The 115,343-nt window shown below is 62.5% G+C and carries 112 protein-coding genes and 1 riboswitch (2 of these 113 only partly in view); of the genes, 46 read left to right on the top strand and 66 right to left on the bottom strand.

The genetic code is table 11. The annotated features are described in order from the left end of the window. Positions 1-494, top strand: partial view of a glycoside hydrolase family 71 protein gene (locus RA302_RS03845; protein ID WP_084326828.1) — the 3' end only. Its footprint begins 1,069 nt before the window's first position; the window shows 494 of its 1,563 coding nt (coding positions 1,070-1,563); the start codon falls outside the window, past its left edge; its stop codon occupies positions 492-494. Between the two features lie 33 nt (positions 495-527). On the opposite strand, the gene RA302_RS03840 is transcribed toward RA302_RS03845, so the two are convergent. The 6 genes from RA302_RS03840 to RA302_RS03815 form a co-directional block, all read right to left on the bottom strand. Further along, complete coding sequence (locus tag RA302_RS03840; protein WP_166501816.1) at positions 528-1,988, bottom strand: MFS transporter; 1,461 nt, start codon at positions 1,986-1,988, stop codon at positions 528-530. Continuing rightward, on the bottom strand, positions 1,985-2,833 hold the full coding sequence (locus RA302_RS03835; RefSeq protein WP_003945658.1) for a mycofactocin-coupled SDR family oxidoreductase: 849 nt from the start codon (positions 2,831-2,833) through the stop codon (positions 1,985-1,987). Before RA302_RS03835 ends, RA302_RS03840 begins: the two co-directional genes overlap by 4 nt. A 103-nt stretch (positions 2,834-2,936) precedes the next feature. Then, a complete protein-coding gene (locus RA302_RS03830) occupies positions 2,937-4,076 on the bottom strand; it encodes a serine hydrolase domain-containing protein (protein WP_225320379.1) in 1,140 nt (379 codons plus the stop codon). Between the two features lie 180 nt (positions 4,077-4,256). Next, entirely contained in the window at positions 4,257-4,667 is a 411-nt protein-coding gene (locus RA302_RS03825) for a VOC family protein (RefSeq protein ID WP_003945857.1), read from the bottom strand. A gap of 134 nt (positions 4,668-4,801) precedes the next feature. Further along, the gene (locus tag RA302_RS03820) at positions 4,802-5,803 is read right to left on the bottom strand and encodes an AraC family transcriptional regulator (RefSeq protein ID WP_042449367.1); all 1,002 of its coding nucleotides are present in this window, start codon (positions 5,801-5,803) and stop codon (positions 4,802-4,804) included. A 54-nt stretch (positions 5,804-5,857) separates the two neighbouring features. Beyond that, the gene (locus tag RA302_RS03815) at positions 5,858-6,400 is read right to left on the bottom strand and encodes a GNAT family N-acetyltransferase (protein ID WP_047890312.1); all 543 of its coding nucleotides are present in this window, start codon (positions 6,398-6,400) and stop codon (positions 5,858-5,860) included. 85 nt (positions 6,401-6,485) lie between these two features. On the opposite strand from RA302_RS03815, the gene RA302_RS03810 reads away from it, so the two are divergent. After that, complete coding sequence (locus RA302_RS03810; RefSeq protein ID WP_166501815.1) at positions 6,486-7,790, top strand: HNH endonuclease signature motif containing protein; 1,305 nt, start codon at positions 6,486-6,488, stop codon at positions 7,788-7,790. 107 nt (positions 7,791-7,897) lie between these two features. Here RA302_RS03810 and RA302_RS03805 read toward each other — a convergent pair whose 3' ends face one another. The 6 genes from RA302_RS03805 to RA302_RS03780 form a co-directional block, all read right to left on the bottom strand. Further along, a complete protein-coding gene (locus RA302_RS03805; protein ID WP_019746856.1) occupies positions 7,898-9,067 on the bottom strand; it encodes a lipid-transfer protein in 1,170 nt (389 codons plus the stop codon). Continuing rightward, on the bottom strand, positions 9,064-9,504 hold the full coding sequence (locus RA302_RS03800) for a MaoC family dehydratase (protein ID WP_020968404.1): 441 nt from the start codon (positions 9,502-9,504) through the stop codon (positions 9,064-9,066). The genes RA302_RS03805 and RA302_RS03800 overlap by 4 nt, the downstream gene beginning before the upstream one ends. A gap of 2 nt (positions 9,505-9,506) precedes the next feature. After that, positions 9,507-10,517 (bottom strand): bifunctional MaoC family dehydratase N-terminal/OB-fold nucleic acid binding domain-containing protein, encoded by a 1,011-nt coding sequence (locus RA302_RS03795; RefSeq protein ID WP_166502904.1) that lies wholly within the window; start codon positions 10,515-10,517, stop codon positions 9,507-9,509. A 7-nt stretch (positions 10,518-10,524) separates the two neighbouring features. Beyond that, positions 10,525-11,676, bottom strand: a complete 1,152-nt coding sequence (locus tag RA302_RS03790; RefSeq protein ID WP_084326786.1) for an acyl-CoA dehydrogenase family protein — start codon at positions 11,674-11,676, stop codon at positions 10,525-10,527. After that, complete coding sequence (locus RA302_RS03785; RefSeq protein WP_020968401.1) at positions 11,661-12,701, bottom strand: acyl-CoA dehydrogenase family protein; 1,041 nt, start codon at positions 12,699-12,701, stop codon at positions 11,661-11,663. The genes RA302_RS03790 and RA302_RS03785 overlap by 16 nt, the downstream gene beginning before the upstream one ends. 83 nt (positions 12,702-12,784) lie before the next feature. Next, on the bottom strand, positions 12,785-14,947 hold the full coding sequence (locus RA302_RS03780; RefSeq protein ID WP_019746852.1) for an acyl-CoA dehydrogenase: 2,163 nt from the start codon (positions 14,945-14,947) through the stop codon (positions 12,785-12,787). A gap of 94 nt (positions 14,948-15,041) precedes the next feature. Between RA302_RS03780 and kstR the strand changes: the two genes are divergently transcribed. Next, the gene (kstR, locus tag RA302_RS03775) at positions 15,042-15,680 is read left to right on the top strand and encodes a cholesterol catabolism transcriptional regulator KstR (RefSeq protein ID WP_003945752.1); all 639 of its coding nucleotides are present in this window, start codon (positions 15,042-15,044) and stop codon (positions 15,678-15,680) included. 87 nt (positions 15,681-15,767) lie between these two features. Then, positions 15,768-18,308: a trehalose-phosphatase gene (gene otsB, locus RA302_RS03770; RefSeq protein WP_019746851.1), complete on the top strand. Its 2,541-nt coding sequence runs from the start codon at positions 15,768-15,770 to the stop codon at positions 18,306-18,308. 3 nt (positions 18,309-18,311) lie between these two features. Here otsB and RA302_RS03765 read toward each other — a convergent pair whose 3' ends face one another. Further along, the gene (locus tag RA302_RS03765; RefSeq protein WP_007733995.1) at positions 18,312-19,400 is read right to left on the bottom strand and encodes a LacI family DNA-binding transcriptional regulator; all 1,089 of its coding nucleotides are present in this window, start codon (positions 19,398-19,400) and stop codon (positions 18,312-18,314) included. A gap of 139 nt (positions 19,401-19,539) precedes the next feature. Between RA302_RS03765 and RA302_RS03760 the strand changes: the two genes are divergently transcribed. The 7 genes from RA302_RS03760 to RA302_RS03730 all read left to right on the top strand — a co-directional run bounded on the left by RA302_RS03760 (position 19,540) and on the right by RA302_RS03730 (position 25,420). Then, on the top strand, positions 19,540-20,490 hold the full coding sequence (locus RA302_RS03760) for a zinc ABC transporter substrate-binding protein (RefSeq protein ID WP_019746850.1): 951 nt from the start codon (positions 19,540-19,542) through the stop codon (positions 20,488-20,490). Positions 20,491-20,556: 66 nt separating this feature from the next. Further along, complete coding sequence (locus RA302_RS03755; protein WP_238054125.1) at positions 20,557-21,435, top strand: metal ABC transporter ATP-binding protein; 879 nt, start codon at positions 20,557-20,559, stop codon at positions 21,433-21,435. Next, the gene (locus RA302_RS03750) at positions 21,432-22,313 is read left to right on the top strand and encodes a metal ABC transporter permease (RefSeq protein WP_003945811.1); all 882 of its coding nucleotides are present in this window, start codon (positions 21,432-21,434) and stop codon (positions 22,311-22,313) included. The genes RA302_RS03755 and RA302_RS03750 overlap by 4 nt, the downstream gene beginning before the upstream one ends. 34 nt (positions 22,314-22,347) lie before the next feature. Next, positions 22,348-23,109, top strand: coding sequence for a 5-oxoprolinase subunit PxpA (locus tag RA302_RS03745; RefSeq protein ID WP_020968397.1), 762 nt, complete (start codon positions 22,348-22,350; stop codon positions 23,107-23,109). Continuing rightward, complete coding sequence (locus RA302_RS03740; RefSeq protein ID WP_081329070.1) at positions 23,106-23,720, top strand: allophanate hydrolase subunit 1; 615 nt, start codon at positions 23,106-23,108, stop codon at positions 23,718-23,720. The genes RA302_RS03745 and RA302_RS03740 overlap by 4 nt, the downstream gene beginning before the upstream one ends. A 57-nt stretch (positions 23,721-23,777) precedes the next feature. Beyond that, positions 23,778-24,650 carry a biotin-dependent carboxyltransferase family protein gene (locus RA302_RS03735; protein ID WP_166501813.1) on the top strand — a complete coding sequence of 291 codons (873 nt, stop codon included), beginning with the start codon at positions 23,778-23,780 and terminating at the stop codon, positions 24,648-24,650. 77 nt (positions 24,651-24,727) lie between these two features. Then, a complete protein-coding gene (locus tag RA302_RS03730) occupies positions 24,728-25,420 on the top strand; it encodes an LpqN/LpqT family lipoprotein (protein WP_020723635.1) in 693 nt (230 codons plus the stop codon). 88 nt (positions 25,421-25,508) lie between these two features. On the opposite strand, the gene RA302_RS03725 is transcribed toward RA302_RS03730, so the two are convergent. After that, positions 25,509-26,180 carry a hypothetical protein gene (locus tag RA302_RS03725; protein WP_166501812.1) on the bottom strand — a complete coding sequence of 224 codons (672 nt, stop codon included), beginning with the start codon at positions 26,178-26,180 and terminating at the stop codon, positions 25,509-25,511. Positions 26,181-26,546: 366 nt separating this feature from the next. Between RA302_RS03725 and RA302_RS03720 the strand changes: the two genes are divergently transcribed. Both RA302_RS03720 and RA302_RS03715 read left to right on the top strand, forming a co-directional pair. Continuing rightward, the gene (locus RA302_RS03720; RefSeq protein WP_225320267.1) at positions 26,547-27,269 is read left to right on the top strand and encodes a hypothetical protein; all 723 of its coding nucleotides are present in this window, start codon (positions 26,547-26,549) and stop codon (positions 27,267-27,269) included. A 172-nt stretch (positions 27,270-27,441) separates the two neighbouring features. Further along, on the top strand, positions 27,442-28,239 hold the full coding sequence (locus RA302_RS03715; protein ID WP_338479440.1) for an AraC family transcriptional regulator: 798 nt from the start codon (positions 27,442-27,444) through the stop codon (positions 28,237-28,239). A gap of 4 nt (positions 28,240-28,243) precedes the next feature. Here RA302_RS03715 and RA302_RS03710 read toward each other — a convergent pair whose 3' ends face one another. Continuing rightward, positions 28,244-29,233 (bottom strand): iron-siderophore ABC transporter substrate-binding protein, encoded by a 990-nt coding sequence (locus tag RA302_RS03710; RefSeq protein WP_225320266.1) that lies wholly within the window; start codon positions 29,231-29,233, stop codon positions 28,244-28,246. A 200-nt stretch (positions 29,234-29,433) separates the two neighbouring features. Between RA302_RS03710 and RA302_RS03705 the strand changes: the two genes are divergently transcribed. Both RA302_RS03705 and RA302_RS03700 read left to right on the top strand, forming a co-directional pair. Next, positions 29,434-31,062 (top strand): ABC transporter ATP-binding protein, encoded by a 1,629-nt coding sequence (locus RA302_RS03705; RefSeq protein WP_166501811.1) that lies wholly within the window; start codon positions 29,434-29,436, stop codon positions 31,060-31,062. Further along, on the top strand, positions 31,059-32,840 hold the full coding sequence (locus RA302_RS03700; RefSeq protein ID WP_166501810.1) for an ABC transporter ATP-binding protein: 1,782 nt from the start codon (positions 31,059-31,061) through the stop codon (positions 32,838-32,840). Before RA302_RS03705 ends, RA302_RS03700 begins: the two co-directional genes overlap by 4 nt. A gap of 34 nt (positions 32,841-32,874) precedes the next feature. Here the strand turns inward: RA302_RS03700 and rlmB are convergent, their stop codons facing one another. Genes rlmB through carD form a run of 5 tightly spaced genes read right to left on the bottom strand, consistent with a single transcriptional unit; the run spans position 32,875 to position 36,941 of the window. Next, positions 32,875-33,846, bottom strand: a complete 972-nt coding sequence (gene rlmB / locus RA302_RS03695; protein ID WP_003945749.1) for a 23S rRNA (guanosine(2251)-2'-O)-methyltransferase RlmB — start codon at positions 33,844-33,846, stop codon at positions 32,875-32,877. A 2-nt stretch (positions 33,847-33,848) separates the two neighbouring features. Further along, positions 33,849-35,243 (bottom strand): cysteine--tRNA ligase, encoded by a 1,395-nt coding sequence (gene cysS / locus RA302_RS03690; protein WP_003945830.1) that lies wholly within the window; start codon positions 35,241-35,243, stop codon positions 33,849-33,851. Between the two features lie 11 nt (positions 35,244-35,254). Further along, positions 35,255-35,731: a 2-C-methyl-D-erythritol 2,4-cyclodiphosphate synthase gene (gene ispF, locus RA302_RS03685; RefSeq protein ID WP_019746837.1), complete on the bottom strand. Its 477-nt coding sequence runs from the start codon at positions 35,729-35,731 to the stop codon at positions 35,255-35,257. Beyond that, a complete protein-coding gene (ispD, locus tag RA302_RS03680; RefSeq protein ID WP_081341377.1) occupies positions 35,732-36,430 on the bottom strand; it encodes a 2-C-methyl-D-erythritol 4-phosphate cytidylyltransferase in 699 nt (232 codons plus the stop codon). Positions 36,431-36,452: 22 nt separating this feature from the next. After that, positions 36,453-36,941, bottom strand: coding sequence for an RNA polymerase-binding transcription factor CarD (gene carD, locus RA302_RS03675; protein WP_003945666.1), 489 nt, complete (start codon positions 36,939-36,941; stop codon positions 36,453-36,455). Between the two features lie 265 nt (positions 36,942-37,206). Between carD and RA302_RS03670 the strand changes: the two genes are divergently transcribed. Beyond that, positions 37,207-37,842: a copper chaperone PCu(A)C gene (locus RA302_RS03670; RefSeq protein WP_003945942.1), complete on the top strand. Its 636-nt coding sequence runs from the start codon at positions 37,207-37,209 to the stop codon at positions 37,840-37,842. Positions 37,843-37,939: 97 nt separating this feature from the next. Next, positions 37,940-39,373 (top strand): DNA repair protein RadA, encoded by a 1,434-nt coding sequence (gene radA, locus RA302_RS03665; RefSeq protein ID WP_003945739.1) that lies wholly within the window; start codon positions 37,940-37,942, stop codon positions 39,371-39,373. 23 nt (positions 39,374-39,396) lie between these two features. Here radA and RA302_RS03660 read toward each other — a convergent pair whose 3' ends face one another. After that, on the bottom strand, positions 39,397-39,957 hold the full coding sequence (locus tag RA302_RS03660) for a PaaI family thioesterase (RefSeq protein WP_019746834.1): 561 nt from the start codon (positions 39,955-39,957) through the stop codon (positions 39,397-39,399). A 96-nt stretch (positions 39,958-40,053) separates the two neighbouring features. On the opposite strand from RA302_RS03660, the gene disA reads away from it, so the two are divergent. Then, entirely contained in the window at positions 40,054-41,139 is a 1,086-nt protein-coding gene (gene disA, locus RA302_RS03655) for a DNA integrity scanning diadenylate cyclase DisA (RefSeq protein ID WP_024487741.1), read from the top strand. Positions 41,140-41,164: 25 nt separating this feature from the next. Here disA and RA302_RS03650 read toward each other — a convergent pair whose 3' ends face one another. Together RA302_RS03650 and RA302_RS03645 are read right to left on the bottom strand one after the other, a co-directional pair. Further along, complete coding sequence (locus tag RA302_RS03650; protein ID WP_019746833.1) at positions 41,165-41,908, bottom strand: DUF4232 domain-containing protein; 744 nt, start codon at positions 41,906-41,908, stop codon at positions 41,165-41,167. A 97-nt stretch (positions 41,909-42,005) separates the two neighbouring features. Then, positions 42,006-42,644 carry a carbonic anhydrase gene (locus RA302_RS03645; RefSeq protein ID WP_019746832.1) on the bottom strand — a complete coding sequence of 213 codons (639 nt, stop codon included), beginning with the start codon at positions 42,642-42,644 and terminating at the stop codon, positions 42,006-42,008. A gap of 228 nt (positions 42,645-42,872) precedes the next feature. Between RA302_RS03645 and RA302_RS03640 the strand changes: the two genes are divergently transcribed. The 10 genes from RA302_RS03640 to RA302_RS03595 all read left to right on the top strand — a co-directional run bounded on the left by RA302_RS03640 (position 42,873) and on the right by RA302_RS03595 (position 52,652). Beyond that, positions 42,873-43,712, top strand: a complete 840-nt coding sequence (locus tag RA302_RS03640) for an ABC transporter permease (RefSeq protein WP_020968384.1) — start codon at positions 42,873-42,875, stop codon at positions 43,710-43,712. Then, positions 43,712-44,557, top strand: a complete 846-nt coding sequence (locus RA302_RS03635) for an ABC transporter permease (RefSeq protein WP_020906104.1) — start codon at positions 43,712-43,714, stop codon at positions 44,555-44,557. The genes RA302_RS03640 and RA302_RS03635 overlap by 1 nt, the downstream gene beginning before the upstream one ends. Continuing rightward, a complete protein-coding gene (locus RA302_RS03630; protein WP_166501809.1) occupies positions 44,554-45,738 on the top strand; it encodes an MCE family protein in 1,185 nt (394 codons plus the stop codon). Before RA302_RS03635 ends, RA302_RS03630 begins: the two co-directional genes overlap by 4 nt. After that, the gene (locus tag RA302_RS03625) at positions 45,735-46,745 is read left to right on the top strand and encodes an MlaD family protein (RefSeq protein WP_020906102.1); all 1,011 of its coding nucleotides are present in this window, start codon (positions 45,735-45,737) and stop codon (positions 46,743-46,745) included. Before RA302_RS03630 ends, RA302_RS03625 begins: the two co-directional genes overlap by 4 nt. Next, the gene (locus RA302_RS03620; RefSeq protein ID WP_030534784.1) at positions 46,742-47,734 is read left to right on the top strand and encodes an MCE family protein; all 993 of its coding nucleotides are present in this window, start codon (positions 46,742-46,744) and stop codon (positions 47,732-47,734) included. The genes RA302_RS03625 and RA302_RS03620 overlap by 4 nt, the downstream gene beginning before the upstream one ends. Beyond that, complete coding sequence (locus RA302_RS03615; protein ID WP_166501808.1) at positions 47,731-48,810, top strand: MCE family protein; 1,080 nt, start codon at positions 47,731-47,733, stop codon at positions 48,808-48,810. The genes RA302_RS03620 and RA302_RS03615 overlap by 4 nt, the downstream gene beginning before the upstream one ends. Beyond that, positions 48,810-49,883, top strand: coding sequence for an MCE family protein (locus RA302_RS03610; RefSeq protein WP_019746824.1), 1,074 nt, complete (start codon positions 48,810-48,812; stop codon positions 49,881-49,883). Before RA302_RS03615 ends, RA302_RS03610 begins: the two co-directional genes overlap by 1 nt. After that, entirely contained in the window at positions 49,880-51,118 is a 1,239-nt protein-coding gene (locus RA302_RS03605; RefSeq protein WP_166501807.1) for an MlaD family protein, read from the top strand. Before RA302_RS03610 ends, RA302_RS03605 begins: the two co-directional genes overlap by 4 nt. After that, positions 51,115-51,654 carry a hypothetical protein gene (locus RA302_RS03600; RefSeq protein ID WP_141487809.1) on the top strand — a complete coding sequence of 180 codons (540 nt, stop codon included), beginning with the start codon at positions 51,115-51,117 and terminating at the stop codon, positions 51,652-51,654. Before RA302_RS03605 ends, RA302_RS03600 begins: the two co-directional genes overlap by 4 nt. A gap of 116 nt (positions 51,655-51,770) precedes the next feature. After that, the gene (locus RA302_RS03595; RefSeq protein WP_166502902.1) at positions 51,771-52,652 is read left to right on the top strand and encodes an A/G-specific adenine glycosylase; all 882 of its coding nucleotides are present in this window, start codon (positions 51,771-51,773) and stop codon (positions 52,650-52,652) included. Here RA302_RS03595 and RA302_RS03590 read toward each other — a convergent pair. Next, positions 52,649-53,671: a hypothetical protein gene (locus RA302_RS03590; protein WP_225320265.1), complete on the bottom strand. Its 1,023-nt coding sequence runs from the start codon at positions 53,669-53,671 to the stop codon at positions 52,649-52,651. The genes RA302_RS03595 and RA302_RS03590 overlap by 4 nt on opposite strands. A 70-nt stretch (positions 53,672-53,741) precedes the next feature. Continuing rightward, positions 53,742-54,557: a hypothetical protein gene (locus RA302_RS03585; protein ID WP_225320264.1), complete on the bottom strand. Its 816-nt coding sequence runs from the start codon at positions 54,555-54,557 to the stop codon at positions 53,742-53,744. A 383-nt stretch (positions 54,558-54,940) separates the two neighbouring features. On the opposite strand from RA302_RS03585, the gene RA302_RS03580 reads away from it, so the two are divergent. Together RA302_RS03580 and RA302_RS03575 are read left to right on the top strand one after the other, a co-directional pair. Further along, positions 54,941-57,559 carry a LuxR C-terminal-related transcriptional regulator gene (locus RA302_RS03580; protein WP_238054124.1) on the top strand — a complete coding sequence of 873 codons (2,619 nt, stop codon included), beginning with the start codon at positions 54,941-54,943 and terminating at the stop codon, positions 57,557-57,559. A 38-nt stretch (positions 57,560-57,597) separates the two neighbouring features. Then, on the top strand, positions 57,598-58,023 hold the full coding sequence (locus RA302_RS03575; RefSeq protein ID WP_019746817.1) for an HIT domain-containing protein: 426 nt from the start codon (positions 57,598-57,600) through the stop codon (positions 58,021-58,023). Here the strand turns inward: RA302_RS03575 and RA302_RS03570 are convergent. Beyond that, complete coding sequence (locus RA302_RS03570; protein WP_029254422.1) at positions 58,008-58,745, bottom strand: alpha/beta hydrolase; 738 nt, start codon at positions 58,743-58,745, stop codon at positions 58,008-58,010. The genes RA302_RS03575 and RA302_RS03570 overlap by 16 nt on opposite strands. 45 nt (positions 58,746-58,790) lie before the next feature. Between RA302_RS03570 and mhuD the strand changes: the two genes are divergently transcribed. The 3 genes from mhuD to RA302_RS03555 all read left to right on the top strand — a co-directional run bounded on the left by mhuD (position 58,791) and on the right by RA302_RS03555 (position 60,312). Next, complete coding sequence (gene mhuD, locus RA302_RS03565) at positions 58,791-59,099, top strand: mycobilin-forming heme oxygenase MhuD (protein ID WP_007726927.1); 309 nt, start codon at positions 58,791-58,793, stop codon at positions 59,097-59,099. Positions 59,100-59,186: 87 nt separating this feature from the next. Beyond that, positions 59,187-59,326, top strand: a riboswitch (cobalamin riboswitch). 24 nt (positions 59,327-59,350) lie between these two features. Beyond that, complete coding sequence (locus RA302_RS03560) at positions 59,351-59,545, top strand: CbtB domain-containing protein (protein WP_003945915.1); 195 nt, start codon at positions 59,351-59,353, stop codon at positions 59,543-59,545. Continuing rightward, positions 59,536-60,312, top strand: a complete 777-nt coding sequence (locus RA302_RS03555; RefSeq protein ID WP_019746815.1) for a CbtA family protein — start codon at positions 59,536-59,538, stop codon at positions 60,310-60,312. The genes RA302_RS03560 and RA302_RS03555 overlap by 10 nt, the downstream gene beginning before the upstream one ends. A gap of 59 nt (positions 60,313-60,371) precedes the next feature. Here the strand turns inward: RA302_RS03555 and RA302_RS03550 are convergent, their stop codons facing one another. Continuing rightward, on the bottom strand, positions 60,372-62,207 hold the full coding sequence (locus RA302_RS03550) for an NAD(P)/FAD-dependent oxidoreductase (protein WP_020968370.1): 1,836 nt from the start codon (positions 62,205-62,207) through the stop codon (positions 60,372-60,374). 140 nt (positions 62,208-62,347) lie between these two features. After that, on the bottom strand, positions 62,348-63,493 hold the full coding sequence (locus RA302_RS03545) for a hypothetical protein (RefSeq protein ID WP_166501762.1): 1,146 nt from the start codon (positions 63,491-63,493) through the stop codon (positions 62,348-62,350). 219 nt (positions 63,494-63,712) lie between these two features. On the opposite strand from RA302_RS03545, the gene RA302_RS03540 reads away from it, so the two are divergent. Together RA302_RS03540 and RA302_RS03535 are read left to right on the top strand one after the other, a co-directional pair. Next, on the top strand, positions 63,713-64,492 hold the full coding sequence (locus RA302_RS03540; RefSeq protein WP_020906092.1) for an acetoin reductase: 780 nt from the start codon (positions 63,713-63,715) through the stop codon (positions 64,490-64,492). A 77-nt stretch (positions 64,493-64,569) separates the two neighbouring features. After that, the gene (locus tag RA302_RS03535; RefSeq protein WP_046377894.1) at positions 64,570-65,838 is read left to right on the top strand and encodes a GAF domain-containing protein; all 1,269 of its coding nucleotides are present in this window, start codon (positions 64,570-64,572) and stop codon (positions 65,836-65,838) included. On the opposite strand, the gene RA302_RS03530 is transcribed toward RA302_RS03535, so the two are convergent. The 3 genes from RA302_RS03530 to RA302_RS03520 all read right to left on the bottom strand — a co-directional run bounded on the left by RA302_RS03530 (position 65,817) and on the right by RA302_RS03520 (position 68,574). Next, the gene (locus tag RA302_RS03530) at positions 65,817-66,446 is read right to left on the bottom strand and encodes a DsbA family oxidoreductase (RefSeq protein WP_225320254.1); all 630 of its coding nucleotides are present in this window, start codon (positions 66,444-66,446) and stop codon (positions 65,817-65,819) included. The genes RA302_RS03535 and RA302_RS03530 overlap by 22 nt on opposite strands. A 70-nt stretch (positions 66,447-66,516) precedes the next feature. Next, entirely contained in the window at positions 66,517-67,170 is a 654-nt protein-coding gene (locus tag RA302_RS03525; protein ID WP_133727741.1) for a response regulator transcription factor, read from the bottom strand. Between the two features lie 48 nt (positions 67,171-67,218). After that, positions 67,219-68,574, bottom strand: coding sequence for a histidine kinase (locus RA302_RS03520; RefSeq protein ID WP_030534796.1), 1,356 nt, complete (start codon positions 68,572-68,574; stop codon positions 67,219-67,221). Positions 68,575-68,598: 24 nt separating this feature from the next. On the opposite strand from RA302_RS03520, the gene RA302_RS03515 reads away from it, so the two are divergent. Next, positions 68,599-69,114, top strand: a complete 516-nt coding sequence (locus tag RA302_RS03515) for a DUF4352 domain-containing protein (protein WP_019746807.1) — start codon at positions 68,599-68,601, stop codon at positions 69,112-69,114. Beyond that, positions 69,111-69,593 carry a hypothetical protein gene (locus RA302_RS03510; RefSeq protein WP_021342790.1) on the top strand — a complete coding sequence of 161 codons (483 nt, stop codon included), beginning with the start codon at positions 69,111-69,113 and terminating at the stop codon, positions 69,591-69,593. The genes RA302_RS03515 and RA302_RS03510 overlap by 4 nt, the downstream gene beginning before the upstream one ends. Here the strand turns inward: RA302_RS03510 and RA302_RS03505 are convergent. Both RA302_RS03505 and RA302_RS03500 read right to left on the bottom strand, forming a co-directional pair. Further along, complete coding sequence (locus RA302_RS03505) at positions 69,568-70,002, bottom strand: OsmC family protein (RefSeq protein ID WP_003945839.1); 435 nt, start codon at positions 70,000-70,002, stop codon at positions 69,568-69,570. The genes RA302_RS03510 and RA302_RS03505 overlap by 26 nt on opposite strands. Positions 70,003-70,100: 98 nt before the next feature. Next, entirely contained in the window at positions 70,101-71,324 is a 1,224-nt protein-coding gene (locus RA302_RS03500) for a TetR/AcrR family transcriptional regulator (RefSeq protein ID WP_166501761.1), read from the bottom strand. A 337-nt stretch (positions 71,325-71,661) separates the two neighbouring features. On the opposite strand from RA302_RS03500, the gene RA302_RS03495 reads away from it, so the two are divergent. From RA302_RS03495 to fadD5, 3 genes are all read left to right on the top strand, one after another. Continuing rightward, the gene (locus RA302_RS03495; RefSeq protein WP_166501760.1) at positions 71,662-72,651 is read left to right on the top strand and encodes a nitronate monooxygenase family protein; all 990 of its coding nucleotides are present in this window, start codon (positions 71,662-71,664) and stop codon (positions 72,649-72,651) included. Beyond that, the gene (locus RA302_RS03490) at positions 72,648-73,427 is read left to right on the top strand and encodes an enoyl-CoA hydratase (RefSeq protein WP_097387915.1); all 780 of its coding nucleotides are present in this window, start codon (positions 72,648-72,650) and stop codon (positions 73,425-73,427) included. Before RA302_RS03495 ends, RA302_RS03490 begins: the two co-directional genes overlap by 4 nt. 95 nt (positions 73,428-73,522) lie before the next feature. After that, positions 73,523-75,112: a fatty-acid--CoA ligase FadD5 gene (gene fadD5, locus RA302_RS03485; RefSeq protein ID WP_020906085.1), complete on the top strand. Its 1,590-nt coding sequence runs from the start codon at positions 73,523-73,525 to the stop codon at positions 75,110-75,112. 57 nt (positions 75,113-75,169) lie between these two features. On the opposite strand, the gene RA302_RS03480 is transcribed toward fadD5, so the two are convergent. The 9 genes from RA302_RS03480 to RA302_RS03440 all read right to left on the bottom strand — a co-directional run bounded on the left by RA302_RS03480 (position 75,170) and on the right by RA302_RS03440 (position 84,464). After that, positions 75,170-75,649, bottom strand: a complete 480-nt coding sequence (locus RA302_RS03480; protein WP_019746801.1) for a nucleoside deaminase — start codon at positions 75,647-75,649, stop codon at positions 75,170-75,172. A gap of 77 nt (positions 75,650-75,726) precedes the next feature. Then, positions 75,727-78,270, bottom strand: coding sequence for an ATP-dependent Clp protease ATP-binding subunit (locus tag RA302_RS03475; protein WP_003945604.1), 2,544 nt, complete (start codon positions 78,268-78,270; stop codon positions 75,727-75,729). A gap of 297 nt (positions 78,271-78,567) precedes the next feature. After that, the gene (locus tag RA302_RS03470; protein WP_021342783.1) at positions 78,568-79,425 is read right to left on the bottom strand and encodes an alpha/beta fold hydrolase; all 858 of its coding nucleotides are present in this window, start codon (positions 79,423-79,425) and stop codon (positions 78,568-78,570) included. Positions 79,426-79,463: 38 nt separating this feature from the next. Beyond that, positions 79,464-80,360 (bottom strand): alpha/beta fold hydrolase, encoded by an 897-nt coding sequence (locus tag RA302_RS03465; RefSeq protein ID WP_166502898.1) that lies wholly within the window; start codon positions 80,358-80,360, stop codon positions 79,464-79,466. A gap of 150 nt (positions 80,361-80,510) precedes the next feature. Further along, entirely contained in the window at positions 80,511-80,849 is a 339-nt protein-coding gene (locus RA302_RS03460; RefSeq protein ID WP_003945673.1) for an Lsr2 family protein, read from the bottom strand. A gap of 264 nt (positions 80,850-81,113) precedes the next feature. After that, positions 81,114-81,266 carry a hypothetical protein gene (locus tag RA302_RS03455; RefSeq protein ID WP_338479402.1) on the bottom strand — a complete coding sequence of 51 codons (153 nt, stop codon included), beginning with the start codon at positions 81,264-81,266 and terminating at the stop codon, positions 81,114-81,116. Between the two features lie 341 nt (positions 81,267-81,607). Further along, on the bottom strand, positions 81,608-83,119 hold the full coding sequence (lysS, locus tag RA302_RS03450) for a lysine--tRNA ligase (RefSeq protein ID WP_003945834.1): 1,512 nt from the start codon (positions 83,117-83,119) through the stop codon (positions 81,608-81,610). Positions 83,120-83,130: 11 nt separating this feature from the next. Further along, on the bottom strand, positions 83,131-83,634 hold the full coding sequence (locus RA302_RS03445) for an anthrone oxygenase family protein (protein ID WP_060939442.1): 504 nt from the start codon (positions 83,632-83,634) through the stop codon (positions 83,131-83,133). Next, a complete protein-coding gene (locus RA302_RS03440) occupies positions 83,631-84,464 on the bottom strand; it encodes an NAD(P)H-binding protein (protein WP_166501759.1) in 834 nt (277 codons plus the stop codon). Before RA302_RS03440 ends, RA302_RS03445 begins: the two co-directional genes overlap by 4 nt. 80 nt (positions 84,465-84,544) lie before the next feature. Between RA302_RS03440 and RA302_RS03435 the strand changes: the two genes are divergently transcribed. Beyond that, positions 84,545-85,504: an AraC family transcriptional regulator gene (locus RA302_RS03435; protein WP_166501758.1), complete on the top strand. Its 960-nt coding sequence runs from the start codon at positions 84,545-84,547 to the stop codon at positions 85,502-85,504. Between the two features lie 21 nt (positions 85,505-85,525). Here the strand turns inward: RA302_RS03435 and RA302_RS03430 are convergent, their stop codons facing one another. The 14 genes from RA302_RS03430 to RA302_RS03365 all read right to left on the bottom strand — a co-directional run bounded on the left by RA302_RS03430 (position 85,526) and on the right by RA302_RS03365 (position 97,550). Beyond that, positions 85,526-85,948, bottom strand: coding sequence for a rhodanese-like domain-containing protein (locus tag RA302_RS03430; protein WP_003945445.1), 423 nt, complete (start codon positions 85,946-85,948; stop codon positions 85,526-85,528). Further along, positions 85,945-86,463: a cysteine dioxygenase family protein gene (locus tag RA302_RS03425; RefSeq protein ID WP_019746792.1), complete on the bottom strand. Its 519-nt coding sequence runs from the start codon at positions 86,461-86,463 to the stop codon at positions 85,945-85,947. Before RA302_RS03425 ends, RA302_RS03430 begins: the two co-directional genes overlap by 4 nt. Positions 86,464-86,724: 261 nt before the next feature. Further along, entirely contained in the window at positions 86,725-87,540 is an 816-nt protein-coding gene (locus tag RA302_RS03420; RefSeq protein ID WP_019746791.1) for a type III pantothenate kinase, read from the bottom strand. 3 nt (positions 87,541-87,543) lie between these two features. Continuing rightward, the gene (gene panD, locus RA302_RS03415; protein WP_003945761.1) at positions 87,544-87,990 is read right to left on the bottom strand and encodes an aspartate 1-decarboxylase; all 447 of its coding nucleotides are present in this window, start codon (positions 87,988-87,990) and stop codon (positions 87,544-87,546) included. A gap of 27 nt (positions 87,991-88,017) precedes the next feature. Next, positions 88,018-88,950, bottom strand: a complete 933-nt coding sequence (panC, locus tag RA302_RS03410) for a pantoate--beta-alanine ligase (RefSeq protein WP_170320391.1) — start codon at positions 88,948-88,950, stop codon at positions 88,018-88,020. After that, entirely contained in the window at positions 88,943-89,884 is a 942-nt protein-coding gene (locus tag RA302_RS03405; protein ID WP_019746789.1) for a DUF2520 domain-containing protein, read from the bottom strand. Before RA302_RS03405 ends, panC begins: the two co-directional genes overlap by 8 nt. 110 nt (positions 89,885-89,994) lie before the next feature. Then, on the bottom strand, positions 89,995-91,107 hold the full coding sequence (locus RA302_RS03400) for a DUF6779 domain-containing protein (RefSeq protein ID WP_225320253.1): 1,113 nt from the start codon (positions 91,105-91,107) through the stop codon (positions 89,995-89,997). A 68-nt stretch (positions 91,108-91,175) separates the two neighbouring features. Beyond that, a complete protein-coding gene (locus RA302_RS03395) occupies positions 91,176-91,643 on the bottom strand; it encodes a DUF3180 domain-containing protein (protein WP_153213529.1) in 468 nt (155 codons plus the stop codon). Between the two features lie 17 nt (positions 91,644-91,660). Then, the gene (gene folK / locus RA302_RS03390) at positions 91,661-92,164 is read right to left on the bottom strand and encodes a 2-amino-4-hydroxy-6-hydroxymethyldihydropteridine diphosphokinase (RefSeq protein WP_020968350.1); all 504 of its coding nucleotides are present in this window, start codon (positions 92,162-92,164) and stop codon (positions 91,661-91,663) included. Beyond that, positions 92,161-92,526 carry a dihydroneopterin aldolase gene (gene folB / locus RA302_RS03385; protein ID WP_003945780.1) on the bottom strand — a complete coding sequence of 122 codons (366 nt, stop codon included), beginning with the start codon at positions 92,524-92,526 and terminating at the stop codon, positions 92,161-92,163. The genes folK and folB overlap by 4 nt, the downstream gene beginning before the upstream one ends. Before the next feature lies 1 nt (position 92,527). After that, a complete protein-coding gene (gene folP / locus RA302_RS03380; RefSeq protein ID WP_166502896.1) occupies positions 92,528-93,388 on the bottom strand; it encodes a dihydropteroate synthase in 861 nt (286 codons plus the stop codon). Positions 93,389-93,393: 5 nt separating this feature from the next. Next, a complete protein-coding gene (gene folE / locus RA302_RS03375) occupies positions 93,394-94,011 on the bottom strand; it encodes a GTP cyclohydrolase I FolE (protein WP_019746783.1) in 618 nt (205 codons plus the stop codon). A 59-nt stretch (positions 94,012-94,070) separates the two neighbouring features. Then, on the bottom strand, positions 94,071-96,635 hold the full coding sequence (gene ftsH, locus RA302_RS03370) for an ATP-dependent zinc metalloprotease FtsH (RefSeq protein WP_166501757.1): 2,565 nt from the start codon (positions 96,633-96,635) through the stop codon (positions 94,071-94,073). Between the two features lie 267 nt (positions 96,636-96,902). Next, positions 96,903-97,550 (bottom strand): GntR family transcriptional regulator, encoded by a 648-nt coding sequence (locus RA302_RS03365; RefSeq protein ID WP_007727006.1) that lies wholly within the window; start codon positions 97,548-97,550, stop codon positions 96,903-96,905. Positions 97,551-97,649: 99 nt separating this feature from the next. On the opposite strand from RA302_RS03365, the gene RA302_RS03360 reads away from it, so the two are divergent. After that, on the top strand, positions 97,650-98,990 hold the full coding sequence (locus RA302_RS03360) for an SLC13 family permease (protein ID WP_003945503.1): 1,341 nt from the start codon (positions 97,650-97,652) through the stop codon (positions 98,988-98,990). A gap of 28 nt (positions 98,991-99,018) precedes the next feature. Then, positions 99,019-100,428 (top strand): acyl-CoA synthetase, encoded by a 1,410-nt coding sequence (locus RA302_RS03355; protein ID WP_166501756.1) that lies wholly within the window; start codon positions 99,019-99,021, stop codon positions 100,426-100,428. Positions 100,429-100,459: 31 nt separating this feature from the next. On the opposite strand, the gene RA302_RS03350 is transcribed toward RA302_RS03355, so the two are convergent. The 7 genes from RA302_RS03350 to dacB form a co-directional block, all read right to left on the bottom strand. Further along, positions 100,460-102,829, bottom strand: a complete 2,370-nt coding sequence (locus tag RA302_RS03350) for an RDD family protein (RefSeq protein ID WP_166501755.1) — start codon at positions 102,827-102,829, stop codon at positions 100,460-100,462. Positions 102,830-102,875: 46 nt separating this feature from the next. Further along, the gene (locus tag RA302_RS03345; RefSeq protein ID WP_238054122.1) at positions 102,876-105,206 is read right to left on the bottom strand and encodes a PQQ-binding-like beta-propeller repeat protein; all 2,331 of its coding nucleotides are present in this window, start codon (positions 105,204-105,206) and stop codon (positions 102,876-102,878) included. A 22-nt stretch (positions 105,207-105,228) separates the two neighbouring features. Then, the gene (locus RA302_RS03340; protein ID WP_166501754.1) at positions 105,229-105,894 is read right to left on the bottom strand and encodes a DUF4190 domain-containing protein; all 666 of its coding nucleotides are present in this window, start codon (positions 105,892-105,894) and stop codon (positions 105,229-105,231) included. 122 nt (positions 105,895-106,016) lie between these two features. Beyond that, positions 106,017-106,571 (bottom strand): hypoxanthine phosphoribosyltransferase, encoded by a 555-nt coding sequence (gene hpt / locus RA302_RS03335; RefSeq protein WP_019746778.1) that lies wholly within the window; start codon positions 106,569-106,571, stop codon positions 106,017-106,019. 3 nt (positions 106,572-106,574) lie between these two features. Continuing rightward, entirely contained in the window at positions 106,575-107,552 is a 978-nt protein-coding gene (gene tilS, locus RA302_RS03330) for a tRNA lysidine(34) synthetase TilS (RefSeq protein WP_046377881.1), read from the bottom strand. Continuing rightward, positions 107,553-108,626 (bottom strand): zinc-dependent metalloprotease, encoded by a 1,074-nt coding sequence (locus RA302_RS03325; protein WP_019746776.1) that lies wholly within the window; start codon positions 108,624-108,626, stop codon positions 107,553-107,555. Continuing rightward, complete coding sequence (gene dacB / locus RA302_RS03320; protein WP_029254401.1) at positions 108,626-110,035, bottom strand: D-alanyl-D-alanine carboxypeptidase/D-alanyl-D-alanine-endopeptidase; 1,410 nt, start codon at positions 110,033-110,035, stop codon at positions 108,626-108,628. Before dacB ends, RA302_RS03325 begins: the two co-directional genes overlap by 1 nt. Before the next feature lie 103 nt (positions 110,036-110,138). Here dacB and RA302_RS03315 point away from each other — a divergent pair, with 103 nt between their 5' ends. Beyond that, positions 110,139-110,630, top strand: a complete 492-nt coding sequence (locus tag RA302_RS03315; protein WP_003941181.1) for an inorganic diphosphatase — start codon at positions 110,139-110,141, stop codon at positions 110,628-110,630. Between the two features lie 125 nt (positions 110,631-110,755). Here RA302_RS03315 and RA302_RS03310 read toward each other — a convergent pair whose 3' ends face one another. The 3 genes from RA302_RS03310 to RA302_RS03300 all read right to left on the bottom strand — a co-directional run bounded on the left by RA302_RS03310 (position 110,756) and on the right by RA302_RS03300 (position 113,502). Continuing rightward, positions 110,756-111,586 (bottom strand): crotonase/enoyl-CoA hydratase family protein, encoded by an 831-nt coding sequence (locus tag RA302_RS03310; protein WP_007727023.1) that lies wholly within the window; start codon positions 111,584-111,586, stop codon positions 110,756-110,758. Positions 111,587-111,632: 46 nt separating this feature from the next. Continuing rightward, entirely contained in the window at positions 111,633-111,839 is a 207-nt protein-coding gene (locus tag RA302_RS03305; RefSeq protein WP_124568973.1) for a hypothetical protein, read from the bottom strand. Between the two features lie 133 nt (positions 111,840-111,972). Then, positions 111,973-113,502 (bottom strand): LCP family protein, encoded by a 1,530-nt coding sequence (locus RA302_RS03300; RefSeq protein ID WP_225320250.1) that lies wholly within the window; start codon positions 113,500-113,502, stop codon positions 111,973-111,975. A 122-nt stretch (positions 113,503-113,624) separates the two neighbouring features. Between RA302_RS03300 and RA302_RS03295 the strand changes: the two genes are divergently transcribed. Beyond that, complete coding sequence (locus RA302_RS03295; RefSeq protein WP_166501752.1) at positions 113,625-114,443, top strand: polysaccharide deacetylase family protein; 819 nt, start codon at positions 113,625-113,627, stop codon at positions 114,441-114,443. 4 nt (positions 114,444-114,447) lie between these two features. Further along, positions 114,448-115,343: the 5' portion of an amino acid permease gene (locus tag RA302_RS03290; protein WP_238054121.1), read on the top strand. Its footprint extends 1,084 nt past the window's final position; the window shows 896 of its 1,980 coding nt (coding positions 1-896); its start codon is at positions 114,448-114,450; its stop codon lies off the right edge, out of view.

The raw sequence follows: 115,343 nt of genomic DNA, 5'->3' as shown, positions 1-115,343 counted from the left end.
AATGGGTACAGCTCGTCACCTGGAACGACTACAGCGAGGGAACGTCGTTCGCGCCCAGCGTCGGCCATGGGCGTGCGTTGCTCGACATGAGTTCCTACGGGTTGTACAGCTTCCGCACCGGCGCCTCACCCGCGATTGTTCGCGACACCGCGTATCTCATCTACCGCAATCAGTCGGTCTCCGCGGTCCCCGTCAATCGCTCTGCTGCCCCTATGACACTGCGCCAATGGTCGTCCCCCGCTCGCGATACCGTCGAAGTCCTTTCCTTCTTGACGGCGCCGGCGGTCGTCAAAGTGACGGTGGGAACCACGACAACCACCTGCAATGCCCCGGCCGGGATGAGCAGCTGCATAGCACCGTTGAAAGTAGGTTCCATCAAGGCTTCTGTCGTTCGCGGCACTACCGAGGTGTCCCGGGTGAGTTCGCACGCTGCGGTAACGGCCACCCCGTACAACCAGAATCTCGAGTACCTGGTTGATTCCAGTCGAAGATAGCGGTGACGACGAAGATCGGGTCAGTCGGTCGACTCACCCGATCTTCGTTGCGCCATCGGTTTCGGCTGCAATTGGTAACTCGGGCAGCGATACCGCCCCCGTCCGCTCCACCTTCACGGCCAACGTCACCGCGGCGGCCAGTGCTGATACGCCCGCTCCGATCCAGTACAAAACCGCGAACGAATGCAGGGTCGGCACAGCGCTCGCACCGACCACCACCGTTGAACTGGCCAATACCGCTGCCGCAACGGCGCTTCCGGTGGAGGTACCGACCGAACGGAGCAGGCTGTTGAATCCGTTGGCCGAGGCAGTCTGATGGATCGGCGCAGATTCGGTGATCAGAGTCGGCATGGCCGCCAGCGAAAATGCCACACCGGCCGATACCACGGCAGCGCCGATCACGATATTGACCAACGTCGGCGCCAACAGCACACGCAAGACATATCCGATTGCAATGACGATCGCACCCGACGCCAACGTAGCCTTCGCTCCCCATCGCCTCGTCACTTTCGACGACACCGGCGCCAATCCGATCATCAGGACTCCGCCCGGCATCATCGCCAGTCCGGCTTCGGCAGCCGAGAGTCCGAGACCGTCCGCCGACGCCAGGGGCAACTGAAGTTCCTGCGTTGCCGCCAACGCGCTGATGAACATGGCAAAACCGAGTAATACTGCGCAGACGTTCGAAACCAGAATCGGAGCGCGAAGGGAAGTCCGCAGATCGACCAGTGGTGCCGGCGTGTGCAGTTCCCACGGAATCCATCCACAGAGCAAGACCACGCCGGACGCGATCAGAACCAGAACCTCGGGGCTTGCCCAGCCCCATTCGGTTCCTTTCGAAACGGCCAGCAGCAGTGCAGTCATAGCGAGTGTGAGGACCGTGGCCCCCAGAAAGTCGAAGCGTCCGCGACTCTTCACCGCCGATTCCGGCACCACCAGCGGCAAGACGACTATCAGTACTACCCCGAATCCACCGGTGACCCAGAAAAGCGCGGGTAGTCCCCAGTGCGCCGAGATCACCCCAGCCATCGGCATACCGAACATGCCACCGATCCCCAACGTCGCACTCATGAGAGCTACTGCACCACTGAGCTTTTCCGGAGGAAGGACATCGCGCATGATGCTGATTCCGACGGGCAGAAGTGCCGTCGCGAACCCCTGCAACGAGCGCCCGAGGATCAGTAACCAGAAACTCTGGCTGAGCGCAGCAACCATGCAGCCGACGATCATCACGGCAAGACAGACGAGCATCATCGCGCGCTTGCCGAACATGTCGGCGAGTCTGCCGATGAGAGGGGTTGCGACGGCACCGGTCAGCAACGTCGAGGTCACCAGCCAGGAAGCGGTGGACGACGATACTCCCGATGCCGTCGCGAACGCAGGCAGGACCGGCACCACCAAGGTCTGTTGCAGCGCGACCACCACACCGCTCAGACTCAGGACGCCGACGACCCACCCGGTCCGCGCTTTCGCGCGAACAGCCTTGTCCGTCAAGCGTTCGAGCGAGCGGCTACTCCGGCGTCGACAGGAACCACGATGCCACTCATGTGGGCACTCGCGTCGGCGGCGAGGAACAGGACTACTCGCGTGATCTCGAAGGGATCCAGCCAACCGACCGGCTGCGCATGCAGAGTCGCGTACACGGGTTCGACGTCGTCTGCCGTCGGCGATTCGAGGTCAGGCCGCATCATTGCGTACATCATGTCGTTGTGAATCATGGGCGTCGAGATGTTTCCCGGTGCAATAGCATTCACGGTCACACCCGAGTTGGCCAGTTCGAGCGACACACTCTTCGTCAAACCGATGACGCCCCATTTGGAGGCGCCGTACGCCGCCATCTGGGTGCCACCGGATCGACCCATCATCGAGGAAATCGTGATGATGCGACCGTAACCACGTTCCGCCATTCCACCTGACACGGCCGCAACGGTGTTGAACACACCGGTCAGGTTCGACGAGATGACTTCGTTCCACTGTGCCGACGTCATCGACGTGATCGGAGCGGGCACGGACACACCGGCATTCGCGACGGCGATGTCGACACGGCCGAACTCGGCTTCAGCGCGGGCAACGAGCGCGTCCATTGCGTCGCGATCAGCAGTGTCCGCCTTGACGGCAATGCACCGACGACCGGTGGCTTCCACCAAACGAACAGTTTCCTTCAGATCCTCCTCGTTTGCGAGGGGGTAGGCGACGACATCACTGTTCTCGCACCGGTCGCAGATCACGATGTCCGCGCCACGCTCCGCGAATGCAACAGCGTGGGCGCGCCCCTGACCGCGTGCGGCGCCGGTGATCAGTGCAACTTTTCCTTCGAAGCTGCCTTCGAGGCTGTTCATGCCGTCTCCTAGTTCGTCGTATGCAAGCGTGCGCTGTACTGCATGCGTACTCCGAACCCGCCCGAAAGAAACAGTCGATCCCGGACAGCGGGAATCCAGCCGATCACTGGTAAACGGCGGTCTCGAATTCCAGGTATCCGTTGATGGATCCAGCGTCCGCGAACGGCAGAATCTGCGTTGCCCAGAACCCGCCGACGCCGGTCTGCCGGTCGATCCAGTAATAGAGGTTGGCAAGACCCGCCCAAGCCAGCGATCCGGCCGGCCTACCGGTGGGTGCCACCTCTTCATTTGTCATGAAGGAGTACGCCCATCCTTTGGGTACACCGGGGAAGAATTCCGCATCGTTGGACAGCGTCGGGAGAACTCCGGGCAACAACCCCACGTGCTGGCCTTCGAGCCCGTTCTGAACGGCTGCAGCTACCGTCTCCGGCGACAACACGCGACCGGATGTGCCCGCGCCGTCGTTGAGCCACATACGAATGAACTTCATGTAGTCGCCGACAGTGCCGTGCAAACCGTGACCACCCATGTGCACCTCGGGTTCGGCCGGAAGCTCGAATCCGATGAGCGGAGTGAGGCTTCCGTCGCCCTCGCGCTGATGGATCGGCGCAAGTCGATCCTTCATCGACGGGCTCATCGTGAATGCCGTATCGGCCATCTCGAGAGGTTCGAAGATGCGCTGACGCATGACATCGCCGAGTCGCTGACCTCGAATCGACTCGACGACCTGTCCGGCCCAGTCGATGTTGGTGCCGTACTCCCATTTCTCACCCGGGTCGAAGAGCAGCGGTGTCGTGAGCGCCGCTTTGCTACACGTGATCACGCTGGGCTGCCCATGTTCCTGCGAGAGCCGGTTGTACGACTCGTTGAAGAAGTCGTAGCCGAACCCTGCAGTGTGAAGGAGCAGCATGCGAGTGGTGATGTCACGCTTGGGTTCCCGAAGAACGGGGTTTCCGCCGGCGTCGAAACCGTCCAGGACCTTCAGCTCACCGATGTCGGGAACATAGGTCGCTGCAGGTGCATCGAGATCGAGCAACCCCTCCTCCACACATTGCAAGACAGCGGTACCGGTGATCGCCTTGGTGGTGGAGAAGAGCGCAAAGGTTGTATCGAGGGTCATCGGAACGCCGGAACCGAGAGTCCGCTCACCCGCAGCACCCTCGTAGATGTTGCCTTCTCGATCCGTGATCATCGCGACCACACCCGGGACGCGATCAGCCCCCTGAGTTGCTCGCGCCAGCACGTCGTCGAGGCGCTGCTTCGAAAGGGGCTTCCGCGCAATATCTTCGATCGTCACTGCATTTCTCCATCCGACTTGCAACTTGTCTTGTCGAACAGAATGTAACGGCGATCACACACCCGGCTCTGCCTCGAAACGGCAGGAAAACTGTCTCGTTTCGGCAGAACCGGGCAGAGTCTGGAGTCAGCTCTGGGGCGCTCCGATATTCACCAGCCAGGAAATACCGAATTTGTCTGTACAGGCGCCGAATTCGTCGCCCCACATCTGCTTCTCGAGCGGAACGCTGACCGTACCTGTTCCCGACAGTTGCTCCCAGTACCCGCGCAGCACATCGCCGTCGTCGCCGCTGAGGCTGACCGTGATGTTGTCGCCGGGGTTGTACGGCATGCCTGGCGGAGTGTCAGCACCCATCAGGGTGTATCCCTGATCGGTCTCGAGCATTCCGTGCATGATCTTGTCCCCGCCTTCGCCGGGATTGCCGAATTCACCGAACGTGCTCAGCGCCAGCGTGCCACCGAAAATGCCCTTGTAGAACTCCAACGCTTCACGCGCGTTACCGTTGAAACTGATGTACGGATTGAGTCGAGTTGCCATGACGTACTCCTAGCTCGTGGGATTGCTGTCACGTTCGATTTCAATCCTTGCAGAACGCTCCGACACGAAACAACGGATCATCGCAGTTCATCGAGTGCGTAAACCGATCGTCATGACCGTTCAAACAACTATCCTCAGAGTGGGTTCCGAGTCTCGGAAGGCAACTCTCCGAACCGTTTCCGGTAGGCGGCCGCAAACATGCCCAGATTGACGTAGCCCCAGGCGTTTGCGATTTCGGAGACGGTTCTCCCATCGGAACGCAACAATTCGCTGCGTACCCCCTCCAGTCGACGCGCGCGCAATCGTTGCCCCGGCGTGGTGTCTCGGTACCGTCGAAATCCCGCAGTGAGCGCCCGAACACTGACACCCACCGCAGCCGCGATCTCGGACGCCGTCGGTACCGAGCGCGCGAAGGTATCGATGTACTCCTCCGCCGATCGCACGTATGCCGGTTCGGCGGAGGCGACGTCGGCGCCGAGTTGCAACCCGGCCTGCGTCGCCCACTCGTCGAGAAGCTGAGCCGTGATGAGTTCTTGAACTCTGGCGCCCAGCCTTTCACCCGACATCGCGTCAGGTGACTCTGCAATCGCGCGAACGACGTAGTCCATCAATGCGAGCCAACTCGAGCCACGCCCGCCGATGGTGCACTTGTGCCGCCACAGACGATCGTCGGGAACCGCCCCGTACCACTGCCGGGCGTGGTCCGCGACAAGCTGATGCGGCACAGTGAGATTCAGCTGCAGATGATCCTCGTCGAATTCGACGAAATAGTCGGTCCGACTACAGTCGGCGACAAAAGTCTCCCCCACGGCAGTATCTGCCGCAGCTCCCCGGCCAAGGGCATGTCGGCCGTTGCCTCTGATCGTCGTCAGAACCAGAATGTTTCCGGCCTCAGGAGAACATTCACCGACAGAGACCGGAATGCCGTAGCAGAATCGGGTCACGTCGATCTTGCCCACCGCTGCCGAGTACATGTCCGAAGCCGGCTTCAACCGACTTCCTATCGGCGTGACCGTATACGGCATGTAGATGTTGTCGGACCATTCCTTGATGCGGTCCCAGTCCCGAGAAAAGGCCTGGTGATGCTGCATGGTGGGCCGGCCGGCCGCGTCGATGAGCAAGGCATCCTCGAACATGGTTCGAGTATCGCACCAGGGCCCGGGAAGCTCACGAAAGTGAGCCGACGCGGTCTATGGCTGTACGGCGGCAGGTCGTGTTGCAGCAAAAAGCAGCGAATCCACCGCGGTCCCCCGGATCACCATGTGAGCCCTCATCCGCCCCTCCTCCACCATTCCGATTTTGGTGAGCACCGACGCCGACGCCGAGTTCTCCGGACGACACGTTGCCTGCACGCGCTGTGCTCCAAGGCGAGCGAAGGCGAGTCCCAGGACCGCGCTCCCTGCCTCGGATGCATAACCTCGTCCTTGGAACTTCGGGTTCACGACAAAACCGAGTTCCGCCCGCCGGTGCGCGACGGACACTTCCCACACAGCTACCGAACCGATGACCGTTCCATCAGCCTTCGACGTGATGGCCAGGGTGAACGTGCGACGTTCGACGAGCGCAGCTTCGAGTGCCGTGTCAGCCAGGAATGCCCTGGTCATCGCAGGGGTGTTCGGCCCCCAATCAACATATCTACAGACGGCAGGGTCGGACGCGTACTGATGGACGGCATCTTCATCCGCGGCAGTGAAATCTCGAAGAACAAGGCGTTCCGTAGTCAACGTGAACATCCAGCGATCCTAGAGCGAGCCCGAAAGCACCTCTTGACTCGAACGCATGTTCGAGTATGATTTGGGGAGGGGATCGGGGGATTCAATGAGTGTTCTGTTGTCGGATGTGGTGTCGGGTTCTGCGGTGGGGTTGCGCGGACGCCTGTGGCGGTTGTCTGCTTCTGAGTTACGTGCCGCTGCGGTGTCGGCGAGCGCGGAGATTCTGCGGCTCGAGGCCGTTCGGGTGGCGGTGGTCGACGAACTCTCGATGCGGCCCGATGATCAGCTGATCGCCAGCCGCGGTGTCGGTGCCTGGTTGGCGGCGAACACGATGCTGCAGGTTCGGGACGGGAAGAAGATCGCCGCCCTCGGTGCAGCGCTACGCCCGCTTCCGGCGGTGGCTGCCCGGTTCGATGTCGGGGATTGCTCGTTCGAGCACGCCGTCTTGATCGTGGCGTTCTGTGAATCCCCGCCGAAGGGCATGCCGGACGCCGCATTGCCTCGCTGTATCGATTTGTTGTTGGCTGCTGCGTCGGGCGTGGAGGCGACGACCACGAAGGTGCGGAACGTGATCGCGACCTTGGAGCGAGTGTTCGAGTCCGATGAGATTCCGCCCGCGGAAGATGTGGATCGCAACGAGTTGCGGATCGCGTCGACGTTGAACGGTCGGGTGGTGGTGCGAGGTGATTTCGATGCTCTCACCGGCGAAATGCTGCTCTCCGCCCTGTCGAATCTGACGATGCCCACCCCGGCACCCGATGGAACCCCGGATTCCCGGTCGGCGGCGAAGCGGACCGCGGACGGGTTCACCGAACTGATCCGGCGTTACCTCGATTGCGCGAAGACCGGTTTCGATGGTGGTCAGCGTCCGCACGTGAACGTTCACATCAACGCGCGTGATCTCGCTGAGCATCGGGGCTGCGCCGCAACACCCTCCACTTCTGATGACGGAATGGCTGTGTCGGATCTTGATGTCGGGCACATGCCGTGGCTGGGGCCGCTGTCGGTGTCGCAGACAAGGCTTCTCGGGTGTGATTGTTTCCTGTCCACGGTGCTGCTCGACGGTCACGGCGCGCCGCTCGATGCGAAACCCGGAAAGCGATTAGTGTCCGCCGAACAGCGAGTGGCGCTGATCGCCCGCGACAGAGGCTGCGCCTTCCCGGGTTGCACATGCGTGCCCGCCTGGACGGATGCACACCATATCCGGCACTGGGCCAACGGTGGCCCGACGTTGATGAACAACCTTGTCCTACTGTGCCGTTCACATCACAGGTTGATGCACCGAAAAACCGGATTCGTCGGGAAATGGGAAATCCGCATCGGCGCCGACAACAAACCGTGGTTCATCCCGCCGCCCTCGATCGACCCCGGCCAGCACCCGCGGCCGGCGAACACCACCTTCAAAACCTGAGGTAGTACTCCTCGGGCACAACAGAACACGGGCCAGCACCGCATCGAAGGAGACCTCGATGCGGTGCCAACAGGCCGTGACGCCTGATGAAGCTGTGCCCACGATAATCAGCGAGTCAGCACAAGCCCCGATGTCGGAACGCCCGTTCCCGCAGTCACCAGTACATTCTCGACGGAGTCGACCTGGTTGACCGAAGTACCACGGATCTGCCGAACTCCCTCGGCGATACCGTTCATCCCGTGGATGTATGCCTCGCCGAGCTGTCCACCATGGGTGTTGATCGGAAGCTTGCCTCCGAGTTCGATTGCGCCACCGGCGATGAAGTCCTTGGCCTCTCCCCTACCGCAGAAACCGAGTTCCTCGAGCTGCATCAGAACATAGGGCGTGAAGTGGTCGTAGAAGATCGCCGTCTGCATGTCCGACGGGCGCAGCCCACTTTGTGACCAGAGTTGATCACCGACAAGGCCCATCTCCGGTAGGCCGGTCAAACCGTCGCGGTAATAGCTGGTCATGATGTATTGATCTGCCCCGCTGCCCTGTGCGGCGGCAGCGATAACGGCGGGTGTGTTCTTCAGATCTTTGGCTCGTTCTGGCGAGGTGACGACGATGGCGATGCCGCCGTCGGATTCCTGGCAGCAATCGAGGAGATGCAAAGGTTCAGCGATGAATCGCGAGTTCTGATGGTCCTCGAGGGTGATCGGTTTTCCGTAGAAGAACGCCTTCGGATTGGTGGCTGCATGCTTACGGTCCGCGACGGCGATTCGACCGAAGTCCTCGCTGGACGCTCCGTATACGTGCATGTATCGCTGCGCGACCATCGCGACAAACGATGCGGGAGTACCCAATCCGTGAGGATAGGAAAAGGCGTTGTCCGTTCCCGACGAATTGACCTGCGCCACAAGGCCGGAGTTCACCTGCCCGAAACGCGCACCCGATCGCTCGTTGAATGCGCGATAGGCCACGACGACGTCCGCGACGCCAGTGGCAACCGCCATGGCCGCCTGCTGAATCGTCGCCGCAGCGGCACCGCCACCGTAGTGAATACGACTGAAGAATTTGAGGTTCGGGATACCCACCGAACGAGCTACTGCCACTTCGGTGTTGGTGTCCATGGTGAACGAGGTAAGACCGTCGACGTCGGCGGGTGTCAGACCGGCGTCGTCCAACGCGGCTTGAACAGCTTCGGCGGCCAGTCGCAGTTCACTGCGACCGGAGTCCTTCGAGAAATCCGTGGCTCCGATTCCGACGATCGCGGCCTTGCCGGACAATGCGCTCATTCAATGTCTCCGTTTTCAATGTCTCCATTCGAGCCCGACGCCGGAAATGCCAGTGTGACCTGCGCAGTGATGTGATCTCCCAGACTGTTCTTGCCGACCACCGCGAGAGAAACGAGATCCTCGTCGTAGGAGGTCACCGTGCCGGAGAGCGTCAAAGTGTCGTAGGCGTACCACGGGACCCCGAGGCGCAGCTTGATCGACGTGAGTACTGCCCGCGGTCCTGCCCAGTCGGTCACGAATCGCTGCACCAGGCCGGTGTCGGTGAGGATGTTGACAAAAATGTCTTTCGAGCCGCGTTTCTGTGCGAGATCACGGTCGTGGTGAACATCTTGAAAGTCGCGGGTAGCTAGTGCTGCCGAGACCACAAACGTCGGGTCGCCGTAAATCGAGAGCTGCGGAAGAACTTCTCCCACAGTGATATCCGTCGTCAAAGTCATCGTCACTCCTTCCCCGCAGAAACCGCAGAAACCGCAGAAACCGCAGAAACCCCAACCGGCTGCCAGGCGTACAAAGTCCAGGGAGTTCCCCCGGTCTCGTCGTCTCCGGGGAAGTCGAGGTAGATCGCCTCCACCTCCATTCCGATCGACACACTCGAGGGATCGACGCCGCGCAATTCGCCGAGCATCCGCACACCCTCAGGCAGTTCGACCAGGGCAACGACGAACGGCAATGACCGACCAGGAACCTTGGGCGCGTGGTGAACGACGAAACTGAAGACCGTTCCCCGCCCTGACGCGACCACGTAGTCGGTCTGCTCCGACTTGTCCTTCCAGATCGCGGGCACGGGTGGGTGCTGCACCGAACCATCCGCACGCAGTTGAATACGCAACTCGTGTGCGGCGACACCGTCCCAGAAGAACTGTGTGTCGAGAGACGCCGTCGGGCGCAGCATCCGAGATGCGTCCAGGTCCGCAGGCACGTCAGTGGAGGGACACTCACTTACCGGCGGCGCGAACTTCAAGATCCGGAACATCATCTCCGAGACCAGTTCTTCGCCGACCCGCCAGAAGCTACGGGTAGTGAAGAACCACCCTTCACCAAGACCTGTCTTCTTAGGTCCCACAACGTCTTCCAACACCGAGGAGATGGTGACTTCTTCACCCGGCTTCAAATAGCGGTGGTAGATCTGATCGCAGTTGGTCGCGACGACGGACGTGAATCCGGCCTCGTCGAGAATGTCCGTCATCCGGCCCAACGGATCGTCGGCTTCTCGAATTGCCCCCAGACCGCGCATCGTCCATACCTGCGCCATCGCCGGCGGCGCGACTATTCCGTCGTGTCCGGCGGCGAGGGCGGCCGATTCGTCGACGTAGATCGGGTTCTCGTCACCGATCGCCTCGACCCAGTTGCGGATCATCGGCAAGTTCACGGGGTCACGGCCGGCGCGAGGAGCGCTTGGCCCGTCCTCTCGAACCCGCTCGGCAGCAGTGAGAATGGGATCTGACACGATTTGTTTCCTATCTCGGAACGCGGGGAAGCTTCAGGCCGGCGGTAGCGATCAATTCGCGCATCACCTCGTTGACTCCACCGCCGAAGGTGATCACCAGGTTGCGCTTGATCTGCATGTCCAGCCACTCCATGAGATCAGCCGTTTCGGGATCGATCGGATTTCCGTACCGTCCGACGATCTCTTCCGCGAGTCGACCGACTCGCTGGATGCGTTCGGTCGCAAATACTTTGGTTGCCGAAGCGTCGGCAATGTCCACCGACTCCGAATCACTCGATGCCACTTGCCAGTTGAGCAGTTCGTTGAGGCGATACGTCGCGTGAATCTCGCCGAGCGCGCGTCGTACGTCAACGTGATCAAGCAGGTTTTCACGCTTGGCCCAATCGAAGACGTGGTCGTAAATCCCTGCGACACGACCTGCCGGACCGAGCATGACGCGTTCGTGGTTGAGCTGCGTCGTGATCAGGCGCCAACCCTGATTCTCTTCACCCACAAGCATGTTCGCCGGAACGCGAACGTCCTCGTAGTAGGTGGCATTGACGTGATGCGCACCGTCGCAAGTGATGATCGGGGTCCAGGTGTAGCCGGGATCTTTGGTATCCATGATCAGGATGGAGATGCCGCGGTGCCGTGAATCGGCAGATCCGGTCCGCACGGCGAGCCACACGTAATCGGCGTCATGCCCGCCGGTGGTGAAAATCTTCTGGCCGTTGACGACGTACTCGTCACCATTTCGTGCCGCCGAAGTACGCAGGGCTGCAAGGTCGGTGCCGGCTTCCGGTTCGGTGTAGCCGATCGCGAAGTGCACTTCACCGGCGAGGATCGCGGGCAGGAATTTCTGCTTCTGCTCCTCGCTGCCGTACTTCTGCAGAGTCGGACCGACTGTCTGCAACGTCACCGAAGGCAGTGGGACATCCGCCCGCACAGCCTCGTTGACAAAAATCTGCTGCTCGACTTCACCGAACCCACGTCCGCCGTACTCCACCGGCCAGCCGACGCCGAGCCAACCGTCCTTGCCCATACGACGGATGACCTCACGATAGGTAGGGCCATGACGCTCCACACGCATGATCTTGGCCTCCTCGGGCGAGATCAGCGTCGAGAAGTAGCGTCGAAGTTCAGCTTGCAATGCGCGCTGACTGTCGGTCAGATCGATGAACACCGGGCCCCCACGAGGTCGAGTCGCTGCGAAGCGCCGCCGAGCAGGCGCGCCAAGTCTTTTGCAGTCGAGTAGTAACGATGAAGCGGATACGTGACGTCGACGCCCAGACCGCCGTGCAGGTGGTGAAGCACCTGCATTGTGGCGGGTACTTCCTGGGCGATCCAGTACGCCATGACGTCGAGGTCCGACTGAGCATCCAGGCCCTCCGACACGCGCCAGGACGCCGACAACGCCGCGACGTGAAGAGTCCGCGAGGTGACATAGGCGTCGGCGATCTGCTGTGAGACCGCCTGGAACGTTGCGAGCGGCTTGCCGAATTGCTCGCGTGAGCCGACATGTGCCGCAGTGAGATCGACGGCACCGGACACCAAACCGTCTGCAACGGCTCCGATACTCGCCGTGGCGATCCGGTACAGCGTCTGGACGGCTTCCTCGCCGGCACCGAGAAGTTCACCGACTGCCTCGTCCATGGTGACTGCGAACTCCGGACTGCCGGACGCACTGGGTGTCGGCGTCAATGCGACGCCGGCGGCGGTCGGATCGACGAGCACGACTCCGGCGTCGGTGGGCACAAGAATTCTGTGTGCGCTCGCCGCGAAAGGCACGGCAAGCACCGTCCCGCTGACGCGATACCAGTCGCCCGACTGATGGGCGGTGGTCGACGGCTGCGCCGGGAACTGCTGACCCGGCTCACCGAGCGCCGCGGTGAACACCCGTCCGGCGCTGACTCCGGTGAGCAATTCGTCCTGCTGAGCGTCGGTCCCCAGAGCAACGATGGGAAGTACGCCGAAGCCGAGGGTTGCGAGAGCCGGAATGGGAGCGGCGGCCCGGCCGACCTCGACGAGAAGAGAACCGACGTCGGTGACCGAGAGGCCCTCGCCGCCCAGACGCTCGGGCAGTGCCAACGTGAGCAGGTCGGCTTCGGCGAATGCCGCCCAGAGCGCGTCCGGCTCCAGTTCGCGGGCAAGGAGCGCGGTAGCCACCTCGGCTACCGCTTCCTGGGTTTCATCGGGAGTGAAGTCCACGCTGGCAATCCTGTCTCTGATGTAGAACGTGTTCTAGTTGTATCACCAACGTGGACATTTCTAAAGGCCTCTACTCACGCCGTCTAGTCACGGGGCAGGCCCAGAATTCTCTCCGCGGCGACGGTCAACAGAATCTGCGTGGTTCCGCCGGCAATCGACAGGCATCGCGTGTTGAGGAACTCACGCGAGAGCGGACCCTCCACCCATCCGGCTGGGCCACCCAATTCCATGGCGAACTCTGCGACATTCTGACGCTGGCGCACGCCCACCAGCTTGCGGACGCTCGACGCCGGGCCCGGATCCTGACCATCCAATTGCCGCAGTGTCGTGCGCAATTCCAGCAACGAGCCCACCATGGCGGTTCCGATCAGCCCACCGAGCTTGTCTGCAACCACAGGATCGGGATCGCCCGCCAGCTCGAGCAATTCCTCCATCGCACCGCCGAGCGAAGAGCCCCCGCTCATCGCGACTCGCTCGTTGGCGAGGGTTGTTCGGGCCAGTTTCCAGCCTCCGCCGAGCTGGCCGACGACGCAGTCGTCCGGCACGAAGACGTCGTCGAGGAAGACTTCGTTGAACAGAGCATCGCCGGTGATCTCACGCAGCGGCGAGATCCGAATCCCGGCCGTCTTCATGTCGAGAAGGAAGTACGTGATGCCCTTGTGCTTGGGAACCTCGCGATCGGTTCTGGCGAGGCAGATAGCCCAGTCAGCTTCACGCGCAAGCGAAGTCCAGACTTTCTGGCCGTTCAGCTTCCAACCGCCGTCGACCTTCTCCGCGGTCGTACGCAGCGCGGCAAGATCCGAACCTGCGCCAGGTTCACTGAAAAGCTGACACCAGGTGATCTCACCCTTGAGCGTCGGTGTCGCAAATCTTTCGATCTGCTCCGCACTGCCGTGCTCGAGGATGGTGGGAACTGCCCACCACCCGATCACGAGATCGGGTCGGCCGATACCGACGGCAGCCAACTCTTCCTCGATCAAAATCTGTTGCGCGGCCTTGGCGCCCCGGCCGTACGGCTTCGGCCAGTGCGGTGCAAGGTAGCCCGATTCGGCCAAAGCGTTGCGCTGTTCGGATTCGGGCAGCGCCACCAATTGCGCTACCTCTTCGCGAATGTCGGACCGGTCGGATTCCAGCTCACTCAAGTCGATCTGAAGGTGACGCCGTGCACCGCCGATCGTCAATTCAGCGACGCGTGCGCGCCAGCGGGACGATCCACCCAGAATCTGCCGGAGCGACAGTGCTCGACGAAGGTAGAAGTGCGCCTCGTGCTCCCAGGTGAATCCGATGCCGCCGAGCACTTGAATGCAGTCTTTTGCCGTGTCGACAGCGGCGTCCAGAGACACCGCGGCCGCCACCGCCGCCGCGATCGGAAGTTCGTCGCCCGACTCTGCAGCGACCGCACCATCCCAGGCGACAGCTCCGGCATTTTCCACTCGGCACAGCATTTCGGCACAGATATGTTTGATCGCCTGGAACGAACCGATGGGTTTTCCGAATTGTTCGCGAATCTTCGCGTACTCCACCGCAGTACGCAGACTCCACGCCGCAATTCCGGCAGCTTCGGCAGCCCCAAGTACCGCCGCTAGATCGGAAACCGATCCTGGCGCAATGTCATCGAGGATTCGGTCGGCGTCGACCGTCACTCGGTCGAAGGAGACTCGCGCCAGTGGTCGCGACTTGTCGATCGTGTCGACCGCTTCGTAGGTCACACCTTCGCTGTCTCCGTCGACGAGAGCCCAGACGACACGCGAGCCTTCACCTTCCGACACCACGCCCGCCGACACGAGGACCGATACGCCCGAGTCTCCACCCCAGGCGTAACCTCCTTCGCCATGAAGCTCGATGCCGCCGGACGCATTCGCCGTTGCCGCAACTGGACTTTCGTCCAATACGACGGCACACGGCAACGCACCGTCGGCGAGCATTTCGGACCAGCGCTTGGCAGCGGGCGACGAACTACGCCCAACCACCAGAGCTGCAAGTGCAGTCGTGAGAACAGGACCCGGCACGAGTTCGATTGCCGCCTGCTCGAGCATTGCTGCGAGATCGACGATTTCGGCTCCGGCTCCGCCTACCGATTCAGGAACGGCGACCGAAAATATCCCGAGAGACGCGAACTCGGACCATTTCTCCCGCCACGAAACTGCTGGTCCACGGCGTACCATGTCCATCGGCGTGGCCGAGCGAGCCCAGGCCTCTATCGATTCCTGGACCGCCCGCTGTTCATCGGTCGTGGCGATTGTCACAACTGGTTCCCGCCTCTCGATAAGTGACACAATTGTTTAGAACGTGTTCTAATATGACACCTGGCCAAGAGTCAAGGCGCGAAGGAATTTGTCGATGACCACAACATCCCGATCCCGCTCCAACGCGGTTGCTTCTGCAACGCTCGGGGACGACGATCTCAGCTCCAACGCGCAACGTGAACGCCGCAAGCGGATTCTCGACGCAACCCTCGCCCTGGCGTCCAAGGGTGGTTACGAGGCTGTTCAAATGCGCGCCGTGGCCGAGCGCGCCGACGTCGCAGTCGGAACGCTCTATCGCTACTTCCCATCCAAGGTTCACCTGCTGGTGTCCGCTCTGGCACGCGAATTCGAGAAGATCGATTCCAAGGGCAAGATCCCACCTGGAACCAGCCCGCTCGAGCGGATGCAGCTGATCCTCAGCCTCATCACCCGCGCGATGCAGCGCGATCCGCTCCTCACCGAAGCCATGACTCGCGCGTTCATGTTCGCCGATGCCTCCGCAGCGGCAGAGGTCGATCAGGTGGGCCAGTTGATGGACCGCCTCTTCGCACGAGCGATGACCGAAGAGGAGCCGACCGAAGAGCAGTTGGCAATCGCGCGCGTGATCTCCGATGTGTGGCTGTCCAATTTGGTGGCCTGGCTCACGCGACGTTCTTCGGCTACCGATGTCGCCAATCGACTGGAATTGACGGTTGAACTGCTGCTCGGTGATGGAACACGGAAACCCGAATAGACATCCTTTGTCGCATCTGTCATTTTTGCACTGATCTGGCAGAAACGTATCGAGCCAGGAGTCGCTGCATCACCTAGATTTGAAGAGGTGAGCGCACAAGATCTGTCCATCGAACTCCGCCGAGCGCTGTCGGGCGTGGCACGCACGCCGCGTCTGCTCGTAGCCTCCGACTACGACGGGACGATGGCACCCATCGTCGCCAACCCGGACAAGGCGTATCCCCGCGCGGAAACGGTGCGTGCGCTCCGCTCCCTCGCCAGCCTGGCGTCGACGACTGCTGCCGTGATCTCGGGCCGCGCCCTCAAGGATCTGGCGGCGCTGTCCCGGCTTCCCGCCGAAGTGCAATTGGTCGGCAGCCACGGCTCCGAGTTCGACATCGGATTCGTTCACGCGATCGACGCCGACGCCAGGAAACTGCTCGACGAGATCGTCACCGAGTTAGGCCGAATTGCCGCCGATACCCCCGGCGCAACTGTGGAGAAGAAGCCCGCCAGCGTCGCCTTGCACGTACGCAACACCAGCGCCGACGACGCCGAGAAGGCGCTCATCGCCGTTCGCACCGAATCGGCCCTCTGGCCGGGTGTTCAGGTCACCGAGGGTAAGTCGGTGGTCGAGTTGGCGGTCATCGCCACCGACAAGGGCCACGCACTCGACTTGATCCGCCATCAGGACGGCGCTACCGCTGCCGTCTTCATCGGGGACGACGTGACCGACGAAAAGGCGTTCAGCAGGCTGCAGGGGCCGGACATCGGAATCAAGGTCGGCAGCGGGGACACCGTCGCCGACTATCGCGTCGACAGCACCGAGGATGTCGCTGCTGCTCTGGCGTTCCTGCTCGACGAGCGTCGTACGTGGCTTTCCGGTGCCGACGCTCCGCCCATCGAGCGACTCTCGATGCTCGCCAGTCCTCGCACCGTCGCTTTGGTGACCCCGGATGCGACGCTGACCTGGTTGTGCCACCCGGAACCGGATTCAGCGGCGGTCTTCGCGCACCTTCTCGGCGGAACCGGGGCCGGCCACTTCTCGGTCGGGCCTCGCCGAACAGCCTTGCCGCTGAGCCAGAAGTACATCGACAGCACGATGACCGTTCAGACCCGCTGGGCGAGCCTGTCCGTCACCGACTACCTCCCCCACGACGTCCCGCAGGGGCGAACCGACCTGACCCGCATCATTTCCGGTCAGGCAGACGCGATCGTCTCGTTTGCACCCCGTCCCGAGTTCGGCCAGGGTCAGGTCACGCTCGAGGTCGTCGACGAGGGCATTCGGGTCCTCGGCACCAACGAGCCGTACGTGCTCCGCTCCCCTGGTGTGCTGTGGAACATCGCAACCGACGGAAACCAGCAGACTGCCCACGCCATCGTCGAGCCGTCCAAGGGTGACGTCGTACTCGAATTGCGCTGCGGAACAGAAGAACTCGGCCCTTCCGAAGTTCCGGAACTCGAGCGTCGAGCGACCTCGGAGGCATACTGGTCCGATTGGGCCAAGACGCTCGAACTGCCGAAGCTGAAGCCGGACTTGATGAAACGCTCTGCGCTGACCTTGCGCGGGCTGGTTCATGCCGATTCCGGTTCCATCATGGCCGCCGCCACAACATCCCTGCCGGAAGAGATCGGCGGAGTCCGCAACTGGGACTACCGCTACTGCTGGTTGCGCGACGCCGCCCTCACCGCAACAGCTCTCGTGAGCGTCGGATCCACCGACGAAGCCGAGAACTACCTCGACTGGGTCCACCGCGTGCTCGAAACGCTGCCGGGACCCGAGCGCCTGCACCCCCTCTACACGCTCTACGGGACCTCGCTACCGCCAGAGGCCGTCATCGATTCACTTCCCGGATACGCCGGCTCCAGGCCGGTCCGCGTCGGAAACGCCGCGAATCAGCAGGTTCAACTGGACGTGTTCGGCCCGATCGTCGAATTGATCGTCGAACTGGCGAATGCACGCGAAAAGGCCGGTGCCCCCGATCCTTTGAGTGACCGCGACTGGGAACTGGTGTGCGCCATGGTCGAAGCAGTGCAGCGGCGCTGGTTCGAACCGGACCACGGCATCTGGGAAATTCGCGACAACCCGCGCCACCACGTCTATTCCAAGGTGATGGGTTGGGTCACCGTCGACCGCGCCGTCGATCTTGCTACTCGCTTTTCTCGCGAGGCTCTGCCCGAGTGGGCGGAACTGCGTGACCAGATCGCCGACGAAGTACGACACAAAGGCTGGAAGGACGACGTCCAGTCGTACACCGCGGCCTACGACGGTACCGATCTCGACGCCGCTACTCTGCACATCGGACTGTCGGGACTGATCGATCCGACGGATCCGCGCTTTGCAGCGACCGTCGTAGCCACCGAGGCTGAACTACGCAGCGGCTCAACGGTATACCGATACCATCACGACGACGGTCTGCCCGGCATCGAAGGCGGGTTCCACCTCTGCGCCGCCTGGCTCGTCGAGGCCTACCTGCTGATCGGACAACGCCTGCAAGCAGAGGCACTGTTCGATCAGTTGGTCGCGGCAGCGGGTCCTACCGGACTACTCGCGGAGGAGTACGACCCCATCGCGGAACGCTCGCTGGGCAACCATCCCCAGGCGTACAGCCATCTGGGATTGTTGCGCTGCGCCCAACTCCTGGCGTGAGCGCTACCCCTTGATCCGACCTGATGTTCGCCCGGCCAGTAGTTCGGTGTCGAGCATCTCGACTATCGGAACGCCGGATCCAGACGGCGACATCAGGAGCGCACCGGCGCGCCGGCCCTTCTCTTCCTGGGGCTGGCGCACCGTTGTCAGTGATTCGCGCAGCGCCTCGTCGACGCCGTCGAATCCGGTGATCGACAGTTGGCCAGGTACATCGATGCCCTGCCAGCGCGCCCAGTCCAAGGCGCCGAGAGCCAGCACGTCGGTGGTGCAGACCAGTGCGGTGATCTCCGGGTTGGTCGCGAGAGCTTCCGCCGCCGCCGAGTGCCCGGACTGCGATGTGTGGACGTACCGCTCGATCACCGTGAGTGAGAGTGGGTCCATGTCGGACGCCACCATCGCGTCGCGCACTCCTTCGATGCGCTCACGCTGGACGTGGAAGTGCGGGGACTTGAGTCGTTCCTGGCTGACCACGCCGTCCATCCGGTCGCGCCCCAGCCTCATGCAGAGCACGCCGATGTCACGGTGGCCCAGCCCGATGAGGTAATCGGCGACCTTGCGCATGGCAGCGCGGTCGTCGATGCCCACGAGAGACGCACCGGGGATCTCGCGAGGCTGGTCGCACACGACGATCGGAATGTGACGCTCGAGCACGGCAGCGAGATACGGATCGTCGTCGGCCACCGAGTAGACGACAAAGCCGTCGACGCCCGCCTGCTGGACCACGGCCGCAGCATCCACCTCGTCGCGCCCGGGCCCGGCCGGGATGAGCAGCAAGCCCTGGCCGGCGTCCTCACACGATTCCGAGAGACCGGCGAGGAAGCTCATGGCGGCCGGGTCGCGGAACGAATAACTGAGTGCTTCGGTGAGCAGGAGACCGACGGCACCGGCTTTGCGAGTTCGCAAGGAGCGGGCGACCGGATCGGGTCCGGGATATCCGCGTCGCTTGGCCGCTTGGAGCACTCGATCCCGCAGCTCGACGGAGAGCTGATCGGGTCGGTTGTACGCGTTCGAGACTGTAGTTCTCGACACATTGAGCTCGGCGGCAAGCGACGCCAAAGTGGCTTGACGGCGTGGCTGACGGGACCGGGGCATAAACGGACGTTAGCCGTAGTGCCCGCAGACGGCGCGTTGGGGCTGAACCGAAGGTGAACTACCAGCGACTATGCGCTAATGTGTAACGGTAACGGTTTCCAATAGCATTTAGCCCAGCCTTTGTTCAGGAGAAAAGCACGTGCGTTCGTCGTCGAAATTCCGCACCGCCACCGCCCTCGCGGCCGTCTCGGTCGCCGCAGCATTCGCGCTCACCGCGTGCAGCTCCAGCTCGTCGAAAGACGAAGGCATCACCGTCGTCGCATCGACGAACGTGTGGGGCGACGTCGCGCAGGCCGTCGCCGGCGACAAGCTGACCGTGACGTCGATCATCAACGAGCCGTCCGCGGACCCGCACTCGTTCGAGGCGACTCCAGCCGATGCCGCCAAGATCACCGACGCTTCACTCGTCGTCTACAACGGTGGCGGCTACGACCAGTTCATCACCGACGTCCTCGACGCAGGCAAGGGTGAGCAGAAGACGGTCAACGCCTACAACCTGCTCGACGGTGGTATCCACGCCGGCGAAACCGCGGGCGAATCGCATGACGGTCACACCCACGGCGCAGTCAACGAACACGTCTGGTTCGACATTCCGACCGTCGACGCCGTCGCACATTCGGTTGCCGATCAGCTGAGCGCTCTCGATCCGGACAACGCGGCGACCTACGAGGACAACGCGAAGGCATACAGCCAGAAGCTCGCCGGCGTCACAGCGATCACCGATTCCATCGCCGCTGCCCACGCGGGCGCACCGGTGGCGCAGACCGAGCCGATCGCGCACTACCTCCTGGTCGCAGCTGAACTGAAGGACGCAACTCCCGAAGAGTTCACCAGCGCCATCGAAGACGGCAACGATCCTTCACCGGCCGCAATCGCCGCAACGCGCCAGCTCCTCTCGGAGAAGCAGGCCCGCGCACTGGTCTACAACATCCAGACGCAGGACAAAGTGACCCAGGACATGCGCACCACAGCCGAAACCGCCGGAGTGCCCGTCGTCGAGGTTACGGAGACTCTCCCCGAGGGCCTGGACTACATTCAGTGGCAGACGCAGACCGCGGAGTCGCTCGCAAACGCCCTCTCTGCCCAGTAATTATTTACCCCACCATTTCCGAGAAGAACCGATCGGCTTGTGACAGAAACTTCCGCGAATACTCCTGTGCCCCCTGGTAACACCGTGCCTCCTGGTAACACCGTGCCCGCTGTGACGCTGAAGGACGCTCGATTGTCCTTCGGTGCCCGCACCCTCTGGGACGGACTCGACCTCGACGTACAGCCAGGTGAGTTCATCGCCGTACTCGGACCGAACGGGTCGGGCAAGACCTCGCTCCTGAAGATTCTGCTGGGCCAACTACAACTCAGCGGCGGTAGCGCACAGATCGTCGGCACGCCGGCACGGGCCGGGAACTCACACGTCGGGTACATCCCGCAGCAGAAATCCATCGACGACGGCCTCCCGCTCCGCGGCCGCGACCTGGTCGGCCTCGGCGTCGACGGTCACCAGTGGGGTACGGGCCTACTGCGCCGGGGGCGTCGCCGCAAGATCGTCGACGACGCCATCGCACAGGTCAGCGCCCAGTCGTTTGCCGACGCTCCCATCGGTTCCATGTCCGGCGGTGAGCAGCAGCGACTGCGGATCGCACAGGCTTTGGTCGGCGACCCGCGGATCCTGCTGTGCGACGAGCCGCTGCTCAGCCTCGACCTCGCCAACCAGCACCTGGTCTCGACGCTGATCGACAAGCGTCGGCGCAGCCATGACACCGCAGTGCTGTTCGTGACGCACGAGATCAATCCGATCCTGCCGTTGGTCGATCGAGTGCTCTATCTGGTGGACGGCAAATTCCGGATCGGGACGCCGGCCGAAGTGATGACGTCCGAGGTTCTCTCGGATCTGTACAACACCGACGTCGAAGTGTTGCAGGTTCGTGGCCGCCTCGTCGTGATCGGCACCGGAGACGCCATCGACGCGCTCGGCAGCGCAGGCGGACTACGCCCGGGAGAAGGCGTTCACCATTCTGATGAGGATCACCACCAGTGAGTAACAAGTTCACCGACGCGATGTCGCGGATGTTCGACGTGTCCGCCACCGTCGACCTACTGCAGTACGACTTCGTCCAACAGGCGTTGATTGCCGGTGCCATCCTCGGATTGTTGGCAGGCATTATCGGGCCGCTGATCGTGAGCCGTCAGATGTCGTTCTCGGTGCACGGAACGAGTGAGCTGTCACTGACGGGCGCATCCGCCGCACTTCTCGTCGGTGTGGGCGTCGGCTTCGGCGCCATCGTCGGATCCGTGGTCGCGGCAGTGCTGTTCGGGCTGCTCGGAGCCAAAGCGCGCGACCGAGATTCGGTGATCGGCGTGATCATGGCTTTCGGTCTCGGCCTGTCGGTGTTGTTCCTCTGGGCGTACGACGGTCGCACGGGAACCAGCTTCTCACTGTTGGTCGGACAGATCGTGGCGCCGGGAAACAGCGGTCTCGAACTTCTGCTGCTGTGCGCGGTCATCGTGATCGGCACACTCGGATTCATCTACCGCCCTTTGCTGTTCGCAAGCACCGACCCCGAAGTTGCTGCAGCTCGCGGTGTTCCGGTTCGGGCACTGTCGATCGTGTTCGCAGTGTTGGTCGGCATCACCGCAGCACTCGGCGTACAGATCGTCGGTGCGCTGCTGGTGATGTCGCTGCTGATCACCCCCGCAGCGGCCGCCGCGTACGTCACGGCAAGCCCACTCAAGGCGACAATTCTCTCCGTCGTGTTCGCCGAACTGGCAGCCGTCGGCGGCATCCTTCTCTCGCTGGCACCCGGCGTTCCCGTCTCGAGTTTCGTCACCTCGGTCTCGTTCGTGATCTACCTGATATGCCGACTCTTCGGATCCGCACGTCGCAAGAATGCGGGACGGATTCCGGCGCACGCCTGAACACCGAGAGCCCATACCTACCTAGAATCGAGGTATGGGCTACAGCGTTGATCTGAACAGCGACCTCGGCGAGGGCTTCGGCGCCTGGACCCTGGGCGACGACGACGCCATGCTCGAACTTGTCACCAGCGCGAACATCGCCTGCGGATTCCATGCAGGCGACCCGACAACGCTGTTGGCGACTTGCGAATCAGCCGCCACCCGCGGCGTGCGGATCGGCGCGCAGGTGGGTTACCGAGACCTCGCCGGTTTCGGCCGACGCTTCATCGACATGTCCCCGAAAGACCTCACCGCCGACGTCATTTATCAAATAGGGGCACTCGACGGTTTGGCTCGTGTCGCCGGATCGCGGGTCACGTACGTCAAACCCCACGGCGCGCTTTACAACGCAATAGTCCATCACCGACGGCAGGCGCGGGCTGTGGTCGCCGCCGTCGTTGCCTACGACAGTTCGCTACCTGTTCTCGGACTACCTGGTTCGGTGTTTCTGGAAGAGGCGCGCGAAGCCGGTCTCGACGTGGTCGCCGAGGCTTTTGCCGATCGCGCGTACACGGCAGAAGGCACCTTGGTCCCCCGCACCGAGTCGGGCGCAGTTCTGCACGACCCGGCACTGGTTGCAGAACGGGTTCGGCGAATGGTCGTCGACGGCGAGTTGGATGCGGTCGACGGGAGCACCCTCAAGATCTCCGCGGAGTCGGTGTGCGTACACGGTGACAGTCCGGCAGCCGTCGACATGGCCGCAGCGATCCGCGATCTCCTCGAATCCTCCGACGTCGAGATCACGCCGTTCACATGATCACGATCCTGCCCGCCGGTGAATCCGCAGTCCTCGTCGAATACGACGAACTGCCGAGCGTGCTGGGCAACTTCAGGGCTCTCGACGCCAGTCGGATCCCCGGAGTGATCGATCTGATTCCCGCGCCGCGAACCATCCTGATCGAGTACGACAACACGATAACCGGGCACAAACTCGTGGAGAAATGGGTACGTGGGGCCGTACCCATCGAACTCACAGCAGATGAGAGCGGGCCTGCTGTCGCGATTCCGGTCCGCTACGACGGCGACGATCTCGTCGAAGTGGGCAAGCTGACCGGACTCGGGGTCGACGGTGTCATCGAGGCTCACACGTCTGCGTCGTGGACCGTCGCGTTCATCGGTTTCGCCCCCGGCTTCGCGTATCTGACCAGCAACGAGAGAAAGCTCGAAGTTCCACGTCGATCGGACCCGCGCAGGCAGGTCCCGGCCGGTGCAGTCGGGTTGGCCGGACCGTTCTCGGGCGTCTACCCGCGTAGCTCCCCGGGCGGCTGGCAGTTGATCGGAACGACGGAACTGTCGGTGTGGGATGCCGAGCGCCGCCCGCCGGCGCTGCTTCTACCCGGCACCACAGTCACCTTTGTCCGTGCATGATTTCGGTGCAAGCATGATTTTGGTGTCTTCACCGCGTTGTTGCGGGACAATGGATTCATGGCCTGGCTCGAGGTAGTGCGTACCGGCCCGCTCGCCACAGTTCAGGACCGCGGGCGGAGAGGCTACGGCGCTCTCGGGGTCGGCAGATCCGGCGCTGTCGACATGATCTCGCACGACAGCGCGAACAGACTCGTAGGCAACACTTTTCGAGCAGCAACCATCGAAGTCACCACTGGGGGTTTTGCTATGCGGGCCGTCGGTTCGATGACGGTGGCAGTGACAGGCGCGCGGGTGCCGCTGGCCGTCGACGGACGGCCGGCACCTGACTACGCGAGCATCCACCTGGGCGGTGGCAGTATTATCGAATTGGGTTACAGCACAACCGGGTTGAGAACGTATATCTCTGCACGCGGTGGCGTCGACGTCCCACAGGTACTCGGCAGCAGATCCACCGACACACTCTCCGGACTCGGGCCGCCGCCGCTCGCCGCCGGCGATCTACTCCTCCTCGGGGCAGAGGAAGGGACGTGGCCCACCGAAGAGTTGATTCCACCGCCCGCACCTGCACTCGGCGCAGTTCCGATCGAGATCACGCTCGGCCCCCGAAATTCCTGGTTCACCGCCGCATCCGTTCACGCGCTCCTTCACACCGCGTGGAAAGTCACCGAACACACCAACCGAGTCGGGGTCCGGTTGCAGGGCCAAGGGCCTTTACATCGCTCACGCACCGAGGAATTGCCGAGCGAAGGCGTCGTGATGGGATCCATCCAAGTGCCGCCAGGCGGCCAGCCCGTCGTGTTTCTGGCAGACCATCCCGTGACTGGCGGATACCCGGTCATCGCCGTCGTTTCCGACGCTGGGATTGCGTCGCTGGCACAGCTGCGGCCCGGCAGCACCATTACCTTGAAGGCCACTACCAGGCCGTCCTAGCGCTGATAGTCTCAGCCGCGCCAGCAATGCTGCCGGCGGCGCTCGGCCGTCGCCAGAACCTGAAGGACTTTCACACTATGAGCCCTAAGAGCAGCACACTTGCTCTCGGAATAGCGTCACTGATCACTGCTGCACTCGTCCTGTCCGGATGCAGCAGTTCGGAAAGCGGCGACGCTGTCTCCAGTGATACCAGCACCAGTGAGACCACTGCTTCCGAAAGTTCTGCATCCTCGTCGTCTGCCGCTGCCGCGACGCCGACCTTGAGGGACGGAACACCGTTCATCGGTGAGCGGACGACGATCGAAACCGGCGACGACCCCGAAGCGCCGAGCATCAGCGTCAGCCTCCCGCCGAGCTGGACTCACGGCGAGAACATCCCTGCCGGCGTTACGGATGCGTTGTCCAGCAACAGCCAGGAACCCAGCGGTTTCATGCCGAACACCACCGTGACGGTCGAAAACCAAGGCACCGCAACAAAAGACGAGGTTCTTGCCGCTGCGCGTGAAACGATCGCCACCCTCGACGGATGGACCGAGGTGAAGTACACCGAGATCGACGTCGACGGACAGCAGGGGTTCCGCCTCTCCGGAACCTGGACCGCCCCAAACCTGGACGTTCCGCTCTACGCCGTCATGACAGTCGTCGCTTACCAAGCCGACGACAACTCGCCGGTCTACCTGGTCAGCTTTGCGAATCAGTTCACCGACACGACGAACATGCAGACCTCCAACCAGGTGGAGGAAATCAACACCTCGATCGAATTCGGCTGAGCACCTCATGATTTGAGCGCTTGATCACCGAGCAACCGCGGCGGGCCGAGACTACGACAGTCTCGGCCCGCCGTTTCACAATTCTCGGCTAACTCGAGCCGAACAGTCCACTGAGGGAACCGAGGCCACCACTCAACGAGCCGAGCGATCCGGTTCCGCCACCGGTTCCGGGGTTCGTGCCAGGGTTCGTGCCGGGGTTGGTTCCGGGATCTGTACCAGGATCAGTACCTGGGCCGGTCGGATCCGTTGCCTGCACCACGATGGCGGGCCCCATTTCCGGGAAGCTGGCGCTGGTTCCGGCCCCACCACCCAAGAGCGTCGCGCCGACAGTCAACCCACTGCCATAGGTACCCGGATCACACTTCACGACATAGCTGGTCTTCATCGTTATCGGGTTCTTGCTGTTGTTGTACCAACCGTTACTGGTGAAGACCTTCGTGGTTGCGGTCGACTGGGAGGCATTCGGGGTTTCCACAGTTTCCTTCATGACACCTCCCAAACCTGGGAGGCCACCCATGAGTTTCGAAATCTTTGCCGAGCCCGGCACGAACTCGAGACAGCCGGCATGAATCTCGGTCAGCCGGTTGACATACCCTTCGAGCCCGCTCTTAGTCGACACTGTCGTGTAGGTGATCGTGTCACCGACCTTCGGGGACGCATTGTCCACGGTGCGAGTAAATGTGTAGGCACCAGAAGTTGCCGTCTCGGCAGTCGCGACTCCCGCACCCAGCGCGCTTGCACCCACAGCGAGAGCGATCACCCCCAAACCAGCTCCAACGGTGGACAGTCTACGATTCCTGGATCCAAACTTTGCCACGAACAATCTCCACTCTGTGAGGTTCCAGGACAACCGAATTCGTTGATTACTGAAACTTGTTGCAACCCGACTCTCGAAGTACGATACAGTCGACCTGGACATTCGCCCAGCTTTTCGCCGACTTGGTCGCCAATCAGTTAACAACAGGCAATCAAGGTCGAAAAAGTCCTCTCAATTCGGACTTTTCCGTAAATTCTGCCGAACTGACACATAGGCAAGCGTCCGATAGGTTTCAATGGTTACCACGGCGCAACCTTTGAAGAGTCATCCCCATCGCCGTCAGCGTGAACCCCTCGAACGGAGAATTTCATGTCACGTTTCTCAATGCGCAAAACACTCACCGGAGTAGCAATCGCTGCGCTTGCAACCAGCGGACTTCTCATCGGCACCGGAGCTGCGCACGCAGATGCCGCGCACCCGAAGACCAACACCGTGACTTCGAACCAAGTCACGATCACCAAGAGCGTCGTAGGCGACGGAGAAGTGGCGCCCGGCGGAAAATTGACCGTCCGCACCACGGTTTCGGCCAACGGCCATCCGGACTTCTTCGTCAACAAGTTCGTCGACCGTTTCCCGGCCGGATACACCTACATCAAGGACAGCGCCTCGATCGATTCATGGCACTTTCTCGGACTGACTCAGAAAACCGAGAAGGTCTCCCCCACCGTCGACAATGCGGCGCGCACCGTCACAATTCCCGATGCGGGTTGGAATGTCTCGATCACCGGCAGCAAGACAGTCACTTTCGAAGTGAGCTACCTGGTTCCGACCAACGCACAGCCGGGAACTTACGTCGAGCTCCCCAGTTCCATTGGCATCTCGCTGTGGGGCAGTGATCAGAACATCGGCGATGTCTACGCCAAGATCCGCGCCAAGAACCCCGGTGAGGCTGCCGCATCGGGCTCGGCAGATCTGGGCTTCGGCTCTTCTGACGGCGAGGGCGGAACCGGTTCGGCCGGCTCCTCCATCCTCGACAACCCGGCCGGCTTCATCTCCGACATCATCAGCGGTGTCCTGGCCAACGGCAGCTGATTCACCTGCTCCACCTGTAAACACTCCGTCGGGGAATGTGATCGAGGGTGGCATCGAGTCTTCGGACTCGGTGCCACCCTCGGTCTTTTGTCGCGACCGCACTCCCTCGTGCCCTGCGTCGAAGAACCAAATAGGAAAGCATTACCTAAGTCATTCGCGGTATGATCCACCGATGAGTTCCACAGGATTTCCGTACTGGGCTGTGCCGGCAGGCCGGTACGTTCCGCTCCCCTTCGCCATGACGACGTCCACCATCGGGCGCGATCAGAAGCGCGCGTGGCGTGAGATCCGCCATCCCGAGCACGAACTCCTGTGGGGCGCTTCCGGCGAGATGAGCGCGTACATCGACGACGTTCGTTGGCAGATCCCACCGACGGTCGGTATGTGGATTCCGGCTGGAACTCCACGTCGCATCACGCTCGGCGCATCCACCGAGGCTCGCTTCACCTATTTCCGGCCCGAGTCGTTCCCCCACCCGTGGACAAAACCCGCGATCATCGGCATCGACGACGTGGTCAAGACGATGCTCATCCATCTGCACCAGCGAAACATGCCTACCGAGGCTCGCTTGCGGGCGGAATCCGTAGTCTTCGACACGCTCGCGCCCATCGAGGCGGCTGATGTCGCAGTGCCGATGCCCGCCGATCCGCGGGCCCTCGCCGTTGCACGCCGCTTGATCGCCGACCCCGCCGATCAACGCGGGCTTGCCGATTGGGCCTATGTGGTCGGAGGAAGCACCCGTACCCTGAGCCGCGTGTTCTCTCAGGGAACGGGGATGTCCTTCACCGAGTGGAGGATTCAAGTCCGCGTCCGCGCCGCGATGTCCTATCTCGCTGCGGGCGTTCCTGTTTCGACGGTTAGCCGTCGCGTCGGATACGAAACCCCCAGCGCCTTCACCAGCGTGTTCCGCAAGGTCACCGGACGAACACCGAAGAACTATTACTCGGACGCGTGCGAATTGTCAGCCTAACTGGTCAGAAGCCGTTCATCTTCGAGACCAGTTCGGCGAAGGCATATTTGACGCTCAGCGACGTGGGCGAAGCCAGTGCCATGACTCGTGCCAGACCGAGCTGCTGAATCAGCCTGCCGTCCTTGACTGCAGGCAGGTCGGCAAACAACTTGTCCCCCATCAATCCGGGGAGCCCCTGACCACTCGCGTCGTTGAGCACGATCACGTCCGCGTCCAGTTCGTTGTACTGTTCGCGCGATGCAGTCACCGACCCCTGGGTGTCCCCGCACAGCTCTGCGCTTCCGGCCGACTGCTTCAGTCCGAGCTGGGACATCAGGATGACTCTGCCGTCGTCGGCGCAGTAATTGGTGAGGCCGTCGATGTTTCCCGACAGGAAGGTCAAGGTTTTCCCGTTCAGATTCGGGGACCCAGCAGCCAGGTCGGCTATGGAATCGTCAGTTTCCTCGATCAGCTCAGCCGCCCGCTTCGGTTGTCCGAGTACTGAACCGATGGTCGACATCTGCTCTTGCCACGTAGTCGCCCATGCGGTCTCCTTGAACGGAATCGTGGGTGCGATCTGAGAAAGACGTGCGTAGTCGTCTTCGGTGATTCCCGAGACCACTGCGATGATCACGTCCGGCTCCAACGCCAGGATCTGCTCGAACGGCACACCGGACGTGCTGTCGAGCAACGTGGGTTCGACATCGCCCAACAATTCTTCGTCCCACGGCAGGATGCCGTTCTCCAAGCCTGCCCCACTGAACGACTCCATGGCGACGGGTGTCTTGCCCAGTGCGAGGACCGAATCCTGGCTGTTCCAGCCGATCGTCACGATCCGCTGAGGTTCGGTCTCGATGGTGGTCGACCCGTACGCGTGATCAACGGTGACTGGCAGCGCGCCGGCCTCGGCCAACTGCGTCGTGCCCTCCGACGCTGTTGACTCGGTGCTGCTCTGGCAGCCTGCGAGCAGGGCAATCGCGGCCAACGCAGCCACTATTCGGGTAGTGCTCTTCATCTTCTGTCAGCTCTCTTCGCAAACGTACTTTGTTTCGACCAGCCAGGTATATCGAGACCCGATCCCGGTAATGGGGTGTCGATACTCCATCTGTCCGTTGCCGCGTAGCCCTTGGCATCTGCGAGCACTTTCCGCACTCGTACCGGCTCTACCGTAGAACTGCACAACGAGTGTTCAGATCTGGGCGAGGAGTTTCACGAGTGTCAGCGCTGCCCGAAACTCGTTCCGGTCCGATGGAGATGATCCGAGTCGGATCATTCTCCTCCGGACGCGGCCCGCGACTGGTTGCAGCCGTCACCGGGCAGGCGTCGTATCAGGTAGCTCAAGCCCTCATCCCGGTGCTGATCGGCACCGTCGTCGACCGGGCAATCGGAAAGTCCGACAGCACAGCACTTCTCGTGTGGCTTGCGGTGCTGTGTGCTCTGTTCGTGGGACTCGCTCTGTCGTGGCGCATCGCAGTTCGCCTGAACACGCAGGTCTTCGTCTACGGCGAACACGACCTACGACTGAATGCTGCCAGACGAATACTCGATGCCAGGGGGATGAAAGCTCAGCGTTCGACCGGTGAAGTTCTCACCATCTCTACCTCGGATGCCTCACACGTCTCGGGCTTCTCCTGGGTTGTCGCCGAACAGGGCTCGGCATTTGCGGGGCTCGCCGCGGCAGTGATTTCGCTTGCCTTCGTCTCGTGGCCGCTCGCACTGATCGTCGTACTCATCACCGCTGCGCAGCTCATATTCATCCACAAGATCAGCGGTCCGTTGGACGAGCGCGTGTATGCAGAGCAGAAGAAGGCAGCCGAGGCAGGCATGCTTGCAACGGATTTCACGCTGGGACTGCGGGTACTGAAGGGTTTCGGGGCTGAACCCACCGCCCTGTCGCGATACGTCAACGCGAGCCGGGAGTCGATGAAGGCAGCGATCCGGACGGTCAGAGCAATGTCCAGCCTGACCGCGCTCAATTCCGGGGTCTCCGCGTTGGTGCTGGCTTCGGTTGCGCTTGGAGCCGCGTGGATGGCGCATCAAGGCACGATCACCGTGGGCAATTTCGTCACCGTTGTCGGCTTGAGCAGAGTGATTGCCGGTCCGATGGAAACGCTGGGGTTCTTCGGTGCCGAACTCGCTGCCAAGCGAGGTTCCGCGCGCAGACTGTCCGAACTGTTGGCCGAGCCACACCTGATCGAATCGCTGGCCCCCACGGCCGCGACCGAACCTGCCAGAACTGAAGACGCCCTATTGATTTCGGCGGACAACGGAGCCGTCGTCTCAGCTCGCCGCGGAGAAGTGGTGGGTGTGCGCGCTGACGATTCCGCCGACCGACTGGCACGACAATTCGCCTATCAGACCCCGCTCGCCCCCGACTCTTACTTCGTATTCGGCACCGATGCAACCGACCTCGGCCCGGACGGAGTTCGTGATCAGGTGTTCGTCTCCGCCCATGAAGGAACCGTGTTCACCGGCACCGTCTTCGACAATCTGGCTGCACCGAACGTCGACTCGTCGGCAATGACGTCATCTGCGCTCGACGACGTGTTGACGCATCTGCCTGACGGCCACCTCTCCGAGGTAGGCGAGCAAGGAAAGAAACTCTCCGGAGGTCAACGCCAACGCCTTCTCCTCGCCCGCGCTCTCCATCAACCCCAGCCGATCCTGGTCCTCCACGAACCCACCACTTCCGTGGACTCTGTCACCGAGCATCGAATTGCACACTCCCTGAGAAACTTCCCCGACAAGGCCATTCTGGTGATCACCTCGAGCCCGACCCTGCTCCATTCGTGTGACCGTGTCGTCACGATCGACCACGGCGTTCGGGAGGGAGAGTCGCTGTGACCGATACCCTTCCGGATGCATCTGCTGTTCCGGTTGTATCTGCCCTGCCGATCGCGTCGACCAAGCAGACCGTCCGCGCATTGATCGCACTGCTTCGGCCACGCAAGCGAGCGCTCGCACTCACGACCGTCGTGCTTCTCTCTGCTACGGCCTGCGGCCTGTCCACCCCGGCACTGCTCGGACTCATGGTCGATGCGGTCACGGAGGGCAAACCGTTTGCCTCACTCCTGCGTATCACCGCGTTCATGCTCGGCGCAGCGGCAGCAGGGGTTGCGCTGACCTGGTGGAGCACACAGCTTCTGGCGAATGTCGCGCAGAACGTGCTGGCCGATCTTCGTGAGGACGTGTTCGCCGCCACCCTCGCGCAGCCGTCGTCACTGGTCGAGGATGCCGGAACCGGTGATCTGATTTCCCGGGTCTCGGGCGACGTCGAAGCGGTAAACACCGTCATCGCGCGAGTACTACCCGCCACCGTGTCTGCCCTGTTCATGATTTCACTGACGCTTGTCGGTGTGGGAGTGATCGATTGGCGCTTCACCGTGGCAATCGTTGCCGTTGCGCCGATTCACTATTTCGCTCTTCGTCATTTCCTCCGACGCTCCGGACCCGTCTACCGACGCTCTCGCGCTGCGCAGGCCAGGCGGGGACAACAGCTCATCGAAACTCTGGGTGGTGCAGGCACTGTCACTGCCCTGCGGCGAACAGACGAGCATATCGGCCGAATCGCCGAGACCTCCGAGCATGCCATCAGCTTCGACATGCAGGCAGTTCGCCTGCGCACCAACTTCTTCGCCCAACTCAACGGCGCCGAACTGCTCGGACTGGCCGCCGTCCTGAGCGTCGGCTACTGGCTCGTGACCACAGGCTCGGTGTCCATCGGGGCCGCTACCGCCGCCGCCCTCTACTTCCACAGTCTGTTCAGCCCCATCGCGGTATTTCTCTCGAACATCGACGAATTGCAGGATGCGGGTGCCAGCCTGGCTCGCCTGATCGGAGTCACCGCGATGCCCGGGCGGCCCACGAGCATTCCTGCCTCGGCTCGGTCCGAACCCATCGGCGTCGAGGTGGACCGGGTTTCCTACTCGTACGACAACTCCACCCCGGTGATCGATTCGATCTCGATCTCGATCGCACCGGGGGAACGAATCGCCGTCGTCGGAAGCAGCGGCGCCGGAAAGACCACGCTCGCCAAACTGATTGCCGGCATCATTCCCGTCGGGGACGGGCGAATCACCGTCGACGGCACACTGATTGACGACCTGAGTGATGCCGAACTTCGGCACGACGTCGTCCTCGTCAGCCAGGAAGTTCACGTGTTCGTCGGGACGATCGCCGACGATCTCCGGTTGTGTGCACCAGATTCGGACGATGCGAAGATCGCCGAAGCCGTCGACACGATGAAAGCTCAATGGATTCATGAACTTCCGGACGGACTCGAGACCAGGGTCGGGGCCGGTGGGTACCAGTTGACGGCGGCGCAGGCACAGCACATAGCCCTCGTCCGACTGGCTCTGCTCGATCCTCCCGTCGTCATCCTCGACGAGGCGACTGCCGAAGCCGGAACCACCGCAGCCGGTCTACTCGATCAGGCAGCCGAGCTCGCAGTCACCGGCAGGACCGCCGTGGTGATCGCACACCGGCTGAGCCAAGCAGTCCGCGCCGATCGCATACTCGTCATGAGCGGTGGCCGCGTAGTCGAGAGCGGAACACATGACGAACTGATCGGCGCGGACGGTTCCTACGCTGCACTGTGGGAAGCCTGGTCGGTACGGAGCTAGAACCCCGCCAGACTCACCCGAAAGCCGTTACAACTCAGCTGCTACGACGCCTGCGGGCGATGTCCGCCAGGACGACTCCGGCGGCAACCGAGGCGTTGAGCGACTCGACCGGACCGGCCATCGGAATCGACAAGATCGCGTCGCAGTTCTCGCGGACGAGGCGCGAAAGGCCCTTGCCCTCGGAACCGACCACGATCACAACGGGACCGCTGCCGTCGAAATCGTCGAGAGTGGTGTCGCCCTCGGCGTCGAGACCGACGACCTGAACACCCTTCGATGCCCAGTCCTTGAGCGTGCGGGTGAGGTTGGTTGCCCGAGCAATCGGCAAACGAGCGGCAGCGCCGGCGCTGGTACGCCAAGCGACAGCACTCACGCTCGCGCTACGACGCTCCGGAATCACGACGCCGTGTCCACCGAAAGCTGCGACCGAGCGCACGACGGCACCCAGGTTGCGGGGATCGGTGATGTTGTCCAGCGCGACGAGCAGCGGCGGCTCGGCATGCTTGCGTGCCTCCGAGAGAAGATCGTCCGGGTGCGCGTAGCGGTACGGCGGAACCTGCAGGGCGATGCCCTGGTGAAGACCGTTGGCGCTGAGGCGATCCAGATCGGTGCGGGGGACCTCGAGGATCGAGATGCCGGCATCCGCAGCGAGCTGAACGGATTCCTTCAGTCGATCGTCGCTCTCGGTGCCGACAGCCACCCACAGCGCCGTCGCCGGAACACCCGCGCGCAGGCACTCCACCACCGGGTTGCGACCGAGCACGGTCTCGGGACCGTCGAGAACCTTGCGGCCCGGACCCGGACGGCCACCGCGGCCCTGCTTCTCGTCGGCACGTGCGGCGCGCGCTGCACGCTTTGCCGCGGGATGCTTGGTGCGTGCCTCGGCGGGCGGCGTAGCGCCACGCCCTTCGAGACCGCGACGGTGCTTACCGCCGGAACCGGCAACCTGGCCCTTCTTGGTGCCGCCCTTACGGACTGCGCCGCGCCTGCTCGAGTTTCCAGCCATTGTTACTGCCCTGCCTTAAGGGACCATTCGGGTCCGTCGGGAGTATCGGTTACTTCGATACCCGCCTTGATGAGGCGATCGCGGACCTCGTCCGCCACCGCCCAGTTCTTTTCCGTACGTGCCTGCTGCCGACGATCGAGATCGGCCCGCACCAACACGTCCAAAGCTTCCATTGCCGTCTCGGTGTCGCCACCGGACTGCGTCCAATGCTCGTCGAGTGGGTCGACGCCCAGGATCGCGAGCATGGCCCGCACCTGACCGGCAGCCACCCGAGCCGCGTCGAGATCACCGGCAGCGAGCGCGGAATTACCCTCGCTCGCCTTGCCGTGAATCTCGGCCAACGCGATCGGCACCGACAAGTCGTTGTCGAGAGCCGCCGCGAAACCTTCGGTCCACGTACCGAGTTCGACGCCACCCGCACGCTTGTGTGTGCGCAGGACGAACGACTCGAGCCCCTGGTAGGACTTCGCGCTTTCGTCCAACGCCTCGTCCGAGTACTCGAGATTGGAACGGTAGTGCGCACTACCGAGGTAGTACCGAAGTTCTTGCGGACGAACCTTCTTGAGCACGTTCGGCACAGAGAGAACGTTGCCCAACGATTTGGACATCTTCTCGCCACTCATCGTGACCCAGCCGTTGTGCAACCAGTACTGAGCGAAATCGTCGCCGGCGCACTTGGCCTGCGCAATTTCGTTCTCGTGGTGTGGGAAGACGAGATCGCGTCCACCACAATGGATGTCGAATGCGGCCCCGAGGTAGAACTCCGCCATGGCCGAGCACTCGAGGTGCCAGCCCGGACGGCCAGGTCCCCACGGTGTCGGCCACGAGGGCTCACCGGGCTTGACGGCCTTCCAGAGGGTGAAGTCGCGAGGATCGCGCTTGCCCTCGGCCGCACTCTCGCCCTGATGAACGTCGTCGAGTTTGTGGCCGGACAGTGCGCCGTACTCGGGGTAGCTCTGCACGTCGAAGTAGACGTCGCCGCCCGCCGCGTACGCGTGGCCGTTCTCGATCAGGCGTTCCATCATCTCGACCATCTGCGTCACGTGACCGGTGGCCCGCGGCTCGATGGACGGCGGCAGCACACCCAGTTGGTCGTAGGCCCACGTGAACGACCGCTCGAACGTCGCCGCCCACTCCCACCAAGGTCGACCGGCGCCGGCGGCCTTGTTGAGAATCTTGTCGTCGATGTCCGTCACGTTGCGCACGAAGGCAACGTCGTTGCCGTGCGCCAACAGCCAGCGTCGCAGCACGTCGAAAGCGACGCCGCTACGAACGTGTCCGATGTGAGGATCGCCCTGAACTGTCGCCCCACACAGGTACACCGATGCATGTCCGGGGGCCAACGGAACAAAATCCCGAAGGGCCCGCGTACCGGTGTCGTATAGGCGCAGGGTCACGACCAGCGATCTTACCTGTCGTGTTCGGTTGTCATGACCAACGCGGTGGCCATGGCGGCGATCCCCTCGCCGCGGCCGGTCAAGCCGAGGCCGTCCGTGGTGGTCGCGGACACCGAAACAGGCGCGCCGAGAATGTCCGAGAGCACCTTCTGTGCCTCGCCGCGTCGCGGCCCGATCTTCGGTCGGTTGCCGATGACCTGCACCGCGGCGTTGCCGACGGTGAACTGGTTCTCTTCGAGCAGTCGACGAACCTCGGCAAGCATTCGAGCGCCGCTCACGCCGTCCCATTCGGGCCTGCCGGTGCCGAAAACCGAACCGAGGTCGCCAAGACCTGCGGCGGAGAGCAACGCGTCACAGAGCGCGTGGACGGCGACGTCGCCGTCCGAATGCCCCGAGCACCCGTCTGCTTCCTCGAACAGCAACCCGGCCATCCAGCAAGGTCGGCCGACCTCGATGGGATGAACATCCGTGCCGAGACCGACGCGCATCTATTTTCCGTCCTGTGAGTCCGCGCTCAACTCTGTCTCCGAGATCAGGAGCGCCCGTGCAAGGACGAGGTCGAGCGGAGTGGTGATCTTGAAGGCGAGAGCGTCGCCGGGAATCGTCTGCACCGAAACACCGAGACGCTCCACCAGAGCGGCGTCGTCGGTCGCGGCGACGTCACCGGCGTCGTACGCACTGCGCAGGACGTCGGTGGAGAAGCCTTGAGGAGTTTGAACCGCACGCAACTCCGAACGCAGAGGCGTTCCGGTGACTACGCCGAGTACGTCGACCGACTTGATCGTGTCGGTAACCGGGAGTACCGGGATGACAGCGGAGCTGCCGGCTCGGAGAGCGTCGACGACGCGCGCGATCAACGCCGGCGGCGTCAATGCCCGCGCGGCGTCGTGCACGAGTACAAAATCTGCGTCGCCGGCAGCACTGAGACCGGCTCGAACCGAATCCGTTCTTTCGGCACCACCACCGACGACGTCGACGTCCGATGCACGACCGAGGTCGGCTACGACGGATTCGACCAGTTCAGGCGGCACAATGACAACAACGCGGTCGATCGCTCCGGATTTCCGGAGTCCATCGACCGCGCGTGCAAGCATGGTGCACCCACCGAGTTCGACAAATGCCTTGGGCAATTTCTCGCCCAATCGCACTCCCCGACCTGCGGCAGGTACCAGGGCTACTACTGCCACTGTCAGCTTTGTTGTGTTGCAGTCAGGACGCGGCCGCGAGGACCTCGTCGAGAATGGTCTCTGCCTTCTCGGTGTCAGTGCCCTCGGCGAGCGCGAGCTCTCCGACGAGAATCTGACGAGCCTTGGCGAGCATGCGCTTCTCACCAGCGGAAAGCCCGCGGTCCTGCTCACGACGCCACAGGTCACGAACAACTTCCGCAACCTTGTTCACGTCACCTGAGGCAAGCTTCTCGAGATTTGCCTTGTATCGACGAGACCAGTTGGTGGGCTCCTCGGTGTGCGGTGCTCGCAGAACCTGGAAAACCTTGTCGAGGCCTTCTTGGCCAACCACGTCACGAACTCCGACGTACTCTGCGTTGTCTGCAGGAACCCGTACTGTGAGATCGCCTTGAGCGACCTTCAGAACCAGGTACTCCTTCTGCTCACCCTTGATGGTGCGGGTTTCGATAGCTTCGATCAGCGCCGCACCGTGATGGGGGTATACGACGGTGTCTCCGACCTTGAAAATCATGTGTCCCGTGCCCCTTTCGATTCCACTAGTTTAACACGTGAAAGAACCGACCACTCATCAACTGTGCAGGTCAGGGGCATCCTTGCTCGAGCGTAGGGGTTGACAGGGCTTGTTGTACGTGCATTCAACTGGTCTGGAGCACCCCTGCATAACCGACTGAAAGCCCACGCAGACAACCGTTGTGGCGACCCGACGGCCAGCCCGCGGGACCTTATCTACTACTCTGCCTAGTGGAGTGCGAACCTGACGCCGTGGAGGACAAATCGTGACTGCTATCCGTAAGCCGACTCGTCGAGTCGCTACCGCCATTGCACTGGCTGCAGGCGCAGCCATCGCGCTGTCCGCTTGCGGTTCCGGACAGGTGAGCCAGACCGCCGTCCAGCAGGCCGCCGTGAACGGCAACAGCGCCGACCTCGGTGAGATCGCACTGCGCAACGTGCACATCGCCTACCCCTCGTCCGAGGAATACAGCATCGAGCCGGGCGGCAACGCCGTGCTCGCGTTCACCGTCGTGAACGACAGCGCCGAGACCACGGACAAGCTCGTCAGCATCACCACCGATTACGCAGCACGCGTCATCGCGGGTGAAGAGGTAGGTGGCTTGACGATCAAGCCGCAGACGTCGCTGCAGGCCGGCCAGTTGCCCGCAGGCGAAGGTGCCGCGACCGAGGCAGAGACCCAGATCAAGAACAACGAAGAGAACGACGACGCACCCGCTGCGCTCACTCTCGTCGTTCTGCAGGACATCAAGGCAGGCGTTCGCCCCGGCTTGACCGTCCCGATCACCTTCAAGTTCGAGAAGGCCGGCTCGGTCACCGTCGACGTACCGGTCGACGCAGGCCCGCAGCTCGAGCGCAACGAGTCGGACAAGTCGCCCGACGTTGCAGAAGCCGGGCACTGAGCCCGAATCACCAAGGCGCACACTGCGCTTCGCAGAACAACTTAAGAATCACACTAGAGGCGGGGTCCATGTCGGACCCCGCCTCTAGTCTGTCCCGGTGGCCAAAGTGAAATCGAACTACCGATGCTCCGAATGCCAGTCGGTAGTGCCCAAGTGGGTCGGTAGATGTCCGGACTGCGATTCGTGGGGCTCGATGACCGAGGTCGCGGTAGTGGCACCCGTCGCCAGTCGCGCCGGCGCCTCACTCGCCAAAGCAGGATCGAGCGCCGTACTCCCTACGACGCCGGCCACGCCGCTGACACAGATCGACAGCACCTCGACGCAGGCGAAGCCCACCGGGATCGGCGAGTTGGACCGCGTCCTCGGCGGTGGCGTCGTACCTGGTTCGGTGGTGCTGCTCGCGGGCGAGCCCGGAGTCGGAAAATCGACGCTACTTCTCGAGGTCGTCTACCGCTGGGCGATGCGCAGCGCGGATGATCGAGCGTTGTACGTCACGGGCGAGGAGTCCGCCGGTCAGGTTCGACTTCGGGCAGATCGCACCAACTCTGTCCACGAACGGATGTATCTGGCGGCCGAATCCGATCTCGCGACCATCCTCGGCCACATCGAGCAGGTCAAGCCGACCCTGGTCATCGTCGACTCGGTGCAGACCATGCTTGCTGCCGACGTCGACGGAGTCGTCGGCGGCGTGACTCAGGTCAAGGCCGTCACCAGTGCCCTGACCTCCCTGGCCAAGGCCAGTGGAATCCCGGTGCTTCTGATCGGCCACGTCACCAAGGACGGCGCCGTCGCCGGACCGCGCTCGCTCGAGCATCTCGTGGACGTGGTTCTGCACTTCGAGGGTGACAAGCACTCCACGCTGCGCATGGTCCGCGGCGTCAAGAACAGATTCGGTGCGGCCGACGAGGTGGGATGCTTCGAGCTGAGCGAGCAGGGCATCAACGAGATCAGCGATCCGTCCGGCCTGTTCCTGCATCACCGCGAAGAAGCCGTGGAAGGCACTGCCGTCACCGTGATGATGGACGGTAAGCGACCGCTACTCGGTGAAGTTCAGGCCCTCGTCGCCGCCACGCCTCTACCGACACCTCGTCGAGCCGTCAGTGGGCTCGACACCGCCCGTGTGGCCATGGTTCTGGCCGTGTTGGAGCGCCGCGTCGGGGTGTCGATCTCGAAGGCCGACGTCTACGCCGCGACCGTCGGCGGTATGCGGATGACCGAGCCGGGTGCCGATCTGGCTCTCGCGATAGCGGTCGCTTCCGCTGTGAAAGCCAAACCTGTCCCCAAGGGGCTCGTCATCCTCGGCGAGGTCGGACTCGCCGGAGAGGTTCGACGAGTTGCCGGTGTGAACCGACGGCTGATCGAAGCTGCCAGATTGGGATTCACCAGCGCCATCGTGCCGGTCGATTCCGGCCCGAACATTCCCGGCATGCGCGTCAACGAAGTAGCGAACCTGGCCGAGGCACTCGCCTATGCCGGATTGATGGGCGGCAAACAAGCCCCGTCTCGCCCAAAGCTCACTCCGGTGAAGTGACCGGCCTGCGGCCGACTACCGCGTCAGACCGACGAGGTGCCGAACGGGGAAGTCGGTTCGCCGTCCACGAACTCCTTGGTCTTGGCGAAGTGTTCCGACGTGATGGTCAGGAACAGTCCGCGGGACGTTCCCACCACCGTGTCCGGATCCGCTGTCGGACCTTCGACGATCACCGCTTCCGCGCTGGTGTAGACCTTGCGGCGCACAACGCCGTCGATGCGAGCCCGAAATTCGAGCACCGATCCCAACGGGATGGGCCGGGCGAAGTCGATCTCGAGGTGCCCGGTCACCACCGGCGAGCCGAGAGCCATGCATGCCATGCCTTGCGCCTCGTCGAAAGCCGTCGACAAAATGCCGCCGTGAATGACCCCAGGACCGCCCTGATACTTCTTGGCGACCTCCAGACGGCCCGTCACTTCCAACCCGTCACCAGCCCTGAAACTCATCGCCATTCCCGCAGGCTGGTCGTCGCCGCAGCCGAAGCATTTCGACCAGTGCTGAGGCAACTTCTCGCCGGCGGCCGGAAAGAATTCGACCGGCTCCGGGACAGTCAGGTCATCAGGCAGGGTCCAGGTACTACTCATGGATAGGTAATCTAAACGGGGATCAGTCCGGCGCAGGCATCGGACCCGACCGAAGTGACATCGACCTCAGCAGGGAGTTTCTCAATGATCAGTGCGATGGCGGACACACAGTCGTCGTCGGCATTGCGAGAGACCATCGCCAGGTTGGCGCCGGGTACCGCTTTGCGAGACGGGCTCGAACGAATTCTGCGCGGACGTACCGGCGCGCTGATCGTCCTCGGATACGACGAGGAGATGGAAGCGCTGTGTGACGGCGGATTCAACCTCGACGTGGAGTTCGCACCGACCCGATTGCGTGAGCTCTCGAAGATGGACGGCGCGGTAGTCCTCTCGACGGACGGCACACGCATCGTGCGCGCCAATGTCCAACTGGTTCCCGATCACAAGATTCCCACCGTCGAATCCGGCACCAGGCACCGTGCCGCCGAGCGCACGGCAATTCAAACCGGCTATCCCGTGGTCTCGGTCAGTCAGTCGATGTCGATCGTCAGTGTGTACGTCGGTGGTATCCGGCACGTCATCGACGGCTCGGCCACCATACTTTCGCGCGCCAACCAGGCCGTCGCGACGCTCGAACGATACAAAGCGCGACTCGACGAAGTGACACGGCAACTGTCGGTGGTCGAGATCGAGGATTTCGTGACTCTGCGCGACGCGTTGACCGTCGTACAGCGACTCGAAATGGTTCGCCGTGTGTCGATCGAAATCGAGCAGGATGTCCTCGAGCTCGGCACCGACGGTCGCCAGCTGGCACTGCAGCTCGAAGAACTGGTCGGCGACAACGACATTGCACGTCAACTGATCGTTCGGGATTATCTTGCCGGCCCCGAACCCATCGGCACCGCGGCGATGGACAACGTCCTCGTCGCACTCGATCGTGTCACCGACGCCGACCTACTCGATCTCACGACTCTTGCGCGTGTTCTCGGTTATCCGGGCACGATCGAAGCCCTCGACACTCCGATGACTCCTCGTGGATATCGCGTACTGATGCGTGTGCCTCGATTGCAGTTCCATCAGATCCACCGGTTGGTCGGATCCTTCGGCACTCTCCAGTCGCTGCTGGCCGCTACGGCTGCCGATCTGCAGTCGGTCGAGGGCATCGGCGGCCTGTGGGCCCGTCACATCCGTGAGGGACTTTCCCGGCTCGCGGAGACGTCGATCACCGGATCGTTCAACTAGCGGGCCTGTTCGGGCTTGCCCGCTCTCACGCGATGTTGAACGGCTCCGGGGAGCTTCGCAGTGCACCGAGCTGACCGACAACCGTGTACGCGCCTGCGCCCACCGGATTGCGCTCGGGGTTCTGCGCGGTCGCGCACTCGGGGGTCGACGTCGTGGCCGACCAGGCGACCTTGAACGCAGCTTGCTCACCGGGAGCGAGATTGCGCACGTCAGCGGCGGGCTGCGGGTAGCAGTCGACGTTGGACCACAAACGGGTCTTGCCGTCGATGCTGTAGACGAGCACCTGCTGAAGGCCGCCCGCCAGATCTCGATCACAGGGTGCCGAACCGATGTTGGTGATGACGATCGTGAAGGACGGCTCTTCACCGGGAGCGAAGGTCGCCTTGTCTGCGGTCGCCTTGACTGCCAGCGACGAGTCCGCGCACTGACCAGCCGGGACCGGAGCGCCGGTGGTCGACGAGGACGATGCCGACGTCGACGATCCCGAAGCCTGCGTGCCCGAGCCACCTGATCCACCCGCAGCGCCGCCACCCGAACCACCGTTACCGTCCGGCGCGTTGGAGCCGGAAGGGTTGGGGGTGAAGGAGACGTCCGTCGTCAGCGAGGAACTCGCAGCGGCCGAATTGGCCTCGGGAGTATCGCTTCCACCGCCGAAGAGGGCGGACGCCGCCCAGATGATCAACGCCAGCGCAATGACGGCGGCACCAATGGCCAGCGCCCGGCGACGCCAGTAGATCTCGGGGGGCAGTGGTCCATTCGGTTCCAACACGGACTCAACGGTAGTTGGCGCAGGGTCCACTAACCGTCAGCTGAGGCGGCGTGTCGGTACCCATTGTCTGCTACCGGGTATCACTGCCCCGGAAGATCTAACCCTCGACGGTCTCGACGCTCTCGCCGATGTCGCCGACCGCGCCCTGAACTCGCATGTGACCGTCGGACAATGTGTACGTGACGCCGACGATCGCGCACGCACCGTTGTCCACCTTGTCTGCGATGATCCGCGACCTCTGCATGATCAACGAGCCGGTCTCCACGACGTGTCGACCTTCGAGTTCGTCGACGGTGGACAAGCCTTCGTTGCGACCCATCAGGATGGACGGAGCAACGCGCTCGACCACGCTGCGAATGAAGCCGTCGGGAACCGCACCCTTGTCCAGGGCGTCGAGCGTTGCCTTCACGGCACCGCAACCGTCGTGACCGAGGACGACGATGAGCGGCACGTTGAGCACGTGAACCGCGTACTCGATCGAACCGAGCACCGAATCGTCGAGCACGTGACCTGCCGTACGCACGACGAACATGTCGCCGAGGCCCTGATCGAAGATGATCTCGGCGGCTACGCGCGAATCACCGCAACCGAACAGCACCGCGGTGGGGTGCTGCCCATCGACGAGCTTCGCGCGATCGGCGATTCCCTGGCTGGGGTGAATGGACGCGTCGTTGACAAATCGCTCGTTGCCTTCGCGAAGGGACTTCCAAGCGGAAATGGGGCTTGATCGTGGCATTCACTCATTGTGCACCCGTCGCATTTCGGACTCTCGCCGGGAAGGTTGCGTAGACGCAAACGGAAGCTCCGCGTCCACATTCACGCCTTGTGATGGCGTGCCCGAATTGGAACTTACTTCAGAGTCAGTTTCCTGATACCGTCTCCGAACGTGACCTGGAGCACTTCGACCTTCCGAGTGTGATCGAAGAAACCCGACCAGAACGATTCGGCCGGAAAGGGGGATGGCGTGAGCACTGAAGTTGGAACAACCGGGGACGCAACGCCTGCCTCCCCCGCCAAGACGAACATGTTCTCGAACCTGCTGTCCGAGATCGGACTGCTGTTCACCTTCACCGTTCGCGTATGCGTCGCCGCTTTCACAACTCTGCGACACAAGCGCCTCGCCTGGCGTGAGGCGCTCGACCAGATGTGGTTTCTCGCCCACGTCACCTCGGTCGCTTCGGCACTGGTGATGATTCCCCTCGGCGTGGGCGTAGCTCTCCAGATCGGTTCGCTCGCAGACCAAATCGGCGCGGGTTCATACAGCGGTGCAGTCGTCGCGTTCCTCATCATCGGACAGGCCGGACCGCTGGTCTGCGCCTTGATCATCGCCGGCGTCGGCGGTTCCGCAATCTGCGCAGATTTGGGAGCGCGCACGATCCGCGAAGAGATCGATGCGCTCGAAGTACTGGGCCTGCCGGTGTTGGAACGCCTGGTCGTGCCGCGGATGATCGCAATTGCCGTCGTCTGCCTCCTGCTGAATTCGATAGTTCTCGTGATCGGTTTGGGCGCAAGCCTCTTCGTTCACGTCCTGATACTCGACGGCAACGCACAGAGCTTCCTGCGCAATCTCGTTCAATTCAGTCAACCGAGCGACTTCGTCGTCTCCGGTATCAAAGCCGTTGCCTTTGCTCTCATCTCGGGAATCGTGGCCTGCTACAAGGGCCTGACCGTCAAGCGCGGAGCTCAAGGCGTCGGCGACGCAGTCAACGAGACCGTCGTGCTCTCGTTTGTCCTCGTGTTCGTCGCCAACCTCGCAATTACCCAGTTCTACCCGCTGTTCGTCTCGGTGAAGGGTGCCTACTGATGCACCTGCCCATCGCAATTCGTGCCAAGCGGGCCAGTTCGCGCACCGTCGACGGTCTGAGTCGACTCGGCGATCAGTTCACGTTCCACGCGCGCGTCATCACCTCGATTCCGGCAACCCTCAAGCGATATTGGCGTGAAGTCGCCCGTCTCGTCGCCCAGGTGGCATTCGGTTCGGGCACCCTGCTCGCCGGCGGCGGCAGCGTCGTCGTGATCTTCGCGATCTCGTTCTTCGCAGGTTCCCAGATCGGACTCGAGGGCTACCGCGGACTCAACCTCGTCGGCCTCGCACCGCTGTCCGGCGTGATGTCCGCCATCGCGAATACTCGTGAGGTCGCACCACTCGTTGCCGCAATCACCTTGGCTGCCAAGGTCGGAACTGGATTCACCGCGCAGCTCGGAGCCATGCGGATCTCCGAGGAAATCGACGCACTCGAAGTCATGGCGATTCCCTCGCTGCGATACCTGGTCACCACCCGAATGATCGCGGCGCTCATCGCGGTGGTCCCGCTGTACCTGGTCGGCCTGTTTGCTTCGTACATGGCAACGGCGCTTGCGGTGATCCGGGTCAAAGGCCAGTCGGAGGGAACATACGGCTACTACTTCAGTCTTTTCCTCTCTCCCAACGACATCTGGTTGTCGTTGATCAAAGTCATGGTATTCGCGGTCGTCGTGACCCTCGTGCACTGCTACTACGGTTATACCGCGACGGGCGGACCTGAAGGCGTCGGACGAGCAGCCGGGCGAGCGCTGCGCACCAGCATCGTCTTCCTGGCCTTCACCGACGTCGCCATGACCATCGCGCTCTGGGGACTCAAACCTCAGGTGCCCGGGTTGACCGGATGATCGTCACGGGCACCAGTCGAATTGCACTGGCACTGCGTGGTTTACTTGCGATAGTCCTGCTGATCGTCGCCTACGTCTTCTTGTTCAGCAGGGGCACGGACACGTTCAGTTCCACACCGCAGGTCAGTGCTGTCGTCCCTGCCAGCGCCGGTGCGCTGCGAGTCGGATCCTCGGTTCAGTACCGCGGCGTCGTCGTCGGTTCGGTCGCCGATATCGAGCCTGGCACCACCGCTTCCACCATCTCACTCGCAATCGACGAGGGTGCATTCGAAGACATACCGTCGACAAGTCAGGTGCGGCTGATGCCCCGCAACATCTTCGGCGACTTCTTCGTGGACCTGATTCAACCTGACGGTCTCTCGCGCGGTCCTGCTCTCGCGCCGGGTACCGAGTTGGTATCAGATCAGTCCGAAGTCGCGGTCCAGCTCTACCAATCGATCTCACGGATCTACTCGCTCGTTTCTTCCCTCGACCCCGCCGACATCAACGCGGCGCTCACGGCAGTCTCGGATGCGATGAGCGGCAAGGGAAACCAGATCGGTGAGTCTCTCGATTCAGTCCACCAAGCGTTGGTCGGTGCGCAGCCCGTCATCGACGGACTCGGTGACGACCTCGACGACATAGCCACGCTCGCCGACAGTCTCTCGACGAGTGCGCCCGACATGCTCGCCGCATTCGAGAACTCCATCACCACATCCAAGACCGTCGTCGAGAAATCCGACGGATTGGCGGGGCTTCTGCGAGCAGGCACCAGCACTGGATCTGCTGCCACGAGTCTGATCGGCGACAATCGCGACCGCCCGATCACCTTGGTCGACGACGCCGATTCCCTCACCGGTGCAATCACTTCGCGGCCGGACCACATCACCACCTTCTACAACGGCCTGCGTAATCTCACGATCAAACTCCCGCCCGCATTGGCGCACGGCCCGTGGCTCAGCACTGACCTGCGCCTGTCTGTCACAGATCTGTATCCGTACGGAAAGACCGACTGCCCACAATACGACGGGACCCGCGGCCCCAACTGTCCTGCCGCCGCGACCGCGTTCGGCGGAACCGTCGGCCCGGTCGGCAGCCCTGCCGAACAATCCCTGATCTCAGCTATCACCCAGGGCGGTACAGCTTTGGACACTCTCGTGGCGGGGCCGGTATTTCGCGGCACGACGGTGGTGGGCGGATGAGCGTGAAGAAATCTCTGATCAGGTTCGGACTGTTTGCCGCGCTGTCGATTCTCGCCACCGTGGTCGTGGTGAGCACTCTGATCAACCCAGTCTCCGGGTCTAGTTCGCAGTACCGGGCCGTCTTCGTCAATGCCTCCGGCCTGGTCACCGGCAGCGATGTTCAGATCGCCGGGGTGCGAGTAGGGCGCGTCGACAGCGTCGAGTTGGTGAACAACCAAGCCGTCGTCGGCTTCGAACTCGAATCCACACAACGTATTCCGACAGACGGTCGGGCGGTGGTGAGGTATGCAGATCTGCTGGGGGCACGGACGATCTCGATCGAACCCGGACAGGGCGAACTCGTAGCCGGCAACTACCTCTCCCCCGGAGCCACAATTCCCGTGGAACAGACTCAGCCGGCGATCGACCTCACCGACATCCTCGGCGGCTTCCGTCCCCTGTTCGACGCACTTGACCCCGCAGAAGTCAACGAGCTTGCCGCACAGGTCGTCCAGGTATTCCAAGGACAAGGTTCCACCATCGAAAGCCTGCTGGAGCGCACAGTTGCGGTCACCGAGAACTTGACGTCCCGAGACGCGATCTTGGACCAACTACTGACCAACCTCGACCGGGTACTCACCGTCACGACGACGAATCGACCCAACTTCGTCGAGATGATCAACACGCTCGACACACTGGTCGGCGGTTTGGCACAGGACCGCCAACAGATTTCGGCCGCAGTTGATTCCGCAGGTGCCCTGACTTCTTCCCTTCAGGACTTGGTGACGCGCGTGGAACCGGACTTGGCTGGCGCGCTGACTTCGATCGATCAGTCGGCCAGCGTCGTCGTCGACAATCGTGAGTCTCTGGCGACCGGTATCACCGCTTTCGATCAACTGTTCACCCAATTGGGAATCGCAATGAGCTACGGCAGTTGGGCAAACATCTACATCTGTAACTTCCGGCTCAGCGCGCTGGACCAATCGGTGACTCTCGGCGGCCCCGAGCGTTCGGCGGTGTGCCGATGAACTGGCTCACCGTCAAGAACCCGGTCCGCAACGGAATGATCTGCATTCTCGTCGGAGTCTGTGTCGTTCTGGCCGCACTCGTTGTCCCTCAACTGATCTTGAAGGTCAAGACCAACGAGTACAACGCCGTGTTTGCCAACGCCACCGGATTGACGCAGGACGATCCGGTCAACGTCGCGGGAGTCCCGAGCGGGGTGGTCACCTCGTTGGCGGTCAGCGGCAACTCTGTTGAAGTCACCTTCCGACTCGACGACGGCGTCACTCTCGGCGAAAACTCGCGCGCGGACATCAAGATCTCGACTCTGCTCGGCCGACGCTCGCTCGACATCACTCCGAACGGATCGCGCTCGTTACCCGCAGGTTCGACCATTCCCATCGAGAACACGAGTGTTCCGTTCACCCTCGACGATCTCGGACGAGGAGCACAATCCACTTCGGAAAACCTTGATCTGCAACAACTGCGAAACATGCTGACCGTGGTGTCCGACAACTCACCGGACGATCCCGAACTCATTCGCCGCTCGCTCGAGGGAATCGACGCACTCTCCGGAGTAGTCAACGACAACGACGTTGCGCTCCGTTCCCTTCTCACCGGAGCGCAGCAGACGACCGCAACACTGATCGAGCAAAAGGACACTCTGGAAACCCTTCTGGGAAATGCGGACCTGGTGATGGCCACGATCGCCGACCGGCGAGATGTGCTGAATGCGCTTGTACAAGACCTCAATCAGTTGAGCACCACACTTGCCCAGTTCCTGGGTGACAACCAGGCATTGGTCGACTCGGTCATGGGAGACATCCACGAGGTGACGGGAGTTCTTTCCGAGAACGAACAATCACTGACCACGTTGCTCGACAACTTCGCCCCCAGCGTTCGGTACGTCACCAATGCGACCGGTAACGGCAACTGGCTCGACCTCAACTCGCCCTCCACCCTCATCCCGGACAACTGGTTGTGCGTCGTCGGGCTCGTTCAGGGGTGTCGATGACCACGACCGTCAAGAAGCTCGCCGTGCTGGCAGCGATAATGATCTGCGCGATCGGTGCGGTCCTGTTCGTCACGCGTGACGAACACCAACTCACTCTCACTGCCGAATTCACCTCGACCGACGCCATCTTCACCGGCAACACGGTGACTATTCTGGGAGTTCCCAGCGGGAGGGTCGAGAGCGTCACGCCGGAAGGGTCCCGGGTACGAGTGGCGATGAGCCTGCCATCCGGAACACGCATACCGGCCGACGCTCAGGCCTGGCTCCTGTCTCCTTCGGTCATCAGCGACCGCACGATCGAACTCGGCCCCGGCTACGAGGACGGTGAGTTCCTCGCGGACGGCGCAGTGATCCCTCTCGAACGAACTCACTCCCCTCTGACATGGGACCAGCTCACCGCATCGGTGAACGAACTGACGGTGGCGCTCGGCCCTGGCGCGGACGGCGGTGGGATCGGTGACCTCATCGGAGAAGGCGCCCACGCGTTGGACGGCAACGGGCAAGCATTCAACGATGCCGTTCGGTCCATCTCACAGGCTAGTTCGGTACTGGCGGGTGCAAGTCCCGACATCTCCGAACTCGTGAAGAACCTGAACACCCTCGTGCAGTTGATCGCGGACAACCAGACCAAGGTCGACTCGCTGTCGAATTCGGTGACAGTCACCGCCCGCGCGTTCAGTACCCAGCGAGATGACATCAGCGGGGCGCTCGATTCCCTGACCACGTTGCTCGGACAGGTCTCAGCGTTACTCGCCGAACACGGCGAGGCGGTCACCGCCGATCTGGGTGCGCTCGCACAGTTGGCCGGTGCAGTCGCGACCAAACAGGACCAACTGCGCGAGATCATCGAAACGGCACCAACGGGATTCGAGAACGTCGCCAACCTCGTCACCGAAGAAGGCCGAGCCAGAGCGCGATTGAACGTCGCCACCGATCTCTCACAGTTCGACACGACGCGAGAACTGTGCGAGAAGATGCCGATTCCGCTGTGCACCGGGCCTGGAATCGTCAATCCCATCGAATTTCCTTCGGCAGGCAGCTCCGACCTGGCACGCATCCTCGGTGGGGGCAACTGATGGCGTCGAACAAGTCCGTGGTGAGCGTTGTCGTGGCACTTGTCATCGCGGCGCCGTTGACCGGCTGCAGTCTCAACTTCCAGCACCTCCCCCTCGGGCGCGGTCTGCCAGGAGAGTCGTACCCGCTGAACATGGAGTTCGTCGATGCGTCATTGCTGCCCGTCGGCGGCGAGGTGCGGATCGGCCAGGCAGTGGTCGGCAGAGTCACGTCGATGAGCGCGGAAACCTTTGCAGCCGTGGTACATACAGAAATTGAATCGGACATCGAACTACCCGTCGGCACTCGCGCTCGGATCGAGCTGTCCACCCCGATCGGCGACGCATTTGTCAACCTCGAAGTTCCGGTCGATCCAACGGGCCCCAGGCTCGAACCAGGTTCCACCATCGCGCGATCGGAGACCGTGCGCGGACCCGATGTCGCACAACTGCTCGGCGCCGTCGGAACTCTGTTGAACGGCAGTGGGTTGGCGCAGGTCAAGAACATCGTCAGTGAGGCTGATCAGATTCTCGACGGCAGGGAGGAGACGATCCGCGATCTGCTTGCGCGCCTTGACACTTTTCTCGGAACACTTGACGACCGAAAGGAATCGATCAATTCGGCACTGAATTCCCTGAACCGGCTCAGCGCTCTGATCGGTGACGAGAGCGCCACCATCGACGAAGGCTTGCGAACACTCACACCCGCATTGGGCGTGATCGCCGACCAACGACAACCGCTCCTCGATCTACTCGACGAAACCGATCGGCTCAGTACCGCAACCAATTCCGTGCTCGACCAGTCGGCCGACCAGATCTCCGAGATCACCGGACGACTGTCACCCATCCTCGACCAGTTCTCGGCAATGGGCCCGACTCTGAGTGAGACCATGTCCAACCTGGACAACGCGAGAGTGCTCCTCGAGCGCGCCAGCCCAGGTGATTACGTGAACATCGACCTCGACGTCGATGTCGAGGGCACCGTGACCGGGGTGCTCAACGAGATAATTCCGGGCGCCGCACCGCCACTGCCACCTCTGCCCGCCTCCGATCGGGAACTGCCGATCACGACACCCCTGCAAGGAGGAACGCGATGAAGAACCGAACCGTCTATTTCGAGATCGTCGCCTTTCTCCTCATCGCGGTGGTCAGCACGACGTATGTGCTCCGACAAGTAGGTGCCGGAGATCCCTTCACCGGAACGTTCTCGGTCACCGTCGAATTGGAGAACGCGGCCGGAATCGCTCCGGGTTCGGAAGTGGCCTATCGCGGAGTCACCGTCGGCGACGTCGAGTCGGTGGAGGTGGACTCTGCCCGGGACCTCGTGGTGATGACGTTGAGCATCGCCGCCGACAAACAGATCCCCAACGATTCGTATGTGGCCATCAGCCAGGACACCGCGGTTCCGGTGTTGAAAGTTCAGTTGTCTTCGCAGACCGACGGCGGCCCGTATCTGGTTGAAGGTTCGGTTGTTCCGACTGAGCGCACTTCGATCCCGGTCGCGTTGGGAACCGTGATTGCGAATTTCAACGCTGCTGCCGATACCGTCGATCCGGCAGACCTGCGAGCCCTCTCGCACGAACTCGGTGAGGGATTGAACGGATTGGGTCCGGATCTGCAGGCGCTCGTCGACAACTTCGACGTGCTCGCGCGCACTGTCCAAGCCGATCAACCGCGTGTCAACACACTCGTCGAGAACTCGCGCTCACTGTTCACTGCGAACGAGGAAAATGTTGACGCTCTTCCCGAAGTTGCACTCACACTTCGCCAATTGACAGATCAGGTACGAAACTCCGATCCGCAACTGCGCACACTCCTCGATCGAAGCCCGAGTGTTCTCGACAATCAGATACTGCCTCTCATCGAACAGAGTCGTGAGCCGTTCAGTCTGCTGTTGGCCAATTCTCTCGTCTCCACTCAGATCGTCACCGCACGGATGCCTGCCGTCGATGCCTTGTTGGTGGTGGTGCCCAAAGGATTCGAGAAGTTCGGAAGTATCGTCAAAGACGGACGGGCACAGCTTGATCTGATCACAGCACTCGGACCGGTCTGTATCTACGACACGCCCCGGCGATCGGTACAGGACACCTCACCGACCACGCTCGACAAGAACCAACACTGCGCGGACCAGTCGGGCCGGATCCAGAATCGCGGTTCGCAGAACGTCCCCACCGGAGCTGGAACGATCGACGGGGTTGCCGAATACGATCCTGCTCTCGGCACAGTTGCGGCCGGTGACGGAACGTCGATTCGTCTGGGCCTCAACGGTGGTCAGAACACCGTTCTCGGTGACAACTCGTTTGCCGCACTACTAGTACAAGGAACGCAATGACCGAGACACCCCAACCCCAGACCCCCGAGAGTCCGACACCCACAATCGCCGAAAAGCCCAAGAGGCTTCGCAAGCAGACCTTGCTGATCGTTGCCGGCGTCCTGGTCGTGGTCGCGGCGCTCGGATGGGGCGCATTCGCGACCTGGCAGAAATCGGCCGACGAAGACGCGCGTACCAGCGCACTGGACAGCGGACGGCAATTCGCCACTGATCTTGCGACGTACAACTTCCAGAACCTCGATCAGAATCTTTCCGTGGTGCGTGACAACTCTGTCGGTGAGTTCGCCGGTCAGTACGCCCAGGTGGCAGCCAACCTGCAGAACATGATCGTGCAGTATCAGGCGACCTCGTCCGCTCAGATCATTTCAGCCGGACTGGCGAGCAGTGATCGCGACAACGCCGAGGTGCTCGTGTTCCTCGATCAGACGATCACCAATACCAACTCCCCCGATCCGAGGATCGACCGTAACCGCATGCAACTTTCTCTGGTCCGCGAGGACGGCGAGTGGAAACTGAGCAACGTGCAGTTGTTGTGACTCAAAGGTCTGGCGTCACAGGCAGCCGTGTCGGTGACTGCCGATAAAGTGGCCTCCAGAAGTCGACGTGTCCTTCGTCGACCAGGAGCACAGGTTCGAGGAGTGTGTCGGTAGCAGTGGCAGTGGAATCTTCGGTGCTACTGAAGTGGTACTCCGAGAACGCTCGTGACCTGCCGTGGCGACGCGAGGGCGTCAGTGCCTGGCAGATCCTGATGAGCGAGATCATGCTCCAGCAGACGCCGGTGGTGCGCGTTGCGCCCATCTGGGAAGAGTGGGTGGAGCGCTGGCCGGTACCGTCGGCGATGGCAACGTCGAGTCAGGCAGAAGTGCTTCGCGCGTGGGGCAAACTCGGTTACCCACGACGCGCACTGCGGTTACACGAATGCGCGGGTGTCCTCGCCGCCGAGCACGGCGACGTGGTGCCGGTAGACGTCGACACCCTGCTCTCCCTACCGGGAATCGGTTCGTACACCGCCCGCGCCGTGGCGTGCTTCGCCTACGGACAGCGAGTGCCGGTGGTGGACACCAACGTACGACGCGTGGTTGCGCGAGCCGTCCACGGCAATGCGGAACCCGGCAATCCGTCCAACACGCGAGACCTCGCCGACGTCGCGGCGCTGCTGCCACGGACACGAGCGCGCGCCGCCACCTACAGCGCCGCTCTCATGGAACTCGGTGCACTGATCTGCACTGCGCGGACGCCGAACTGCGAGAACTGCCCTTTGCCGAATTGCGCGTGGGTCGCTTCGGGCAAACCGGCACACACCGGACCGCCCAAGAAGGTGCAGAAGTTCGCGGGCACCGATCGCCAAGTTCGTGGAAAATTGATGGCCGTTCTGCGCGAGAGCCACCGTCCGGTCGAACGCGCGCAACTCGACATCGTCTGGCCTACCGATCCTGGTCAGCGTGACCGCGCACTACATTCCTTGTTGGTCGACGGACTGGTCGAGCAGACCGATGACGGCCTGTTTGCACTGGCTGGAGAAGGTACGCCCTAGCCCACTCGCATCGGGTCGCATGCTTCTGCTGGTTCGACGGTCTGGGGTGGTGTGACATCAGGATCCGAACGCCGAAACGCAGCGGGGACGACGGGTACCACCGGGTCGCAAGGCGGGAGCGTCAGGATCGGTAGGGCCGCTCCGGACGGTGGCCCGCTCGTCGGGTTCGCCGGCTCGGCGCCGACGTTCGGGCGATCAGTGGACACCGCTCGCGACCCGTCCGGCGACAGAGCGATCAGCAATCCCGTCAGCATGAGCAGGAGCGGCAGCACTATTGCCGCCGCCCACCGGATTCTGTTGACGGGCTGAACAGCCGCGCCGCCAGCGGACCTGACCTCACTCCCCCGACCGGCCGCTACCAGCGCAGCGCCTATCGCCAGTTGGGCGCGCTCGCCGAGATACAGGAAGCCGAGCCCTACCGATTCGGCGGCTTCGGCGGACAACTGCCGTGACTCTTCCTTGCCGAGCATGGCGACGAGCAACTTGGGCACGGGGTCTCGTTCAGCGACGAGCAGGTCCAATGTCGCAGCAAATGTCGAGCTGTCTGTAAGCAACTCGGCGGTAGCGTAGCGGTGCGCCGAGTCCACGACGCCGGCGCTCGGATCGATGGCAGCGATCACAGTCTCACTGCCGTCCGGCCAGAACGCGAGAATCGGCGAAACACCATTCAGGGCGTCGACCGTCCGCAAGTAGGCAATGCGAGCGTCCAGACCGTTGACCAACTCGACGTTCTCGAAAGTGCTGGAGGACAATGAATCCGGGACAAATTCGCGCACGTCCGCGCGCTCGCACATCACTCCGACGACGGTGGGGCACAGGTTCGAGCGCAGGGCCCGACCGGTGGCGACCTCGGCAGCGGAGGCGAGCGCGCGTGCCGACGCTTGCGCAGAGGGAACAGCCCCGTTCGCGCCCCACGGATGACGGAACTCGTCGATCGAGCCGAGAAGGGGTGTGTCCGCATCTACGAGAGCTGTTGAAATGGAATTGTTTTCGAATACCACGCCCAGGCTTTCACGCACTGGATCCTCCATTGACTGTTTCCAACTGGTTCTGAACTGTTTCAGGTGTTGCTATCACTGTGGAGCTGTATCAGAACGTCAGGCCACCGACCGCCATTGCGCCTGGTTCCAACACCACGTCCACCGGCGCTCGGCCGTCGACCGTGACGCGATACGTCCCCGGCAGGAGTCCGACAAACGAGAAGCGACCCTCGAACGGTTTCACCGTCCGCGCTATCGCGTGCCCGCATTGATCGACGCCGTTGACCACCACCGCCTCCGAGATGCCCGACGTCACCAGACCTGAGATCCGTCCATCTGCCGAGACAGCTGTCCCCTGGTCTCTCCGACCACCAACAGAATTCCCTTGTGGATCACACACTCCCGGGGTGGTCGCCACCCGCACGGTGACATCGTCCGACCGCACGCGAGCCGCCCCTCGATCTGCGGTGACCAGTGCAGCAATCGATAGACCGTCGGCGTCTTCCCGCTTTCCCGCAGTCATCGTCGCTGTCCGGGTGAAGTACCGGTCCGCTTCCAGATTGCCTATCAGGCAATGTAACCCGAACTCGTCGACACCCGAGCCGTCTCCGCAGTAGTCAGGCACGGAGGGTAGAACGAAACCTCGAGGCACCGGAAGCTGCACGACCACGTCCGAGAGCGGGTTGCCCCGGACGCCGATGTCTACGACATACGTCACCGGATCACCTTCTCGGACAATGCCGTTGGACGGTCCGGAATCGAGCCCTGGACCGTCACCGGGATCGAACGGCGGCGCACCGTCAATCGCCGTCAACTCGACTGTGAAGGGAGAAGCGGACTCTCCCTCGGCTGCCAATCGAACATCCGACTGCATCGGTAGCGCACCGAGCGCAGCTGCGCCGACAAGTAACACTCCTGTCACCACGACTACGCCTCGCACTCTTCGGGCGCACGCTCTCGGTCGGAGTCGGACCGTAACCGCCTTCGACCACACCACTGACAGACGAGTTCTCACGACACTCCTTCGATGGCCGACCCTCGGGGCCCGGTCGGGCACTCTCGACCAGATTTGGCGAATCCCGAGCTACGTTCAATAGAAGTCGCTCGAGGGACTCGAAAGCCAATGGTGACGGCATGATTATGTGGGTGAACTTCACTCACCCGGGGTGAAGTCGCGGGTGAATTGCCCGGGATGACACGCTCTGGATTCGCACCAGCTACGCTCCTCCCTGTAGATAGATGGATCGAGACAATCCGCCCAAATCCGCCAATTAGCGTGGGGCGTGAAAGCAGAAAGGGTCCGCGTTGATGTTCGGGAGGGACGGCCACGACTGGGCAGCTATTCCCGAAAGGCGCACTCTCACCGAGTCGATTCCTCGGCAAGCACTGTTCGCGAAACTGGATCGACGCGCCGCTCTGACCATCGTTCGTGCACCGAACGGCCACGGGAAATCGTCGTTGATCGCATCGTGGCTGCGCGCCCATCTGGCATCCGAACGAATACTCGTCTGGGTCTCGGCCCCACAGCCCTCGTCGACACTCGAAGATTTCTGGGCCGTTGTCCTCGATCGAATCCACGCTGCCGGAATCGCACTGCCCGACGTCGACGATCTCGCCGATCCTTTCACCGCTGCCGCCAAATCCCTGAACGCCCTCAGCCGCCCCGTGCTGCTCGTGCTGATCAGGCCGGATCTGATATCGGAACCAGAGTTGGACGATCAGTTGATCGATCTCCTCACCCTCTGCCACAACCTCGACCTCGCGGTCACGCTCTCGGGATTCGGCATGTTCGCCGAGCCATACCTTCTCGACACGGATCACGAGGTCATCGGCGCCGATGAGCTGTTGTTCACGACATCCGATACCGCCCAATTGCTGGAACAGGCGGGGGTGCGCACGGCTGAGGGTGATGCAGAACAAATCACATCCCTGACGGGTGGGCTGCCCGCATTGGTTCGCGCCGCAGTCGCCGCCGTCAGGGACTCACGTAACAGCAACCGTGAGCGAGAGATCAAAACGAACACCGCGCAAGCGATAGACGATTACGTGACTGATTCCGTTCTCGCCACCGCTGAGCGCCTAAAGCAACATGAGTTCCTACTCGCGACCGCCTTTGGTCGATCGATCACCGTCGGCGTCGCCACAATGCTGTTCGAGTCCCAGCGCCCTGACACTGCCGAAACCGTTCATGAGATCCGCTCGCGGCTGGTGACGCTGGAGACAGCCGGCTTGTTGTCGCGCGTCGAGGCCGAAGCCGACGAAACATGGGAATTGCCTCCCGCCATTCGACGATCGATACTCGCGCACCACACCCGCGTGGGAATCGATCCGTCGCAACGTCTTTCATTCCTCGCTCACAATCGACTCGACAACGGTCATCACGCGTCGGCGCTGGACTACGCGGTCGAGGCACAGAACTGGACCCTGGCAGTAGACATCGTCGAACAACATTGGGTGACGATGATCGTGCATAACCTGGACTCGGTTCGCTCCGCCCTCCAACGGATTCCGGCGGAAGCTGCCGACAAGCACTCTGCCGTTGAGGCCGGGCGCGCCTTGTTCACGATGCATCCGAGCAAGCGATCCACGGCAATCGACTTGCTACCCGAATCGCCGGCCGAACTGTGGGAACTCGGCGCCCAACCCAGCGCGAAGGACGCCTTGAGCATCGCCTGCGTTCAATCGATCATGCTCAGGATGGCCGGTGAATACGGGCTCTCGGCAGAGACCACCAGGCGGCTGTCTCACCTCAGCCGCAGTGCGCTGGAAAACAATCCGGAAGCGGTCAGCGCACAACTCCCCCTGATGCGACTTCAATGGGCGATCAATTTTCAATTGAGCGGCAGGTTCACCGAATCCACGATCAAGGCTCGAATGGCATACCACGGCGCCCTGTCTCACGGAGTCGACTTCATCGCTCGCAACTCTGCGGGTAGTGCCGCCCTGAATTGGGCTTTGGCAGGTGAGCCGCGGCAGGCCAGACACTGGTTCGAACTCGAACAGAAGCATCCTGACCCCGGGGGCTGGCTCGAACCTGTAGTCAAGATCGCCGGCTTGACGGCACGGGCTCTCGCCGCTCTCGACACACTCGACTTCGGCGACGCACGTATCGCACTGACCGAACTCGGCGTTCCGTCCGACACCGAGGAGCTATGGGCGTTCGTCGTCTATGCGCACAGCCAATTCGCCCTGACTCAGAGCAGTGCATCTTCCGCTCTGTCCTTGCTCCACAACGCGATTGGAGTGCATTCCAAGCAGTACACGGCCACGTCTTTCGCGCTTCCTCTGCTGCAATCCGCAGAAATCGATCTCCTGCTCGCACTCGGCGAGGGAAACAAGGCGACGGCTCTGGCCAAGGAAATTGCCGATCCTGCAGCCAACCCGTGGACGCTCGCGTCGGTGGCGCGTTTACGTCAGCGAATCGGCCAGAACGAGGCCGCTGTGGCGCTGTGTCATCAGTTCGACTGGTCTGGCGAATCCTATCCGCGGGCACAGATGGAATCGCTTCTGGTGCAAGCGGTTGCACACTCCGAGCTGGGTGAGCCACGCCTCGCCTCTCAGGAGTGGTCCAGAGCGTGCAGTATCGCGGACCAAACCGGACTTCTGCGTCCGTTCGCGACCATCGGATCGGCGGACGTCGAGAAACTCGAATCGATGGCAGTAACAAAATCGCGTGCACTCGCCGAGTTCTCGAAAAGTGCTCCTGCGGAATCATTTCCGGGATCCGTACGTATCGTGGAGCTGACCGAACGCGAACAGAAGGTCCTCTCACTCCTGGCGCTCGGCATGGGATCGGCCGCGATGGCCGACAAACTGTACGTGTCCGTCAACACCGTCAAGACTCAACTGCGCACTCTCTACAAGAAGCTTGACGTACACAATCGAAACGAAGCGATCACGAAGGCACGTCAGCTGCGCCTGCTGTAGTCCCGGGTCGGATCTGATTCGGACTACATTCTGTAGGCATGAGCACCGATACCTGTGTCTTCTGCAAGATCGTCGCGCTGACCGAGCCGGCGATTCTCGTCCACGAGAGCGAGACGACTCTTGCATTTCTCGATGCCCGACCGGTGAGTCGCGGGCACACCCTGGTGGTCCCCAAGCGTCATGCAGAAAACCTCGATGCTCTCGAAAGCCACGAGGGCGCAGAGATGTTCCGCGTCGGCACGCTCATCGCCGGAGCTCTACGGCGCTGCGACATCGCCGCTGACGGAGTCAACTTTCTCGTCAACGACGGGCGTGCCGCGGGCCAAACCGTGTTCCACTCGCACCTCCACGTCGTCCCCCGCCATCGCGGCGACAAGGCGAAGTTCGCTGCCGGACTCCTGGCCAGGCGAGCCGTCGAACTGGAGCAGGTGGGCGCGTCGATCCGCAGTCAGCTCACCGTCTGAAGGAATTCCGTCACCACTTCGCGATAGCGCTGCGGTTGATCGTCGTGAACCAGGTGGCCTGCATCGGCAATACGTACGTACCGAGTTCCCGGCCTCTCGGCCATCTCTCGCATCTGTCCCTCGGGGGTGATGGTGAACTCTCCCTCGATCAGCAAGGTCGGCACGTCGATCGCCTTCCACTGATCCCAGAAATGCCTCGTGCCCCACTCCTCCGAGATGTCGCGGAAGGTCGACACCTCGCCGTGCAGGTACCACCCGTCGTCGCGGCGGTCGAAAGAGTCGAGAAAGTACTGGCCGGCGACGGGCCCGAAGAATTCCTTCATCGCGTCCTCGGAAGCAAACGGCTGCGGCCACGCCGAGATCATCTGAGCCCAATCCGCGGCGGTGCGTCCGCGAAAATCCGGAGCCATGTCTTCGAGGACCAGTGCACAAACCTTTTCGGGATGCGATGCGGCGAAGCACCACGCGTGCAGAGCCCCCATCGAATGGCCGATCACGATCATCGGCTCCTCGATGGACGCAACGGCAGATGCCAGGTCGTCGACGAATGCCTCGGTGGTCAGCTCTGACGGCGCGGGCCGGCCGTGACCGGCGGCGTCGAACGTGTAGACGTGGCCGAACTCGCGGATCCACGGCACCTGGCGTCGCCACGTCCTCGAGCTGCCCATGAGGCCGTGCAACAACAGAATCGGTTGTCCTGTTCCACCTTCGTCATGCAACACGAGTGTCACGGTACGCGGTGAAGGTGCGCGGGTAATGTCGCTTGCATGGCAGTCGTGAAGATCAATGCAATCGAGGTCCCCGAGGGCGCCGGCCCCGAACTGGAGAAGCGCTTCGCAGCACGCGCTCATGCAGTCGAGAACTCCCCGGGCTTTCTCGGATTCCAACTCCTCCGCCCCACCGCAGGTGAGAGCCGCTACTTCGTGGTGACGCAGTGGGAGTCCGAGCAGGCGTTCGCCGATTGGCGTGACGGCCCTGCCCGCGAAGCCCATTCCGGCGAGCGTGCGAAGCCCGTCGCTTCGGGTGCGTCGTTGCTCGAGTTCGAAGTTGTTCTGGACGTCGCCGCAAAGAGCTGATCTAGAACGATTGTGCCCGCCTTGGCGGGCACAATCGACGGTCATCTCGGCTTACGCGTTGACACGGTGCGGGCAGTAGTGCAAAAGTTCGCATGTAAACGCGATGGTCCGACAGGAATCCGGTGAAAGCCCGGAGCGGTCGCGCCACTGTAATTCGAGGTGAAGTGCCTTTTTCGGCACGACTATTTCGACAGCCAGACACTTCGGCCATCGCATGGACCTAGGGGACGCGAAAATCCCAGGAGGCTTCGATGGCTCTCGCCTATTCTCCCGATACGTCGATCGATTCGACTCGTCTTGCTTTCCTCGCCGCTGCAGTAGTTCTGTTCGCGATGCTCGCTCTCTACCTGGTCGGATTCGACCAGGGCGCTATCTCTCGCACCGGCATGTACATGCATGAATTGATGCACGACGGTCGGCACTTGATGGGCCTGCCGTGCCACTAGTCGACAATTTCACGAAGCTTCTCATTCGTGGTTTGTTGGCTGGTTTGATCGCAGGCATCCTTGCCGGCGGAGTTGCATTCGTGCTGGGTGAACCGCACGTCAATGCCGCCATTGCGATCGAAGAAGCCAACAGCGCCACCGGTGAGGTTGCCGGCGAAGCCGCTGGGCATTCGCACGGTGACGAAGAAGAACCACTGGTGAGCCGCGACGGGCAGCGCGCCGGGCTGTTCCTGGCCACAGCGCTGGCCGGACTGGCACTCGGGGCGATCTTCTCGGTCGTTGCCAATTACGCTCGACGACTCACCGGAATGTCCGGGCCGTTGTTGGCGATCACCATCGCCGTCGGTGGTTGGCTGGCCATCGAGGCCGTGCCCTTCTTCAAGTACCCGGCCAATCCGCCGGCCGTCGGAGATCCCGACACCATCAACCAGCGCACACTGCTGTGGCTGGCCGCCGTGATTCTCGGGCTACTGTCCGTCACCGCGGCAGCAGCGGCGGCAAAGGCAGTTTCCGGGCACGAGTTCCTCAGCGTGCGCATCGCTGCTCCGGTGGCTGCGTTCCTGGTGATCGCCACGATCGGTTACGTCTCGCTTCCCGGCATCAACGAGGTGGGCGAGGACTTCCCGGCAACTCTGCTGTGGGAGTTCCGACTTTCCTCGCTCGCTACGCAGGCGACGCTCTGGCTCGTGCTCGGGTTGGCATTCGCCTTCCTCACCGAGCGCGCGACCAAGAACACCGAAGTAGCAAAGAAGTACGCCCTTCGCTGAACCTGCTGTGCGCCTTTATTAACCGCGGGCGGTTAATAAAGGCGCACAGCAGTTCTATTTCAGCTCAGATGATGCACTTCCTGCAGTCCGTACACCGGCGTCGGGATGCCCTCGTAACGCGCCTTCAACTGCAACGCCAAGTACAGCGAGTAGTGGCGCGACTGGTGCAGATTGCCTCCGTGGAACCACAGCGCTTCCTGCTGCGTCGGCTTCCACATGTTGCGCTGCTCGCCTTCCCACGGTCCCGGATCCTTGGTGGTGTTCGACCCCAGGCCCCACACCTTGCCGACCTTGTCGGCGGTGTCCTGACCGATCAGATCCGCCACCCAGCCGTTCATCGAGCCGTAGCCGGTCGCGTAGACCACCACGTCGGCAGGCAATTCCGTACCGTCTTCGAGGATCACGCTGTTCTCGGTCAGCTCACGAATGTTGCCGTGCGCGAGCTTGATGTCTCCATTGGCAACCAGTTCGGCCGCGCCGACGTCGATGTAGTACCCCGAGCCGCGGCGTAGGTACTTCATGAACAGACCTGAACCGTCGTCGCCCCAGTCGTGCTCGAAGCCCGCCTTCTCGAGGCGATCGTAGAAATCCTTGTCGCGCTCACGGATTGCGTCGTACACCGGGATCTGGAACTCGTGCATGATTCGGTACGGCAGCGAACCGAACGTGAGGTCTGCCTTGTGTGTCGTCATGCCCGCGGCCAGTGCACGCTCCGAGTACAGATCACCCAAGCCCAAATCCATCAGCGAATCCGACTTCACGATGTGCGTCGAGCTGCGCTGCACCATCGTGACGTCGATGCCGTTCTCCCACAGTGCACCGCAGATGTCGTGCGAGGAGTTATTGGCCCCGATCACGACGACCTTCTTGCCCACGTACTGATCCGGGCCGGGGTGCTTGCTCGAGTGGTGCTGATCGCCGAGGAACTTGTCCTGCCCGGGGAACGTCGGAACGTTGGCCTTGCCGGACATACCCGTCGCCATCACCAACTGCTTGGGACGCAACGTCAGCTTCTCGCCGTTGCGGTTGACCTCGACGGTCCATTCCTGGGTCTTCTCGTCGAACGACGCAGAGGTGCAGGTCGTGGAACTCCAGTACGGAACCTCCATGACCTTGGTGTACATCTCGAGCCAGTCGCCGATCTTGTCCTTGGGCGCGAACACCGGCCAGTTGTCGGGGAACGGCATGTATGGCAGGTGGTCGTACCAAACCGGGTCGTGCAGGCACAGGGACTTGTAGCGTCCGCGCCACTGATCACCCGGCCGCTCGTGGCTGTCGATCACGATGGCCGGAACTCCGAGTTGGCGCATCCGGGCACCGAGGGCGATGCCTCCCTGTCCGCCGCCGACGATCACGACGTAAGGCTGTGTGGTGTAACCGAGTTCGCGATCCTCGATCTCCTTCTGCTCGGCCCACGTGATGCGGTTCGGGTCTGCTCCGTGCTTGGCTCCACGAGGCCGGCGAGTGCCCTTACCTTCTTCGTGTCCCTTCAATTCCTGCAACGACGTCAGCAGGGTCCAACCTTCATCTCCTTTCAAACGAAGGTGCCCGTGCGCGCGACCGGTTGCAGTCTCGAATTCGATCCAGGCCGACGTGACGCCGTCCGCTTCGTCGGGTGTCTCGGTGGTCCGGAATCCCGAAGGATCGGTGTCGTCGAGACGCTCGGAGAGCATGTCGGCAATCTGCTCGCGACCTTCGACGGTCTTGATGTTCCAGGTGAACGACACCAAGTCGCGCCAGAAGCTGTCGAGTGCAAATTTGCCTGCCACACGCTCGATGTCACGAGCCGCGAGGGCCGACTCGAAATCCGCCAGCCAGGCGTCGACGCGTTCCTGAGGTGTCACCGCCGTCAACTTCACCTCGGGGGTGACTGCGGAATCGATGGTTTGCGTCATCACTTCTCCTTGTTTGTGAATGTGACACACAGCACATCCCATAAGTGGCCCCGGTCACAAGCGTTGCAGTCTGTTGCAATCAGCGGGCGCGGTGCCGCCGCCCGATACCGGTTACCCGCACCGATGTGCGGGCAACCGACTCACCCCTCAGCAGGCTTGAATTTGCCGAGTCCCAGCGACTGAAATCCCACGACGTAGAACAGCGTCCACAACACGGCCCAGTCCACGAAACCCAGTGCATTGCCGTGCAATCCGCCGACAACTGCCGGCTCGTGAAGAATGTGCTCTGCCGCAAAGCGGTAATAGAACAAGAATGTGACCACCGCGAGCGCAAACGTGAGCAGCGCGCGGATCGCCAGGTTGACCCCGTCCGCAAAGCCCGTGGGCTTGTTACCGAAGGCGTTGGCCCAGAAGATCATCCAGAAGGCCCAGCACACACCGAGCTGCGCCGGGAACTGATGGACCACACCACCCAACTCGGCAACGGCATCGCTTCCCACCAACACCTTCACGACCGGAAGTGCCACGAAGTACAAGCCGGTTCCGACGGCGAAGTTACCGATCGTGGCTGCGAGCGCCGTCTTACCGCCGCCGCCGAACAGTCGCCACGGCCAGTTGTCGAGCGTCTGGCCAGTCAGGATCACGACCACTACGACGCAGTAGAACCATCCGAGTACGGTGTCGACGGTCATCAACGGATCCGTGGCGGACAGCGACACGGACGGCAGACCGAACACGAAGTACAGCGCCAGCGTCGGGACGGCGACAAACGCGATCTCACACAAACCCACCAACGGCTGCTTCATCCCTAGGGAAGTCCACGGCCAATGCTGCCAGTTCAGGACCACCATCACCCAGGTCCCGAAGCCGAAGAGCACGAACAGCGCACCCGCGAAATATCCGAGGCCGCCCTCACGATCGGCCGCGAAATCCGGGTACAAACTCCCCAAGCCGTTTGCCAGGAGCCACGTCACCACGACGGCGAAGACCGCGGTCGCGACCATGATCGCCAAGCCTTTCGCCGGCTGTGGGAGTCGATCGAAGCCGGCGAACTCGCAATTGAAGCCGATGAACACAACAAAAAGGATTGCCCAGAAAAGCGCCGCGTTGAACGGCAGAGGATAGAAGCTCCAGGGACTGGTGGTCGGATCGGCCAGAAGGTACCAACTCGCCACGGCCAGCACGAGAACGATCACGAGGTTCGCGATCCCGAACCCGATCCAGCGGCGTGACGGTTGTCGGCTCGGCGTGGCCGGTTCCGTGGGTGTGTCGACTGTAGCGGTCATGTGCCCTCTCCCAGATTGTCTCGCAAGATGATTCGCGAAGTGGTGGCGCAACTATGGAACCGTCGCGCGGGGTACCGGGAGGGTTGCCGAGGGTTGCAACTGCTGTCCGATTTTCCAGAATTGCAACACGGTGCAACCCTTCCGCATTGTGGTCGCCGTCACATACAAATCACTCACCGGTTCACAACCGACTGGTTCACTGCTTACGAGGAGATCTGCATGAGCATCACGGGCAAGGTAGTACTGGTCACCGGCGCCGGCCAAGGAATCGGACGCGGAATCGCTCTCCGCCTCGCCCACGACGGCGCCGACATCGCGTTGGTCGACCTCGACCAGACCAAGCTGGATGCGGTTGCCGACGAGATCAGACAGATCGGTCGTCGTGCGACGACGTTTATCGCCGATGTCAGCGATCGCGCGCAGGTTCACGCCGCAGTCGAACACGCGCACAGTGAGTTGAGCGGATTCGACGTCATCGTCAACAACGCGGGAATCGCTCTCGTCGGCCCGATCTCCGATGCGACGCCGGAAGAGGTCTCCAAGATCTGGAGCGTCAACGTCGACGGTGTCCTGTGGGGAATTCAAGCCGCAGCGGCAAAGTTCCAGGCGCTCGGTCAGCGCGGAAAGATCATCAACGCGTCGTCCATCGCCGGTCATGACGGGTTCGCCATGTTAGGTGTTTACAGCGCAACAAAATTCGCGGTCAGGGCCCTCACTCAGGCTGCGGCCAAGGAATACGCGTCCGACGGAATCACCGTCAACGCGTACTGCCCCGGCGTCGTGGGCACCGACATGTGGGTGACGATCGACAAGAGGTTCGCCGAGTTGACCGGTGCGCCAGAGGGCGCCACCTACGAGAAGTTCGTCGGCGGAATTGCGCTGGGTCGAGCTGAAACCCCCGACGACGTAGCCGGTTTCGTCTCTTACCTCGCTGGGCCCGATTCCGACTACATGACCGGGCAGGCCGGTCTCATCGACGGCGGTCTCGTCTACCGCTGACCGAGGTGTCTTCACTGAAAGCGGCGTCTTCACTGAAAGCGGTGTCTTCACTGAAAAAGCGGTTGCCAGAGCCTGCGATGCCGCCCGGCGAGGATCCTCGCGACTACGCGAGGACCCTCGCCGCGGTGTACGACGCGACGATGGCCGGAGACCGCGCACCGGCCCGCCCAAGGGACGTGGTTCGCCAATCGTGGCAGCGCCTGCGCGAACTCGGTATCGATCCCGAGCACAGCCGGGTCGAACCGTCGATGGACGTCGCCGAACTCGATCTCCGTCGTCGTGAGTCCGGACTGTACGACGTGCTCGACGACGTGACACGCGGACTCGAATCGGTCACCGCGAGCGGTGAGAACATCATGGTCGTCGCAGATCTTCGCGGAACTGTACTGTGGCGCAGCGGTTCCCATCGCGTACTGGACCAAGCTGCGCGTCTGGGATTTGTCGAAGGGGCGAACTGGGCGGAGGACAGCGTCGGCACCAATGCCATCGGAACGGCATTGGTGTCACGACAGGCGGTTCAGATCTTCTCGGCGGAACACTATGCGCGCAGCCATCATCCGTGGACGTGTGCGGGGGCGCCCATCCGTGATCCGCGGGACGACCGTGTCATCGGCGTCGTCGACATCAGTGGTCCTGCCAAGACCGTCCATCCCACGACGCTCGCCCTGGTCGACGCCGTCGCACGCCTCGCTCAATCACACCTGCGCGACAAGCATCGGGACAATCTCGATCAACTACGTTCTGTTGCAGGGCCGATGCTTGCACGAAGCGGATCACCCGCATTGGTGATCGACACCCATGGATGGGTCGCAGCGGTCGACGCGTTACCTCATCGCTCGCGCGTGCTGCTCCCCGCAGCTTTGGCTCCCGGCAGGACATGGTTCCCGGCACTGGGCCTGTGCGAACTGGATCCGCTTCCCGGCGGGTGGCTGGTTAGACCGATCACCACCGGCGAGAGAATCAGCGCGCCCACGGTGCATATCGATCTGCGCGATTCCGAGAACATGTCGGTGACCGTCACGTCGGGTTTCGGCGAATGGGCATACGCCCCCACCCAACGACATGCGGAGATTCTGTTCCTCCTCGGATCCGAGAGACGGGGACTGACTGCATCGCGGTTGGCGCAAGATCTGTTCGGCGACCCGGCCCGCACGGTGACCGCGCGGGCCGAGATGTCGCGTCTGCGAAAGAACCTCGCCGGAGTTGTTGCAGCGCAGCCGTACCGGTTCGTCGATGCAGCGCACGTGACGTTGTCCTGCCCCGTGAACGGCGCACATCTGTTGCCGTTTTCGAACGCCCCGGCGGTGCGTGCCGCTCGCCTTTCTCAGGCCGGTTCGGAGGCCTGAGTAAGCAACTGCAGAAACACCTCTTCGGGCTGAGCGCCCGACACGGCAACCGCACGGTTGGCGACAAAGAACGGAACGCCGCTGACCTGCAGTTGGCGGGCCATGGACAGATCTTCGCGGACAGCCTCCGCTGCGGCATCGGAGCCCAGTTGCTCGCGCACGACATCGGCGTCGAGGCCGACGCTCACGGCCAGCTCGACCAGCACCTCACGGTCGTCGATCACCAAGCCGTCGCTGAAGTGCGCTTTGAACAGCGCTTCGAGGAGTTCGTTCTGCCGCTCACCCGCGAGATGCAGCAACCTGTGCGCATCAAAGGTATTGGCGGCGATCACGGTTTCGAAGTCCAAGGTCAACCCGACCTCGGCGGCCGTCGCGCTGACGTGGGCGAACATCTGACGTACCTGATCAGGCGCCATCCCCTTCATTTCGACCAAGGCGTCGAGTTCGGTTCGCCCCTCTCCCACCGGGGTCTCCGGAGCGAGCTGGTACGAGCGCCAGATGACGTTGACGCGGTCCTTGTTCTCGAAACGATCCAGCGCCGAGAGGAACCTGGTCTTTCCGATGTAGCACCACGGACAAGCGACGTCCGACCACACTTCGATGGTCACGTCTTGGTCAATCACGATTTGATCAGTCACCGAAGGTGCAACAACGAACAGGGTCGGGATTAGTCCCGAGTCACGTCACAAGGCCACACCGGAACGCGATCAACGACGCACTCACGCGGTTGGGCACACCCAGCTTGGCGAACAGCGAAGAGATATGCGTCTTGACGGTGGTCTCACCGAGGTACAGCCGCTCCGCGATAACGCTGTTGGCCGCGCCTGTCGCCAGGATTGTCAGCACTTCGCGCTCCCGATCGGTGAGCGAAGCGAGCGGAGTCTGATCGGGCGCTTGCCGACGCGGCGACGAGGCCACGATGGCGCGCAGAGAATCGCAACTGAACAACGAGTGGTCCGACGCCACTACCCGCACTGCCTGCTGGAACGCCTGCGGAGCTGCGTCCTTGCTCAGGAAACTGTGCGCGCCCGCCTCGACTGCCTGCACAACCATGTCGTCGACGTCGAAGGCGGTCATGGCAATGACCTTCGGTGGATTGCTCATGGTCATCAATTCACGCGTGGCCTCCAAGCCACCGACCCGTGCCATTTTCAGATCCATCAGCACCACGTGGGGACGAAAACGAGTGACCTTGGCTGCGACCTGATCGCCGTCCTCGGCCTCGGCAACCACCACGATGTCCGGCGCTGCTTCCAGGATGTCCTTCATCCCGCGCCGAACCCACGCGTCGTTGTCGACGATCAAAACTGTTATGCGCGAGTCAGCGTCCATAGTGCGCTCAGATTACCCAGAGCCCCCGACAGTTAGAGGGTGGGAGGGCTACGACGACCAGGGCACCCAGCAACTGACGAGGAAATCGTCCCCCAACGCGCCTGCCTCCACCTTGCCGCCGATCTCTCGCGCCTGTTCGGCCAACCCGCGTAGGCCGGATCGAGAACCGATCGACGTCATGGGTGCAAGCTCGCTCAGCTTGTTGCGTGCGAGGATGCGGATTCCGTCGTGTGGCGACCCGGTCACGGAAATGACGAGCATCTGGTCGCTCGCGTACTTCTGGACGTTGGTCAACGATTCCTGAACGACGCGATAACAGACATGCCCCGCCAACATTCCGACATCACCCGGGAGCAACTCGGATTCGAGACGGCAGTGGATGCCTGCCGCGCGTGCACTGTTGACCAGGTCACCGATCGCGTCGATCCCCTGGTGCCCACCGTGTTCGCGGCGATCACCGCTTCCCCTGAGCACTCCGACGATTCCCTTCAATTCGTCCAAAGCCTCGTGTGCGGTGGTTCTGATCATCGCTGCGGTGTTGACGACCTTCTCGGGATTGTCTGCCGCGCTGACCTGCAACCCGCCGGCGAACAACGAGATCCGGCTCAAACTGGCCGCGATCGTGTCGTGCATGTCTCGAGCGATCCGCGTTCGTTCCTCGGTGCGAATCATCTCGTCGCGCATCACGTCGGTTTTCTCGGTGGCCAGATCCCGTACGTGCTCTGCCTCGACGAGTTCGGTTCTGGTCCGAATCAGGAGCGAGAGCGCCACGACAATGCCGACCATGACGGCAGCGACGAGCCACGGGATCCAGATGGCGACGTCGTATTGAACAACCACCGAACCGTCTTTGGGTTTCGCGGTGCCCATCGTGAGAACGGAGTACTCACGATTTCGAAAAGCATCGTAGGTCAACGAAATTCCGCACACGACGAAGACAGCTGCCGCGGCTGCCGCAAGCCGAGGCCCACGCGCGATCCGAGCAACGGCGAACAACGCGATGAGCGCCGCCGTCGCATCGGTGGGGAAGAACAGCGGGCCGACCAGCGTGATCGCCAGAACCACCCAGGGATGTTGATGCCGCCAGACAAGCGATATCCCACCGGCCACGCCCAGGACGAACCCGATCCCGACCAATGCCGGTGGCATATTTCCCGACGCGCCTGCGATGCCCACCGTCATGAAGGAACAGAAAAGGCTGAACGCGACGGCGGCGGTAGTCCATACGCGTCGTCGCACAACGGTTCCTTTGGTGGTGATCACCGAGCAAGCGTATCCACCGCCACCGACGCCTCGAATCAGCCGAACGGGTGGACGAACCGTCAAGCTCCGACCGAAAGGATGAGGCTCCCCGATCTTTCGACCGAAGCGATGAGCGGTCCCCACATCGTTGACTTGTGCCATACCAACTCTCGAAAGGCGCACATCATGCGATCACTCCGTACTCCCCTCGCCCTCCTCGCCGTCGGCGCAGCCCTGTTCGCAACCATCGCCTCGGGCGAGACCGACGAAGCGAAGAAGGTCGACGACAACGGTTCTTCCGCCGCACCCGCGGCTGCCTTCGGCATCGGTGACGTCGTCGAACTGGGCGACTGGCGCGTCCAGGTACACGGCGTTGTCGATCCCTATGTCTCGACCAATCAGTTCATCACCGCGGATCCCGGAAACCGCTACGTCGTGGTCGACACCGAGGTCACCAACAACAGCGACAAGCCGTCGACCGTGTCATCGATGATGTGCTTCGAACTGCAGGACTCGACCAACAAGTCGTACAACATCACGTTCACCGACAGCAGCACGTCGAGTGTCGACGGAGAGCTTGCGCCGGGTGCAGCCAAGCGAGGCGAATTGGCGTACGAGGTCCCCGAAGCCGCCACCGGTCTTCGCCTTCAGTTCAAGTGCGACCTGTTCTCGTCCGGCTCGGCAACCATCAACCTGTCGTGAACCGCCCGGGCGATCTGCTGCTGAGTCCGTGGGCGCTGGTCTCGGTGTCCGTCATCTTGGTCAACGACCACGTACTCAAAGGGGCATTCGGGAACACGATGACGGGCAAGCTGTCCGACGTCGCCGGCGTGTTCCTGTTTCCCTTGCTTCTGCTCTCGGTTCTCGAGGTACTCAGACGAAAGCTGGCGGGGCGAGCAGCAATCGCCTGGTCCATCGCGGTCACGGGCATCGGCTTCGCCGCGGTGAAGACGGTCTCGCCGATCGGCGACGCGTACGAGTGGGTGATCGGGTTTTTCCGCTGGACCGCAGGAGGATTCCGCGGCGAGCTCTTGCCGATCGTGGTCTTTCGTGATCCCTCGGATCTGTGGGTGCTCCCGATATTGTTCGCAAGCTACCTGGTCGTCACACACAACCGCACTCGGGCGCCGGAGGGGGCGCCCGAGCACGAGGTGATCAGTCCAGTGCCGCATCCAACGTGATGTCGACGCCGGTCAGTGCCTTGCTGATCGGGCACGTTTCCTTGGCCGCCTGGGCAACCTTGGCAAAACCGTCGGCGTCGAGGCCGTCGACCTCGGCGCGAACGGTGAGCTTGATTCCGGTGAGCTTGAAGCCGACCGTGTCGGGGCCCAGCGACACGTCTGCGGTGATGTCGAGGCTCTGCGGGGTTCCGCCGGCCTCGGCGATCAGTGCCGACAACTGCATCGCGTAGCAGGACGAATGTGCCGCGGCGATCAGTTCTTCGGGGCTGGTGGTTCCGCCGGCTTCCTCAGCTGCGCGCTTGGGGAACGACACATCGAAGGTCGCGACACCCGAGCTGGTGAGTTCGACCTGTCCCGACCCGGCTTCGAGGGTGCCGTTCCAGGCGGTGCGTGCGGTACGAGTTGGCATTGCTGTCCCTACTTCCGTCTTCACATGATTCGGTGAACGCCTTGCGATCACGAACCTACCCGCGATACGTGAAGTCACACCTACTGTTTCGGACTGCTCTACCCCAGGAGAGTCGCGGTCAACAATTTCTCGACGCGTGCTTGCACGGAGTTCTCCGAGGAAAAGTGCACGATCCTGCCGATGTCGAAGACCAGACCGAGCGCCGCGTGGACGAGGAACCGCGCTTGGACGATCGTCAACTCCGGCCGCGCCTCGACGCACAAGTGCGCCCACTCCTCCACGTTGAGCCGCTGAATGTTCCGCAACTCGGTCCGCGACCGGTCCGGCAAGCTGCCGATCTCGGCGAAATAGACTGCCAACAGTTCGCTTCTGCCGAACGACACCTCGACGTACATCTTGGCCAATGTCTCTACGGCCGCGAGTGGTGTCTCCGACTCCGCCAACGCCGAACCCAACGTCATCGTCAGGCGATCGGACGCCCGATAGAAAGCCGCGGCGAGTAGATCGGCTTTGCTCGCGAAGTGCCGGTACACGCTCGACGCGTTGATACCCGCTGCGGCGCCGATCTCCTCGATACTCACGTCGTGATAGCCGCGCTGATCGAACAGCAATACGGCTTCCTGAAGCAGCACTTCACGTTTCGATGTCCGCGCAAGACCGGGTTTGCGTTCGGGCGCCGCTTTCTTCCCGCTGTCCTTCGCACCAACGGGCAACTCGACGCCGATGACCGACCAACAAGCTGCGAGAATCAACGATTCGATCTGCTTGGCGGACAACGCCGATCGATGACCGGTGATACTGGCGATCACGCTGAGCACAGCCGGTGCGATCAGCTCGACATCGGCCGGGTCCAGTTCCGGGCGCACTGCGGCCAACGGCCCGACAATCCGAAGATTGAGCGTGCGCATTCCCGCCCGCAATTGCTCACGATCCTCGTCGACCAGGTACCGGCCCTCCCAACGGTAGAGCCCTCCCCTACGCCGATTCTCGATCGTCGCGCGGATGACCCCCACCATGGTGGAGTTCAACTGCTCGCGTGGATCGTCGTTTCCGTGTACCGCGGGATCGCTGGCATCCAGCAACGCCTGGGTCAGGTTGTTCACCGTGTAGACGAACAGCGCGTACTTCGTGGGGAAATGGCGGTAAAGGGCCGGCCCGGAGATTCCGACCTTCGCGGCGATCTCGTCGATGCCGACCGCGTGGTAGCCACGTTCACTGAATGCCTCCGCAGCAGCGGCCGCGATTTGCGCCTTCCGATTCTTCGGACGCGTTCGTGGTGCAGAGCCACTGCCGCTCACGGAAACGCGTGTCTGTCCGGGCACCTGACCTCCACTTCCGTTGCTTTCTTCCACTGCCTTCGTCCGCTGCACCGCACTTCTACGGGCGCGAGTCCGAACGGACCATGTTAACCGTCGCGAAGGTCGCAATTCGCGCCCGGTACGGCTTCACCCGAAACCCTACAACGCGGCTGTCACTGCGGACGGATTCCGGAGAAAGAGTCTTGACACCCGCTCTCACACCGGTGTTATGTTAGTGATGATTCGCACAAACTTGCACGCAGTCCGCTGGCGGGCTCGTTCCATGCAGCGCAGGATTTTTCTTCGCCTGCAATAGGGTTCGATGCCGATTGACCGATCGTAAGAAAGTAGTTGTGATCAGATGATTCGCACTCGCTTCACCGAGATGTTCGGCGTAGACCATCCGATCGTGCAGGGCGGCATGATGTGGGTAGGACGCGCAGAACTTGTTGCGGCCACGGCAAATTCCGGCGCCCTGGGGTTCCTGACCGGCCTTACCCAACCCACTCCGGAAGATCTCGTCAAGGAAATTGCTCGGACCCGCGATCTCACCGACAAGCCTTTCGGCGTCAATCTCACGATTCTGCCGTCGATCACGCCGCCGCCGTACGCCGAATATCGCCAGGCGATCATCGAATCCGGGATCAAGATCGTCGAGACGGCCGGTTCCAATCCGATCGATCATCTTCCGCATTTCAAGGACGCGGGTGTGAAGGTGATCCACAAGTGCACTGCAGTTCGTCACGCGGTCAAAGCCGAGAGACTGGGCGTCGACGCCGTCAGCATCGACGGCTTCGAATGCGCCGGACACCCAGGTGAAGACGACATACCAGGGCTGATTCTGATTCCGGCGGCCACGCAGCAACTCACGATTCCGGTGATCGCGTCGGGCGGAATCGCAGATTCCCGCGGTCTCGTCGCGGCGCTTGCGCTCGGAGCAGACGGCGTCAACATGGGAACTCGATTCATGTGCACCGTGGAATCTCCTGTAGCGCAATCAGTTAAAGAACAGATAGTCGCCAACACCGAGCGTGACACCAAGCTGATTTTCCGAACCCTGCACAACACCGCACGCGTAGCAGCGAATGCGATCCGCGCCGAAGTCGTCGACATCGAGGCGCGCGGCGACGCGCAGTTCAGCGACATCCAGCATCTGGTCGCCGGGGCACGCGGGCGCAAGGTCTTCGAAGACGGCGATCTCGATGCAGGCATCTGGTCCGCCGGGCAAAGCCAAGGGTTGATCAACGACATCCCGACCGTCGCCGACATGATCGACCGCATGGTCGCGGAGGCCGAACACCTCATCACCTCACGGCTTTCCGGATTCGTCACCGCTGTGAGCGCGGCATGACCGCCACCGCCGAGACGGGCTTCCGCTCCGAAATCACCGACGGTGTACTGCGATTGACCTTCGACCGCCCGAAGCGGATGAACGCGATCGATCTACCCACGATGACTGCTTTCGCAGCCGCCGTGAGAGAGGGAGGCGCAGACCCGAGAGTTCGTACCATCGTGATCACCGGATCCGGTCGAGCGTTCTGCACCGGAGCCGATCTTGCGGCAGCGGCCCTCAACCCCGCAGACCCGAAAGTTGTCATGGATGCCGCGACTTCTCTGATTCGCGCCATCACCAGCGCCCCGGTCCCGGTGATCGCCGCGGTCAACGGCCCGGCAGCCGGCGTCGGAGTGTCCATCGCCCTGGCCGCGGACCTGACGTACGCAGCATCGAGCGCCTATTTCCTCCTCTCGTTCGTCAACATCGGCCTGATGCCCGACGGCGGCGCCAGTGCGCTGGTGCCGGCAGCGATCGGACGTGCCAGAGCGGCCGAGATGGCGTTGCTGGGCGAGCGGGTTTCCGCCGAGGACGCAGAGCGTTTCGGGCTCGTGTCCCGCACCGTCGCAGACGACGCGTTCGACGCACTCGTCGACTCGGTCGTCGATCGCACGTCGAAGGCTCCCCGACGCGCACTCGAACTCACCAAGCGCGCACTCAATGCGGCGACGCTGGACCGCCTCGATGCCGCGTTGGAGATCGAAAATACCGGTCAGGCAGAACTTCTCACCGGCGACGACTTCAAAGAAGGCGCGATGGCGATGCTGCAGAAGCGCGCACCGCACTTCAAGTAGTCGTTGCGAATTTTCGTTAACAAAACCACTGTGAGAATCGACGGCTCACTGTAGCCTGAGTCACACAATCACCCACGCATGAGAGGAACCCATCGATGGCCTCCACCGATGCAGTCTCCGAGGCGCAGCGTTCACGCCGCACCAACTGGAACAATCAGATCGCCAGGCATGCGCAGATGATTCCCGATCGCACCGCGCTGCGATTTTTGGGCGATTCCATCACCTGGAGCACCCTCGACGCGCGCGTCGAGAAGCTGGCAGACGCTCTAGCCCGACGCGGCGTCAGCTTCGGCGACCGCGTGCTCATCCTGATGCTCAATCGCCCCGAATACCTCGAGATCGTGCTCGCGACCAACGCACTGGGCGCGATAGCTGTTCCGGTGAACTTCCGTCTCACGCCACCCGAGGTCGCTTACCTGGTCAACGACTCCGGCTCCAAAGTCATTGTCGCCGAAGGACCATTGGCTCCACTGGCCGGAGCGGCGCGTGCCGTGTCAGAGGGTATCGACATCTCCATCACCGTAGGCGCCCCCGCCGAGGGTGACAGCCTGAACTACGAGGACCTGATCAGCGAGGCGGGCGAGCCGCACGCGTTCGTCGACATCCCGGACGACACTCCTGCACTCATCATGTACACCTCGGGAACCACCGGTCGCCCCAAGGGTTCGGTGCTCTCCCACTCCAACCTGTCTTCGCAAGCATTGACCTGTATCAGGGCCTTCCACCTGTTCAATGCCGATTCCATCGGCTTCTGCGCGTCGCCCATGTTCCACATCGCTGCCCTCGGTTCCATCGCGCCGAGCCTGCAACTCGGCACGACCACGGTGATCCATCCGGTCGGCGCATTCGACCCTGGTCAACTACTCGACATTCTCGAAGCCGAGAAGGTCACCAGCTTGTTCCTCGTGCCCGTGCAATGGCAGGCCGTGTGCGCAGTGCAGAAGGCGCAACCTCGAGCACTGTCGCTGAAGAACATCTCGTGGGGCGCCGCACCATCGTCCGATACCATCCTGCGGGCAATGGCCGAAACCTTCCCGGACGCATTCAATGTCGCAGTCTTCGGTCAGACCGAGATGTCGCCCATCACTTGCGTTCTCGACGGTGAGGATGCGATTCGCAAGCTCGGATCTGTCGGTCGGGTCATCCCGACCATTTCGGCCAGGGTCGTCGACGAGAACATGGACGACGTGGCGCCCGGTGAAATCGGTGAAATCGTCTACCGCGGGCCCACGATGATGAGCGAGTACTGGAACAACCCCACCGCCACCGCTGACGCCTTCCACGGTGGATGGTTCCACTCCGGCGATCTCGTTCGAGTCGACGACGAAGGCTTTGTCTACGTCGTCGATCGCAAGAAGGACATGATCATCTCCGGCGGAGAGAACATCTACTGCGCCGAAGTGGAAAACGTTCTCTACGAACACGAATTGATCGTCGAAGCGGCCGTCGTCGGTCGCCCCGACGCCAAGTGGGGTGAGGTGCCGGTAGCGATCGTCGCGATGGCGCCAGGTTCAGCCGTGGACCTGACCATCGAGGAACTGAGCAGCTTCCTCAATGATCGTCTCGCGCGCTACAAGCACCCGAAGGACATCGTCGTCGTGGAAGCGCTGCCGCGCAATGCAAGCGGCAAGGTCGTCAAGGGCGAACTGCGAGAGAAGGTTCGAGCGGTCGACGCAGTTTCCTGACTCCACACGCAAACGGGCGGCACCTCCACCGAGGTGCCGCCCGTTAACCTGTGCCTTTCAAGCACTCTGCGAATGCAACTTCCGATGCAGTTCTCGCACCAACGGAACCAACTCCGGCACCGGACCTTCGACCGGGACGTTCGGCGCAACCTCGTTGACGGACAGAGACTTCACCGGCGCCGGGGCCGCACCCCACTCCGCGAGCCAGTCGCCGAGTTGAGCCGAAGAGCAGATGTAGACGATACGTCCGAGGCCCACCCATGCGTGCGCAGCCGAACACATCGCGCAGTGCTCTCCCGAGGTGAATACCGTTGCCGTCGAACGCTCTTCCGGCGTCAGATACTGAGCCGCCCACCGAGCCAGCTCGAACTCGGGGTGGCGAGTGTTGTCGCCGCCCGCGATCCTGTTTCGATCTTCCGCCAGAAATGTTCCGTCGGCCGCTGCCAGGACGGAACCGAAAGGTTCGTCGCCGGCATCCAATGCTTCCGTTGCCAATTCGACGCAACGACGCAGGTGACCCAGTTCGATGTCGTTCATGTGTACGCCCTCTCCCGTGATACACGAAACGGGCGGCACCGGTGAGGTGCCGCCCGTTCGTTAATTACCCTGCTGTACTACTCTGCTGCGCTTTCGCTTTCGCCGGCCTTGGTCAGCTCGATCGGCGGTGCGTCCGGCACGTCGATCGGCTTCTTGGTAGGCGTGAACGTGAACTTCGCGTCCTCGCCCGAGCCTTCGCCGTCCCAGTTCTCGACGTCGACGAGCACGATGTGGCCGGGTCCGATCTCTCCGAAGAGGATCTTCTCGGACATCTGGTCCTCGATCTCGCGCTGGATGGTGCGACGCAGCGGTCGTGCACCCAGTACCGGATCGAATCCGCGCTTGGCCAGAAGCGACTTGGCCTTGTCGGTGACCTCCATGGCCATGTCCTTGTTCTTGAGTGCCGCCTCGACGCGAGCGAGCATCAGGTCGACCATCTGAACGATCTGCTCGTTCGTGAGCTGATGGAAGACGACGATGTCGTCGATACGGTTCAAGAACTCGGGACGGAAGTGCTTCTTCAGCTCGTCGTGAACCTTGAGCTTCATGCGCTCGTAGTTCGACTCCGTGCCCGTTCCCGAGCTGAAGCCCAGGCCGACTGCCTTTGAGATGTCCGACGTACCGAGGTTGGACGTGAAGATCAGCACCGTGTTCTTGAAGTCGACGGTACGTCCCTGACCGTCGGTGAGACGGCCGTCCTCGAGCACCTGCAGGAGGGTGTTGTAGATCTCCTGGTGTGCCTTCTCGATCTCGTCGAACAGCACAACGCTGAACGGCTTGCGGCGCACCTTCTCGGTGAGCTGGCCACCCTCTTCGTATCCGACGTACCCGGGAGGGGCACCGAACAGACGCGAAGCGGTGAAGCGGTCGTGGAACTCGCCCATGTCGATCTGGATCAGAGCGTCGTCGTCGCCGAACAGGAAGTTGGCGAGCGACTTCGCGAGCTCCGTCTTACCGACACCGGACGGGCCGGCGAAGATGAACGAGCCCGAGGGACGCTTGGGATCCTTCAGACCTGCACGCGTACGACGGATCGCCTTCGAGACGGACTTGACTGCCTCTTCCTGGCCGATGATCCGCTTGTGCAGTTCCTCTTCCATGCGGAGCAGACGAGTGGTCTCCTCCTCGGTGAGCTTGAAGACGGGGATACCGGTCCAGTTGCCCAGAACCTCGGCGATCTGCTCGTCGTCGACCTCGGCGATGACGTCCAGGTCGCCCGCACGCCACTGCTTCTCACGCTCAGCGCGCTGAGCAACGAGGGTCTTCTCCTTGTCACGCAGGTTCGCAGCCTTCTCGAAGTCCTGCGCGTCGATCGCGGACTCCTTCTCGCGACGCGCGTCGGCGATGCGATCGTCGAATTCGCGCAGGTCCGGCGGTGCAGTCATCCGACGGATGCGCATTCGCGCGCCCGCCTCGTCGATGAGGTCGATCGCCTTGTCCGGCAAGAAGCGGTCGTTGATGTAGCGGTCGGCCAGCGTCGCCGCTGCCACGAGAGCACCGTCCGTGATGGAGACACGGTGGTGAGCCTCGTAGCGGTCACGAAGACCCTTGAGGATCTCGATGGTGTGCTCGACGGTCGGCTCGCCCACCTGGACGGGCTGGAAACGACGCTCGAGAGCGGCATCCTTCTCGATGTACTTGCGGTACTCGTCGAGAGTGGTAGCACCGATGGTCTGCAGCTCACCGCGGGCAAGCTTGGGCTTGAGGATGGAGGCCGCGTCGATAGCGCCCTCGGCCGCGCCCGCACCAACGAGGGTGTGCAGCTCGTCGATGAACAGGATGATGTCTCCGCGGGTGTTGATCTCCTTGAGAACCTTCTTCAGGCGCTCTTCGAAGTCACCGCGGTAACGGCTGCCGGCCACGAGCGACCCGAGGTCGAGCGTGTACAGCTGCTTGTCCTTGAGGGTCTCGGGGACCTCACCGTTGACGATTGCCTGAGCCAGGCCCTCGACCACAGCGGTCTTACCGACACCGGGTTCACCGATGAGAACCGGGTTGTTCTTGGTACGACGCGAGAGAACCTGCATGACGCGCTCGATTTCCTTCGAGCGGCCGATGACCGGGTCCAGCTTGCCTTCGAGGGCAGCTTGCGTCAGATTGCGACCGAACTGGTCGAGCACGAGCGAGGTGGACGGCGTGCCGGCCTCTCCGCGGGTGCCACCGGTTTCGGTTGGCTCCTTGCCCTGGTAGCCCGACAGCAGCTGGATGACCTGCTGGCGGACACGGTTGAGATCGGCACCGAGCTTGACCAGAACCTGGGCTGCTACGCCCTCACCCTCACGGATGAGACCGAGCAGAATGTGCTCCGTACCGATGTAGTTGTGTCCGAGCTGCAGCGCTTCGCGCAGACTCAGCTCGAGGACTTTCTTGGCGCGCGGTGTGAAGGGGATGTGACCGGACGGAGCCTGCTGGCCCTGGCCGATGATCTCCTCGACCTGGCTGCGGACTCCCTCGAGGGAGATACCCAACGACTCCAACGACTTGGCTGCAACACCTTCGCCCTCGTGAATGAGGCCGAGAAGGATGTGCTCCGTGCCGATGTAGTTGTGGTTGAGCATCCTGGCTTCTTCTTGAGCCAGGACAACAACGCGCCGCGCGCGATCGGTGAACCTCTCGAACATCGCTCTCCCTCACACTCTCCGGCGGGCAGGTTCGAGACCGGATGTCTCGTCCCTGGTCGCCGCGTTTCGCTCCGGCACTACAGACTGATCGCCTCGCCGGTCAGCGGACTGACGTCCACGAATCGACAAAGGTTGCACGACCCCACTTATTACTCTAGAGGGCGCGAAGTCCACCTGCTGCTCCTCCACCCGATTGGCGGCGGAAGCCGGACTGCTTACCGTTCACAACGTCGCAGCTGAGGGAATCGTTTCCCGGTTCCTGTACGCCTGAAGCGAACAGCGATTTTCGACGCCTGATCAGCCGAATATCGGGAGTACCCGAGTGCACGGCACCTCACGCGGATTCGACGGATCAAGCGCGTTGAGCGTCAGAGTCGCCGTTCGCTGCGACGCCACCAACGCGATGTGATCCGACAGGTCCTGCTCGCAACCGTCCTGAACAACTATGTTCGACGCGTTCGACGCGGCCAGTATTCCGCTGCTGTACGGAACGACTACCTGATCGAACCGAGTCACGATGTTGGTGTACTCGACGTCATCGGAGTAGACGCCCGCGTCGCGCAGTTCGGTCACGAAGGTGGCGTTGTCGAAATCCGGTCCCCCGACGCCTTCCGGCGGCCCGACCTCCGAGCCGTCCCACAACGGAGCGATGGAGACGATCTTGGAAACCTTCGCGTCGCCGCCGAGAAACTTGGCGTAGTACGCACTGACCGTCGTCCCCTGAGAGTGTCCGATCAGGTCGACCTTCGAGGCACCCGTCGCAGAGAGAACGTCATCGACGAAGTCCGACAGCTGCCCTGCGCTGTCCCCGAGTGGTGCGAGACCGCCGGCTGCGGAAATCGGCCACGGCTGGTCCGTTCGATTCCCGAAGGTGAGCGCGAAAACGCAGTATCCCTCGTTGGCCAGTACGGGTGCGAGTACGCCCCAATTGGTCTGACGGTTGGCCGCCGTCCCGTGCACCAGGACGACTGGATCAGGATGAGCAGCGGAAGGCGTGCACGAGAAGTCGTTGGTGCCAGGGGCCGATCCGCCCGGGTTGGTCGCTTCCAGGGCGATTCCACTGAAGAAACCGGACGGAACGGGAAGAGGTTCGTTCGCAGACGCAAGAGGTGCGGCGGTCGCGGCCACGGCCCCCGCCAGAGCGAGCGCACCCACGCATGTTCGAATCCCCACCGAAGGCCTCCACATATTGATCAACCCACGACGGGCAATACCGAGTTGCACGGTACCGGCCGCTGATGCGCGGGATCGAGTGCATTGAGAGCAAAAGTCGCCGCGCGCAGCGATGCCGCGATGGCGAGATGATCGGAGATGTCTTGCTCACAACCGTCCTGGACGACGATGTTGGTTGCGTTCGGCCCGGGCTCCAGCCCATTTGTATACGGCAGCACAAGTTCGTCGTAGCGCGTCGTGATGTTCGTGTAGTGAACGCCCGGCGCGTAAACGCCTCCCGCACGGAGATTTTCGATGAACTCCGAACCGGCTCCCATGTTCAGACACGCCTTGCAGATCGGGAATCCTGCCTGTGCCGCCTCGGATACCCCGAGTTCGCGAAGGCTGCGGCCGATACTTGCCTGCTCGTTTCCGAGGGTTCCCTTCCACAGCGATGCCACCGAGACGATGTTGTCCACTTTGTCGGCACCGCCGAGGAACTTCGCGTAGTACCCGTTGATGATCGTGCCTTGCGAATGCCCGACGAGATCCACCGACGTTGCGCCCGTAGCGCCCAGAACTTGATCGACGAAATTCGACAATTGTGCTGCGCTGGAAGGAATTTCCTGCATTCCACCGATGGCCGACAACGGCCACGGCTGCTCGGGGAAGTTGCCGTACGTCAGCGCGAAGACGCAGTAGCCCTCGTTGGCGAGCAACGGCGCATAGGTGGCCCAGTTGGTCTGCCTGTTTCCACCCGTTCCGTGAACGAGCACAACCGGATTGGGATGTTCGGCAGTCGGTTTACACGAAAAGTCATTGGATCCAGGAGCTGAACCGCCAGGATTTCCCAACTCCTGAGGAACACCGGCAAGGAAGGCATTGGGCACGGGCATCGGGGCCTGAGCCGAAGCCACGGAGGTGAACCCGACAAGCATCAGAGCGGCAAGAACCACGCCCCCGAACAACCTGATTCTGTGCACGACCGACTCCTCTACGAGAGATGCGAACCGTGCAGACGCTAACAAACTAGAACGCGTTATCAATCCGTTTCGGCAAAATGCGCCCGAATCCATTCGCGATCCATTTCAGACGGCCTTTTCGTAGGCACGGCGCACCTCGGTGGAAATACGACCGCGGGCCGAAATCTCGAAGCCCGCACCCTTGGCCCATTCGCGGATGGCGGCACTCTGATCGCGGTCGGCAACGGGACGGGATTTGGTCACCGCTCCGTTGACTGATTTGGCGGAATTCGACTTTCTCGCATGAGGAATCCACTTTTTCAGTGCATCGCGCAGTTCCGCGGCGTGGGCGGCGGTGAGATCGATTTCGTAAGCAACTCCGTCGACGGAAAACTCCACAGTTTCGTCCGCGGGCGATTTTTTGTCCAGATCGTCAACCATCGTGACAACAACCTTTTTCACCACGACCATTCCTCCCCAGATCCTTCGATAAGCAGCGACAATAGCACCTGGACAAACGTCCTGTCTTGGCTCGTCCGGATGATTGGGACTGATCTCCGCCGGGTATGCCAGTCGACTTGTCTTGCGACAAAGACAGTGCCGATACACTCCTTGCGGCGCATCGGGGGATGCATCCAGACGGGGGAATCATGACAGACGACGGCTCGAGAAAAGACCTCTACCGAGCGCAATCTTCGCCTCCAAGAACGGCACTCTCGCCAGCATCGCTTACAGCGGACCCACGAATTTCACCATCTCCGGACGCCCTGCGATCCGGTACACCGCAACCGTCACAAATATCCCGGCGGACAACGAATGCGATCCGCCCTCAGCACAATTCGATGTCGTCACCACATCCTGATACTCCACAGCCGAGGTCATGGTCTTCCTTGTCCAGTCGGATCAGGGACTACCTGACGCACTCAACCAGGGCACGATCGACCAAATCATCGCAACAATTCGAAAGTCCGAAACTCAGGCGACCACGCATGGATGAATCCTTTGCCGCAGGCGAATGTCGTTGGGAATAAATCGAATCCCAACTACGAGCGCTCCCCGCTGAGCTGATCGAGCTGAAGAACTCACCCAGATTCATCTGGTTTTCGGCACCGCCGATAGCCGACGACGACGCCGACTGTGAACCGTATCGAATACCTTGGGAGCGCCCCAACTGAAAAAGGTTCGGCCGCAACATGTGCGGCCGAACCTTGATCGAAGTAAAGCTAGCGAGCGGACGGACGAACGATCGGGAAGAGAATCGTCTCGCGAATACCGAGACCCGTCAAAGCCATCAGCAGTCGATCGATTCCCATGCCGGTGCCGGTGGTCGGCGGCATGCCCTGTTCCATCGCGGCGAGGAACTCCTCGTCCAGCACCATCGCTTCGTCGTCGCCTGCCGACGCGAGGCGCGCCTGGTCGACAAAGCGCTCACGCTGGATGACCGGGTCGACAAGTTCGGAGTAGCCGGTCGCCAACTCGAATCCGCGGATGTACAGGTCCCACTTCTCGGTGACACCCTTCTTGCTGCGGTGATCACGAGTCAGGGGCGACGTCTCGACCGGGAAGTCACGGACGAACGTCGGCACGTACAGCTGATCGCCGCACTGGTGCTCCCACAACTCCTCGACGAGCTTGCCGTGGCCGTAGCCCTTGTCCTTGGGAACCTCGAGGCCTACCTTCTCCGCCAGAGCGAGAAGCTCGTCGACCGTCGTATCCGGCGTGACCTCGGTGCCGATGGCAGCCGACAGCGACGGGTACATCTCGAGAACCTGCCACTCGCCACTGACGTCGTACTCGGAACCGTCGGCGAGGGTGAGGACCTGCGTGCCGAATGCTTCCTGCGCAACTTCCTGGACGAGCTCACGAATCATCTTCGCGGAATCGTCGTACGTGCCGTAGGCCTCGTACGTCTCGAGCATCGCGAACTCGGGCGAGTGAGTGGAGTCGACGCCCTCGTTGCGGAAGTTGCGGTTGATCTCGAAGACCTTCTCGATACCGCCGACGACGCAACGCTTGAGGAACAGTTCCGGCGCGATACGCAGGTACAGGTCGATGTCGAGGGCGTTGGAGTGTGTGACGAACGGGCGAGCTGCCGCGCCGCCGTGCAGCGTCTGCAGCATCGGCGTCTCGACCTCGAGGAAGCCGCGGCTCTCGAGCGCATTGCGCAGCGCACGGACAACAGCGACGCGCTTGCGGGCGTTGTCGCGAGCCTCGGGGCGAACGATCAGATCCGCGTAGCGCTGACGCACCCGGGACTCTTCGCTCATCTCCTTGTGAGCGACCGGCAGGGGGCGCAGCGACTTGGATGCGATCTGCCACGCGTCGGCCATCACGCTGAGCTCACCCCGACGGGAGCTGATGACCTCACCGTGGATGAAGACGAAGTCGCCGAGGTCGACGTCGGACTTCCAGGCAGCCAGTGCCTCTTCGCCGACGCCGGCGAGGCTGATCATGGCCTGCAGCTGGGTACCGTCGCCCTCCTGCAAAGTCGCGAAGCACAACTTGCCGGTGTTGCGCATGAAGATGACGCGGCCGACGACGCCGACCAGCACGCCAGTCGCCGTGTCCGGCTCGAGTTCCGGGTACTCCGCGCGGATCTGCGCGAGCGTGTGGGTGCGATCGACCGAAACCGGGTACGCCTCCTGCCCCTGCGCGAGGATCCGTTCACGCTTCTCGCGCCGGATACGGAGCTGCTCGGGGGTGTCGTCGACTGGCTGGGCTTCTACATCACTCACGGGGTACAAGACTACTGGGCCGTGTCCACCGCGTTTGTTGCTGGTAGCACCGCGGCGACCGCGAGCACGATTCCCGACAGGAAGTACAGCGCAACCCTGACGTGATTCCACACCGTCCAACCCACCTCGTACGACGCCCATGCGGCTGCATCGGTAGCGCTGACCGAGGCAAAAGCGTCGTTGCGGGGGACGTGGTAGATCGCTGTCACCGCGAAGGACGCGAGCACCCCGACACAACCGACAACGGCAAGGACCCAGCCGTCCGGTCTGGAGATCGCTGCCCAGATTCCGGCGGCGATCGCGGTGAGCGCCGATCCGACGAGTGGCAGCATCAAGGCGCTCCGCGGTGCTTCGACGTTGATCGCCTGCATCGACGTGATCGCGGCGTGTGCATCGACCGACCGCAGAGCGGGCATTACGAAGGACGAGAACGCGAACAACGCGCCACCGGCAACGAGCGCGCCGAGCGCAGTCACGCCGACGAGCAACTCCAAGAAGATCTCGGATTTCTTCACGACCAGACCCCCGTTCGAGCAGCCTCGGCGGCAAAAGTGGTGAAATCTCGAGCGGGTCGTTCCAGGACCTCTTCGACGACGCCGGTCACACTTTGATTTCGTCCGTCGAGAACCTCGGCAAACAAGTAAGTGAGCAACTCCACGACATCACTCGGGACGCCAACTTCTGCCATGCCGTCGGAAAACTGTTGCAGTCCAATTCTTTCGAATGACACCGCACGCCCCGACGCCGCCGAAATCGCCTCAACGGCCTCCGCGAAGGTGAGCAACTCCGGACCCGTCACCTCGAGAACTCGGCCGAGGAGGTCGGTTCGAGTCAATGCGGCCACCGCCACGTCAGCTAGATCGTCGACGTCGATGAACGGCTCCCCCACCTCTCCTACCGGAAGTTCCAGGTGGCCTTCCCGAATCGGATCGAGTAGATACCCCTCACTGAAGTTCTGGGCAAACCAACTGGCTCGCACCACAGCCCATTTCAGACCGGTGTCGGCCAGAACCTGCTCGGCTTTCTGCGCCGCCGGTTCACCGCGCCCGGACAGGAGCACCATGCGACGAACCCCTTCGCGGTACGCAAGCTCAGCGAGTTCCTCGATGTGGGTGCTCGATTCCGGCACTGCGAGGTCCGGCGCATACGTCACATATGCCACGTCGACGCCGGACACTGCAGGCTGCCACGTCGTCTGATCGTTCCAGTCGAAACGCGTCCCGGATGTTCTCGACGCGATTCTGGTACGGATTCCCACCGCCGTCAGCCTCTGCGCAACGCGCGCACCGGTCTTGCCGGTACCACCGATCACTACTGCCGATTGAATGTCGCTTGTTGTCGTCATGTACTCATTCGACCGCGGAGCGTCAATACGATCCATAGCCGAAGGTCGCAAAAACATACGTCAGCGTCTACCGTCGAAGCATGGATGCATTGTCGATGATGCTGGCCGGATCGCGGGCGGAGGGCGCTTTTCTGCTGCGCTCGCTGCTCGATCCACCGTGGTCATTACGTATCGAGGACCACGCACCGATCACCGTGCTGGTTCTGGTTCGCGGCACCGCAGTTGTCGTCTCCGACACCGGACAGACCGAAGATCTCGAGGCCGGCGACATTGCGCTCCTGCGCGGCCCCGATCCCTATACGGTCGCCGATCACCCGGACACCCCGGTCCACGTACTCATCGACGAGGCACAAAACTGCGCCGCGGTCGACGGATCACCACTCGAGGACATGTCAGTTCTCGGCGTTCGCACCTGGGGCAACTCGACCAGCGGCCAGACCGTCATGCTCACGGGCACATACCGTTTGGACTCCTATGTCAGCCGTCAGATCCTCGACAGCCTGACACCCGTCGCGGTAGTGCGACGCAGCATCGAAACCGCGCCGATGACAAACCTTCTGGAACAACAGATCGCCGCCGACGGGCCAGGGCAGGAAGTGTTGCTGGACAGGCTCCTGGACCTGGTCCTGATCTCGGCGGTCCGTACGTGGTTCGCCGAGAACCAGAATCGATCACCGCGATGGATCAAGGCCTACGAGGATCCCGTCATCGGGCATGCCTTGCGGCTCATACACAATCGGCCGGAACACCCCTGGACGGTCGCGAGCCTGGCCCAGGAGTCCGGCAGTTCACGAGCGGCCTTCGCACGCCGGTTCACCGGTCTCATGGGGCTCGGACCCGTCGGCTATCTGACCGAGTGGCGCTTGTCGGTGGCGGCGGATCTACTCGCAGACCCGGCACGAACGGTGTCCTCGATCGCGCGAGAAGTGGGCTACTCGAGCCCCTTTGCGCTCACGACGGCCTTCACCCGCCATCACGGAATGAGCCCGAAGATTTACCGCCAGACCCGCTGTGCGCCTTTATTAACCGCCCGCGGTTAATAAAGGCGCACAGCAAATACCTCAATGAGCCGAAACCGCCGCCAACTCGCGGGAGCAATGACGAACTCCGCTGAGCGCACCGAGCAGGCCGGCGGCCTTGATCGCCTGGTATCCACCCACGAGATCGGTGGCCTTGTGCAGACCCAACTGCTGCAACGACGCTGCGGCCAGGCTCGAGGTGTAGCCCTCGGAGCAGACGATTACCCACTCGACGTCGTGGTCGGTGGCCAACGCGAGGTGTGCGCTGCTGGTGGGGTCGAGTCGCCACTCGAGAACGTTCCGCTCGATCGCGAGTGCACCGGGGAGGGTTCCCTCGATGGCGCGCTGCGCCTGCGGGCGAATGTCGACGAAGATCGCGCCGCGATGGAAGGCTTCGGTGAGCTGGAAGACGTACATACGATCGATCTGTGCGCGAGCGTCGTCGAGCATTTGGTCGATGGTCATTTGGTGCCCCCCTCGGGCAGGTCGGTCAGCTCGGTACGGGTGCGACGAAGAGTCCGGTGATCCGTCACTTCGTAGAAGGACATTGCCGTCAGCGGCGGTGAGTAGGCGTGAACACTCAGAGTCGGTGCATCAGAGCTGATTTCGATCGGAGCACCAGGAACATCCGTCGAACGCACGACATCGTGAACCCAGCCGAGCGGGAAAGAAGCCTGATCGCCGGCGTCGAGCTGGCGTTCCACCAGGGCGTCACCGGCCCAACGGAATTCGGTCAGAGAACCACTGAGGACGGTCAATGCGCCGAACGAACCTGCGTGGTCGTGCAATTCGGTGTTGCGTTCGGGTACCCAGCTGATGAGCCACACATCGACGTCGTCGTCCGCATGCAGGCGAGTGGACCAACGATCGAGCGTCGGGAAGGCGTCGGGAATGAGGTGGTCGAAACGGCCGTCGAGCACGCCGTTCGCTCCCTCGTCGGTCAGTCGCAGCAAATCGGCCGGGCGAAGGCGGGTAGGCAACGACGCACCACTCGGACGGCGTCCGGACGCCCCACGATTAGCGCTACGACCTGCGGAAACAGCACGATCAGCAGCGAGAGTAGGGGTCAAAACAGAGAGATCTGCAGAATATGTGGATAGCACGAGCTAGCTCCAAGGAATGTGAATTGGTCAAGGCAGCGGTCAGCCTCGACAACACTCCTGAGCACCCATGCAGCGATTCACGAGCACCATTGTGGCATAACTTTTGCAATCGCGAAACTGCTGGAACGAAACCATCGATCAGGCGACCGGTCGTCGACCGGATCCACGACGCGCCTGATTGCGCTCGAAGACCAACCTCAGCCCCTCGAGAGTGAGGTCCCGTTCGAGGTGGTCGATAGTGTCGGATTCGGGAATGATCAGCGGTGCGCTGTCCCCGGTTGCGATCACGGAGACGTCGTCACCACCGAACTCCGGCAGTTCGTCGCGTACGCGGTTGACCAATCCGTCAACGAGGCCGGCAAAGCCGAATACCGCACCGGACTGCATGCATTCGACGGTGTTCTTGCCGACCACCGAACGCGGGCGCACCAATTCGACCTTGCGCAGCGCAGCGGACTGCGACGCCAAGGCATCGGTCGAGATCTCGAGTCCGGGCGCGATGCAGCCGCCCAGAAACTCACCCTTGGCGGAAACGACGTCGACACAGGTCGACGTACCGAAGTCCACGACAATGCACGGACCCTCGTAAAGATGGTGAGCGGCAAGACTGTTGACGATCCGGTCGGCTCCCACCTCTTTGGGGTTGTCCACCAACAGTGGCACACCGGTGCGAATACCCGGTTCGACCACCACGTGGGGAACGTGACCCCAGTACCGCTCCAGCATCACGCGGATTTCACGCAAGACGGACGGCACTGTCGACAGCGCCGCAACGCCGGTGATCTCATCGACATGAGTACCCAACAGCCCACGGAAGGTCAACGCCAACTCGTCGGCAGTCATCCGAGGGTCGGTTCGCATTCGCCAGTCCTGCAACAGCTTCGAATACTCACCAGTCCCGGAAAACAACCCCAGAACGATATTGGTGTTCCGCACGTCGACCGTGAGCAGCATGGATTACACCAGGCTGGATTCGCGCGAGGCCTCGAGTGTCGACAGCATGCGCGGGGTGATCAGACCCGAACCCTCCGGCGCGTGAGCCGGGTCTGAGCCGAGTTCGATCTGCTTGTTGTCGGCATCGACGAAGACGACGCGCGGGGAGTATTCCTTGACTTCCTGCTCGTTCATCACGCCGTAGGCGATGAGGATGACCAGATCGCCCGGCTTGACCAGATGCGCTGCCGCACCGTTGATTCCGATAACACCAGTTCCGCGCTCGCCGGCGATGACGTACGTCTCGAGACGCGCACCGTTGTCGATGTCGACGATGCACACCTGTTCGCCTTCGAGGAGGTCTGCGGCGTCCATCAGATCCTGGTCGACGGTGACGGAGCCGACGTAATGCAGGTCGGCGTGAGTCACGGTGGCGCGGTGGATCTTCGACTTCATCATTGTGCGAAACATATCCAGGTCCTTACTCGTGAAAAGTGCTCAGTGAGACAGCAGGTCGTCGATGGCGTCGGCGGATGGGTCAGTGTCACGCTCGAGGAACCCGGTTCCCACCGCGACACCGACGTTGTCGATCAAACGGGTGGTTCCGAGCTTGGCGGCCACTAACAGTCGGCCGTCACCTCGCTCGGGCGCGGGGCCCAGATCGACGCCCCGAACCTCGAGGTAGTCGACCTCGATTTCCGGAACAGCTGCCAGAACAGCGCGTGCGGTTTCCAGAATTGCTTCCGCTCCCCCGGACGCCGCGTGTGCACCGGCGATCAGAGCAGCGGAAAGCGCGACCGCTGCAGCGCGCTGGCCCTCGTCGAGGTAGCGATTGCGAGAGGACAACGCGAGGCCGTCGAACTCGCGGACCGTCGGAACTCCGATGATCTGTACATCGAAGTTGAGATCCCACACCATCTGACGGATGAGCGTCAGCTGCTGGTAGTCCTTCTCACCGAAGTAGGCGTGATTGGGTGCCGCGATCTGCAGCAGCTTCGCCACAACCGTCAGCATTCCGGCGAAGTGAGTGGGGCGCGCTCCGCCTTCGAGTTCGCTACCCAACGGGCCCGGCACGATGGTGGTGCGCTGGCCCCGCGGGTACATCGTCTTTGCGCTCGGCGCGAACACCAATTCGACGCCCTCGGCACGAAGCAGGTCGAGATCCGCATCGAGAGTGCGCGGGTACGCGTCCAGGTCTTCGCCCGCACCGAACTGGAGCGGGTTCACGAAGATGGAAACGATCACGACGGCGCCGGTGACCTTGGCCTGACGAACCAATTCGATGTGGCCCGCATGCAACGCACCCATCGTCGGAACCAGCGCCACCTGACGCCCGACACCTCGCAGTGCCCGCGAGACGCGCCGAAGCTTGTCCGGATCGTGGTGCACCGTCAGTTCGCCGCGCTTGTATCCGCCCTGCAGATCACTCACGACGGTCACCTCCCGTTTCAGTCAAGATGTCGAACAATTCGGTGGGGGCGCCCACCCGCTGGGCCGATCGCAAGGACATCGCCCGATAGCCGGCAGCGAGCTCCGGATCCAGTTCTGTCAGTACGCGCAAATGTGTGTCGACGGCAGCAGCGTCGCCGCGTGCCACCGGACCGGTCAACGCCGAGGGACCGCGTCGTAGCGCGTTGTCCAAGGCTGCCGACAGCAGCGGCTGCAGGACACGCTCGGCCACTCCACCCGGATCTCCGTCGACCAACTGTTGACCGAGCAGCTCGTCACCTTGCAACGACGCTCGCAGCGCCTCGACGGCGTCGACCACGAGCGTGACCAGGTGATTACTGCCGTGAGCCAGTGCCGCGTGGTAGAGCGCGCGGTTCTCCTCGCGCACTCGGACGGGCTCGCCGCCGATCTCGAGGACCAGTGACTGCGCGATCGCGTAACCGATGTCGTCGGCAGCAGTGATTCCGAAGCATGCCGACGACAGCCGTGCGGTGTCCTCGTCGTGACCGGTGAACGTCATCGCCGGATGGATAGCCAAGGGCAGCGCGCCGAGTTCGGTGAGCGGAGTCAGGATCGCGATGCCGTTGGCACCGGACGTATGGGCGACGAGCGTGCCCGGCTTGACCGCTTGGGTGGCCGCGAGACCTCGAACAAGATCCGCAAGCTGGTCGTCAGGAACGGCAAGAATCAGCAGTTCGGAGCGAGCTGCGACGTCGGCAGCCGGAAGAATTTCGGTATCCGGAAGCCGCTTCACAGCGCGGGCAACCGAGGCACTGGAGACGGCGGAGCAAGCGCTGACAACATGACCGGCTCGCTCCAATGCGGCACCGACAGCTGTTCCGACCCGTCCTGCTGAGACAATTCCTACCGTCAATCGCGCAGGTGCAGGCCCATTAGTGATCCCGAAGGAAGTCACCGGATTCCTCTCGTTCGTTCCAGTCCCGCTCGGCGGGTACCAGACGTTCTGCGTCCGAGGATATCCTTCGCCCGAACCGTCATGCCATGGCCGGGCGAGTGATCTGCGACTCAGTCCTCTCGGCGACGACGTCGACCGGAGCCTTCGGACGGGTTGTTCGAACTCAGGTTCGCCATTATTTCGGCGACGGTCAATCCGTTGGAATGAGCACCGCTCGCGGCATCTTCCGGAGCAGCGCGACGACGACGGCGCGGCTCTGCGTCAGGCTCCGCAGCGGGTTCAGCTTCCGCGACAATCTCGGGAACAACCTCGGGCGCCTCTTCGACGACAGCGTCTTCGATGACGGCGTCTTCGATGTTCGGGGCCTGGGCGGGAGCCTTGACTTCAGGCTCGACGGGCGCGACCGGCTCCGGATCCTTCTCCACCGGAACGTCTTTCACCGTTCGTGCCTGTGTGGAACCCACCGGGGAACTCTTCGGTGCCTGGTTCCCGCTCTGATTCTGTGGCTTCTGCGTCTCTTGTGGCTTCTGCGTCTCTTGTGGCTTCTGCGTCGGTATGACGCGCGGCGCCACGAAGCTGCTGTCGCGCCACGACGTCTCAGCGAACACGACGGTAGTCTCAGCAGTCACCGGATCGTCGTTGGGCGATGCCAAGCCGCCGACGTTCGGTGCCGGTTGGCTGGGTCCGTTCTGGCCGGCGCCGGGAACGTACAGCCCCGACGGTGCCGGCTGATACGCGCCGTACGAACTACCGCCAAGTTCCGGTACTCGCGTGGAATCGGTCTTGAGCGCGGTCTGTTCGGGCAGCAGTCCACCTTCGAACAGTGCTTCGAGGTTTCGGCGCAGCGCCACCAATTCGGCGCGTAGCCCGGCCAGTTCCTCAGCGTCCGCGGTCACCTCACGTCGCACGCGACCTTCGACGCTCAGTTCGTACTCACGTCGAGCCGAAATTTCACGTTCGAGCTGCAGTTCGTACACGGTCTGCAGATCGGCAACCTTGGCTTTGTCCAGTGCCGACTCACGCCGATACTTGGTCATGGCGATAGCGCCGAGGGTGGCTGCCCACAGAGCGACGACCAGTCCCACCCGAAGAAGCTGAACGCTGTTGCTGAAGATCAGAAACAGCGAAGCAATGACAGCAAGTGCCAGAAGAGCAGCAATGATCATCTGGCTCGCGCTGCGCTTGCTTCGGCGCGCAGACTTCGATCGACCAGAATTTGTCATGGTTGCCAGGGTACTTGCCGAGACCGGGGTCGCCACGTACCTCGGTGGGTGATTTGCCGACCAGGCTGTCAGTGCGCGGGCTCGTCAGGTGTATCTTCCGGCGTCTTGCAACAATGTTCGAGCCACAGAGCTGCCGCTACCAGCGCAATTGCGGCGCCCAACCCCACCCACGCGCCCGGCGTGTCGGAGGCTGCGGCCTGCAGAACCGAGCGCTGTGGGATGAGATACACCAGCACTCCGACCCAGACACCGACGGTAGCTGAACCGACCAAAGCGGATGCTTTGGCCAATGCCAGCGCTCGGGCGGCGGTGATGGGATGAAGCTGTCTGAGCCCGTCTCCGACCTGACGGTTCTTGACGCGTGAACGAATGACAAAAGCGAAGACGGCCTCGGCAACGGCCACGAAGTACAGCGACGCTCCCGCATAAACGGGGATGGGCGGCATCGAACCGTAGAACACGCGAATCAGAATCCAGGTCGCCACAGCAGCAACCGCAGCCAGAACCGCGAGTTCACTGATCCGGGTCGGCTTCAAACCCTTGCCTTCTTCGGTCACCGCGCAAGCACCACATCGGTAGTGCGCACACCTTGACGCTCAGTGCGATCGAGGCCGTCGAGAATTTGTGCCACCGACAACTTCTGGCCGTCGACGATCAGCGTCGCGTCAGGCTCGACGTCCAGCCAGGGAACGAGAACGAATGCCCGTAGATGCGCTCGCGGATGGGGAAGGGTGAGCACGGGATCGGAACTGACGACGCCTTCGCAGTCAACCACGTCCACGTCCAGGCTCCGGGGTCCCCAACGCTCTTCGCGCACCCGGTCTGCAGCTTCCTCGAGAGCTTGCGACCGGCGAAGCCACTCAGCGGCGTCGGCCTCGGGATCGTCGACCACCACCACCGCGTTGAAGAAATCCTGCTGCTCGACGCCACCCCACGGCGCCGTCGAGTAGACCGGTGAGACAGCAACGACGGCGCTGCCCAACCCGTCGACAACGGACTGCAGGTGAGCCACGCTGTCGCCGATGTTGGAACCGATCGACAGAACAGCGCGCGTCATGCCGATCTGGTCCGATGTGCGACGACGGCGACGTCCGCAAAAACCAGCGGAATCGGTGCCGACGGTTTGTGGACCACGACCTCGACGCTCTCGACTCGCGAATCTTTCATGACGTCGTCGGCGATCTCAGCGGCGACAGTCTCGATGAGATCGCGCGACGGGCCGGCGACGATGGCTGCGGCGGCTTCCGCCAACTCGCCGTAGTGCAGGGTCTGGGTCAGATCGTCCGACGCCGCGGCGGGAGCCAAGTCCATCCACACGGTGATGTCGATGAAGAAGTCCTGACCGTCACGCTTCTCGTGGTCGAACACTCCGTGATTGCCGCGAACCTTCAGCCCGCGCAATTCGATTCGGTCCCCCATGTCAGGCCCTTTCTCGTCCACGGTTCCAGGCGTCGACCACGGCAATGGCGTCGAGCGAGGCTTGTGCGTCGTGCACCCGAACTCCCCAGGCACCCTCACGTGCTGCAAGGGCCGAGACCACGGCCGTCGCAGTCTCGCGGCCACCAGGCGGACGGGGATTGCCGTCGGGATCGCTGAGCAGAGACCCGAGGAACCGCTTTCGGGAAGCGCCGACCAGTACCGGGAATCCGGTCGCGTTGAACTCGGGTAGTGCACGCAACAGTGCCCAGTTGTGGTCGGCGTTCTTCGCGAACCCGAGGCCGGGGTCGAGGATGATCGACGACGAATCGACCCCAGCCTTCAACGCCAGATCGACCTGCGACAGCAGTTCGTCACGGACGTCGCGGACCACGTCGTCGTAGTGATCGGCGCTGCCACGATGGACGTAGTCGCCGGCCGAGCGCCAATGCATGAGGATCCAGGGCACTCCGGCGTCAGCCACAACGGATGCCATGTCGGGGTCTGCGCGACCGCCCGATACGTCGTTGACGATGCATGCGCCCGCTTCGATCGCGGCGGCGGCCACGGAAGCACGCATCGTGTCGACGCTGACGCGAATTCCGGCTGCCACGAGTTCTTCGATCACCGGGGCAATACGGTCCGCCTCGAGTTTCGGATCGACGCGGGTGGCTCCGGGGCGCGTCGACTCGCCGCCGACGTCGACGATGTCGACGCCTATGCGTTGCAGTTCGAGCCCGCGAGCGATCGCCGCGTCACGATCGAGAAATTGACCGCCGTCGGAAAACGAATCGGCGGTGACGTTCAGAATCCCCATCACGACCATCCGGGCCGGATCGCTACCTGCAACGGGAGCCGCGGACATCTCGCTCACTTACGAAGGATGAGGTCCAGCGCTTCGGACCGTGAGGCCGCGCTGGATTGCAGGAGCCCACGAACCGCAGACGTGGTCGTGCTGGCTCCAGGCTTGCGGATACCGCGCATCGCCATGCAGAGGTGCTCGGCTTCGATGACGACGATGGCTCCACGCGGATCGAGCTTGCGCATCAAAGCATCCGCGATCTGACTGGTCAGGCGTTCTTGAACCTGCGGACGCTTGGCGTACAGATCGACGACGCGCGCGAGCTTCGACAAACCGGTGACCTTGCCCGACTTACCCGGGATGTAGCCAACGTGAGCAACACCATGGAAAGACACCAGGTGGTGCTCGCACGTCGAGAACATCGGAATGTCTCGCACGAGCACCAATTCCTGGTGACCCTCGTCGAAAGTTGTGTTCAACGCGTCGTCGGGCTCGGAGTACAGACCCGCGAAGATCTCCTTGTACGAGCGCGCAACCCTGGCCGGCGTATCGAGCAGGCCTGGGCGCTCCGGATCTTCACCGACCGCGATCAACAATTCCCGTACGGCAGCCTCTGCCCGCGCCTGATCGAACGGGCGGCCCGTTCCGAGCGACACCAGTTCACTGGCCACATCATTCACCGACAACCGAACTCTCCTCGAGAATTGTTCACAGGTCCCCCGCCGCAGAGCCTAGTGGCGCAAGGTCAGCGGGATCCGTCCGGTCCGTCCCAGCGAGCGGTGCTCGGGCCGTCGTCCTCAGCCGAATGATGCGGCGGCGGAGTCTGCGGCTGTTCCGGTGCGGGGCTCTGCCACTGGTTTTCGCCGGTCGGGTTTCCCCGGTTCGGATCGGCGAAGGGTCCACCGTCCGGGTACTGCACCGGGTAATCGGGCTGCGCGGGGTAACGGCGGCCGGGGTGCGGCTGCTCGGGGTACGCCTGCTGTCCCGGGTGCGGCTGACCGTACTGCCCCTGATCGGGCTGGGGCTGACCGTGTTGGGGCTGACCGTACTGGCCCTGCGACTGGTTCGGCGGGGTCGGATTCTGTCCACCGGTGTACCCGCCCGACTGCTGTCCGGGGTACGTCGGCGACGGGTTCTCACGCGGAGGCCAACCCGGTGCCGACCATCCGGCGGGCGCTCCGTAGTCGGGTGTTCCCGGTTGCGGAGTCTGCTGCGGAGCACTCGGCTGCGGGTACGAGGGCTGTGCGTAGCCGTTCGAGGGTCCCTGGTTGCCGTTGTTGGGAAGACCACCATTGTTGGGGATACCGCCGTTGGGTGCACCGCTGTTGGGTGCGCCTGCCTTGACGAGAACAGGTGCAGCAGCGGGCTCCGGCCACGTTTCGCCGCGCTCGATCGCGAGTTCGCGCGGAGTCTTCACCGGCGGACGATCCGAAGGCGTGCGCCCACCGAAATCGTTGAAAGCCGTGATGCGCGGACGCTTTTCGACGCCGGCAAGGATCTTCTCGAGGTCCTTGCGAGTCAACGTCTCACGCTCGAGCAGTTCGGTAGCGATGAGGTCGAGCGCATCGCGGTACTCGTTGAGGATGGCCCACGCTTCGGTGTGCGCCGCCTCGATGAGGTTGCGCACCTCCTCGTCGATTTCGCGGGCGATCTCGTGCGAGTAGTCGGACTGAACGCCCATCGAACGGCCGAGGAACGGATCCCCGCCCTCCTGTCCGTAGCGAACCGCGCCGAGCTTGGCACTCATGCCGTATTCGGTGACCATCGCGCGTGCGATCTTGGTCGCCATGTCGATATCGGACGACGCTCCGGTGGTGGGCTCGTGGAACACCAGCTCCTCGGCGGCGCGTCCACCCATTGCCATGACGAGACGGGCGATCATCTCGGAACGCGTCATCAAACCCTTGTCGTCCTCGGGCACGGTCATCGCGTGACCGCCGGTGCGACCGCGAGCGAGGATCGTGACCTTGTAGACCGGCTCGATGTCAGGCATTGCCCAAGCAGCCAGCGTGTGACCGCCCTCGTGGTACGCCGTGATCTTCTTCTCGTGCTCGCTGATGATGCGACTCTTACGCCGCGGTCCACCGACAACACGGTCCACCGATTCCTCGAGCGAGGCTTCGGTGATGACGGTCCCGTTTTCGCGTGCGGTGAGCAGCGCAGCCTCGTTGATGACGTTGGCAAGATCGGCGCCCGACATTCCGACGGTCCGCTTGGCGAGGCCTTCGAGATCGGCGTTGGGATCGATCGGCTTGCCCTGCGAGTGCACTCGCAGGATCGCACGGCGACCGGCGAGGTCGGGGGCGCCGACCGGAATCTGGCGATCGAAGCGTCCCGGACGCAGCAGTGCTGGGTCGAGGATGTCGGGGCGGTTGGTTGCGGCGATCAAGATGATGCCGGTGCGATCACCGAAGCCGTCCATCTCGACGAGCAGCTGGTTGAGCGTCTGCTCGCGCTCGTCGTGTCCGCCGCCCAGTCCTGCGCCGCGCTGACGACCGACTGCGTCGATCTCGTCGACGAAGATGATGCAGGGGCTGTTCTGCTTGGCCTGCTCGAACATGTCGCGAACACGCGAAGCACCGACACCGACGAACATCTCGACGAAGTCCGAACCGGAGATGGTGAAGAACGGGACGCCGGCTTCGCCTGCGACAGCGCGAGCGAGCAGCGTCTTACCGGTTCCGGGAGGGCCGTACAGCAGCACACCGCGCGGAATCTTGGCGCCGAGCGCCTGGTAGCGAGCCGGGTTCTGCAGGAAGTCCTTGATCTCGTACAGCTCTTCGACAGCCTCGTCCGCACCGGCGACGTCGGCGAACGTGGTTTTCGGCATGTCCTTGGTGAGCTGCTTGGCCTTCGACTTACCGAATCCCATGACTCCGCCGCGACCACCGCCGCCCTGCATCCGGTTCATGACGAAGAAGAAGATGCCGAACAGAATGATCATCGGCAGCACGAACAGAAGGATCGACGTCAGCCAACTCTCCTGAGTGACCGTCGTGTTGAACTTGTCCGCTCCGGCGCCTTCGACCTTGTCGAAGATCTGCTCCGACGCACTCGCGGGGTACTTCGCCAGGATCTGCGTCTTACCGTCGGTGGCGTCGTTGCCGTTCTTGAGCCACAGACGAACCTGCTGCTCACGGTCGTCGATCTGCGCCGACTCAACGTTCTTGGCGTCGAGTTGGGATATCGCGACCGAGGTGTCGACGGTCTTGAAGTCGCGGGTGTCGTTGCTGAAGTAGCTGAAGGCATAGATCACCAACAGCACGACGGCTACGAGTAGCACGTTACGGAACACAGTCTTACGGTTCATACAGGTCGGCCGATGTGGCCGGTCCTTTCGAGAGTGCGGGTCTGCCAGGTCGCCTTCCGGCTGCCAACCGGACACCTGCAGGTTACCGCGATCGGCCCCATCGATGCCCGCCAGCGGCCGTGCCGCTTGGTTGGAACGGTCGTCACTGTGTTCAACGTGCGCATTACCGATCAGGTTCCCGGGCTACGTCGCAGCACAGTTTCCTGTGAGCGAACATGCTCATAGTGGTTATCGTGCGCTTTTCCGACGCTCGTCCGTCGTTATTCGTCAGGCCGTTTCGGAGAGGATTCCCGCAACAGCGTCAGCGGCGCCCGATTGGTCACCGTCGATGATCCGGTGCGCGAGCTGATCGAGTCGCGCAGACAGTCGCGCCGAGGACTCGGGCACGTCTGCCTGCTTGGCGATGGTGTCGTCGAGATCAGCCAATAAGCCGCCGCCGGCCAGGTGCCTGACGCAGCGCCATGTCTCGGCGAAGTTTCTCGCGGTCCCGTCGTCGGTCAACATCGCGACCCGAAGCGCAGCGTTGGGATTCGACGCCGCCGCCCGAGCCAGGCCGGCCATGATCGCTTCCCTGGCAGCAGTCAGTTCGTCGACGGTTCGGTCTTGCAACCGCACTCCCGAGTCTGCAGACCTACCCGCGTCGGGCGTCGGAGCTTCGCGAATCACCGCACCGTTACCGTGCTGGATTTCGACTCTGCCCCGAATCTCGAGGGCCACGAGCGCTTGAGCCAGCGACGCTCGACTCACGCCGAGTTCGGCAGCCAGGCTGCGTTCGGGAGGAAGCCGATCGCCGGGCGAAAGGCCTTGAGCCTCGATGAAATTCGAAATGTGCTCGGCCAACTGCTCATACAGACGCGGACGCTTCAATCGTCCGGGCAGGCCCGAGCGCGAGCCGGGCGATGACGTCGAATTCATGCCTCGGAGTGTACTTGACAAATGGAGCAGTGGCAGAGAGGCTAGGCCAATTCCAAGTGATGCAGACCACAAGCTGGTCGCGAACGGATTGAGAGTTCGATGGCAAATGTCATAGCCCTGTCAGTACTTGTCCTGGTGTTCGTCATATCCACCGTGAGGTCGGTGAACATGGGTGCGCTTGCCCTGGTGGCTGCCTTCGTCGTCGGAACACTGGTCTTCACCGTCGATACCAGCGAGATCCTCGACGGCTTCCCGGCCAGCCTCTTCGTCATCCTGGTCGGCGTCACCTACCTGTTCGCGCTGGCCAGAAACAACGGCACGGTCGACTGGATCATTCACGCGGCGGTCCGTGCGGTCAGAGGACGAGTAGCCCTCGTGCCGTGGGCGATGTTCGCGGTGTGCGCGGCCGTCACCGCCATGGGCGCGGTCAGTCCCGCTGCCGTTGCCATCATCGCGCCCGTGGCGATGGGCTTCGCCACCCGCTACCGGATCCACCCCATGCTGATGGGCTTCATGGTCGTCCAGGGCGCAACGGCGGGCAGCTTCTCCCCTATCGGAATCTTCGGTGTGATCACCAACGACGTCATGCGCCAGAACGGCCTCCCGTCCAGCCCGGCCTTGCTGTTCGTCTCGACCTTCGCAGCCGCGGCCGTTGTTGCCGCAATCGCGTACGTCTCGTTCGGCGGTCGCGCATTGATTGCACGCGGCGCCTCGGAGCGCGTGCTTGTCAGCGCAGTCGGCAACGCGTCGGGCGGTGGCGACACCATCACCGGTTCGGGTTCCGGCGACAGCTCGAAGGGTGGCGGCAAGTCCTCGGGTGGGACCGCTCCGCACGAGGGAGCACTCAATCTCGAGCGGCGACTCACCCTGCTCGGGCTGGCATCACTTGCACTCGGCGCCTTGGTCTTCGACCTCGACGTCGGATTCACCGCACTGACCGTCGCGGTACTTCTCACCCTGATCTTCCCGGCCTCCGCCCGCGGGGCCGTCGACAAGATCAGCTGGGGCACCGTCCTCCTCATCGGCGGAATCGTCACATACGTGGCCCTATTGCAGAACCAAAACACCGTCCAGTGGCTCGGGGATTCGGTAGCTCACGTGGGCATTCCACTTCTCGCGGCGTTCCTGATCTGTCTGATCGGCGCGATCGTGTCGGCGTTTGCATCCACCACCGGAATCCTCGGTGCACTCATCCCTTTGGCAATTCCCTTCCTCATGACCGGCCAGGTCAATGCAACCGGCCTGGTTATCGCACTGGCAATCTCGTCGTCTCTGGTCGATTGCAGTCCGTTCTCGACCAACGGCGCGCTGGTGGTGGCGAACGCCGCTCCGGAAGAACGCGACGTGGTGTTCGGGCTGACGATGCGGTGGGGCATGACCATCATGGTGGTGACGCCGATTCTCGCCTGGCTGCTGTTCGTTGTTCCCTGGTCCGTCTGAATCTTCGCTCAAAGAAAGGGAACTCGCGATGAACAGCGAATCCACACTTCTGCGCTCCCTCGACCCCCGCATCTTCGACGATCACGGAGCGGCGGTCAGTTTCGGCGAAGGCGCGACCCTCTCTCGCGCCGACTTGTTGGCCGCCGCCACCGCGGTCGCCGATCGAATCCACGGTGCACAGCGAGTGGCAGTACAAGCCGCCGCCGGCCTCGAGACAGTGGTCGCCGTCGCCGGCGCGCTGATCGCCGGTGTTGCCGTGGTCCCGATCCCACCGGACTCCGGCCCGCTCGAACGTCAGCACATCATCGCCGATTCCCAGGCCGAACTGATACTCGGAGACGGACCGTCGGATTCGAGTATCCCGTTGATTCCCATCAATATTCACGCGCGATCTGCGACGTCCTATCCCGAACCGAGCGCGGCAGCTACCGCACTGATCATGTACACCTCAGGAACCACCGGAGCGCCGAAAGGCGTCGTCCTCTCGCGAGCAGCCATCGCAGCAGATCTCGACGCACTTGCCCACGTGTGGAATTGGACTCCGGAGGACACACTCGTCCACGGACTGCCCCTCTTCCACGTCCACGGGTTGATTCTCGGCGTGTTGGGCGCCTTGCGCGTCGGTTCACCGCTGATTCATACCGTCAGACCAACTCCGGATTCGTATGCCGCAGCGGGTGGCTCGTTGTACTTCGGTGTTCCGACCGTCTGGTCACGCGTGTGCGGTGAGCCCTCGGCGGCAGCAGCATTGCGATCCGCGCGCTTGCTCGTGTCCGGAAGTGCACCACTTCCGGTTCCATTGTTCGAGCGGATGAAATCGCTGACCGGATTGGCTCCCGTCGAGCGCTACGGCATGAGTGAAACCCTCATCACCGTCAGCACGACGCACGACGGCGAACGTCGCCCGGGTTGGGTCGGGCACGCTGTTCCCGGAGTCAGGACGAGGTTGCGCGGCGAGAACGGCGAATTGTCGGCGCACGACGGAGAGCAGCTTGGGCAACTGGAAGTTGCGGGAGCCGTGCTCTTCGACGAGTACCTCGGGAACCCCTCGAAGACAGCGGAATCCATAACCGACGACGGCTGGTTCCGCACCGGCGACATCGCGGTGATCGACGACAGCGGATTCCACCGCATCGTAGGTCGCGAGTCGGTCGACATGATCAAGTCCGGTGGATACCGCATCGGTGCAGGCGAGGTGGAACAGGCACTTCTGGCATACCCCGGCGTTCGCGAGGCCGCCGTCGTCGGTGTGCCGGACGACGACCTCGGCCAACGCATAGTCGCATTCATCGTCGGAGATGTAGCCGACTGCGCGGTGGTTTCGGACTTCGTCGCCGAATCACTGTCGATCCACAAGCGCCCTCGTCAGGTTTGTCTGGTGGACAGCTTGCCCCGCAACGCTATGGGCAAAGTCCAGAAGAAGCTGCTGACGCTCTGAAGGCAAGCCTCTTCCATCGAAGCGTGCTCGGTCACTGTCGGGTCACCACGACGGCGGCGTCAGCCATCCGATCGTGGAAGCCGCGGACGTCCGGTGCGCTACTGATCGAAACGATGATCGCGATCGAAATAGCGACTGTTACAAGAGAACCGAGAATGCTCGCGACACTGCCCAACGACATCGAATTCAGCATGCCGACGAGCTCGTCACCACTACCGAGCATGGCCAACGCCGAAACAGCCGATCCGAAGTACATGGGGATCACGAATGCATTCCGTTTGAAGGACTGCGCCAAGGCCGGACGTGCACCTCCTACCGAGCGAACCCCTATTCCGAGGGCGAGTTTGCCCAGGGTTACCCCGAATGCCGACTCTCCCCATATGAAGTACACGATCGAACCGATCCCGATCAGCAGGCCGATCAGACCCGAACTTGTCCGGTAGGAATCGAAGTCGAATCCGTTTCCGAGCGTCGCGGTGGAGATCATTCCGCCGACGACCGACACAACTGCGAGAATGGCAAAATCGATGAACCGCGCGGCAACTCGTATCCCGGCGCCGGCCGGCCGAAACCCACCAGGCAGGAGTGGAACGCCGGTCGGCCCATACCCCGGGTTCGGTTGCGGCACGGCAAATTGCGGCACGGCCGGTCGCGGTGCGGACGGTTGCACAAGGTCGCCACTGGAGCGGGCCTCCGGTCCGCTCGAAATGAACGTCTCGGTCGCAGGTTCGGGTTCGGGTCCGAGTAGACCGAATTGCCCAGCAGCCCTTCGGTCCAATGCCGCATCCACAGCCGGATCACCCAGCGCTTCGAGCCACGTCACAAGATCGTCGTACGTCGACGGATTCGCAGCGATCGCCGGCCGCAACTCCGGCGAACTCGATGCGATCTCGAACAGCACCGCCGCCGGAGTCCGCGGATCCGCAGCCTCGAGAGCACGCCTCGAACGCTGAACGGGCTGTCCGAGATTCGGTACCGCAGCTGTAACCGTGGTGGCCGACGCGAACAGTTGCACCCCCGCATACAAATTCCGAACAGCCGGTGAGACTGTGAGAGCGAGAGCAACCAGAACCACCAGCACCGCCATGGCGAGATCGAATATCCATGCACTGTAATATATTTCGCCATACATGGCCGACTGCACCACGAGACGAGCGATCATCAGGACGAGCAAGCCGACACAGACTCCAAGACCAACCTCGCGTGACGGGCGAGGGTCGAGCGAAGAATACCGAAGCGACAGTGATCTGACTCCGACAACGGCAAGAATCCCGAAGAGTATCGCGAGAACAGCGAGCACCAACGCATCTCCCCATGGCACGATGCCAAATTGCGTTGCTGCCATTGCGATCTGAGAGAATCCAACACCGAAGCTCCACACCGCGATCAACAGCATGCCGTTTCGTGCCGCTGCGAGCCAGGCGTATCCGGGGTGCGTCCCGTCGCCGACGGATGCAACACCGAATGGAATGAATGTAATTGCAGCTGCGGCAATCAAGAACGTGATGCCGTAGTACGGACTAGCCGTGGCCGTGTGGAACAGCTCGACACTTGTGCCCTCGCTGATCGAGTGGAGTAATCCGGCTGCGAGGAGAGCGATGCCGAGCGCGGCGATGGTGAGGCGCCAGGACGCAAACCGTCTGGCGAGACCGACTGCCGCAACACCCACCACGACGATCGGAACGGCCGACGACACGAAGAGAACAATCAGGCTCTCGAATGTCTGCGGCCCGTCGTAATATCGGTAGCGACTGGCGGAGACCAGGATGTAGATCAGCGCGAGTAGCGCCGAGGCCACTGACGACCCCCAAGCCACAAACACAAGCGGCTTCACCAACGCCAACCATCGCGGCGCGGTTCGAGCGTCGATGCGAATTTCGGCCGCTCGCGGTTGAGCTGCGAGCAGGGCGCCGGCAAGCCCGAACCACGCTCCAGCGCCGACCCCGTTGCCGGTGAAAACACTCGAGCTCTCACTGAATCGGAACATTCCACGAATGACGTCGTAGACGACAAGACCCACGACAGTGGCAATGAGGGGTCCGTTGGCCACCAGACGCAGCACACGTATCTGCCCGACATTCCAATTCGGCCCGAGCATTCCGAGTCGCGCCACGTACGGCAGAGACAGGGACACCAGCGACAGCAGTGTCGGCAAAACCAGAAGCACCACAAGAGCACTCGAACCCACGCGGGTTATTGCGACGGTCGCACTCCACGGCAAGAAGAACGACACGAACAGTAGTACCGCGGCTGTCCCGTCGCGGGTGTAGTCACCGATCCGAATATCCTCGAACGCAGATCGCGCCGGTGAATAGCCCTGCGCCGGTGGATACACGCCGTGTGGCTGGGGCAAACCGTCTATTGATGATTCGCTGTGTTGACGCGAGTTGTCTTCGGTCATTCGCCAAGCTCCTCAGATGTGGGAAGTGCGCCGAACGGCTCAGGCACTATCGCCGATATTTGGTGGTCCCCGACGAATCGCGATCGTTGCTGACGATCTTGGCGAAGCATTGATCGTTGGCAATCCGCTTCGAATCGCACCACCCGTTGGCCGCATCCGCATCCGCAAACGTCAAGCCTGCGACGGTTATCCACCAACCCCGGAGATCGAAGGTCCGCCATTCGTCACTCCAGAGCAGACGCACCTCCGGATACATGAGACGAAGTTCGAGATGCTGTCGCAGGATCTGGGCAGCAGTCCAATGCACCTGAGCGCCATTGATATCCGCCGCATCGAGCCCGACCCGCTTGGAGGAGATCTGAGCCACCCACCTGTTCGCGAGGTCACCGATCACAAAGGGGCGATCCGCGTCGGCCTGAGCCCGGAGGGCGTCGAGACTCGCAGATTCGACGTCGCCCGTTGTCGGCTGCGCGCTACGTGTGGGTCGGATCGGCGTATTGGTGTCACTTCGCGATGCCGGCCCGGATGTCAGGCTGGTATCACTCGTCCCCTCGTCCTCGCATTCGACGAGTTGAGCACCTGACGCTCTCGAATTGGTCAGACTCGAAGACTCACCGAGAGTGTTCGGCAGCCTCCAGAAGCTACCGAGGTCGTACAGGAACTCGCGCTGGATCGAGTTCGTCGTGTTCGTCCCATCGGTTCGGGGAAGATAGATCGGCGCATCGGAGAAGTCGAACACCGCCGATGCAACGCTCTGGCCGGTGTCGGTGATCGACACACGAAGCGCGTCGGTGGAGACGATGTCTCCGCCGGGACATGATGCTTTCATTTCCATTAGAACGACGAGACCCTCTGCCTGCGTGCGGTATTCAACCGGCGTCAGGGTCGGTGCCCGTCCGCATTTCGTGACGTACTCGTTGCCTCCGTCGAATTCAGGGACAGCGGGCAGCCTGCCCGGTGCTCCTGACGGTCCGCCGGTCGGTGGGTAGTAGAGGAATTCGTCATTGGAGATCGAGGCGAGTCCGTCGTGGGCCTTCGACCAAGACCAGTGGTTGGTGTGGGAATCGAGTGACCAGCTGATGGAGCCGTCGTCGAGTTCAACGGCTAGTACCCTGCCGTCGTTAGGATGGACGAGAATTCGCTCACCGTCCGAGACCGAGTAAGAGAAGTAGTCGCCGATCTTGGTCGACCACAACTGTTCCCCGGTGTCGATTCGGTAGGCCGAGAGCGTGTCCGAGTCGTTGCCCAACACAATGTCGCCGACGATCCGGCGTAGCGAGAAGTGGTCTCCGCCGATGACCGACCACAACTCGGTGCCGTCGTTCATGTCGTAGGCACCGTGCGAGCCGATGTACGGACGAGAGTTCGATGCCGAGACAAGCCACGGTGATGCCGGTGCGTCTTCGTCAACTCTAAATCTCTCGGCACCGTCACGGTCGGACACGATGCTGGAGTATCCGTCCGACGGAAATGGCATCGCGCAGAGGACGCCGGCAAAACCTTGTCCTGGAAGTGCCTCGTAGCCACCCAGATTCGGATTCGAAAGCAGTGCGCCATCGACCGCGTTGAGCGCTGTAGATCCGATGCTCGAGTAATAGACGATGCCGTCCACGATCTCGAACGAATGCGAATCGCCGGATCCGACGCAGTCGGTTTCCGGTGGAGTTGTCGTTGTCCACGCCGCGTCGAGATCGTTAGGCGTACCGCGCGAAATCACCAGCCCGGACTGGCTACCGCCGACAGTGAAGACCGCTCCGTCGGAAACCTCGACCAAGGTGGCTGTATCGGCGTCGACACTCGAACGAATCGCCCCCGAGTCGAGCGAGAAGGAAACGACTCGAGCTGTTCCACCAGGGTTCCTGACGACACAAGGTAGGGCTGCATCGATCGCGGCGGTCGCACACGACACCGTGCCGGCGACCGGCGTTTGCCATCGAATGGATCCGCTCTCGGCGTCGACTGCTACAAGTTGGGACTGCTGGCCCTGCTGTGGACCGACCGTAGTGATCAGAGTCTGTCCCACGTCGATGAATCTCGCCGTTCCATAGCTCGCACCGAGCGAATCCGGCCACAGAAATCTTCCGCCCGGCAGAACCTCGTCAACGTCCAACGACCACCCTGGCGTCGGCTGCGTGGGGTAAGTGTTGACCAGCTGGCCTGCAACCGGTCCATCGGTGTCTCCCGACCGGAGAATCGTGACAACGGTGACGGCGCCTGCGGCGAGGGCCGCGACGGCGGTAAGGGATGCAACGGCAAGAATCCATCCTCGGCCACGAGATCGAGAGGGCGGAGGATGTCCGGCAACCGGAGCCTGCGGTGGTGAAGGCGGGGGTGGTGGGGGTGGTGGGGGTGGTGGGGGCGGGGGCGGCAACGTCATCGGCTGTGTCTCCCTCTGTCGATCATTCGTCCGCTAGGCAAAGCACTACGACAGGACTCTCTTTGCGAACCCAATCGGCGGTGCACGAAGATGTGGACGTGCCGCGGCTGACTACCCGGTGAGTGGCGCTGCTCGAGCTGCACGAGACCGGACTGACGTATGTCTCGCTGGTCCCGTCGCCCTTGTCTGCCCCGAGCCTTCGTACGACGCAGTCACCTACCGAGGCATTGGCGATGACCGACGCCGTGTCGCTTCCGCTGTACGTCGGCGCCACCGTCCGGGATGTGGTGGTCGCATACGTCGGATAAGTCGTACTCGACGATTCAGATGTGTAGTAGAGAGAAGACGCGCTGTCATAGTCGTCGAACGCGCGGGTGACTGCATTGGCAATGAGAAACATCCACACGATCGACAGCACCAGAAGCGCGGTGAAGATGTAGCCGATGACCAGGCCGGCGATTGCAAGTCCTCGCCCCTGCTCACCGGTTCGTTTGATCTGCGCCAGCGAAATGTGGCCGAGCACAATGCCGACCGGCGCCAGCACGAGCGCCCCGACCATGGCGGCAATTGCGAGGCCGTTCGTGGTCGGAGGTTGGTACAGAACGCCCTGCGGTTGGGCACTCCAGTACTGCTGCTCCCCACCAGGCGGGGGCGGTGGTGGCGGTGGCGGTGGTGGCGGAAGGGTCACCGAATAAGCCGTCGATAGCGCATTCCGTGAATCTAGCGACGCCTCGGAGAGCTGTCTGTCGTCCGTTCGGCGGACTGATGCAGAGGTGCCGAAATGTGAAGAGTTCTAACCGGCGAGCAGGCTCAGCCGCCGTAGACCTCAGGGTCCAGGGTGCCGATGTACGGCAGATCGCGGTACCGCTCGGCGTAGTCGAGGCCGTAACCGACGACGAACTCGTTGGGGATGTCGAAGCCCACGTCGCGGACGTCGACGTCGATCTTGACCGCGTCCGGCTTGCGGAGCAGGGTGACGACCTCGAGCGAAGCGGGATTGCGCGTCTTGAGGTTGCGCATCAACCACGACAACGTCAGGCCCGAGTCGATGATGTCCTCGACGATCAGCACGTGGCGACCGGCGATGTCCTTGTCGAGGTCCTTGAGGATGCGGACGACGCCCGAAGACGAGGTCGAGGATCCGTAGGAGCTGACGGCCATGAATTCCATCTGCGACGGGATCGGCAGGGCGCGGGCGAAGTCGGTCATGAAGAAGACCGCTCCCTTGAGGACGCCGATCAGCAGCAGATCCCCTTCGGGGGCGCCTGCCGGGTAACGCTTGGCGATTTCCTCAGCCAGTTCCGCCGTTCGTGCACGGATCTGTTCTTCGGAGATCAGTACCGATGCGATGTCGCCCTCGTACACGCGTCAAACCCTTCGTCGGTCTTCGAATCCGAGGATCAGCCTGCCACGTCGCCGGGCCGCCACCAACCTCGCCTCCGGTGTTCCGCCCCCGATCGCGACGCCGCCTTGCCCCCGCCAGTCGATCAACAGGGCGTCGACCGCCCGTAACTGTTTGTCCGTCAATGCTTTTGCGCCGCCCTGCAGCAGCCAGGCCCGGAGAGCGCGTCGGCGGATTGCGGTGGGCGCTTCGGCAAGTGTGTCCACTTCCACTTCCCCGTCGACGACAGCCCGTAGAAGTAGGGCCTCGGCGTACTCGTCGAGCGCCTCGCCGTCCTCACGCAACTGCGTCGCGGTTCGGGCCAACGCCTCGGCAACTCCCCCGCCGAGAATTTCTTCGAGCAGCGGCAACGCCTCGTGCCGCAGACGCACGCGAGTGAACTCGGGATTGTTGTTGTGGGGGTCCTCCCACGGCGTGATGCCCAGGTCGACGCAGGCCGCCCTGGTCACCGATCGACGGATGCCGAGTAGCGGCCGTCCCCAGGGGGCGTCGAATGCAGCCATACCCTGAATCGATCGCCCACCGGACCCGCGGGACAGTCCGAGAAGGACGGTCTCTGCTTGATCGTCGAGCGTGTGTCCGAGCAGAACCGGGAGGTCAGTCCTGGCGTCGCGCAGAGCGCTGTACCGAGCCTCACGCGCAGCGGCTTCGAGACTCCCACCTTCGGCTACGTCGACGGTCAGCACCGTCGCGGTCCGGCAACCCAGCGCCAGCGCCTGGTCTGCGGCCGAGCGCGCGACGGCATCAGAACCAGGCTGCAGCCGATGGTCCACGATCAACGCGTCGACAGAATCGGTTTCCGCCACCGCTGCTGCGGTCAACGCCAATGAATCGGCGCCCCCGGACAGGGCGACGACCACACGGCGTCGTGGCTCGAATGCGACCGTCCATGCCCGCACGGCCTGTCGCAGCGCCAGTAGGGCAGGCGTCTCAGGCAGCAGCATCTAGCCGAGAACGCGCTTTACCCACGCGTCGGGATTGTCGATCTCGTCGAGCAACGGCAAGGTCTCGGGCCCGGTCCAGATGGTGTTGAACTGCTCCATGCCGACCTTGAGAACTACCGCGTCGACGAAGGCCTTGCCGCGTACGTACTGCGCCATCTTGGCGTCCATGCCGAGAAGCATCTTGATGATCCGCTGCACGGGGTTGGACTTGCGTTGCCGACGCTTGTCGAAGGCCGCGCGGATAGTTGCCACCGACGGCACCACGGCGGGGCCGACGGCGTCCATCACGTGGTCTGCATGCCCTTCGAGGAGGGTGCCGAGTACGAGCATCCGATCCAGCGCGTCACGCTGAGGTTCCGCCTGCGAAGCACGCAGCAGGCCGATGATCCCGCCCGCCGTCGCACCGTCACTGGAGTCGGGTTCCTTCCGCGAGCGCAGCTCTGCAGCAAGGCGCCCGACAACGTCGGTCATCGACTCGTCCACCGTCGCACCAAGCGTTTCGACGGATTCCTTCATGTACTCCGCTAGCCACGGTGAGGACGAGAACTGAACCCGGTGAGTGACCTCGTGCAGGCAGACCCACAACCGGAAGTCACTCGGATTCAGCCGAAGGGACCGTTCGACGGAGACGATGTTCGGTGTGACCAGAAGCAGGGTGCCGTGCTCGCCGGTGAACGGGTCGTACTGCCCGAGGATCGCCGAAGACAGGTACGCCAGCATGGCGCCGGCCTGCAAGCCCGCCGGCTTTCCGACGATGAGATTGCCACTGCCGTCAGGGTCGGCGCCGGTGAGATGCGCCATCGACCGCGAGGCCGCCGTGATCCACCCGGCCCGGTCCAGCACGTCAGCGGCCGGGACCGGTAGACCGTCGGCCAAACCGGTCACTTCACGAACCGGCAGTTCTGCGCGCTTGGACGCTTCGGCGAGTTCTGCGGTTGCCGTCTCGGCCGTGTAGCGAGACATCGCGGGGCCGCCGCGCGCCAGTTTTATCCCGGCTTTGGCGGCAAGACTCCAGTCGACGGCACCACCGAGCGGAGCCGAGGCTTCATCATCTTGTGGAGTCTTTTCGGCCACTATTGGCACCCGCAATTCCTCAATGCTCCGGCAATCGCGTCCAGGGCAGGACGGCTCACTTCTGGCGGCCGGTCATTGGACATCAGTGCGAAGGTGAGCACTCGCCCGTTCTGATCGACCACGAACCCTGACAACGCGCTGGCCGTCGAGAGAGTTCCCGTCTTGGCCCGTACCCAACCCGCACCGGTTCGGTTTCCGGACGCGTAGCGGTCGGACAAACTTCCTGTTCCGCCGGCCACCGGAAGGTAGTCCAGCAGCGGACGCAGTTTCGGATCACCGTCACCGGCCGCAGCCGTCATGACGCGATCGAGTACCTGAGCGGGAATGAGATCGTCGACGGAAAGTCCGCTGGAATCGTGCAGCGAAACTCCGGTGTAGTCGAACCCGGCGGCCTGCAAGGTCTTGCCGGTCGCGTCGACGGCTCCGGTGAACGAGGCTTCGATTCCGGAGGCAATCGCGACCTCACGCCCGATGGTCTCGGCGAGCACGTTGTCGGAATGTTCCATCATCTGCAGCAGTCGGTCGCTCAGCGGCGCCGACTGCACGGTGGCGATCGGCTTGGCACCGGCAGGCGCCGCGCCGAGACTCACGTTGGCGGGATCGACACCGAGGGCCTGAGCGAGCACCTTGCCCGCGTCCAACGCGGGCGTTTCCGAACGCGGCGACTCGTCTTGAGTGCCGTCGTACCGACCACCTTCGATCATCACCGATTCGATCGGGGTGATGTAACCGGCCGCGATGTCAGCGGGGAACCACCCGGTGGCCATGTTGTCGCCCTTGAACAAGCTCGAGTCCACCACGACGCTGGTCACCGGCGTACCGGCAGCCTTGATCTGGTCGACGAGATCCGCGATGTGCGCTGCGTTGGCGTAGTAACCGCTCTGCCCCTTCGGCGTCGCCGTCAGCGTCGGGTCACCGCCGCCGACCAGAACGACCTGCCCGGGGCTCGCTCCGGGGACCACCGTCGTGGCCAGCCGGTGGTCGAGCGGCAGCTTCAGCAGTGCCGCCGATGCGGTCAGCACCTTCGTCGTGGACGCAGGTGTCATCGGCGTCGACGGGTCTGCGCTCCACAGAATGTTTCCGGTGAGCGCATCAGCGACAACTCCGGTGAACTTCCCCAGATCCGGGTTGGCCACGGCCGGGCCGATCGCCGCTGCGATTCCCGACGCGCTCGGGATCGGTGCGTCCGTCGGGACGGGCACCACCTGAGGTGACGGCGTCACGAGCGCAGGCTGCGGCGACGTAGTCACGGTCGCGCTGCCCGCGGTGTCGTTCGACGTACCGAGTTTCACGACGACAACTCCGGCGACGGCCAGTACAACCACTGCACCGACCGCCAGAAGGATGCGGAAGTTACGCCGTCGACTCTCTTCCAACGAGCCGATCTTCTTCTTTCCTTGGCCCGCCAACGCCCCTCCGTCTGTGCTCTGCCTACTGGGTGGTCAGGCAACCTTATCCTTGACCCGATATCCTTCCGACGAATCATTACCGACACGACAGCGAGGAATCGGCGTGGAGTTCGACGTCACCATCGAGATCCCCAAGGGTCAGCGCAACAAGTACGAGGTCGACCACGTAACCGGTCGCGTCAAACTCGATCGCTACCTCTACACAGCTTTCGGCTACCCGGCCGACTACGGCTTCATCGAAAACACCCTGGGTGAGGACGGCGATCCGCTCGACGCCATGGTCCTGCTCCCCGAGTCGGTCTTCCCCGGCGTCATCGTCGAGGCTCGCGCAGTCGCGATGTTCAAGATGGTCGACGAGGCCGGCGGAGACGACAAGGTCCTCTGCGTTCCGGCCGGTGACCCCCGCTGGGATCACATCCAGGATCTGGGTGACATCTCACAGTTCGAACTCGATGCGATCAAGCACTTCTTCGTCCACTACAAGGACCTCGAGCCGAACAAGCACGTCGAGGCAGCCAACTGGGTCGGCCGCGCCGAGGCAGAGGCCGAGATCGAGGCTTCGATCAAGCGTCTCGCTGCCAACGGCGGTCACTGAGCTCAAATTCTCAGGCCTAACGAAAATCCCCGCACATCGGAAGATGTGCGGGGATTTTTGTGCTGTTTTTACTCGCCCTCGCAGTTCCTACTCACCCTTGCAGTTTCTACTCACCCTTGCAGTTTCTACTCACCCTGGAAGACCGGCGGTCGCTTCTGGAAGACGGCGGTGATGGCCTCGGTCAGATCCTGCGAAGGCAGGAACGCCGCGTTCCAGGCTGCGACGTAGCGAAGGCTGTCGTTCACGCTCGCGCTGCGGGTGTGATCGAGCACGTCCTTGATCCCGTGGACCACGAGCGGCGGATTGAGCGCAATCTCCTTGGCGGTCGCGCGCGCCGCTGCCAGTACCGCGTCGGCATCTTCGAAAACGTCGTTGACGAGGCCGATCTTCTCGGCGCGCGCTGCGTCGATGTCCTTGCCGGTCAGAGCCAATTCACGCAGGTGTCCGTCGCCGATGATCGCGGGCAGACGCGCGAGGCTGCCCATGTCTGCGACGATCGCGACCTTGACCTCGCGGATGCTGAACTTGGCATCGGCACTTGCGTAGCGGATGTCCGCCGCCGTGATGAGGTCGACGCCGCCGCCGATGCACCAGCCCTGAACAGCTGCGACGACGGGCTTGCGGCAGTCTGCGACGGCATTGATCCCCGACTGCATGCGCTTGATCATGTCGTGGAACTTGGTGCGCGGTCCTGCCTGAGCCTTGTCCGCCAGGACAGCGCCGAATTCACCGCTCATCGCCGGCAGGTCCAGCCCGAACGAGAAGTGCTTGCCGGAACCGGCGATGACGATTGCACGCACCTCGGGATCGGCGTCGAGGTCGGCGAAGATTTCGGGGAGTTCACTCCAGAAATCCGGCCCCATCGCGTTGCCCTTGCTCGGCCCGATCAGCGTCACCTGGGCGATGTTGTCTTCGCGCTCGACGGTGAACGCATTCCAGCTCTTCTGTTCAGTCATTACTCAAGAGTAACTAAAGGTCCGGCTCAGCCGAAGACCGCTGCCTTCATCCGAAAATTCCTGCCTCGTCAAGTACCAGTACGACGAGGGTGACGGCCATCAGGGCGAACATGATCAGCATCGCCATCCTGGCCGCCCGCTCACTGGTCGGTGGGAAAACGCGCTGCGCCGGATGCTCGGCCACGTACTCGGACAAGGACATGGTCCTGGCACGTGAGCGTGTCGGATTCTGTACCGCTGCTGTTGTAGCCATGTCGGTGATCCTTTCAACTACGCAATCTCAGTCAGGTACCCCAAAGGTGAAGTACCCGACTGAGTTCGACTTCTCCAATGTAGACCCGCAGACCGAAGAAGTCAGCGTGAGTTTCGTGCGAATTACCTGAGAGTTAGTCCACACAGGGAATGCCGCCATTCGCGTCCGCTCGGATAGGTGATCCCTGCGCTCCCGTGTCGGGAACTGTGCCGGCGGATACCGAGGAGTCCGACTGCGCCGGAGCGGCCGAGAACACGGTCTGCGCATTGTCCTCACCGATCAGTACAGACACTGATTCGGCCGCTGCCTGCTCGTCCGGCACTGCGGCCACGCCCAACTGCTCGGCCAGCGCCTCTGCGACGGCTTTGGCGCCGACTCCATAGCTGACCACCGACTTTGCCGTCGCAGCTGCGGTGCTCACCTCTCCGACTTCGACTCCCGACGCTTTCATCGCCGCTGCCAACGCGGCGCCCAACCCGTCCGTCGCGGTTCCGTTGCGGATGTCCACAACTTCGTTCCCGGTCGAGATCGCGGTGTCCATCGCAGGTGCAGATGCCGAGTCACCTCCCGCGAAGATCCGCGACACTTCGCTACGCAGACGCGCCGGATCGACCATGTTGACGTCCTGGCCGTCGACGGTCTCGTATCCCTCGATGGGCAGGGTGTAGAAGTCGATGTTCCCACCCGCGAGAGCGCTTGCCTGAGAAGCGAATCGGACGGGATCCATGGCGGAATCGATCACCACGTCCTTCTTCACCACGTCGGCCAGTGCCGTCATCTTCGGAATGTTTCCGATGACGCCGGAGCCCTTCAAGTTGGCGATCACCGCGCTGATGAAAGCCTGCTGCCGGTGGGTGCGATCCAAGTCCCCGTTGTCCAGGCCGTGGCGTTGACGGACAAACGAAAGTACCTGTGACGCATCGAGAGTCTGAACCCCCGCCGGGAAGTTGGCGCCCGAGAAGTCATCCTGCACCGGATTGTTGAGGCACACCTGAACAGGGCCGATAGCCGAGACGACGTCATAGAAGCCCATCAGGTTCACTTCGGCAAAGTGATCGATCGGAACCTTGAGCAGATTCTGCACGGTGGTCAGTGTCGACCGCCGACCGACTTCACGCGCTTGCTGTTCTCGTGCAGCAGGATCCGTCACACCGTCCGCTACGAGTTTGGCGTCCGCATCAGCCTTCGCCATTCCGTAGGCTTCCTTGATCTTGGCCATTCCATAGCCGGGTACCGCGACGTAATCGTCGCGTGGAATTGCCACCGCACTGGCCTTGCCACCATCGCCCGGAACATGGAGCAGGATAAGCGTGTTCGTGTTGTACCCACCCACATCGCTATCCCCTGCGTGCAACTTGTCGGTGACGAACTCTGCCGGCAGATCGCTGCCGTCCATCGCCTTGCGACTGTCGAGACCGATCAACAAAATGTTGGTATCCCCGTCGAGTGAACTGCCGGCGTCGTCGCCGAGGGCGGAGAGCGCATCCGACCGGTACAGCCCCGACGTCAGATCCGACTGCACGTACCACCCGATTCCGACGCCCACCAGAATCGTCGTCGACAGGGATGCCGCCGCCAGCTTGCGCCCTACCGAGAGCGTCGACCGCTGCGGTTGACGCCTACGCCTGTGCCTGGTTGCCGAGTGTCGAGGTCGCGGTTCCACGGCCGACACGCTATCGACCGTTCCTGAGTAGAACCTGTCGATACCGGACACAGCTGGTCATTCGCTGAAAGAACGCTGAGAATGAAGTCCGAATTGGGCAAATCTGCTCTAGGCTCCGCCCTGTGGACCGCCGACGCTTCCTCAGTGCCCTCGCAGCAGCAACTCTGACCGGAACCGCCGCAGTGACCATGGGAACCGCTTGTTCGTCACGTTCCGTCGGGACGGCGGTCGCCGCAGCCGACGAGCCAGCAGACCCCGCCGCTGTTCCGAATCTCCCGCCTGCCTTGCTGCCGCCTCCACCGCCGTCTGCCCGGGTGCCGCTGCCCGCCGGCGGATCGTTGACCGCCCTGCCCGGCGGCGCGGATCTGTTGGCCCTGACGGTTGACGACGGAGCCAGCTCCGAAGTCGTGCGCCTCTACACACAGTTCGCAAAAGACACCGGCATCCGTTTGACGTACTTCGTCAACGGGCAATACAACTCGTGGACCGAAAACGCCGGACTTCTCAGACCTCTAGTCGAGAGCGGACAAATTCAGCTCGGCAATCACACCTACTCGCACCCGGATCTGACGTCAGTGTCGAAGCAGCAGATCGCCGACGAGCTGACGAAGAACGGCACGTTCCTGCGCAACACCTACGGCGTGGATGCGGCGCCGTACTTTCGGCCGCCGTATGGAAGGCACAACGCGACAGTCGATTCCGTGGCCGCGAGCGTCGGCTACACCGTACCCACCCTCTGGTACGGGTCGCTGTCGGATTCTTCGTTGATCACCGAGGAGTACATCCTGCAGATGGCGAACCAGTACTTCAATCCGGGGGCCATCGTGATCGGACACCTCAACTATCTGCCCGTGACCCACGTGTATCCGCAACTGGTGGACCTAATCCGGAGCCGGAACCTGCGGACCGTCACGCTCAACGATGTCTATCTGAAGCCGTGACGCCGTGGTGACCGCAGCCGACAACGAGGTCCCGGCCGACAACACGGCTCCGTCTGTGAAACAACGCACCGAGGCCTGGCTGCTCGCGGACATCACCGAGGAACCAGCCGGACATCTGGGGCCACACCGGATGGCGCCGAAGAAGGAGAAGCGCCACCCGTGGTGGAAGGTGATGTGCCTGACGGGTGTCGATTACTTCTCCACTCTCGGTTACCAACCCGGTATCGCGGCACTGGCGGCCGGCACGTTGGCTCCCATCGCGACAGTCGTATTGATCCTGCTGACGCTGTTCGGTGCGCTCCCGGTCTACCGGCGAGTGGCTCGCGAGAGTCCGCACGGCGAGGGCTCGATCGCCATGCTCGAGAAGTTGCTGCCCAAGTGGCGCGGCAAGATCTTCGTTCTCGTGCTTCTCGGCTTCGCGGCCACCGATTTCCTCATCACTATGACGCTCTCGGCTGCCGATGCCACGGCGCACCTCGTCGAGAATCCTTTTGCTCCAACCTTTCTCTCCGGACACACCGTCGCCGTCACCCTTGTTCTGCTCGCGCTCCTCGCTGCGGTATTCCTCCGCGGATTCACCGAAGCGATCGGTATCGCGGTCGGATCGGTCGCCGTCTACCTCGCCTTGAACGTGGTGGTCATCTCCGTAGGTTTGTGGCACATCGCGACCGCGCCGTCGTTGGTCACCGACTGGACGCGCGCCATGACCACCGAGCACGGAAACCCGGCGATGATGATCCTGATCGCGCTGATCGTCTTCCCGAAGTTGGCTCTCGGTCTGTCCGGCTTCGAAACCGGCGTCGCGGTCATGCCGCAGATCAAGGGCGATCCGCACGACACGGAACAGAATCCACGTGGCCGCATCAAAGGCGCACGGCGCCTGCTCACCACTGCGGCGCT

Source organism: Rhodococcus sp. DN22, from assembly GCF_036669995.1.
GTDB classification, from domain to species: Bacteria; Actinomycetota; Actinomycetes; order Mycobacteriales; family Mycobacteriaceae; genus Rhodococcus_F; species Rhodococcus_F erythropolis.
This window is presented reverse-complemented; position numbering and strand designations above follow the sequence as displayed.

Excerpts from the sequence above, each read along its gene's own strand:
- RA302_RS03835 (WP_003945658.1), bottom strand. The coding sequence starts at position 2,833 with ATGAACAGCCTCGAAGGCAGCTTCGAAGGAAAAGTTGCACTGATCACC.
- RA302_RS03825 (WP_003945857.1), bottom strand. The coding sequence starts at position 4,667 with ATGGCAACTCGACTCAATCCGTACATCAGTTTCAACGGTAACGCGCGT.
- RA302_RS03820 (WP_042449367.1), bottom strand. The coding sequence starts at position 5,803 with ATGTTCGAGGATGCCTTGCTCATCGACGCGGCCGGCCGGCCCACCATG.
- RA302_RS03815 (WP_047890312.1), bottom strand. The coding sequence starts at position 6,400 with ATGTTCACGTTGACTACGGAACGCCTTGTTCTTCGAGATTTCACTGCC.
- RA302_RS03810 (WP_166501815.1), top strand. The coding sequence starts at position 6,486 with ATGAGTGTTCTGTTGTCGGATGTGGTGTCGGGTTCTGCGGTGGGGTTG.
- RA302_RS03805 (WP_019746856.1), bottom strand. The coding sequence starts at position 9,067 with ATGAGCGCATTGTCCGGCAAGGCCGCGATCGTCGGAATCGGAGCCACG.
- RA302_RS03800 (WP_020968404.1), bottom strand. The coding sequence starts at position 9,504 with ATGACTTTGACGACGGATATCACTGTGGGAGAAGTTCTTCCGCAGCTC.
- kstR (WP_003945752.1), top strand. The coding sequence starts at position 15,042 with ATGACCACAACATCCCGATCCCGCTCCAACGCGGTTGCTTCTGCAACG.
- RA302_RS03765 (WP_007733995.1), bottom strand. The coding sequence starts at position 19,400 with ATGCCCCGGTCCCGTCAGCCACGCCGTCAAGCCACTTTGGCGTCGCTT.
- RA302_RS03745 (WP_020968397.1), top strand. The coding sequence starts at position 22,348 with ATGGGCTACAGCGTTGATCTGAACAGCGACCTCGGCGAGGGCTTCGGC.
- RA302_RS03740 (WP_081329070.1), top strand. The coding sequence starts at position 23,106 with ATGATCACGATCCTGCCCGCCGGTGAATCCGCAGTCCTCGTCGAATAC.
- RA302_RS03735 (WP_166501813.1), top strand. The coding sequence starts at position 23,778 with ATGGCCTGGCTCGAGGTAGTGCGTACCGGCCCGCTCGCCACAGTTCAG.
- RA302_RS03730 (WP_020723635.1), top strand. The coding sequence starts at position 24,728 with ATGAGCCCTAAGAGCAGCACACTTGCTCTCGGAATAGCGTCACTGATC.
- RA302_RS03720 (WP_225320267.1), top strand. The coding sequence starts at position 26,547 with ATGTCACGTTTCTCAATGCGCAAAACACTCACCGGAGTAGCAATCGCT.
- RA302_RS03715 (WP_338479440.1), top strand. The coding sequence starts at position 27,442 with ATGAGTTCCACAGGATTTCCGTACTGGGCTGTGCCGGCAGGCCGGTAC.
- RA302_RS03710 (WP_225320266.1), bottom strand. The coding sequence starts at position 29,233 with ATGAAGAGCACTACCCGAATAGTGGCTGCGTTGGCCGCGATTGCCCTG.
- rlmB (WP_003945749.1), bottom strand. The coding sequence starts at position 33,846 with ATGGCTGGAAACTCGAGCAGGCGCGGCGCAGTCCGTAAGGGCGGCACC.
- ispF (WP_019746837.1), bottom strand. The coding sequence starts at position 35,731 with ATGCGCGTCGGTCTCGGCACGGATGTTCATCCCATCGAGGTCGGCCGA.
- carD (WP_003945666.1), bottom strand. The coding sequence starts at position 36,941 with ATGATTTTCAAGGTCGGAGACACCGTCGTATACCCCCATCACGGTGCG.
- RA302_RS03660 (WP_019746834.1), bottom strand. The coding sequence starts at position 39,957 with ATGAGTAGTACCTGGACCCTGCCTGATGACCTGACTGTCCCGGAGCCG.
- disA (WP_024487741.1), top strand. The coding sequence starts at position 40,054 with ATGGCGGACACACAGTCGTCGTCGGCATTGCGAGAGACCATCGCCAGG.
- RA302_RS03645 (WP_019746832.1), bottom strand. The coding sequence starts at position 42,644 with ATGCCACGATCAAGCCCCATTTCCGCTTGGAAGTCCCTTCGCGAAGGC.
- RA302_RS03635 (WP_020906104.1), top strand. The coding sequence starts at position 43,712 with ATGCACCTGCCCATCGCAATTCGTGCCAAGCGGGCCAGTTCGCGCACC.
- RA302_RS03630 (WP_166501809.1), top strand. The coding sequence starts at position 44,554 with ATGATCGTCACGGGCACCAGTCGAATTGCACTGGCACTGCGTGGTTTA.
- RA302_RS03625 (WP_020906102.1), top strand. The coding sequence starts at position 45,735 with ATGAGCGTGAAGAAATCTCTGATCAGGTTCGGACTGTTTGCCGCGCTG.
- RA302_RS03620 (WP_030534784.1), top strand. The coding sequence starts at position 46,742 with ATGAACTGGCTCACCGTCAAGAACCCGGTCCGCAACGGAATGATCTGC.
- RA302_RS03615 (WP_166501808.1), top strand. The coding sequence starts at position 47,731 with ATGACCACGACCGTCAAGAAGCTCGCCGTGCTGGCAGCGATAATGATC.
- RA302_RS03610 (WP_019746824.1), top strand. The coding sequence starts at position 48,810 with ATGGCGTCGAACAAGTCCGTGGTGAGCGTTGTCGTGGCACTTGTCATC.
- RA302_RS03605 (WP_166501807.1), top strand. The coding sequence starts at position 49,880 with ATGAAGAACCGAACCGTCTATTTCGAGATCGTCGCCTTTCTCCTCATC.
- RA302_RS03600 (WP_141487809.1), top strand. The coding sequence starts at position 51,115 with ATGACCGAGACACCCCAACCCCAGACCCCCGAGAGTCCGACACCCACA.
- RA302_RS03580 (WP_238054124.1), top strand. The coding sequence starts at position 54,941 with ATGTTCGGGAGGGACGGCCACGACTGGGCAGCTATTCCCGAAAGGCGC.
- RA302_RS03575 (WP_019746817.1), top strand. The coding sequence starts at position 57,598 with ATGAGCACCGATACCTGTGTCTTCTGCAAGATCGTCGCGCTGACCGAG.
- mhuD (WP_007726927.1), top strand. The coding sequence starts at position 58,791 with ATGGCAGTCGTGAAGATCAATGCAATCGAGGTCCCCGAGGGCGCCGGC.
- RA302_RS03560 (WP_003945915.1), top strand. The coding sequence starts at position 59,351 with ATGGCTCTCGCCTATTCTCCCGATACGTCGATCGATTCGACTCGTCTT.
- RA302_RS03550 (WP_020968370.1), bottom strand. The coding sequence starts at position 62,207 with ATGACGCAAACCATCGATTCCGCAGTCACCCCCGAGGTGAAGTTGACG.
- RA302_RS03545 (WP_166501762.1), bottom strand. The coding sequence starts at position 63,493 with ATGACCGCTACAGTCGACACACCCACGGAACCGGCCACGCCGAGCCGA.
- RA302_RS03540 (WP_020906092.1), top strand. The coding sequence starts at position 63,713 with ATGAGCATCACGGGCAAGGTAGTACTGGTCACCGGCGCCGGCCAAGGA.
- RA302_RS03535 (WP_046377894.1), top strand. The coding sequence starts at position 64,570 with ATGCCGCCCGGCGAGGATCCTCGCGACTACGCGAGGACCCTCGCCGCG.
- RA302_RS03525 (WP_133727741.1), bottom strand. The coding sequence starts at position 67,170 with ATGGACGCTGACTCGCGCATAACAGTTTTGATCGTCGACAACGACGCG.
- RA302_RS03520 (WP_030534796.1), bottom strand. The coding sequence starts at position 68,574 with ATGGCACAAGTCAACGATGTGGGGACCGCTCATCGCTTCGGTCGAAAG.
- RA302_RS03515 (WP_019746807.1), top strand. The coding sequence starts at position 68,599 with ATGCGATCACTCCGTACTCCCCTCGCCCTCCTCGCCGTCGGCGCAGCC.
- RA302_RS03505 (WP_003945839.1), bottom strand. The coding sequence starts at position 70,002 with ATGCCAACTCGTACCGCACGCACCGCCTGGAACGGCACCCTCGAAGCC.
- RA302_RS03495 (WP_166501760.1), top strand. The coding sequence starts at position 71,662 with ATGATTCGCACTCGCTTCACCGAGATGTTCGGCGTAGACCATCCGATC.
- RA302_RS03490 (WP_097387915.1), top strand. The coding sequence starts at position 72,648 with ATGACCGCCACCGCCGAGACGGGCTTCCGCTCCGAAATCACCGACGGT.
- fadD5 (WP_020906085.1), top strand. The coding sequence starts at position 73,523 with ATGGCCTCCACCGATGCAGTCTCCGAGGCGCAGCGTTCACGCCGCACC.
- RA302_RS03480 (WP_019746801.1), bottom strand. The coding sequence starts at position 75,649 with ATGAACGACATCGAACTGGGTCACCTGCGTCGTTGCGTCGAATTGGCA.
- RA302_RS03475 (WP_003945604.1), bottom strand. The coding sequence starts at position 78,270 with ATGTTCGAGAGGTTCACCGATCGCGCGCGGCGCGTTGTTGTCCTGGCT.
- RA302_RS03465 (WP_166502898.1), bottom strand. The coding sequence starts at position 80,360 with ATGCTTGTCGGGTTCACCTCCGTGGCTTCGGCTCAGGCCCCGATGCCC.
- RA302_RS03455 (WP_338479402.1), bottom strand. The coding sequence starts at position 81,266 with ATGACCTCGGCTGTGGAGTATCAGGATGTGGTGACGACATCGAATTGT.
- RA302_RS03440 (WP_166501759.1), bottom strand. The coding sequence starts at position 84,464 with ATGACGACAACAAGCGACATTCAATCGGCAGTAGTGATCGGTGGTACC.
- RA302_RS03435 (WP_166501758.1), top strand. The coding sequence starts at position 84,545 with ATGGATGCATTGTCGATGATGCTGGCCGGATCGCGGGCGGAGGGCGCT.
- RA302_RS03430 (WP_003945445.1), bottom strand. The coding sequence starts at position 85,948 with ATGACCATCGACCAAATGCTCGACGACGCTCGCGCACAGATCGATCGT.
- RA302_RS03420 (WP_019746791.1), bottom strand. The coding sequence starts at position 87,540 with ATGCTGCTCACGGTCGACGTGCGGAACACCAATATCGTTCTGGGGTTG.
- panD (WP_003945761.1), bottom strand. The coding sequence starts at position 87,990 with ATGTTTCGCACAATGATGAAGTCGAAGATCCACCGCGCCACCGTGACT.
- RA302_RS03400 (WP_225320253.1), bottom strand. The coding sequence starts at position 91,107 with ATGACAAATTCTGGTCGATCGAAGTCTGCGCGCCGAAGCAAGCGCAGC.
- folK (WP_020968350.1), bottom strand. The coding sequence starts at position 92,164 with ATGACGCGCGCTGTTCTGTCGATCGGTTCCAACATCGGCGACAGCGTG.
- folB (WP_003945780.1), bottom strand. The coding sequence starts at position 92,526 with ATGGGGGACCGAATCGAATTGCGCGGGCTGAAGGTTCGCGGCAATCAC.
- folP (WP_166502896.1), bottom strand. The coding sequence starts at position 93,388 with ATGTCCGCGGCTCCCGTTGCAGGTAGCGATCCGGCCCGGATGGTCGTG.
- ftsH (WP_166501757.1), bottom strand. The coding sequence starts at position 96,635 with ATGAACCGTAAGACTGTGTTCCGTAACGTGCTACTCGTAGCCGTCGTG.
- RA302_RS03365 (WP_007727006.1), bottom strand. The coding sequence starts at position 97,550 with ATGAATTCGACGTCATCGCCCGGCTCGCGCTCGGGCCTGCCCGGACGA.
- RA302_RS03360 (WP_003945503.1), top strand. The coding sequence starts at position 97,650 with ATGGCAAATGTCATAGCCCTGTCAGTACTTGTCCTGGTGTTCGTCATA.
- RA302_RS03355 (WP_166501756.1), top strand. The coding sequence starts at position 99,019 with ATGAACAGCGAATCCACACTTCTGCGCTCCCTCGACCCCCGCATCTTC.
- RA302_RS03350 (WP_166501755.1), bottom strand. The coding sequence starts at position 102,829 with ATGACCGAAGACAACTCGCGTCAACACAGCGAATCATCAATAGACGGT.
- RA302_RS03345 (WP_238054122.1), bottom strand. The coding sequence starts at position 105,206 with ATGACGTTGCCGCCCCCGCCCCCACCACCCCCACCACCCCCACCACCC.
- tilS (WP_046377881.1), bottom strand. The coding sequence starts at position 107,552 with ATGCTGCTGCCTGAGACGCCTGCCCTACTGGCGCTGCGACAGGCCGTG.
- RA302_RS03310 (WP_007727023.1), bottom strand. The coding sequence starts at position 111,586 with ATGACTGAACAGAAGAGCTGGAATGCGTTCACCGTCGAGCGCGAAGAC.
- RA302_RS03305 (WP_124568973.1), bottom strand. The coding sequence starts at position 111,839 with ATGGCTACAACAGCAGCGGTACAGAATCCGACACGCTCACGTGCCAGG.